This window comes from Methylobacterium sp. CB376, from assembly GCF_029714205.1.
In the GTDB taxonomy this organism is placed as follows: Bacteria; Pseudomonadota; Alphaproteobacteria; order Rhizobiales; family Beijerinckiaceae; genus Methylobacterium.
Genome location: NZ_CP121648.1, coordinates 7020989 through 7136331 on the forward strand (window position 1 = coordinate 7020989; position 115343 = coordinate 7136331).

At 71.1% G+C, this 115343-nt stretch carries 93 protein-coding genes and 1 pseudogene (2 of these 94 running past the window's edge); 55 read left to right on the forward strand and 39 right to left on the reverse strand.

All coding sequences use genetic code 11. The features are described 5' to 3' along the window. From QA634_RS32380 to QA634_RS36020, 4 genes are all read right to left on the reverse strand, one after another. A protein-coding gene (locus QA634_RS32380) for an IS3-like element ISMtsp5 family transposase (protein ID WP_076612169.1) occupies positions 1-635 on the reverse strand; the annotation gives its coding sequence in 2 pieces (ribosomal slippage) (positions 1-311 and positions 311-635; 1245 coding nt in all) (it extends 609 nt beyond the left edge of the window). Positions 636-1280: 645 nt separating this feature from the next. After that, entirely contained in the window at positions 1281-2282 is a 1002-nt protein-coding gene (locus tag QA634_RS32385; RefSeq protein WP_012336050.1) for a hypothetical protein, read from the reverse strand. A 196-nt stretch (positions 2283-2478) separates the two neighbouring features. Next, a complete protein-coding gene (locus QA634_RS32390; RefSeq protein WP_012336051.1) occupies positions 2479-2610 on the reverse strand; it encodes a hypothetical protein in 132 nt (43 codons plus the stop codon). Between the two features lie 180 nt (positions 2611-2790). Continuing rightward, positions 2791-3114: a PilZ domain-containing protein gene (locus QA634_RS36020; RefSeq protein ID WP_150108767.1), complete on the reverse strand. Its 324-nt coding sequence runs from the start codon at positions 3112-3114 to the stop codon at positions 2791-2793. A gap of 153 nt (positions 3115-3267) precedes the next feature. Here QA634_RS36020 and QA634_RS32395 point away from each other — a divergent pair. Beyond that, positions 3268-4505 (forward strand): IS3-like element ISMtsp18 family transposase gene (locus tag QA634_RS32395; RefSeq protein WP_085984473.1). Its coding sequence is split into 2 segments (ribosomal slippage): positions 3268-3628 and positions 3628-4505, totalling 1239 coding nucleotides; the frame shifts between segments, so codons are not numbered across the junction. A gap of 284 nt (positions 4506-4789) precedes the next feature. On the opposite strand, the gene QA634_RS32400 is transcribed toward QA634_RS32395, so the two are convergent. The 3 genes from QA634_RS32400 to QA634_RS32410 form a co-directional block, all read right to left on the reverse strand. Next, positions 4790-5497 carry a hypothetical protein gene (locus tag QA634_RS32400; RefSeq protein WP_150108768.1) on the reverse strand — a complete coding sequence of 236 codons (708 nt, stop codon included), beginning with the start codon at positions 5495-5497 and terminating at the stop codon, positions 4790-4792. Positions 5498-6376: 879 nt separating this feature from the next. Further along, a complete protein-coding gene (locus tag QA634_RS32405; RefSeq protein WP_012336054.1) occupies positions 6377-6697 on the reverse strand; it encodes a DMT family transporter in 321 nt (106 codons plus the stop codon). A 168-nt stretch (positions 6698-6865) separates the two neighbouring features. After that, positions 6866-7246, reverse strand: a complete 381-nt coding sequence (locus tag QA634_RS32410; RefSeq protein WP_012336055.1) for a response regulator — start codon at positions 7244-7246, stop codon at positions 6866-6868. A gap of 156 nt (positions 7247-7402) precedes the next feature. Here QA634_RS32410 and QA634_RS32415 point away from each other — a divergent pair, with 156 nt between their 5' ends. Next, entirely contained in the window at positions 7403-7609 is a 207-nt protein-coding gene (locus QA634_RS32415; protein WP_150108769.1) for a hypothetical protein, read from the forward strand. 18 nt (positions 7610-7627) lie between these two features. Then, the gene (locus tag QA634_RS32420) at positions 7628-8143 is read left to right on the forward strand and encodes a hypothetical protein (protein WP_043701824.1); all 516 of its coding nucleotides are present in this window, start codon (positions 7628-7630) and stop codon (positions 8141-8143) included. A 254-nt stretch (positions 8144-8397) separates the two neighbouring features. On the opposite strand, the gene QA634_RS32425 is transcribed toward QA634_RS32420, so the two are convergent. The 3 genes from QA634_RS32425 to QA634_RS32435 all read right to left on the reverse strand — a co-directional run bounded on the left by QA634_RS32425 (position 8398) and on the right by QA634_RS32435 (position 11549). Next, the gene (locus QA634_RS32425) at positions 8398-8607 is read right to left on the reverse strand and encodes a hypothetical protein (RefSeq protein WP_043701827.1); all 210 of its coding nucleotides are present in this window, start codon (positions 8605-8607) and stop codon (positions 8398-8400) included. A gap of 616 nt (positions 8608-9223) precedes the next feature. Next, positions 9224-10765 carry a serine protease gene (locus tag QA634_RS32430; protein WP_012336057.1) on the reverse strand — a complete coding sequence of 514 codons (1542 nt, stop codon included), beginning with the start codon at positions 10763-10765 and terminating at the stop codon, positions 9224-9226. Positions 10766-11426: 661 nt separating this feature from the next. After that, complete coding sequence (locus tag QA634_RS32435; RefSeq protein WP_265576471.1) at positions 11427-11549, reverse strand: DUF1127 domain-containing protein; 123 nt, start codon at positions 11547-11549, stop codon at positions 11427-11429. Positions 11550-11723: 174 nt separating this feature from the next. Here QA634_RS32435 and mddA point away from each other — a divergent pair, with 174 nt between their 5' ends. Then, positions 11724-12458 (forward strand): methanethiol S-methyltransferase, encoded by a 735-nt coding sequence (gene mddA, locus QA634_RS32440; RefSeq protein ID WP_012336059.1) that lies wholly within the window; start codon positions 11724-11726, stop codon positions 12456-12458. Between the two features lie 37 nt (positions 12459-12495). Here mddA and QA634_RS32445 read toward each other — a convergent pair whose 3' ends face one another. The 5 genes from QA634_RS32445 to QA634_RS32465 all read right to left on the reverse strand — a co-directional run bounded on the left by QA634_RS32445 (position 12496) and on the right by QA634_RS32465 (position 19685). Continuing rightward, positions 12496-13485 (reverse strand): ABC transporter substrate-binding protein, encoded by a 990-nt coding sequence (locus QA634_RS32445; RefSeq protein WP_012336060.1) that lies wholly within the window; start codon positions 13483-13485, stop codon positions 12496-12498. 28 nt (positions 13486-13513) lie between these two features. Continuing rightward, positions 13514-15280 carry a HAMP domain-containing protein gene (locus tag QA634_RS32450; protein ID WP_012336061.1) on the reverse strand — a complete coding sequence of 589 codons (1767 nt, stop codon included), beginning with the start codon at positions 15278-15280 and terminating at the stop codon, positions 13514-13516. A gap of 727 nt (positions 15281-16007) precedes the next feature. Then, complete coding sequence (locus QA634_RS32455) at positions 16008-17147, reverse strand: HPP family protein (protein ID WP_050777530.1); 1140 nt, start codon at positions 17145-17147, stop codon at positions 16008-16010. 333 nt (positions 17148-17480) lie between these two features. After that, positions 17481-18194, reverse strand: a complete 714-nt coding sequence (locus tag QA634_RS32460) for a class I SAM-dependent methyltransferase (RefSeq protein ID WP_012336064.1) — start codon at positions 18192-18194, stop codon at positions 17481-17483. A 279-nt stretch (positions 18195-18473) separates the two neighbouring features. Continuing rightward, complete coding sequence (locus tag QA634_RS32465; RefSeq protein ID WP_012336065.1) at positions 18474-19685, reverse strand: MFS transporter; 1212 nt, start codon at positions 19683-19685, stop codon at positions 18474-18476. A gap of 663 nt (positions 19686-20348) precedes the next feature. On the opposite strand from QA634_RS32465, the gene QA634_RS32470 reads away from it, so the two are divergent. From QA634_RS32470 to QA634_RS32505, 8 genes are all read left to right on the forward strand, one after another. Then, positions 20349-21248 carry a LysR family transcriptional regulator gene (locus tag QA634_RS32470; RefSeq protein ID WP_012336066.1) on the forward strand — a complete coding sequence of 300 codons (900 nt, stop codon included), beginning with the start codon at positions 20349-20351 and terminating at the stop codon, positions 21246-21248. Between the two features lie 219 nt (positions 21249-21467). Continuing rightward, positions 21468-22883, forward strand: a complete 1416-nt coding sequence (gene aspA, locus QA634_RS32475) for an aspartate ammonia-lyase (protein ID WP_012336067.1) — start codon at positions 21468-21470, stop codon at positions 22881-22883. Between the two features lie 137 nt (positions 22884-23020). Beyond that, on the forward strand, positions 23021-24346 hold the full coding sequence (locus tag QA634_RS32480) for a dicarboxylate/amino acid:cation symporter (RefSeq protein ID WP_012336068.1): 1326 nt from the start codon (positions 23021-23023) through the stop codon (positions 24344-24346). A 1288-nt stretch (positions 24347-25634) separates the two neighbouring features. Then, complete coding sequence (locus tag QA634_RS32485; RefSeq protein WP_012336069.1) at positions 25635-26129, forward strand: hypothetical protein; 495 nt, start codon at positions 25635-25637, stop codon at positions 26127-26129. Between the two features lie 423 nt (positions 26130-26552). Beyond that, complete coding sequence (locus tag QA634_RS32490) at positions 26553-27230, forward strand: RNA polymerase sigma factor (protein ID WP_012336070.1); 678 nt, start codon at positions 26553-26555, stop codon at positions 27228-27230. An 80-nt stretch (positions 27231-27310) separates the two neighbouring features. Further along, the gene (locus QA634_RS32495) at positions 27311-27832 is read left to right on the forward strand and encodes a DUF4142 domain-containing protein (RefSeq protein WP_012336071.1); all 522 of its coding nucleotides are present in this window, start codon (positions 27311-27313) and stop codon (positions 27830-27832) included. Then, positions 27829-28167, forward strand: a complete 339-nt coding sequence (locus QA634_RS32500; RefSeq protein WP_018263332.1) for a cupredoxin domain-containing protein — start codon at positions 27829-27831, stop codon at positions 28165-28167. The genes QA634_RS32495 and QA634_RS32500 overlap by 4 nt, the downstream gene beginning before the upstream one ends. Positions 28168-28585: 418 nt before the next feature. Continuing rightward, complete coding sequence (locus tag QA634_RS32505; protein ID WP_012336073.1) at positions 28586-31480, forward strand: molybdopterin oxidoreductase family protein; 2895 nt, start codon at positions 28586-28588, stop codon at positions 31478-31480. A 31-nt stretch (positions 31481-31511) separates the two neighbouring features. Here QA634_RS32505 and QA634_RS32510 read toward each other — a convergent pair whose 3' ends face one another. Next, on the reverse strand, positions 31512-33461 hold the full coding sequence (locus QA634_RS32510; protein ID WP_043701831.1) for an adenylate/guanylate cyclase domain-containing protein: 1950 nt from the start codon (positions 33459-33461) through the stop codon (positions 31512-31514). A 644-nt stretch (positions 33462-34105) separates the two neighbouring features. Here QA634_RS32510 and QA634_RS32515 point away from each other — a divergent pair. From QA634_RS32515 to QA634_RS32530, 4 genes are all read left to right on the forward strand, one after another. Beyond that, a complete protein-coding gene (locus tag QA634_RS32515; protein WP_012336075.1) occupies positions 34106-36031 on the forward strand; it encodes a hypothetical protein in 1926 nt (641 codons plus the stop codon). A 516-nt stretch (positions 36032-36547) separates the two neighbouring features. Beyond that, on the forward strand, positions 36548-42361 hold the full coding sequence (locus QA634_RS32520; RefSeq protein ID WP_012336076.1) for a HAMP domain-containing protein: 5814 nt from the start codon (positions 36548-36550) through the stop codon (positions 42359-42361). 11 nt (positions 42362-42372) lie between these two features. Further along, the gene (locus QA634_RS32525; protein WP_012336077.1) at positions 42373-44439 is read left to right on the forward strand and encodes a response regulator; all 2067 of its coding nucleotides are present in this window, start codon (positions 42373-42375) and stop codon (positions 44437-44439) included. A gap of 129 nt (positions 44440-44568) precedes the next feature. Continuing rightward, entirely contained in the window at positions 44569-44730 is a 162-nt protein-coding gene (locus QA634_RS32530; RefSeq protein ID WP_012336078.1) for a DUF3309 family protein, read from the forward strand. A 175-nt stretch (positions 44731-44905) separates the two neighbouring features. On the opposite strand, the gene QA634_RS32535 is transcribed toward QA634_RS32530, so the two are convergent. The 3 genes from QA634_RS32535 to QA634_RS32545 form a co-directional block, all read right to left on the reverse strand. Further along, a complete protein-coding gene (locus QA634_RS32535; RefSeq protein ID WP_012336079.1) occupies positions 44906-47116 on the reverse strand; it encodes an ATP-binding protein in 2211 nt (736 codons plus the stop codon). A 273-nt stretch (positions 47117-47389) separates the two neighbouring features. Beyond that, complete coding sequence (locus tag QA634_RS32540) at positions 47390-49882, reverse strand: PAS domain-containing protein (protein WP_012336080.1); 2493 nt, start codon at positions 49880-49882, stop codon at positions 47390-47392. Between the two features lie 329 nt (positions 49883-50211). After that, entirely contained in the window at positions 50212-50457 is a 246-nt protein-coding gene (locus QA634_RS32545) for a hypothetical protein (RefSeq protein WP_236728836.1), read from the reverse strand. A gap of 746 nt (positions 50458-51203) precedes the next feature. On the opposite strand from QA634_RS32545, the gene QA634_RS32550 reads away from it, so the two are divergent. Further along, on the forward strand, positions 51204-51563 hold the full coding sequence (locus QA634_RS32550) for a hypothetical protein (protein WP_012336082.1): 360 nt from the start codon (positions 51204-51206) through the stop codon (positions 51561-51563). A gap of 61 nt (positions 51564-51624) precedes the next feature. On the opposite strand, the gene QA634_RS32555 is transcribed toward QA634_RS32550, so the two are convergent. The 3 genes from QA634_RS32555 to QA634_RS32565 form a co-directional block, all read right to left on the reverse strand. Beyond that, complete coding sequence (locus QA634_RS32555) at positions 51625-51852, reverse strand: hypothetical protein (protein ID WP_012336083.1); 228 nt, start codon at positions 51850-51852, stop codon at positions 51625-51627. A gap of 198 nt (positions 51853-52050) precedes the next feature. After that, complete coding sequence (locus QA634_RS32560) at positions 52051-52770, reverse strand: NepR family anti-sigma factor (RefSeq protein ID WP_012336084.1); 720 nt, start codon at positions 52768-52770, stop codon at positions 52051-52053. A 744-nt stretch (positions 52771-53514) separates the two neighbouring features. Next, on the reverse strand, positions 53515-54582 hold the full coding sequence (locus tag QA634_RS32565) for a YeiH family protein (protein ID WP_415926894.1): 1068 nt from the start codon (positions 54580-54582) through the stop codon (positions 53515-53517). A gap of 134 nt (positions 54583-54716) precedes the next feature. On the opposite strand from QA634_RS32565, the gene QA634_RS32570 reads away from it, so the two are divergent. Continuing rightward, positions 54717-54959, forward strand: coding sequence for a hypothetical protein (locus QA634_RS32570; protein WP_012336086.1), 243 nt, complete (start codon positions 54717-54719; stop codon positions 54957-54959). 53 nt (positions 54960-55012) lie between these two features. Here the strand turns inward: QA634_RS32570 and sorB are convergent, their stop codons facing one another. The 3 genes from sorB to QA634_RS32585 all read right to left on the reverse strand — a co-directional run bounded on the left by sorB (position 55013) and on the right by QA634_RS32585 (position 57663). Beyond that, entirely contained in the window at positions 55013-55330 is a 318-nt protein-coding gene (sorB, locus tag QA634_RS32575; protein ID WP_012336087.1) for a SorB family sulfite dehydrogenase c-type cytochrome subunit, read from the reverse strand. Between the two features lie 15 nt (positions 55331-55345). Then, positions 55346-56551: a SorA family sulfite dehydrogenase catalytic subunit gene (gene sorA / locus QA634_RS32580; protein WP_012336088.1), complete on the reverse strand. Its 1206-nt coding sequence runs from the start codon at positions 56549-56551 to the stop codon at positions 55346-55348. Positions 56552-56724: 173 nt separating this feature from the next. Then, the gene (locus QA634_RS32585) at positions 56725-57663 is read right to left on the reverse strand and encodes an NAD(P)-dependent oxidoreductase (RefSeq protein ID WP_012336089.1); all 939 of its coding nucleotides are present in this window, start codon (positions 57661-57663) and stop codon (positions 56725-56727) included. Positions 57664-57951: 288 nt separating this feature from the next. Between QA634_RS32585 and QA634_RS32590 the strand changes: the two genes are divergently transcribed. Genes QA634_RS32590 through QA634_RS32605 form a run of 4 tightly spaced genes read left to right on the forward strand, consistent with a single transcriptional unit; the run spans position 57952 to position 62434 of the window. After that, on the forward strand, positions 57952-59781 hold the full coding sequence (locus QA634_RS32590; protein WP_012336090.1) for an alkaline phosphatase: 1830 nt from the start codon (positions 57952-57954) through the stop codon (positions 59779-59781). Positions 59782-59808: 27 nt separating this feature from the next. Then, the gene (locus QA634_RS32595; protein WP_012336091.1) at positions 59809-60282 is read left to right on the forward strand and encodes a hypothetical protein; all 474 of its coding nucleotides are present in this window, start codon (positions 59809-59811) and stop codon (positions 60280-60282) included. Between the two features lie 44 nt (positions 60283-60326). Beyond that, the gene (locus tag QA634_RS32600; RefSeq protein WP_012336092.1) at positions 60327-61106 is read left to right on the forward strand and encodes an ABC transporter ATP-binding protein; all 780 of its coding nucleotides are present in this window, start codon (positions 60327-60329) and stop codon (positions 61104-61106) included. Beyond that, a complete protein-coding gene (locus QA634_RS32605; protein ID WP_012336093.1) occupies positions 61103-62434 on the forward strand; it encodes an ABC transporter permease in 1332 nt (443 codons plus the stop codon). The genes QA634_RS32600 and QA634_RS32605 overlap by 4 nt, the downstream gene beginning before the upstream one ends. A gap of 34 nt (positions 62435-62468) precedes the next feature. On the opposite strand, the gene QA634_RS32610 is transcribed toward QA634_RS32605, so the two are convergent. After that, positions 62469-62801, reverse strand: coding sequence for a Rap1a/Tai family immunity protein (locus QA634_RS32610; protein ID WP_018263313.1), 333 nt, complete (start codon positions 62799-62801; stop codon positions 62469-62471). A 1090-nt stretch (positions 62802-63891) separates the two neighbouring features. Between QA634_RS32610 and QA634_RS32615 the strand changes: the two genes are divergently transcribed. Continuing rightward, entirely contained in the window at positions 63892-64041 is a 150-nt protein-coding gene (locus QA634_RS32615) for a hypothetical protein (RefSeq protein WP_012336097.1), read from the forward strand. On the opposite strand, the gene QA634_RS32620 is transcribed toward QA634_RS32615, so the two are convergent. Then, entirely contained in the window at positions 64020-64211 is a 192-nt protein-coding gene (locus QA634_RS32620; protein WP_012336098.1) for a hypothetical protein, read from the reverse strand. The two genes, QA634_RS32615 and QA634_RS32620, sit on opposite strands and share 22 nt — an antisense overlap. Before the next feature lie 193 nt (positions 64212-64404). Continuing rightward, the gene (locus QA634_RS32625) at positions 64405-64908 is read right to left on the reverse strand and encodes a YciE/YciF ferroxidase family protein (RefSeq protein WP_012336099.1); all 504 of its coding nucleotides are present in this window, start codon (positions 64906-64908) and stop codon (positions 64405-64407) included. Positions 64909-65311: 403 nt separating this feature from the next. Between QA634_RS32625 and QA634_RS32630 the strand changes: the two genes are divergently transcribed. Next, complete coding sequence (locus QA634_RS32630; RefSeq protein ID WP_012336100.1) at positions 65312-65671, forward strand: cupin domain-containing protein; 360 nt, start codon at positions 65312-65314, stop codon at positions 65669-65671. Here QA634_RS32630 and QA634_RS32635 read toward each other — a convergent pair. Genes QA634_RS32635 through metG form a run of 3 tightly spaced genes read right to left on the reverse strand, consistent with a single transcriptional unit; the run spans position 65638 to position 68824 of the window. Next, on the reverse strand, positions 65638-66447 hold the full coding sequence (locus QA634_RS32635; protein ID WP_012336101.1) for an MBL fold metallo-hydrolase: 810 nt from the start codon (positions 66445-66447) through the stop codon (positions 65638-65640). The genes QA634_RS32630 and QA634_RS32635 overlap by 34 nt on opposite strands. A 10-nt stretch (positions 66448-66457) precedes the next feature. After that, positions 66458-67270 (reverse strand): TatD family hydrolase, encoded by an 813-nt coding sequence (locus QA634_RS32640; protein ID WP_012336102.1) that lies wholly within the window; start codon positions 67268-67270, stop codon positions 66458-66460. 6 nt (positions 67271-67276) lie between these two features. Next, entirely contained in the window at positions 67277-68824 is a 1548-nt protein-coding gene (metG, locus tag QA634_RS32645) for a methionine--tRNA ligase (protein WP_012336103.1), read from the reverse strand. 243 nt (positions 68825-69067) lie between these two features. Here metG and QA634_RS32650 point away from each other — a divergent pair, with 243 nt between their 5' ends. The 10 genes and pseudogenes from QA634_RS32650 to QA634_RS32695 all read left to right on the forward strand — a co-directional run bounded on the left by QA634_RS32650 (position 69068) and on the right by QA634_RS32695 (position 81977). Beyond that, positions 69068-69391: a c-type cytochrome gene (locus tag QA634_RS32650; protein WP_018263309.1), complete on the forward strand. Its 324-nt coding sequence runs from the start codon at positions 69068-69070 to the stop codon at positions 69389-69391. Positions 69392-69562: 171 nt separating this feature from the next. Beyond that, entirely contained in the window at positions 69563-70747 is a 1185-nt protein-coding gene (locus QA634_RS32655) for a glycosyltransferase family protein (RefSeq protein ID WP_012336105.1), read from the forward strand. A gap of 11 nt (positions 70748-70758) precedes the next feature. After that, positions 70759-71958 (forward strand): annotated as a pseudogene (locus QA634_RS32660) (glycosyltransferase); the annotation flags it as partial. 12 nt (positions 71959-71970) lie between these two features. Beyond that, on the forward strand, positions 71971-73095 hold the full coding sequence (locus QA634_RS36025) for a glycosyltransferase family 4 protein (protein WP_012336107.1): 1125 nt from the start codon (positions 71971-71973) through the stop codon (positions 73093-73095). Further along, positions 73092-75107, forward strand: a complete 2016-nt coding sequence (locus QA634_RS32670) for a glycosyltransferase (RefSeq protein ID WP_012336108.1) — start codon at positions 73092-73094, stop codon at positions 75105-75107. Before QA634_RS36025 ends, QA634_RS32670 begins: the two co-directional genes overlap by 4 nt. Further along, the gene (locus QA634_RS32675) at positions 75104-76978 is read left to right on the forward strand and encodes an ABC transporter ATP-binding protein (protein WP_012336109.1); all 1875 of its coding nucleotides are present in this window, start codon (positions 75104-75106) and stop codon (positions 76976-76978) included. Before QA634_RS32670 ends, QA634_RS32675 begins: the two co-directional genes overlap by 4 nt. Further along, positions 76978-77871 carry a hypothetical protein gene (locus tag QA634_RS32680; protein ID WP_012336110.1) on the forward strand — a complete coding sequence of 298 codons (894 nt, stop codon included), beginning with the start codon at positions 76978-76980 and terminating at the stop codon, positions 77869-77871. Before QA634_RS32675 ends, QA634_RS32680 begins: the two co-directional genes overlap by 1 nt. Positions 77872-77971: 100 nt before the next feature. Beyond that, on the forward strand, positions 77972-79798 hold the full coding sequence (locus QA634_RS32685) for an ABC transporter substrate-binding protein (protein ID WP_445928395.1): 1827 nt from the start codon (positions 77972-77974) through the stop codon (positions 79796-79798). Continuing rightward, positions 79795-80820: an ABC transporter permease gene (locus QA634_RS32690; RefSeq protein WP_012336112.1), complete on the forward strand. Its 1026-nt coding sequence runs from the start codon at positions 79795-79797 to the stop codon at positions 80818-80820. Before QA634_RS32685 ends, QA634_RS32690 begins: the two co-directional genes overlap by 4 nt. Next, the gene (locus QA634_RS32695) at positions 80817-81977 is read left to right on the forward strand and encodes an ABC transporter permease (RefSeq protein WP_012336113.1); all 1161 of its coding nucleotides are present in this window, start codon (positions 80817-80819) and stop codon (positions 81975-81977) included. Before QA634_RS32690 ends, QA634_RS32695 begins: the two co-directional genes overlap by 4 nt. A 47-nt stretch (positions 81978-82024) precedes the next feature. On the opposite strand, the gene QA634_RS32700 is transcribed toward QA634_RS32695, so the two are convergent. Continuing rightward, positions 82025-82297, reverse strand: a complete 273-nt coding sequence (locus tag QA634_RS32700; protein ID WP_012336114.1) for a hypothetical protein — start codon at positions 82295-82297, stop codon at positions 82025-82027. A 720-nt stretch (positions 82298-83017) separates the two neighbouring features. Next, the gene (locus tag QA634_RS32705) at positions 83018-83203 is read right to left on the reverse strand and encodes a YegP family protein (protein WP_012336116.1); all 186 of its coding nucleotides are present in this window, start codon (positions 83201-83203) and stop codon (positions 83018-83020) included. Positions 83204-83488: 285 nt separating this feature from the next. Between QA634_RS32705 and QA634_RS32710 the strand changes: the two genes are divergently transcribed. Further along, positions 83489-86821 (forward strand): S41 family peptidase, encoded by a 3333-nt coding sequence (locus QA634_RS32710; protein ID WP_265576475.1) that lies wholly within the window; start codon positions 83489-83491, stop codon positions 86819-86821. 183 nt (positions 86822-87004) lie between these two features. Here QA634_RS32710 and QA634_RS32715 read toward each other — a convergent pair whose 3' ends face one another. After that, positions 87005-88504, reverse strand: a complete 1500-nt coding sequence (locus QA634_RS32715; protein WP_012336118.1) for a DEAD/DEAH box helicase — start codon at positions 88502-88504, stop codon at positions 87005-87007. Between the two features lie 331 nt (positions 88505-88835). Here QA634_RS32715 and QA634_RS32720 point away from each other — a divergent pair, with 331 nt between their 5' ends. Then, positions 88836-89915, forward strand: a complete 1080-nt coding sequence (locus QA634_RS32720; protein ID WP_012336119.1) for an NAD(P)H-dependent flavin oxidoreductase — start codon at positions 88836-88838, stop codon at positions 89913-89915. 6 nt (positions 89916-89921) lie between these two features. Here the strand turns inward: QA634_RS32720 and QA634_RS32725 are convergent, their stop codons facing one another. From QA634_RS32725 to QA634_RS32735, 3 genes are all read right to left on the reverse strand, one after another. Then, positions 89922-91388, reverse strand: a complete 1467-nt coding sequence (locus QA634_RS32725; RefSeq protein WP_012336120.1) for an MFS transporter — start codon at positions 91386-91388, stop codon at positions 89922-89924. A gap of 56 nt (positions 91389-91444) precedes the next feature. Next, positions 91445-92290, reverse strand: a complete 846-nt coding sequence (locus QA634_RS32730) for a trypsin-like serine peptidase (protein WP_043701839.1) — start codon at positions 92288-92290, stop codon at positions 91445-91447. A 187-nt stretch (positions 92291-92477) separates the two neighbouring features. Then, positions 92478-93554 carry a malate/lactate/ureidoglycolate dehydrogenase gene (locus QA634_RS32735; protein WP_012336122.1) on the reverse strand — a complete coding sequence of 359 codons (1077 nt, stop codon included), beginning with the start codon at positions 93552-93554 and terminating at the stop codon, positions 92478-92480. 244 nt (positions 93555-93798) lie between these two features. Between QA634_RS32735 and QA634_RS32740 the strand changes: the two genes are divergently transcribed. The 5 genes from QA634_RS32740 to QA634_RS32760 all read left to right on the forward strand — a co-directional run bounded on the left by QA634_RS32740 (position 93799) and on the right by QA634_RS32760 (position 99865). Beyond that, the gene (locus tag QA634_RS32740; protein WP_012336123.1) at positions 93799-94962 is read left to right on the forward strand and encodes an ABC transporter substrate-binding protein; all 1164 of its coding nucleotides are present in this window, start codon (positions 93799-93801) and stop codon (positions 94960-94962) included. Between the two features lie 59 nt (positions 94963-95021). Then, a complete protein-coding gene (locus QA634_RS32745; protein WP_012336124.1) occupies positions 95022-95897 on the forward strand; it encodes a branched-chain amino acid ABC transporter permease in 876 nt (291 codons plus the stop codon). Next, positions 95894-97720 (forward strand): branched-chain amino acid ABC transporter ATP-binding protein/permease, encoded by a 1827-nt coding sequence (locus tag QA634_RS32750; protein WP_012336125.1) that lies wholly within the window; start codon positions 95894-95896, stop codon positions 97718-97720. Before QA634_RS32745 ends, QA634_RS32750 begins: the two co-directional genes overlap by 4 nt. A gap of 10 nt (positions 97721-97730) precedes the next feature. Continuing rightward, a complete protein-coding gene (locus tag QA634_RS32755; RefSeq protein ID WP_012336126.1) occupies positions 97731-98465 on the forward strand; it encodes an ABC transporter ATP-binding protein in 735 nt (244 codons plus the stop codon). A gap of 146 nt (positions 98466-98611) precedes the next feature. Then, on the forward strand, positions 98612-99865 hold the full coding sequence (locus tag QA634_RS32760; protein ID WP_012336127.1) for an MFS transporter: 1254 nt from the start codon (positions 98612-98614) through the stop codon (positions 99863-99865). Here the strand turns inward: QA634_RS32760 and QA634_RS32765 are convergent. Continuing rightward, complete coding sequence (locus QA634_RS32765; RefSeq protein ID WP_012336128.1) at positions 99789-100079, reverse strand: BolA family protein; 291 nt, start codon at positions 100077-100079, stop codon at positions 99789-99791. The two genes, QA634_RS32760 and QA634_RS32765, sit on opposite strands and share 77 nt — an antisense overlap. A gap of 133 nt (positions 100080-100212) precedes the next feature. On the opposite strand from QA634_RS32765, the gene QA634_RS32770 reads away from it, so the two are divergent. The 5 genes from QA634_RS32770 to QA634_RS32790 all read left to right on the forward strand — a co-directional run bounded on the left by QA634_RS32770 (position 100213) and on the right by QA634_RS32790 (position 106028). Then, complete coding sequence (locus QA634_RS32770) at positions 100213-100833, forward strand: J domain-containing protein (protein ID WP_012336129.1); 621 nt, start codon at positions 100213-100215, stop codon at positions 100831-100833. Between the two features lie 215 nt (positions 100834-101048). Next, the gene (cobS, locus tag QA634_RS32775) at positions 101049-102032 is read left to right on the forward strand and encodes a cobaltochelatase subunit CobS (RefSeq protein ID WP_012336130.1); all 984 of its coding nucleotides are present in this window, start codon (positions 101049-101051) and stop codon (positions 102030-102032) included. Between the two features lie 305 nt (positions 102033-102337). After that, complete coding sequence (gene cobT, locus QA634_RS32780; protein WP_012336131.1) at positions 102338-104230, forward strand: cobaltochelatase subunit CobT; 1893 nt, start codon at positions 102338-102340, stop codon at positions 104228-104230. Between the two features lie 229 nt (positions 104231-104459). Further along, entirely contained in the window at positions 104460-104822 is a 363-nt protein-coding gene (locus QA634_RS32785; RefSeq protein ID WP_012336132.1) for a hypothetical protein, read from the forward strand. 525 nt (positions 104823-105347) lie between these two features. Continuing rightward, complete coding sequence (locus QA634_RS32790) at positions 105348-106028, forward strand: response regulator transcription factor (protein WP_012336133.1); 681 nt, start codon at positions 105348-105350, stop codon at positions 106026-106028. On the opposite strand, the gene QA634_RS32795 is transcribed toward QA634_RS32790, so the two are convergent. After that, a complete protein-coding gene (locus tag QA634_RS32795; RefSeq protein WP_012336134.1) occupies positions 106010-106465 on the reverse strand; it encodes a PilZ domain-containing protein in 456 nt (151 codons plus the stop codon). The genes QA634_RS32790 and QA634_RS32795 overlap by 19 nt on opposite strands. Positions 106466-106636: 171 nt before the next feature. Between QA634_RS32795 and QA634_RS32800 the strand changes: the two genes are divergently transcribed. The 9 genes from QA634_RS32800 to QA634_RS32840 all read left to right on the forward strand — a co-directional run. Then, a complete protein-coding gene (locus QA634_RS32800) occupies positions 106637-107263 on the forward strand; it encodes a hypothetical protein (protein ID WP_012336135.1) in 627 nt (208 codons plus the stop codon). A gap of 126 nt (positions 107264-107389) precedes the next feature. Next, complete coding sequence (locus QA634_RS32805; protein ID WP_012336136.1) at positions 107390-108679, forward strand: DUF1217 domain-containing protein; 1290 nt, start codon at positions 107390-107392, stop codon at positions 108677-108679. 195 nt (positions 108680-108874) lie between these two features. Beyond that, complete coding sequence (locus QA634_RS32810; RefSeq protein WP_283027082.1) at positions 108875-109339, forward strand: DUF1217 domain-containing protein; 465 nt, start codon at positions 108875-108877, stop codon at positions 109337-109339. Between the two features lie 164 nt (positions 109340-109503). After that, a complete protein-coding gene (locus QA634_RS32815; protein WP_283027083.1) occupies positions 109504-110118 on the forward strand; it encodes a DUF1217 domain-containing protein in 615 nt (204 codons plus the stop codon). Between the two features lie 6 nt (positions 110119-110124). Beyond that, a complete protein-coding gene (gene flgF, locus QA634_RS32820) occupies positions 110125-110853 on the forward strand; it encodes a flagellar basal-body rod protein FlgF (RefSeq protein WP_012336138.1) in 729 nt (242 codons plus the stop codon). Positions 110854-110856: 3 nt separating this feature from the next. Next, on the forward strand, positions 110857-112182 hold the full coding sequence (gene fliI, locus QA634_RS32825; RefSeq protein ID WP_012336139.1) for a flagellar protein export ATPase FliI: 1326 nt from the start codon (positions 110857-110859) through the stop codon (positions 112180-112182). A 70-nt stretch (positions 112183-112252) separates the two neighbouring features. Further along, positions 112253-113476 (forward strand): flagellar hook protein FlgE, encoded by a 1224-nt coding sequence (locus QA634_RS32830; RefSeq protein ID WP_012336140.1) that lies wholly within the window; start codon positions 112253-112255, stop codon positions 113474-113476. Between the two features lie 167 nt (positions 113477-113643). After that, positions 113644-115095 (forward strand): flagellar hook-associated protein FlgK, encoded by a 1452-nt coding sequence (flgK, locus tag QA634_RS32835; protein ID WP_012336141.1) that lies wholly within the window; start codon positions 113644-113646, stop codon positions 115093-115095. 5 nt (positions 115096-115100) lie between these two features. Beyond that, positions 115101-115343: the beginning of a flagellar hook-associated family protein gene (locus QA634_RS32840; RefSeq protein WP_012336142.1), read on the forward strand. The gene runs 792 nt beyond the window's last position; the window shows 243 of its 1035 coding nt (coding positions 1-243); its start codon is at positions 115101-115103; its stop codon lies beyond the right edge, outside the window.

Consider the following 115343-nt stretch of genomic DNA (forward strand, 5'->3'; position numbering starts at 1 on the left):
GCGCAGCACGCGGCGCTTGGAGGTGCGCACGCCCTTGTGGCGCAGGCGCGCCCAGACCTTGCGGTGACCCTCGCCGTGAAAGGGGCTGCCGGTGAGGGTGGCGCGGATCTCGTCGAGCAGCGCCGCATCCGGCATCGGCCCAACCGGGCCGGGACGCCGCGCCGGCTCCGGCCGCGCGGGTGAGAGATGCCGGTGGACGGTGGCGCGCGACAGGCCCCAGATCCGGCAGACGCGGGCCAGCCCGTAAGCTTTGCCACTGACGGGGGAGAGGACCTGGCTCATGGCCGCGACCTCCTGCGGGCCAAAGGGCCGGGGCCGCGCGCCTCCAGAGCCGTGATCTTGGCCTCCAGCAACTCGCGCTCCAGCAACATCTCGCCGAGCCTGGCCTTCAGCCGCCCGCTCTCCAGCGCTTCCGCATCGGTGGGCCGGGTGGACAGGCTCGCCTCACCCGCTGCCAGGAAGGCGTCGCGCCAGCCCGACAGGGTCGCGGCGGTCACGCCCAGGCTGCGCGAGATAGTCTCCAGGTCCTCACCGCGCAGCAGTCGCAGTACGGCATCCCGCTTGCGCTGCCGGGACATCCTCCCGCCCCGGCCGGGACCGACCGCATCGGCACCCGCCCTCGTGTATGTGGTCATCGTCCTCACCCCTGTCGCGGAGACCGTCCGCTAACGGGGTGTCTCAAGCAACCGTGGGGCGGAGGAGGACCATCTCTTCCCAGGGGCCAACTTCACGAGGAGCGAGGCTGTTAGGAAAGCCGAGTTGGCAAAGGGCGGTGCGAAGGCTGTAGCGGCGCTCCTGGCCACCACTGACCAGAACTGCATCACCAGTCTGGACGTGCAGGAGGAGACGGGGGTTAGTCTCCAGAGGCACACCGACCGCATCATAGGTCACAAACTGGTCCAGGCGGTCATGGCACAGGGAGGGTGGACCTTCGTTCGCGGTCGTGGACGAGGAAACCCGAGCAAGTTCCTCCGTGTAACTATGAACCAGCAGGCGGACCTCAGTCTGGCTGCATAGGGGGCACCCAGAGCCGCACGCTCAACTTGAGACGCCGCGCCCTATTAAGGAGGATAAGGACCCTTTGGGCGCGGTAGTAGACTACACCTGGTCGCCTCCAGGCACGCTGAGGTGCGCTGGACGTGGACGAATGGACATGCGGCGGATAAACTGAACGAGTGCGTGGACGAAGTCGCTAGCGGGAGGCGCTCCGGTGGCAATCACGTAACAATACTGTCTCTTAATGGCTCTCTTCGCCAGCAGGCGAGGGCGTCAAAGGGCATCTAGAACTCCAGCCCGAGCTTAACCCGCATATTGTGACGCTCGAACTGACTGAGGCCGAACGCACGGTTGGCCAGAGAAGGGTCGGTGTCCCGCCCCCAAACCTGCCCTGCGTAGGCCACCGTGACCCAGGCGTGCTCCGTGAAGCGGTGGTGGAGAGCGGGACCGATGAACAGCGCCTCGCTCTCAAGTCGGTTCAGGAATGTACCTTCGTAGCCCCGGAGATAGCGAACTTCAGGGCCAAGGAACGTCTTCTCCGCAATGCGCGCAACGACAGCATTTGACCACAGGAAGGTGGACGAACGATAACCAGCTTTAGACCCTCTCTCTCGTCCGGCTGTGGGCTCGAAACTGATATTGGTAGCGTACCAGACCTTGTCTTTGACGACCTGCATATCCACCTGGAGCAGGGTCTCGACGTCAACGATGTCTGCGCCTCGGCCCTCGATTGGTAGAACTCGCGTAAAGCGTGGACGCACCTCAAAGGCGGCGTTGAGGGGCTGCTTGTCGTCTGCTTTTAGGAACTGGTACTTAACATCAACTGCTAAGCCGTCGAAGTTGCCAAAAGATTTATTGTCTACATCAATAATGTTCCGGGCGTGATGGAATGTGCCGAAAGTAGAAAACTCGATGCTTAACTGATCGATAGGGTTGAACTGGTATCCGATCCGGGTATCGAACACGCGATAGGTGGAAAACCCCGGTCCATCGCGGCGCTTGCTGAACCGGCCGATGGTATCAACAATAACCTCTTGGTGACCCTTCTCACTCGCATCTGCCCCTTCCGTAAACCCGAAGAGATGCTCGGTATCAACGTCGTCCTTCTTGTCCTTCCTCGACTGCTGATCATCGCCACTTGCACCCTCTTTGGGGCGGCTCTGGTTCGGCTCGTGTTTGGCTTCCGGTGCAGCTTGGATGTTCTGGGCAGAGAGTCCGAGTGAGGCTAAGAGCACGCTCGCACGCCAAGACGACAGAATGCGTGCGCGTCTCTCGTGAATGGTCATGATGCGGTGGGGTCCGACGAGCTGAAGCCTAGCTTTCCTGGTTTGACATGCTGAGGTGGAATGTGCCTGTGACCGCGAGGCCACATCCAGGGACAGCGTCGCGAGCTGCCATGTGGTCGGTCAGCCGGCCCCCTTAGGCGATTAAGGTCGGAGTGCCGTCAGCCTATACAGACGAGGCCCAAAGCCTTCGGACCGGCTACGCTTGAGCCCTCTTCCGCGCCACGGCGGCGAGCGCCCGGAAGGGGAATGCTACAGCGGCGATCATGGCGCTGACGATCAGGACGATGAGGAACGGCAGGAACGCCAGCCCGAAACCAACAAGACGCATGCCTGTCCTCCTACACGCCGCGCTCGCTGCCCATCGCGGCCACGCGAACGCTCATCCGGCTCACCCTAACGAGGTGTGGCGCGAGGGGATAGTAGGGGCGCGTCGGCCAGCGAAGTAGGCACAGCTCACGCCACGGTTACGCTGCCGGCGAAACTTGACGTGCGGCCCGTGAGATTTCCGTCACAAAGTGTTGCAGTGGTCTGGCGCAAATCTGAGGTGAGAGGTCAGAAACTCTCTCATCTCTCTAGAAAGGGGCTCTGAGAACCTGACGCCTATCGTCGTCTCTTCTTGCCATCGCACCTCGACCCGGTGAGTCTCGCCTCCTGGCCCTAGAACCAAGCTGAAGCACGCTGGAACAACCACACTGTCAGCGAATGATAAGCAGGCGCCCTCGTCCGACAGGTTGAGCAAGAAGCATATCACCTGCCCCTCCGCATCGTCATTAAGGCCAGCTTGGCCAGTGAGGCACACACGAATGCGTGGTGGTCTTGGTATTGAGCGCATGAGGTGATGTCCGGCGGCACTCTCAATCCATCACGGCTAGCTTAGAGCACCTATCTTAACCAACTCAACGCAAGAGATTTCAAGCACTTAGTGAACTGCACCCCGTTTTGACCGGACAGGCGGCATAGCCCAGGAAGGCATAGGCGCAGGCCTATGGATAAGGCTATGGCATCTGATCCGATCGCCCCGCCTCCGCACGGCGAGATCCTGACCGGTGTGCAGCGCCGCCGGCGGTGGTCCACGGCCGAGAAGATCCGCCTCGTCGAGGAGAGCCAGCAGCCCGGCTCGTCCGTGTCCTTCGTGGCGCGGCGCTACGGGCTGTCGCCCAGCCTGCTGTTCCGGTGGAAGCGGCGCTTGCTGGAAGGCGGGCATGCGGCTGTTCAGGCCGATGAGGAGGTCGTCGGCACCAGCCGGGTGCGCGAGCTGGAGCGGCGCGTGCGGGACTTGGAACGCCTGCTCGGGCGCAAGACCATGGAGGTCGAGATCCTCAAGGAGGCGCTCGACCTCGCACGCACAAAAAAACCGACCTTGCCGCTCGTCTCCTGGGGCGGGCCGGTGGGCGGTTCCCGATGAAGGCGGTCGCCGACACGCTGGGCGTGGCTCGCTCCCATCTCGCCGAGCGCCTCACCCGCCCCGTCCGGCCGCGTGGTCCCTCCCGCAGGCCCCAGGACGCCGTGTTGCTGCCCACCATCCGCGAGATCGTCGCGGCCCGTCCCAGCTACGGCTACCGGCGTATCACCGCGCTGCTGAACAGGGTGCTGCGCTCGCAAGGCGCGTCGGTCGTCAACGCCAAGCGGGTGCTGCGCATCCTCCAGGTGAACGGGCTGACGCTGGCGCCCTATACCGCTCGCCGCACCGGCCGGACCCATGACGGTGTCGTGGTCGCGCTGCGCTCGAACGTGCGCTGGTGCTCGGACCATCTCGACCTGCGCTGCCGGGACGGAGCGGTGGTCCGGGTGCTGTTTGCCATCGACGCCTGCGACCGTGAGATCATGGCTTGGTCGGCGACCACGGCCGGCGTCTCCGGCGAGATGGTCAGCAACCTGATGATCGCCTGCGTCGAGCACCGCTTCGGCGCGACGAAGGCCCCGCACCCGATCGAGTGGCTGTCCGACAACGGCTCGGCTTACATCGCCCGCCAGACGAGCGAGACGGCCACCGCGCTCGGGCTGCGGCTGCTGTTCACACCGGTGCGCTCCCCGCAGAGCAACGGCATTGCCGAAGCCTTCGTGAAAACGCTCAAGCGTGACTACGCACGCCTTGCGATGCTGCCCGACGCCGAGACCGTGATGCGGCTTCTGCCGAGTTGGTTCGAGGACTACAACACCGTCCACCCGCACTCCGGTTTGCGTATGCTCTCGCCTCGCGAGTTCATCAGCCAGAGTGCCTAAACCTACCCCGCTACCTGTCCGGTCAAACTGGGTGCACTCCACTTAGCGGGCTCGAATGGAGGTTGTGCTAGGGACTCTTAATGGGCACCCTTGCTGGGTGGTCTCTCGGCCTCAAGAGCCCCGGAGGGCCACGGCGACTCCCGCGTTCACCCAAACGCTGATGCGGCCTAATCTACCAGGGTGCGGGAGCGAGGTCATAGGAGAACTTACTAAGCGGCGAGGTGGGCGTCACCGGTCAGACTCTCAAGTCCAGAGAAAAATTTGCCTCGCCCATACCTTACGGGCTAGTCATCTGCAAATTTTTGCTCAAACTCCTCAGCTGTTATCTGAAACTCCCGAAACAGTCGCGAGCCTTTGGAGCGCAACGCCGTTGAAGGGTTAGAGGTAAGATGGATCGATTTCATACGCCCGCCATCGGTCGTTATTGTGAGACTTTCAACTTCTTCATATGGAACGCAAAAAATAATATAAGGACTCTCTTTGTCTTTGTACTGATTAGACCACCTGTCATCAGCATCGCCTATGAGTATTATATAGTCGTAAAACTTCTTGCCGGCTGTGCCAAAGGGCCTCGGCCATGCCCAACGCTTCGACGGATTTTTTTTCGACCTATCGGCTATTCCCAAGCTGGAGTACTTGCACTCGAACACATAGCCGGAAGCAGAGACGACATCAAAGCCTGATGTATGCGATGTTAACTGTCCTTCAACAAGCTCACTAACTAAACGCTCACCTTTGAGGCCAAGAAGCAAGTTTTTCTTGCCTGCTAGAAAACCTAATTTTGCTTCTAAAGCTGAAACTCGCTCTAATAAAGCCTTATTTTCTTTTCTTAAAGCAATATTTTGATCTCTGAGAAGTTTTACGACGTCGTGAGAAGTGCGTAAAAGTTGCTTATTTTCTATGATACTCATACTAGAACCGCCTATAGCTCTTCTCGAACATTCTTGAAAACTGTCCTGAAGTTTGCCTAGTCCCACAGTGGCAGGGACCACCTTGAAATCATAAACCTCCTCTGTGCGCTTACGGAATGTATAACAGGCAGAGCCACAGCGTCCACAAAAAGACTTTCCTATTGCATTATGAATAGGATGGCATCGGGTAGTCCAGTGTGAAAAATACTTAAGCAATTATTGGATTTTTTCCAATTTCTCAGCAAGCGCCTCGAACCTAAGGTGCGTGTACCGCATCAGCACCCGGGTATCGCGGTGCCCGCTTATCCGGCTCACCGCCTCGTACCTGAGGTCGTGATATCGAAAGCCGGGGTGGGGAGTCCGAGCCATAATCCGCCGCCGAGCCATCTTTGCGGCCTGCTCGGCGGTTGGGAAGACATGCTCCTCACCAGAGACCCCGCCCGGCATCCGCTCGCAGAGTAAACTCATAGCCCGGCTAGTAAGGGGATGGGTGGAGCGATGGCTGCCGCGTTGAAGGGTCAAGCTAACCCGCTAAGGACCAAATATTATCAATCGAAAAAGCGGTATCTAAACCGAAAAAGCAGGAATTCAAATTAATTATCTACCCTGATGGTACGCAGGTCATCGGGGTCTACGTCAACAACGCTCAGAAACACACTTGGCTACATAAGGATGACTACGAGCGTATCATTGCTCAAGTCGGTATGCGTGCCTGGACGATGCTGCACAACGGTCAAAGCAGAGAGTACGTATGTGTTCAGATTTCAGCGTCTAAGAAGCATTGCCTTTACATCACTCGCCTAATCGTTGGTGATATTCAGGGAATGTCTGTCCGTTTCAAGGACGGCAACATTCTCAATCTTCGCAGCTCGAGCCTCTACCACGATGCTGGACGGGGTGGAGAGCCACTGAGAAAGCGGCTTAAGCTCAACGTTACCGGCTTTCCAACGGGCTCGGCTTCTACGAAGTGCTCGCGAGCTTCATCGTCACGAGGCCCGAGACAATCAGCCCCGCCGCGACCAGCCGTGTGACGCTCGCCTGCTCTCCGAGCACGAGGATGCCGATGACGAACGCACCCACCGCGCCGACCCCGGTCCAGATTGTGTAGGCCGTACCGAGAGGCAGTGAGCGCATGGCAAGTGCCAGCAGGCCAAAGCTGCCGAGCATCGTCGCGATCATGATCGCGGTTGGCCACAGTCGCGTGAAGCCGTGTGACTGCTTCATCGCGTAGGCCCACACGACCTCAAGGATGCCAGCGGTGATGAGGTAGACCCAAGCCATGACGGCCCTCTCTCGAAGGGCCGGGCCGTCCCGGACTTGAACTCCCGTGAGCGGGAGGGAGGACGTGGCCTCGCGCGGCACAGCTATGCGCTCGCCTTCTGACGTTCAAGTCCGTTTCTGACCTAGAGCGGACCAAGCCTGCGCCGCATCAGGTTACAGACACGTTCGTTAGGCTGTGCCGGCTCTCTCAAATGCCCGGAGCACCTGATTCGCGTGGTACGGCTTGGGCAGGAACTCACCGTGGTCAGGCACATCGCGGCGGGCAGGGCGATAGCGCCCGGACGTGATCACGAGGCGAATACGCGGCCAACGCTCGGCCACTCGGGAAGCCAGACCAAAGCCATTCATCGAGCCCGGCATCTCGATGTCGGTGAACAGCACATCGATGTCGTTCCGGTTCTCCAGAAGAGCCCACGCCTCGTCGGCGCTGGCCGCTTCGAGGACGAGGAACCCGGCATCTTCCAGCATGTCCACAGCCATCATACGCACCAGGGCCTCGTCCTCGACGACCAGAACACGCGACAGGGAGGGGGGGCACGGACCAGGCATGTGCGGAAAACGGCGGCAACTCCGGATGGTTTCACCAATGTTAGCAATCCCGCCTATCTGACCGATACCCTCGGCCGCCCTTCACATCATCAGGCTGATTAGGTCTTGGCCGTAGGGAGTGCCATCCACCCCACGGACCTCATCACGGTGGAGGGGATGGAGCTGACGGTGGCCACGACTGAACAGCTTGCTATCCTCTCCCGCGACCTTCTGGGCGCCTACAGGGAGGTCCAGGGTGGCGTTGAGGCCGCTCAGAAGGAGCCTGAGCCTGAGCCCGTGGTGGATGATGCCGTGGCCCTGGAGGACCCCCGTAGAGAGGCCGAGTTCGCCTCCATCTGCCAGGAGGTGTCTCCCTACCTTTAGGTCTCGGCCCTGCACCAAGTGGTCACCGAAGACGCCATCAGTGAGCAGACCATCGGCCATGCGGCATCCGAGGCCAGGATTGAGCCTCACCAGATGCGAGCTCGCGTCGATGCCGTGGTGGAGGGCTTCCGGGCTCAGGCTGTCTCGACCGTGCAGGGCTACGGCTCCGACGACCCCGAGGACTTCTTCCAGTGGGCTCACGAGAACAAGCCCCGGGAGATGAAGGCCGCGATGCACCGCCACGGGATGGAGCGTGACCCCCGGGGGTGCGAACCTCTCTATCGCGAGTATGTCTCCACCATCGAGGACCGCGACCCTGAGGCCATCCTGAACGCTCAGTTCGGGTCAGGCATCACCGCCAAGCAGGTGGATGGCAAGGTCATCATCGTCTTCCCGGGTGGGAAGGAGATGTCCTTCAAGGGCGCTCTGAAGGCTGGCTTGATCAGCGTCAGGGGCGCCTCAGGAAGACACCTTACTTCCACCTACAAGACCCGCAACCCAAAGACAGCAGAACACCCAGCGGACCGTCCCTGATGCCGCTGGGTGTCTGAACCATTGGAGATGTCGATGATGATGATAACAAGCCTTCAGCATGAACCGGCCTAGATGCTGGCATGCGGCAAACGCCTCTCCAGGGCTGTCGTTCCAGCTTGTCAGTAGCATTTCCGGTATAGTGCCAGTTCAACTGCAATCGCCTCGTGCGCTATCCGATTGATTGTGGCACGTTTCTGGAGCAACTGCACGGCTTGTACTGTTACAACATCCGCCTTGCTCTCCAAGGCTGTCCCTCAGACCCTCTGGCGCTTCGCGGTCTTGAACCGCTCCCGGCCCTCCATCCCGTTCCACTCCTCCGTGAGGGCGCGGGCGTGCTGCTCCACCACGAAGGAGGCAGCCAAGGCCCATCCATCGTCGCGGTCCAGCGCGTCCCACACGCTGCCAGCCTCGAACAGGAGAGCGTTGAACTCGGCCACAGGGTCGAAGGGCTCAGGGCTGGTCATCATCCCACCAGGCGGCGCCACCACCAGGGGCGCTGTACCACGGGCTAACTCTCCGGGGCAGGCAAGGCCCTGGTCAGGCGCTCTGCCTGCTCTCGCCAGTGGTGGGTCAATTGTCGGGCAGCATCCCAGAAGCCAACCGGCATGAGACGCGGGTCATGTGAACCGCGACAGATAGGGGCTGAGTTCGAGTTCCAATTCGTCCGCCAAACCGGCAGAGTTGGCCAGCCTGAGTGCTACAGTTTCGCGCTACAGGAGAAGGGCTGGAAATGAGCTAAGTAACTGATTTATAACGCAATAGGAGGTTGGCTCGGAATGTCCCACCCCTTCCGCCAATAGTCATTCACAGTCCTGCCCGTAGGGCATAGACCACACCAAATCCCTTGCGGATCAGCGGCATGGCGGCGCATGCCGTGCACCCACATGCACCGCGCAGCACCACGATGGTAGGGTCCGGTGGGGCGAGAGATCAACCGGCTCTCGGCGCGGCGAGTCCAGACGCTGACCGAGCCAGGCCGCCACGCCGATGGCGGCGGCCTCTCCCTCGTCGTGGACGAGGGCGGCGGCAAGCGCTGGGTCTACCTCGACCGCACCGCGTCGTCAGAGAGTACATCTCCGATTACTGGCAGGCTACGAACCCGCTCATCGCCTTGGCGGAATCCGCAAGGTCTGCGGGATCAAGCTTGGCTCCTGTCGTCGTGCCCGGTTGGATTGCGATCTGGTTCGACTCTAGGAACGTCGCGAGCATCGTGCTCTTGATCGCAAAGTTGATATTCTGTGGGAAATCGCCAGAGGCAAGCGCCACCTTGAGCACGTTCAGCTTCGCCGCAACGACCCCCACAGCGTTGCCATAACTGTCTAGGAGTGGGCCACCAGAGTTACCCTGCTGAACAGGAGTAGAGATTTGGTAGTATCGGCTATCATCACCTAAGCCAGATAGGGCGGTTATGTTTCCCAGTGTGAAATTGCCAGAGCTCGCCAGGATGTCCGCATGAGGATACCCAAAAGCAGCGACAGACTCTCCTAGCCTAGTGCCCGTTCTAATCGGCGCAAATCTGCCTCCCTTGGCATCTTCGATTGCGAGGAGAGCAAGATCATTGCTGCTGTCTGTCGCAGCAACTCGCGCATTGTGCGGAGATTTGCTATCGTTCAGTTTCACCACGACGAACTTGCAATCCTTGATCACATGGGCATTCGTGATGAAGTTGCCATTGGTGTCTACGAAAAAGCCTGAACCCGTTGAGATGCCGTTCTCCTCAGCCTTCGGTGCCGCAGGAGGTGCAGGTGCGGGAGGCGCGGTGGCGACGGGAGGCAACGCCGAGGGAACGGGCGCATTCTCGCGTGCTACGGGCTGTGCGGGAACCGGAACCTGCAAGGGAGGTGTCGCGGCGACTCGAGCGGCCGCCTGCGACGCCCCTGGCGGCTCGACCATAGGACGCCCGTTCATCACGGAGCCAAGCGAAGCTGACATCAAGATTGCGATGCGTTCACCGCCGACATTACCCTTTGCGTTGTCCCAGAACAGTGAAAAGCCGAGGACCCCATCTCCGTCTTGGTGGTAGCGAAGATATTCGTCTTTACCGCTTGAGGAAGTGGCTGATATAACAAACCATTCGTCTTTAATGACGCTGTAATTGATTGTGTACCGATTGCGCCGTTTGCGTTCTAACGTGTCTGAATAAACGAGAGCGACGTTGATCGATGGGAAGTAGTTGTATTTGACGATTAGGCGGGCAAGTGAGTCTTCAAACGCAAGGCCACTCTTATTTGTGAGCGGGCGCAAAGACAAGCCCTGAGGCACCCAGATGGGGCGGCCTCGCGACGGATGCTCAAGCAACTTGAAGTCCCACATTGTCATCATCGGTGCCGCGGTTGCGAACAGCCGGTCGTGAGTGGACTTGTTGAGGACTCCGTCCGGCCAGATACCGTTCTGTTCTTGAAACCGCTTGATCGCCTCAAAAGTGCGCAGACCGAGGTTTTCCGTTGGAACGGACGTTTGATGGCCGGTGGCTATTAACAGAACCTGGGCAATAACACGGGATCGAAGGTTGTGCTCTTCGTTGAATACGAATTCTGCCCTGGTGAACTCTGGAGTTCGTACCTGGGCGGTTGCAGCTTGAGCGGCCAACCCGGCAACAAGAGCAAACGCGATGCGACGCATGAAGGGCTGCCCCGAGACACTTGAACGAATGGTTACGGTCAATTCGCAAGCTGTCAAATGAGAAAGCGCCTATCCGGAGGCTTCGTCAATGGCTGTTCACAGTCCAAGGTCATTAGCCGTACTCTCTCGCTGGCATCATGAGGCACGCTGTGCGACCAGGCCCATCAGCATCTTTGTCTCTCTCCGACAGGCAGGAAGCGGTGTTCATCGCGAATGTTACGACAGTGCATCCCTTCGCATGCTCAAGTTTAGCCCCGGCATCAAGGGACTCGCGAAACCCTGCAGCCTCTGGGCGGTGGCAACAGAGGGATGCCTCTGGTTCGTCGAGCGGAACGTCCGCGATGCTGCCGGCTGGCACCAGGGCACCATCAGGTACCACCGCACGAAGGCTCTCACACGCCGCGTGTCGGGTTCGAGGCGCCCGAAGACGGGGCTGGCGGAGAGCAGGCGCCCGAACTGGACCGGATCGGCGATCGCGGTTGCTCCGCTTGGAGCCGCGGACCGCGAACGGACCATGAGGCCGGACGGCGGTCGAAGAACACCCGCGTCGCCGCGACCCCGCCATCCGCCCGAACCGGGCGGCGCGCTGCCGGAGCGGGAGCCGGCTGCCCCGGGGACAGCCGCGGCGGCTGGCGTCCGACCCTGAAGGCCGCGGCACGCATCAGATCAGATCGGATCGGACGAGGCCGAGATCCGCGAGGTCGCGGTCGTTGAACAGGGCGAGTTCGCGCCGCGTGCGACTGCAATCGAGCCATCGCCTGAAGACTGAGAACGCTCCAGCCACGTGATCCTCCTCGGCTGAGGGGATCGACATGCCTCGGGTGCCCGCCCGCGTCTGTGACGGCGATCACGGACGCGGGCGGGCGATCGGCCGGATGAAGGGGCGGGCCGCGAGGTACCGGGCCGGGACCGGGCCTCGGAGCACGGCCGATCACGCTCCCGTCGCCGGAGATCTCCCATGTCGCACGCTGCCCGCATGATCTACGCCCTGGTCTGCTACGCCATCTTCCTCGTGTCCTTCCTCTACGCGGTCGGGTTCCTCGGAGGGGGCTTCGTTCCGAAGACCGTCGACGATGGGCCGGTCGTCGCGCCGTGGCTCGCGGTGGTCGTGGACGTCGCCCTGCTCACCGTCTTCGCGCTCCAGCACAGCGTGATGGCACGCCCGCGCTTCAAGGTGTGGTGGACGCGCATCGTCCCGAAGCCCGTCGAGCGCAGCACCTTCGTCCTCCTGGCGAGCCTCGCCCTGCTCTTGCTGTTCTGGCAGTGGCGTCCGCTCCCGGCGACCGCATGGTCGGTCTCCGATCCGGTCGCGGCGTCCGTCCTCAAGGGACTCTTCTGGCTCGGCTGGTTCGTCGTCCTCGCCAGCACCTTCATGATCAGCCACCTCGACCTCTTCGGGCTCAAGCAGGCCATCCAGGGCTGGCGCCCGACCGCGCCGGGTGAGGCCGCGTTCGCGACGCCCTTCCTCTACAGGCACGTCCGGCACCCGATCTACCTCGGCTTCGTCGTCGCGTTCTGGGCGACGCCGACGATGACGGTCGGCCACCTGCTGTTCGCGGCGGTCGCGACCGCCTACATCCTCGTCGGCATCCAGCTGGAGGAGCGCGACCTCGTCGCCTTCTTCGGCGATCGCTACATTCGCTACCGGCGCGAGGCGGGCATGCTCCTGCCGCGCTTTCGCGGCGCGCGCTGATCGGACGGGCGCCGACGACCCCGCGGAGGTCGGATCCCTACTCGATCACCACGTCGGCGCTGCTCAGGATCGAGGGCGGCAAGGTCACGCCGAGGCGCGCGGCCGCCCTCACGTTGGCGAACAGCTCAAGCTTCGTGACGAGCTGCACCGGCAGGTCACGGGGCTTCTCGCCTCGGAGCAGGCGCCCCGCATAGGCGCCGGCCTGGCGGTGCGTTTGCGTGAAGTCGCCCCCGTAGCTCATCAGCCCGCCGGCCATGGGGAAGTCGCGGGACTGGGTGATCGCGGGAAGGCCGTGGCGGTTGGCGAGCATCGCCAGGCGCGCGCTGCGATAGGCGAAGAAGGGGTCGGAGGTGAAGACGAGACCGGCCGCCCCGAGCCGGCGCGGCGCCGTAAACAGGTCCTCGAACCCGTCCTCGCGGCTGGCCTCCAGCATATGGAGCTGCAGGCCGAGGCTGCCGGCCGCAGCCCGCAGGCCGGCCAGCTGCGAGCCGGCCGTGGGACTGGTCGGGTTGAATGCGATGGCGAGGGCGGCGGCCGTCGGAAACAGCTCCTTCATGAGCTCGAGCCGCTTGTTCGAGACCTCGACACTCAGGCTCGACACGCCCGTGAGATTGCCGCGGGGCCGCGCGAGATCGTCCACCACGCCGAGGACGACCGGATCGCCGCCCATCTCGAAGACGATCGGGATCGTCCCCGTCGCCGCGCGCGCCGCGAGCACCACGGGCGCACCCCCGGGGGCGACCAGGACCGCGATCCCGCTGCCCGCCAGCTCCTTGGCGAGCGCGGGCAGCTGCTCGTAGCGCCCGTCCGCCCAGCGGTAGGCGATCGCGACGTCGCGGCCCTCGACGAACCCGGCGTCGGCGAGCCCCGTGCGAAAGGCCTCGAGCCGGCTGGCAACGCGCTCGGGCGTCTCGGCGCCGAGATACCCGAGCACCGGCAGCGCCGGCGCCTGCGCCCGCACCGCGCGGGCCGTCGCGCCGCCGAGCAGGGCGCCGACCGGCCCGATGAGAAGGTCGCGTCGTCTCATCCGCTCGCTCCTCGCCGAGCGCCGGGCATCACGCCGCGTCCGGCGCTGGCTCGGCCTTGGCGTCCCGTCCGGCCGCCACGGCGAAGATGGCGACCGGCTCGTCGAAGCCCTTCAGGCGCCGCGTCCCGAGCGACACGAGGGGGACGCCGCTCCCGATCGCCTCGGCCGCCGCGCGGTCGACCAGGATCTGGCCATCCTGCGCCGAGGCGCACAGGCGCGAGGCGAGGTTCGTCACCGTGCCGATGGCCGTGTAGTCCAGCCGGCTGTCGGAGCCGATCCGCCCGACCGTGGCGGGTCCCATCGCCAGGCCGATCCCGAAGCCGAGCGCGTGGCCGCCCGCCCGCCAGGCCGCGGTCAGGGCCTGCACCGTCGCCTGCATCTCGATCACCATGCGGGCGGCCCGCAGCGCCGGCTCGGGGCAGGCCACGGGCGCGTTCACCAGGATCATGACGCCGTCGCCGGCGAGGCTCACGAGCGTCGCGCCGTGCCGGTTCACGGTCGCACCAACCGCCGCGTGGTACTCGCCCAGTACGCCCATGATCACGCCGGGCTCGGATCGCGCGGAGAACGGGGTGAAGCCGCGCAGGTCCCCGAAGACCACGACGACCTCGACGCGCTGTCCGTCGAGGACGCCGTCGTCGCCGGCCCGGTCCACGAGCTCGGCGACCTGCGGCGCGAGGAAGCGCTTGAGGCGGCTGATGCGCTCCGAGCGCTCCTGCGAGAGCGCGACCTCGCGCGCCATCTGGTTGAAGCGGGCCGCGAGCCGCCCCAGCTCGTCCCCCCTCGCGATCTCGATGCGGTGGCCGAACTGGCCCGCCCCGATCCGGGCGGCGCCTTCCTCCAGGAGGCGGATCGGCCCGGTCATGCGGCCGGCGAGCCAGTAGGCGAGCGCGGCGGCGAAGCCGGTGCCGGCCAGGAGCAGGCCGAGAAGGCGCCAGAAGGCGGCGTGGATCGGCCCGAACGCCTCGGCGACCGGCTGCTGGACGATCACGCTCCAGTCCGGTCCCTGAACCGGCGCCATGGCGGCCACCACCACGCGCCCCGCCGGGTCCGGCCCGGCGACCGCGCGCCCGTCCTGCGCGAGGATGGCCGCCCGCAGCGCCCGGAGGCTCTCGGCCGTCCGATCCTCGGCGCCGCGCAGGACGAGGCTGATGTCGGGATGCGCGATGAGCCGGCCCGGCCGGTCGAGCACGATGGCTTGTCCCGTCTCGCCGATCCGGATTCCCGCGACGACGTCCAGGATCAGCTTCAGATTGATCTCCGCGACCGCGACGCCCGCCGCGAGGCGATTCCCCGCCACGGCCACGGTCATGTACGGTTCGGAATTGCGGTGATAGGTGACGGGGCCGAACCAAGCCCGCCCGGTCCGGGCCCCCAGGACCGCTGGATCCGCCGACGCGTCGGCGCCGCTCTCGACGCGGTTGAGGCCGATCCGCGACACGGAGAGCCGCTCCTTCGCGGCGCCGTCGATCAGTCTGAAGCTCGTCACGGCGGGGGCGTGGCGCAGGAGACGCATGGCGTCGACGCGCCGCCGCTCGTCGGCGGCCTCCGTCCAGGGCAATTGCACCATCCAGGCGAGCTGGTTTTCGATCCCATCGATGAAGTGCGCGATCCGCGCGGCCGCGGTCCGGGCCTCGGCGCCGAGCAGGTCGTTCAGGCGCGCCCGCTGGTCCCTATAGCCGAACCACGCCTGGCTGCCGCCGGCGGCGAGCAGCGGCACGGCCACGGCCGCGAACAGGACGAGGAAATACTGCCGGAACAGCGAGCCCCGCGGCGGGATCGGGAAGCGGGCCATCGCCGCATCCTTTCCAAGGCATATCGATCCGCTGCACGACTTTAAGTGCAGACACGGCATCTTCTCAAGTCTGCATCGGCCGTGAAGGCGGGCACTCAGAGGGGAGTATCCGGTGCAACTCCGGCGAATTCCGAGCTCATGACCGTCAGCACGCCGTGGTCACGCAGCGAGCCGTCCAGGATCCCGACGGCCCGGATCTCCTCTCCGCGACCTTCGCTCCGCGGAGGACGGGCACTCCGCGGAGAACGGGGATCGCGGCATCACGAGCACCTCGCGAGACGGCCTGACGGGCTCGACGAGAGCGGCTCGACAGCGGAGACCGGCCTACTTCGATTTCGGCGTGCGAAGGAGAGATACCTGCCACGTCAGCATCATGCTCGATACCATCAAGGCGGCGTGAAGCAGGGAGAGGAGAAGCGGTCCATCTTGCATCGACGCGATCCTGCGACGTGGCGGTGCCGGGAAGGTCCGAGTCCTGGCAACAACCGGGCCAACGCCCACGCTCGCGCCGCGTGACCCTCCGTCCTCCGCCGAGCGGTCCTCCGCCGAGCGGTCCTCCGCCGAGCGGTCGCGCCGCACGTCCGAGCCGCCGGGTGGGCCGATGAGATCGGGCCGCGGCGACCGCCTAGAGCATTTTCCGACGAAGTGGATGCCGGTTCGTCGCGGACAATGCGGCAGGATCAAAGATCGAGAGCGGCACCCGATTGCAACGTGACCGGGTGCCGCCCTAGGCCGGGACCGCTTCGGGAAGCCTGAACGCCTTGGCCGAGAGCAGGCGCGTCAAGGTCGCGAGCAGGTCGGTCTGGGTGATGATCCCCACGACGCGCTGTCCCTCGTCCACGACGACCACCGCATGGGTGCGCCCATCGGACAGCGAGGAGGCCAGCGCGACGATCGGCTCGTCCGGCCGGGCCGTCCTGGCCTCGGACATCACCTGCGCGATACCCGCGTCGCGGTGGAGCGTCAGCTCGCGCAGCCCCACCGTGCCCGTCAGCCGTCCATCCTCGTCGACCACCGGCAGCGTCCGGATGTTGTGCGTGAGGAGAAGCTCCCGTGCTCGCTCGGCGCTGCTGCCCGCGTGCAGGGTCACCACGTCGCGCGACATGACCTCGGCGCAGGTGAGGTCGCCCTCCGTGCGCACGAGCGCGTGAAGCTCGACCTGCCGGAGGAGGCGGTCGAGGTCGGCGCGGTCGATGTCCAGCGTCTCGTTGAGCGCGACCAGGGCCGCGTCCACATCCTCCGGCTTGAAGCCGACGCGCAGGGGCGCGGGCAGATCCGCCGTCCCGTGCGTGTTGGCCGGCGCCACGACCGGCACGTGCGGGTAGTTGCGGCCTGAGATCTTGTGGAACGCGATCCCGAGCGCGACCAGGATCACCGAGTTCACGCAGACCGGGAACAGCGGGAACAGGAAGCCCGCCGAGGTGACGGCCGGGCCGCCGATCAGCGCCGTCAGGGCGGCCGCACCCCCGGGTGGGTGAAGGGACCGGGTCACCGACATCGCGGCGATCGCCAGCGAGACGCCGACGCCGATCGCCACCACGGGATCCGGAATGAGGTGGGCGGCCAGCACGCCGACGAAGGCCGAGATCGTGTTGCCCCCGATGACCGGCCAGGGCTGGGCGAGCGGGCTCGCCGGCACGGCGAACAGCAGCACCGCCGAGGCGCCCATGGGCGCGACAATGAGCGGGATGTGCGGCCCTTCCCCGAAGAACCAGCCGCAGATCAGGCCGGTGAGCGTGATGCCCGCGAGCGCCCCCAGGCAGGCGACCAGGCGCTCCCGCAGGGTCGCACCCGCCAGAATCGGCCTGAACAACCGAAATCCGGATGACTTGCCACCCTGTCGTTCCGGACTGACGGTGTCGAACATCCTCGTGCGTCCCTCGCTGGCCCGAACCGCCGCCGAAGGCGCCCGCTCAGCAGGCAGGTGCTCCGATTGGCGGCGCAGGGCTCTGGTATACCAGACCCCCGTTTACGGATCGCCGCCGAAATTGCAACGTGCGTGGGCACGATGCCTGCGAACAAGGCATCCAGGGTTGGGGCGCTGGGCCGGAGGACCATGAAGGACGTCGCCGCCACCGCGCTTCTCACGGTCGCCGCGGTGCCGCCGCTCGGCCCGGCAGCCTCTCGGTCGCGGTTGCGACAGGCCTCGATCGCTCAACGGACTCGACCCCGGCACCGTGACGTTACCCAACAGCCAGGGCTAGGCCTCCAATTCGTAGCTCAGAAAGCCGCCGATCCAGCTGCGATTAACAACTCTGAACTGACCATGAAGCCAGTGAACAAGCTCACGCTCTACGATTCTCTGATGATCGGACTGGAGGGGCCATGGCTGACCCGAGAGTTTGCGCCAGATCACGTCCTTGGCTGATCCCCAGTTGAGCGGGTTGCGGACGGGGCGACCGAGCTTTCTCATTAATGCTTGGCGTACTAACTGCAGGATATCGATCCAAGCGGGTTCCATGTCCTCCAGCACCAGGAGAGCCCTGCCGCAGGGCTTCAGGATGCGGTGTATTTCTGCGATGCATTGCCCTGGGTTGGATGCATGATTGAGGCTCCAAAACGCCAAGGCCGCATCGAAACTCTGAGACGGAAAGGGTAAGTTTTCGCCGGTACCGAGCACGAAATTGAATTCTGTCCTGTGAGGGGAGAGCCGCCTGCGGATCGCTGCCCAGCGCTCTGTCGTCCAACTCAGACTTGGGTCGATGACAATGTACTCAGTATCCGGATCCATATATGCTCCGGCGAGACCAGCTCCTCCCCCTATATCAAGAACTAGTCCTTTTATATTGGTGAGTATGTGGGCGTAGGGCTGATAATCGCGATTCAGCGCCTCGACAGCTGTATCCTGATCTATGGCGAGAGTGGCGTACCATCCCTCCATCTCGACCTGACGCGTTTGCCATGACCCTGGCATGAGCGGTTCCTCTCCAGTAGGCTTGCGCGACGTACATCCCTGACTGTGAGTGGGAGCGCCCCGTTTTCGTGACGGTCAGGAGACTTGGCTGACCAGGGCGTCGGTTGGGGTCTCTGGGCCGTGCTCCTGTTCGTAGACGATGGGAGAGCGGTCGCCCAGGGCGCAGGAGCAGGCACCGACCGCGTCGAGCCGCGCTGAGCACGTGGTCGATCCGCGGGCTGCGGAGGACTTGCTGTCCGCCCCACGGGATCGATCGCGTGCGCACGATCGTCCCGTCCATCACCGCTGGGGTTCCCGCAAGCGCGGAAGGAACCAGGCGAGCAGGCCGATGGCCGGCAGGAAGGAGCAGATCTGGTAGACGGTCGCGATGCCGTACCGGTCCGCGAGCGCACCCAGGATGGCGGCGGCGAGCCCGGCCAGCCCGAAGGTCAAGCCGTAGAAGAAGCCGCCGACCAGCCCGATCCGGCCCGGCATGAGTTCCATGGCATAGATCAAGATGGCCGCGAACGCGCTCGACATGATCAGGTTGATGACGATCGTCAGGGCGCCCGTCCAGAAGAGACTTGCGTAGGGAAGCACCAGCGTGAACGGCAGTGCACCGAGGATCGAGAACCAGAGGATGCGATTGCGGCCGATCCGGTCACCCAGGATGCCGCCCGCGAGCGCACCGACGGCCGACGATGCGAGGAACAGGAACAGCATCACCTGCGATTGCTGGATCGAGATGCCGAACTTGCCCATCAGGTAGAACGTGTAGAACGACGAGAAGCTCTGGGCGTAGGCGTTCTTCGAGAACAGGAGAATGATGAGGATCATGAATGGCACGACGACCGCGGCGAGGGGGCGGTCCGCGACCTGATCGGCTGTCCCGTGTGCGGCCTGCGCCGCCCGCGGGCGCGAGGGGGCAATCCGGGCGGAGCGTCCGGCGATCCAGAGCATCAGTCCCATGGCCAACAGGGCGGCGATCGCGAACCAACCGAGGCTGTGCTGGCCGAGCGGCACGATGATGAACGCCGCGAGCAGGGGGCCGAGGGCGCCGCCGGTCTGACCGCCGACCTGGAAGATGCCCTGCGCCAAGCCTTGTCGTCCGCCCGACGCGTTGCGCGCCATGCGCGTCGCCTCGGGATGGAAGATCGAGGAGCCGAGACCCACGCACGCGGAAGCGAGCAGCAGGAGGCCGTAGCTGCCCGCGAAGGCCAAGCCGAGCAGGCCCACCAGGCTGAACCCCATGCCGACGATCATCGAGTGCGGCATCGGGTGCTTGTCGGTGTAGAAGCCAACGGCCGGCTGGAGAAGCGAGGCTGCGGTCTGGAACGTGAGGGTGATGAGCCCGATCTGGATGTAATCGAGCTGATATGAATCCTTGATGATGGGATAGATCGCTGGAATCAGCGACTGGATCATATCGTTGAGCAGGTGGGTCACGCTGAGAGCAATCAGGACGGAGAGAGTGGCCTGTCGGGGCAGGTTGACTGTCGCGACCGCGCTCATCGGGCGTTTGCTCCACGCGCTGCGCCTCTGCGCGGGTCCCGCTCCGCGGGGAGCGCGGGGTGAACGACGACGACCTGCCGCATGCCGAAATTCTTCCCTGGTTCCGCTCGATCGGCGATTCCGGCCCCGGACTTACGTCCGCGCGCGCCTGTTGCGAACGTCGAGAGGCGCCGCACCCGCGACCTTTGCCGTCTTTCCAAGGACATGATCCTGCCGCGGCGGGCAAGAGGGGGCAATCGCTGGCTGCGGAAGTGCGCTGTCGAGCGGCGAGCCGGCGTTCCGGCGGCCTTGGTCGAAGGTCGGCGCCGAGCGGACGCCGGACACCCCACCGGCCCGTTGAATGCGCCGTCTCATCCCCATCCGCTCGATCCCTTCGGGACGGCGGATGGGGGCTTCGCTCAAGCGCCGCGCGGGCTCATGATCCGCCCGATCCCTTCGGGACGGCGGATGGGGGCTTCGCTCAAGCGCCGCGCGGGCTCATGATCCGCTCGATCCCTTCGGGATGGCGGATGGGGGCTTCGCTCAAGCGCCGCGCGGGCGCGTGATCCGGAATCCGCTTTGATCAACCGCATTCCGGATCACACATGAGAGGATGCCGTTGGAATCGAACGCCGCGGCGGCAGCGATCCGTGGCCGTGGATCCTTCGCGAGCGAAAGCAGGCCATGGAAGTGAAGTGGATCGAGGATTTCCTGAGCCTCGCCGAAACGCGGAGCTTCTCGCGCTCCGCGGAGGAGCGGCACGTGACCCAATCGGCCTTCAGCCGACGCATCCGCTCCCTCGAAGTCTGGCTCGGCACGGTGCTCCTCGACCGCTCGACCTACCCGATCACGCTCACCGCCGACGGGCGCCAGTTCCTGGAGACGGCCGAGGAGGTGGTGCGCCTCCTGACTCTGAGCCGGGCCGAGTTCCGCACCCGCAGCGAGCGCTCCAGCCTCCCGGTGGTCACGATCACCGCGCTGCACTCGCTCTGCCTGTCCTTCCTGCCGGGCTGGCTCGGCGCGATCCGGGCCGCGGTCGGGCCGGTGGGCAGCCGGGTCCTGCCGGAGAACTTCAACATCTGCGTCCAGGCGCTGGTCGAGGGCGGCTACGACCTCCTGCTGACCTACCACCATCCGGGCATCCCGATCCCGCTCGACCCCACGCGCTATCCCTACCGGACGGTGGGACACGACAGCCTCGCGGCCGTCGCCGCGCCGGACGCTCTGATTCCCGACGGGGAAGGGCGGCTGCCCCTGCTGCAATATTCCCGCGGCTCCTTCCTCGGGCGCCTCGCCACGATCGCGCAGGCGCGGGAAGGCGCACCCCCGACCTATCCGGTCCACACCAACGAGAACTCCATGGCCGAGGCCCTGCGCTCGATGGCGCTCGCGGGCCACGGCGTCGCATGGCTGCCCCGCAGCCTCGTCGCCGCGGAGATCGCGTCCGGGGCGCTCGGGCTGGTCAGCCCCGAGATGCCGATGGAGATCCGGCTCTACCGCAGCGGCGAGCGCGCCCGGCCCTTCCTCAATGCCGTCTGGGAGGCGGCGGGGATGCTCGCGACAAACTATTCCGAACCGGAATAACCCTGGTCCTCCTTAGCATTGGCGCCGGCGCGCGTCCGGGATTATCCCGCCGCTCACGGTGAATGCAGTCGTCGCGGCGATCTTCCGCCCACGCGACGCGGGCTTCCACCGCCATCCCCCGAAGACCCGCGCGCTGCTCCGCCCAGGGGCCGCCGCGGCGTCCTGCCCGTCCGCTTGCAACGGCGCGCTGGAAACGCTTCCGCGCGCGAGGAGAGAGCTGTGTCCAGAGCCACGACCCGCACCGAGCACGACCTTCTCGGCGACCGCGAGGTGCCGGAGGCGGCCTATTACGGCATCCACACGCTCCGCGCCGTCGAGAACTTCGCGATCACCGGCACGACGCTGGCGAGCTGCCCGGACCTGATCCGCGCGCTGGCCGCGATCAAGCAGGCAGCGGCGCTCGCCAACCAGGAGCTCGGCCTTCTCGACCGCGCGCGCTGCGAGGCGATCGTCACGGCCTGCGAGGAGATCCGCGGCGGGGCGCTCCACGACCAGTTCGTGGTCGACCTGATCCAAGGCGGCGCCGGCACCTCGACCAACATGAACGCCAACGAGGTGATCGCCAACCGGGCGCTGGAACTCCTCGGCCACGCGCGCGGCGCCTATGGGCAGTTGCACCCGAACGAGCACGTCAACATGGGCCAGAGCACCAACGACGTGTACCCGACCGCCCTGAAGATCGCCGCGGCCGGGTCGATCCGGCGCCTCGTGGCCGCCATGGCGTCCCTGCGCGGCAGCTTCGAGGCGAAGGCGACGGAGTTCGCCGACATCCTCAAGATGGGCCGCACGCAGCTCCAGGACGCGGTGCCGATGACGCTCGGCCAGGAATTCGGCACCTACGCGCGGATGCTCGGCGAGGACGAGGCGCGGCTCGGCGAGGCCGAACTCCTGATCCACGAGATCAACATGGGCGCGACCGCCATCGGCACCGGCATTACCGCGCATCCGGCCTACGCGGCTTTGGTGCGCGACCGCCTCGCGGAGATCACCGGCATCCCGCTCGTCACGGCCGAGGATCTCGTCGAGGCGACCCAGGATTGCGGCGCCTTCGTGCAGCTCTCGGGCGTGCTGAAGCGGGTCGCCGTCAAGCTCTCGAAGACCTGCAACGACCTGCGCCTGCTCTCCTCGGGGCCGCGGGCGGGCTTCAACGAGATCAACCTGCCGGCGCGCCAAGCCGGCTCCTCGATCATGCCGGGCAAGGTCAACCCGGTGATCCCGGAGGTGGTCAACCAAGTCGCCTTCGAGGTGATCGGCAACGACGTCACGATCTCCTTCGCGGCCGAGGCCGGCCAGCTCCAGCTCAACGCCTTCGAGCCGGTGATCGCCTACAGCCTGTTCCGCAGCCTCGCGCATCTCGAAGCGGCCTGCCGGGCCCTCGACGCGAACTGCGTGCGCGGCATCACGGCCAACCGCGAGCGCTTGCGGCTGAGCGTCGAGCACTCGATCGGCATCGTCACCGCGCTCAACCCCTATATCGGCTACCGCAACGCCACCGCGGTGGCCATGGAGGCGCACGCCACCGGCCGCGGCGTCTACGAACTGGTCCTGGAGAAGGGCCTGATGGCGAAGGACCAGCTCGACGCGGTGCTCCAGCCCGGGCGGCTGACCCGCCCGCAGGCCGCGATCGCTTCCTGATCCAGGGTTCGCCCCATCCGAGGTCCGGGATCCCGCGCCACCGCGCCAGTGGAGGGATCCCGCACGCCGATGCGCGGGCCGATGCCCGCGCGTCCTCCACGCACCATCCAAGGCAATACCCAAGGGAGGATACCCCGATGACTCAGGTCGATGCGGCTCCGAGATCCGGCCGCCTCACGCTCTATACCGGCATCGGGCTCGTGCTCGGCATCGCGGTCGGCGCGGTGCTGCACGGGCACGCGACGTCGCCGGACGAGGCCAAGGCGCTCGCCGCGCACTTCACCCTCGTGACCGACATCTTCCTGCGCCTGATCAAGATGATCATCGCGCCGCTCGTCTTCGCCACGATCGTCGCCGGCATCGCGAGCTTCGGCGACACCCGCTCAGTCGGCCGCGTCGCCGGCCTCGCCATGGGCTGGTTCCTGACCGCCTCGCTGGTCTCGCTCACGCTCGGTCTGATCGCCGCCAACCTGTTCCAGCCGGGCGCGGGCCTCGCCCTTCCGCTGCCGGATGCGGGGGCACAGACCGGCCTGAAGGCCGCCTCGCTCAACCTGCGCGACTTTCTCACCCACGTTTTCCCGACGAGCATCGTCTCGGCGATGGCGGGCAACGAGGTGCTGCAGATCCTGGTCTTCTCGATCTTCTTCGGCTTCGGCCTCAGCGCCATCGACCGGCGCTACGCGGACCCGATGGTGCATCTCCTCGAAGGGCTCGCGCGGGTGATGTTCAAGGTCACCGACGCGGTGATGCGGCTCGCGCCGCTGGCGGTGTTCGCGGCGATGGCGGCGGTGGTCACCGTCCAGGGTCTCGGCGTGCTCCTGGATTACGGCAAGTTCATCGTGAGCTTCTACGTCGGGCTCGCGGTCCTCTGGGCGCTCCTGATCGGGGCCGGCTGGCTGGTGCTCGGCCGCGCCACGCTGCACCTGCTGCGCCTGCTGCGCGCGCCGATGATCGTCGCGTTCTCGACGGCGAGCAGCGAGGCCGCCTTTCCGCGCACCATCGAGGTCCTGGCCCGGTTCGGCGTGCGTCCCCGCGTCACCGGCTTCGTGCTGCCGCTCGGCTACTCGTTCAACCTCGACGGCTCGATGATGTATCAGGCGCTCGCCGCTCTGTTCATCGCCCAGGCCTTCGGCATCCCGCTGGGCTTCACCGAGCAGGTCATGATGCTCCTCGTCATGATGGTGACGAGCAAGGGCATCGCCGGGGTGCCGCGCGCCTCGCTGGTGGTGGTGGCCGCCACCGTGCCGATGTTCGGCCTGCCGTCCGCCGGCATCCTGCTGATCATGGGCATCGACCAGATCCTCGACATGGGGCGCACTGTCACGAACGTCCTCGGCAACGGGCTTGCCACCGCCGCGGTCGCCAAGTGGCAAGGCGAGCTCGAGGAGACCGCGTCCCCGGAGGGACGGGGTCGGACGTCGGATCGCGCCGTGGCCGAAGCGCTCGTGACCGAGGCAGCCTGACCCTGAGCTCGAACCGGCAAGGCCGGACAGGCTGACCCGGCTCGGTCGTCGGCCCGCCATGCGGGAGGATGACCGAGCCCGACCCCGGGCGGGCCCGACCCCGAGCGGGCCTTCCCGGATCGAGCCGCCGGCGTCCGCTCTCCGATGTGAAGCGGTCGCCGGCGAGCAGCTTCGCGACGGCGACGCGCGTGGCGCGTGGGACGGCGCTCAGGGCGCGGAGCCAGGCGCCTTGCGCAGCCCGGACGGAACTCACTCTCAGGGCAGGCCGTTTGCACTGATCACCCTCATGCCTTCGGTCGAGTGCAGATGGCTCGCTCTGCAAGAACGCTTTATGGGGCTGGGGCTGCGTTTGCTGCCGGAGTGATCGCAACCCTCGCCGTGGTCAACCTCTCAGGGGGCGGGCAACCGAGCGCGTCGCAGCGTGTGCAGCCCGCTGCTCGGCCGGGCCCGCGGGGCGTGGAAGGCCGTGCCTGGTCCGATCCCGTTCGGTCTCACGGCCCCGCTGCCTCAGCACCTCGCGAAACCCGTCCGCCCCTGACTTTCACGCTCGAGGATTCCGGTCACCAGAGCGGACCCGGGCCGTCGCGGGCGGCCGGTGCCGACGCGCAGGACGAGACGCCGCCAGCCGTTGCGCAGGCCGGCGGGCCAGAGGGTAGGGCGGCCCCTCACAGCAACACCGCGCGGCTGAGAGCGCCTGAGCCGCGCTCCGAGGTTGCGAGCAGCAACGCGCCGCGGGTCCAGCAAGCCCATGCCGAGAAATCCCGGGGCAAGCCCGTCATCGCACCTCAGGCGGCGAGGGAACGGCCCGCGACAGCGAGCGGAGCTGCGCCTGCGGATCCGAGACCGCGGATCCCGGCCGAGCAGGCCGAGACCGGGGCGAGGCGGCTCGTTGCGACGGACCGGGAACCGCGCCACCGAGAGGCTCGGCTGCCTCTGAACACGACGGGGGACAGGCACAGCCTTGCCGCAGTCAGAGAGGCGCGCCGCATCGTCCCGGTTCGCGTCACCAAGCATGCCGATGCGCAGCTGGATGACGATCCAACCCCGTCGCAGCGACCTCGGCGTCGAGCTCAGAACGAGGCTCCCGAACCGAAGCGGCACTACTCGGCGGCGGAGACGGGTGGCGTGATGGGGTGGCTCATGGGACCGGCCGAGCGCTTCTGACGCGTGAGCGCAGCGCGCGAGCTGATCTCCGTGGTCAAGGAAGCCTCGGCGGCGAGCTCGGTGCCGGTGAGACGCCCCGGAACCCGCCGGATCAGGGCTCGAAGCTCCCAGCCGGAGGACATCGATGCTGAAGGGGATCAAGCGCGTGTGGCCCGCCGCGGCCATCATCAGCGTGCTCTCGATCGAGGCGCATGCATTGAGTCCCTCCGAGATGAGGGAGCGCACCGCCTTCATCGCTGAGCGGTACCTTCAAATCTGGTCGTCGAACCAAGCCGGCCCGGTCGCAGGGGTGCCCTACATGTACGGTCCGACCGTCATGTTTTACGGGCAGCGTTACACGCAGTCTCAGCTCATGGCAGAGAAGCGGCGCGCGATCCAGCAGTGGCCTGTTCGCCAGTACGTGCATCGTCCCGGGACGATGCGGGTGATCTGCAATGCGCCGGCACGCAAGTGCGCAGCGCGCTCGACGATCGATTTCGAGATCAGCAATCCGAGCCGCGGCACGCGCAAGGCAGGTTCGGCCAGGTTCGACCTCGGCGTCAGTTTCGCCGAGCCCCATCCTCGCATCCTGTACGAGGGCGGCAGCCTGAACAAACGGCGGCCCGGCGGAAGCTCATGATCCGATCTCGGTCGGAGCGTCCGAGTGCGCACGATGGATCACGCATCCTTGCGCTCCGTCCGCGCCACCGAGGCAGGTTGGATGCCATGGCCGCCTCCGAACCGGCAGTCGGATCCGTGCACGCGAACCCGTGACCCGAAGCGGCCCCCGGCAGCGGGTGGAGGGAACGTCCGGTTTCAAGGGCCGTCCGGACGTTCGGTGTCGACGCGGTCCCCCGACATCCGCCGCCGCGCTGTGCTCGCACGTCAGCGGACGCAGCTGCCCTGGCCGCGAGGAATCGGTCGTGTCCTGGACGTGCGGGGCGAGCGGCGAACCCGACCCCGGCGTATGAATCGCTGGCACGGGAACGTTTCGGCTTGGGCGCCATCGAATGTCGGCTTGGGCGCCATCGAATGCCCACCCGCGGAAGCTGGCAGTCACGCCATGATCGAGCCTCCCCTTCAGCTCTCGGCCGACGAGGCAACGCTCCTCGAACGCGCGCGCCGACACGACCCCGCCGCCATCCGGCTGATCATCCAGCAGCAGAACCGGCGCCTGTACCGGATGGCGCGCAGCATCGTCCGCGACGACAGCGAGGCCGAGGACGTCCTGCAGGAGGCGTATGCGCGCGCCTTCACCCACCTGAGCAGCTTCCGCGGCGACGCGCGCCTCGGCACTTGGTTGGCCCGCATCGTCATCAACGAGGCGCTCGGCCGGTTGCGGCACCGCCGCCCGACGCTGGATCTGAGTGCCGTCGCGGCGCCCACGACGGGCGCCCAGATCATTCCGTTCCCGGACGTCGGCGGTCAACTCGACCCGGAAGCTCTCATGGCGCAGCGGCAGATCCGCACCCTGCTTGAGCTCGCCATCGACCGGCTTCCCGACGCGTTCCGCACGGTGCTGATCGCACGCTTGGTGGAAGGCCTGAGCACCGAGGATACCGCGGAGTTGCTCGGCCTCAGGCCGGAGACGGTCAGGACCCGCCTGCACCGCGCACGGCTGCTGCTGAAACGCGATCTGGAGGAGCAGATAGGGCCCGTCCTGGCGGACGCGTTTCCGTTCGCGGGCGTCCGCTGCGCGCGTTTGACCGACGCGGTGCTGGAGCGGCTCGGCCTCACGTGAAGTGCGGGAACCTTTCCACGCGCTCCGCATCCAAGTGCGCTCAGGAGGGCAATTCCTGAGCCCAGCCATGGAGGGACGCGATGCTCATCAGAGGAAGTGCAGCTCTGGCCGCCCTGGCCCTCGGCACGGTCGTGGTTGCTGCGCAAGGCACGCCGCCGAACGACGCCCAGATCGCCCACATCGCCTACACGGCAGGACAGATCGACATCAAGGCTGCCGAACTCGCCCTGCAGAAGTCCAAGAACAAGGAGGTGCGCGCCTTTGCGGAGGACATGGTGCGTGACCACAAAGCCGTGAACGAGAAGGCGCTCGGGCTGGTCAAAAAGCTCAACGTTACACCGCAGGACAATGACACCAGCCGGGCCCTGATGAAGCAGGCCGATGAAAAAGAGGCCTCGCTGAAGAAGCTCGCCGGCACCGAGTTTGACAAGGCGTATGCAGAAAACGAGGTGGCTTACCACAAAACTGTCAATGGCGCGCTTGAGGGCACACTCATACCTGCCGCGAGCAATCCCGACTTGAAAGATCTGCTGCGTACAGGGCTGAAGATCTTTCAAGGGCACGAGCAGCATGCCGAGCATGTCGTTCAGGCGCTGAAATGAACTGGTGGGCCATGAGGCTTAAGATTCGGCTCGCGTGGCTTGTGGGTTTGGCGACCTGCCCGTTGTCCTCGGCCGTAGCGGAGACGATCAGGATCCGCGTTGAGGACCTTGCTTTCGTGCCGGCGCAGGTTTCTGCCCGCGTGGGCGACACCGTCGAGTGGGTCAGCCGCGACTTCGTTGCGCACACGGCAACGGCACGCGACGAGACATGGGATGTGGCCATTCCGCCCGAGGGAACTGGCCACATCGTTCTCATCCGAGCTGGAGAGATCGAGTACTATTGTCGCTACCATCCGGCCATGCGCGGGCGGATGTCCATCCACTCGGCACCCTGAGCAAAATTCGACGCTGCGGCATCGGAATCAGCGAGTCATGTCTTCACGCGAGATGTCCTCGCTCCGGCAAGATGGTCGAACCGTCATGAACGATTCCACGAGCGCTCGGACCCGGATCCGTCCGGGTCCGTATGTCGGATGCGTTCCAATCAAACCGCCGGCGGCGATCACCGGCATCGGCTGCTGAGCGCGCTCGCCGGCGAATGTACGCCTGCGTGCCATCCGCGCCCGGCACAGGTGCGGAAATTCGGAACCCGCTCAGGAGCAGCAGGTTTTGTGCCATCGGGCTGGCTAAGCGGTTGTGCGCGCCACTTCTGCCGCGCTCGTCGGGAGCTCCCGGCCAGAATCGGGGTGATGAGCGCGTGATCAGCCGCCGTCGCGTGGGGGGGGGACGATGCCAGCAGAGCGTGGGCGAGACTTGGAGGACCTGAACGATCAGGCCCCGACCGGACGGCGCACCCGCGACAGTGCTGCTGACATCTGGGGGGAGCGCACCCCCTTCCACGGGCAGCACGCGTGGCCCGTGCGCGTCGACGAACACCTCGTCGCTGAACCCGGCAAGTGGGTGCAATCTGCCTGTGTTCTCTGCTCCAACGGGTGCGGCCTCGACATCGCCGTCAAGGATGGACGCATCGTCGGTGTGCGCGGGCGTGCCGCCGACGAGGTCAACCGCGGTCGGCTCGGTCCCAAGGGCCTGAACGCCTGGCGCGCCAATGCAAGTGCGGACCGGCTGACGACGCCGCTGATCCGCCGAGGCAGCCGCCTCGTCGAGGCGAGCTGGGACGAGGCGATGGGCCTCGTGGTCGAGCGCTCCAAGGAGATCATCGCGCGCTACACCGGCAGCGCGATCGGATTCTACACCTCGGGCCAGCTCATGCTCGAGGAGTACTACACGCTGGGGGTGATCGGCAAAGCCGGACTCGGCACGCCGCACATGGACGGCAACACCCGCCTGTGCACCGCCACCGCGGCCGCCTCACTGAAGGAGACTTTCGGCTCGGACGGACAGCCCGGCTCCTACTTCGACATCGACGAGACCGCCTGCATCCTGCACGTCGGCCACAACATGGCCGAGACCGACACTGTGCTCTGGATGCGGATCCTGGACCGCCGACGCGGACCCGAGCCGCCCCGGCTCGTCGCGATCGACCCGCGGGACACCCCCACGACGCGCGAGGCCGACCTCCATCTCAAGCCGAAGCCGGGCAGCAACGTGCCCGTGCTCAACGGCCTGCTTCACCTCATCATCGCCAACGGCCACATCGACGGCGCGTACATCGCACGGCACACGGTCGGCTTCGAACAGCTTCGGCACACCGTCGAGGCCTACACACCCGAGCGGGTCCAACAGCTCTCGGGCGTACCGGCAGGCGACCTCGTCGCGGCTGCGCGCATCCTCGGCGAAGCCGAGACGCTGGTCTCGACCGTGCTGCAGGGCGTCTACCAATCCATGCAGGCCACCGCCGCGGCCTGTCAGGTCAACAACCTCAACCTGATCCGCGGCCTGGTCGGCAAACCCGGCTGCGGCATCCTGCAGATGAACGGTCAGCCCACCGCTCAGAACACGCGCGAGACCGGTGCTGACGGCGACCTGCCGGGCTTCCGCAACTGGGACAATCCCGAGCATATCGCGGAGCTCGCCCGCCTCTGGAACGTCGATCCCGGAATCATCCCGCACTGGGCACCGCCCACGCACGCGCTGCAGATCTTCCGCTACGCCGAGCAGCTCTCGATCCGGATGCTCTGGATCCAGGCCACGAATCCGGCGGTGACGCTGCCGGACCTGGCGCGCATCCGGTCCATCCTGTCCAACCCGGACCTGTTCGTGGTCGTCAACGAGATCTTCCCCACGGAGACCACCGAACTCGCCGACGTGGTTCTGCCCGCGGCCGCCTGGGGCGAGAAGACCGGGACCTTCACCAACGTGGACCGCACGGTGCACATCGCCCACAAGGCCATCGACCCGCCGGGCGAGGCGCGGTCCGACCTCGACATCTTCCTCGATTACGCCCGGCGCATGCGGCTGCGCGACAAGGATGGTGCGCCGCTGATCAAGTGGAGCGACCCTGAGGGCGCGTTCGAGGCGTGGAAGGCCTGCTCCCGAGGTCGTCCGTGCGACTACACGGGCCTCTCCTACGCCAAGCTGACCGGTGGTTCCGGAATACCCTGGCCGTGCAACGAGCGGTTCCCGGACGGGAAACACCGGATCTACGAGGACGGGGTGTTCCCCACCTCGCCCGAGGTCTGCGAGAGCTTCGGGCACGACCTCATCACCGGAGCGGTCGTCACGCCGGAGGAGTACAAGGCGCGCAACCCGGGCGGGCGCGCCCTCCTCAAACCGGCCGAGTACCAGCCGCCGCACGAGGAGCCGGACGAGGCCTATCCGTACTGGCTGAGCACGGGTCGTCTCGTCCACCACTTCCATACCCGCACCAAGACGGGTCGCGCACCGGAACTCGCGACCGCGGCCCCGGACGCCTTCGTGCAGGTGAGCTCACGCGACGCGGCCGCTCTCGGGATCGGCGAGGGCGACTGGGTTCGGATCACGTCGCGTCGCGGCCAGATCGAGGTGACCGCCCGGGTCGGCGGGATAGAGCCGGGACGCGTCTTCGTGCCGTTCCACTACGGCTACTGGGACGAGCCGGGCCGAGCGCGGGCCGCCAACGAGCTCACGATCTTCGAGTGGGACACGGTCTCCAAGCAGCCGCACTACAAGTATGCGGCCGTGGCACTCACGCGGGTGGCACAGCCCAGCAGCGAGCAGCCGGACACGGAGGTCTCGAAGGCTCCCGGACTGCTCGCGCGCGCCAAGCACGCCGTCCAGGCTGTGGGCGCCGTCGTGGCGCCTGAGCGGCAGCACGTGCAGGAATACCTGGGCCTGCTGGAGGGCAGCGAGCGGGCGCTGGCGCGGGCCCTGGCGCAGGTTGCCGAAGCCCATCGGGCAGAACCCGACATCTTCAACGAGTGCCACATGCTGGCGGACTGGTCACGGCGGGAGCTCGAGGCCCTGCGCGGGCTGATCGCCCGCTACGGCGAGGCGCGCGAGACGGAGCCGGACCGGCTGGGCGACGCTGTCCAGCCGCCGCTCAAGCGAACCGGTCTCGGGCTGGTTCGCGACCTGCACGATTGCTGGCTGTTGGCGAATGAGACGCACGCATCCCTGGTGGTGCTCGATCAGGCGGCGAAGGGGCTGCGGGATGAGGAGATGCGGCGCCTCGTGGAGCGGGTGGATGGACAGAACAATCGGCAGCGCTCGTGGCTGCTGACCCGCATCAAGCAGGCGGCGCCTCAGGCCCTGGTTGTGCCCTCGTGAGCGACGCGCGGTTGCACGGGGCAGGAACTCCCTAGTCCGGCAGACCAGCCTTGCGGAGCCCGTCCGCGAGGTAATCGCCTTGGTGCACGGCCTCCGGACGCGCCGACCGGCTCTCCTCGCGCCAGCGACCGATCGTATAGCCCGGTCGGAGGGCCAGGAGCTGCGCAATCGACCTTCGCGCCTCGTCGGTCCGGCCAGTCTCCGCGTAGGCGGAGGCGAGATGGAGGTAGATGAGGACCGGCTGGGGCGAGGGCGCCACCAACGACCGCGAACACCAGGTGATCGCCGCCGCATGCATCGTCCGACGCTCGGCCGCCTCGCACAGCGTCGCCGCCCAGAGGCTCAGCAGAGGGTCGTGCGGGCTCAGCCGGACCGCGCGTTCCGCGAGCGCGTAGGCCTTGTCCGCTTGGCCGAGCTGGAGCACGGCATTCGCCATCGATCCGTAGGCCGGGGCCAGGTTGGCGTTGCGGGCGATCGCCGCCTGATGGGCCGCGATGGCCTCCTCGTACTGCCGGCGTCCCCTCAGGATCTCGCCCTTCACGCAATAGGCCATCGCCTCGTTCGGCCGCGCGGCGAGCGCCCCGTCGATCAGGCGCTCGGCCCGCGCAAGGTCGTCGGACGCCGCGGAGGACCAGCCGAAATTCGCCGCGAGCGCGAGGGTGCGGGCCAGTCCGACGCGCGCCCGCACGCTCTCGCCGTCGCGCGCGAGCGCCTGCTCGAAGGCCTCCCGGGCCCGCAGCAGGCTCTCCCGCGACAGCGGCCGGTTGAGAACCGACCAGCCTTGGGCCGCCAGGTCGGCGGCGTCGGGAGCGCTCGGCCGCTCCCGCTCGAACTGGCGCAGCTCGGCCTCGGTCAGCTCGATGCTCAGGGCCCGCGCGAGCTGAGCGACGATCTCCTCCTCGGTCTCGGCGATCGAGGACGCCTCGCTCACGAACCGGTCCGCCCAGACCTCCGCGCCCGTCTCGGTGTCGGTCAGGCGCGCGTTGATCCGGACGCGGGCGCCGACGTGGTGGAGGCTGCCGTGCAGCACGTAGCGCACGCGCAGATTCCGTCCGAGGTCGCGCCGGTCGGCGTGCCTGTCCCGCCACGCCAGGGCGGTGCTGGGCGCGATGACGAAGCTGCCATCGATGCGGGACAGGTCCGAGGTGAGGTCCGACGCGATGCTCTCCGCGAGCAGGTCGAACGCCTCTCCCCCGTCGCGGTTCGTGAAGGGGAGGACCACGATCGAGAGCCGAGGGGCCGGGCCGCGGCGCCGCGCGGGGGCGGGCTCCTCGAGCGCCGCGAGGGTCGCGTCCGCTCCGATCGGCGCAACGGTCTCGGGGACCGGCGCGACCGGGCGCGCAGGCGCGAGGAGGCGGGCGACCGCGACGCATCCCACCGCGGCCAGCAGCGCGCCGGCCAGCCAGAGGGCCCTGCCGCGCGGGAGGACCGCGCGCGGTTCGGCCGGCTCGGCCTGGCTCGGGAGCTGCGTGATCGCTTCGGGCCGGATCACGAACACGAAGACGGGCCGGTCGATGTTCTTCAGCGACTGGTCGCCCCATTCCTCGACGGGGTAGGACAGCCGCCCGCGCACCTGCTCGTACGCGGCCCGCGACAGGGCGATCCCGCCCGCCGGTGCGATCGCCTCCAGCCGGGCAGCGATGTTCACGCTGTCGCCGTAGATGTCGCCGTCGCGCTCGACGACGAGCTCCCCCACGTTGATGCCGATGCGCAGGGCGATCCGGCGCGTCTCCGGCACGTCCCCGTTCCAGGTCCCGATGCCGTGCTGGATCTCGACGGCGCAACGGACGGCCTCCACCACGCTGGTGAACTCGGTCAGAATGCCGTCGCCGGTGGATTTCACCACCCGGCCGCCGTGGCGCTTGATCTCCGGATCGATGAGGTCGCGGCGGAGGGACCGCAGGCGGGCGAGCGTCCACTCCTCGTTGGCGCCCATGAACCGGCTGTAATCGACCATGTCCGCGGACAGGACGGCTGCCAAGCGTCGCTCCGCATGGGAGGCCCCATACCGCTGAGCCTTGAGCATGCCCGCCTCCGTTGCTGCGCAACGTCGTCCGAGAAAGCCATATAGTCCTCAACCAAGCAATTCGCTTCTCATTTCTCGCATCGTGAGCGGAGTCTATTCGAAAGACTGCCTTGCGCACTCTGATTGCGTTCGGTTCGATTGCCCTCTGAGGGGTGACGCGGGGGTGGGCGCCGCAATAGGCCGTGTTCTCCGGCGCTCGTGAGAGGACCGGCTCCGGACCGGGGCACGCCGCCGCGGCCGGAAGGGGCTGTCGCGGGACGAGGCCGCCGCGGGCGGGCTCGGTGAGCATCGGCGTCCCGGCCGCGGCCGGCGCAACGACGGCGATGCCTCGCGGCACGCCCCGGAACCGCCGCGGGCGTCGTCACGCCCCGCGGTGAAGCGTCATCCGCCGCGAGGCCACCGCGACGGGCCTGCCGACCGCCTCCTGTCCGCGAGGAGCGGCGGGGTCCCGGCCACCTCGGTCGTCGGGCGAGGCGAGGGGCGCCGCCGCGACGTGCCCCGTGCGTCCCGAGCCCGATTCTGCGACACGCCTCTCCCGACCAGGGCGGGCTTCGCGGAACATCGGAAGCTCCCCCCCATCGGTCAGTTTGAGGATCCCGATGCGACATCTCCTCGCCGCGCTCCTTGCGCTCGCGCCTGCCCTCGTCCAGGCGGCGGACCAACCCACTTCGCACTTCAAGGCGCTGACCGTCGAGGACGCGGTTGCCTGCGTGTCCGGGAAAGCCTGCGACGTGTCGGGCCTCAAGGTCACGCCGAACCCGAACGCGACCGTCGGCTCGCTCGCGCGCTCGCTCGCGCCCCACGTGGCGAGCAACGCCGAACTCGCGACGCTGTTCGCCGGCACCGCCCCGGTCATCCGCCAGGGCTACGCCGCGGCCGGGGATGGCGGGCGGGGCGTCTACACCTATTCCTCGTCCCCGTGCTCCATCTCCGGCGGCGACGGCGGCTCGCAGGTCCAGTCGGCCGTGCTGCCGGGCTGCTGGACGCTCGACAAGGGCCAGCCCTTGACGTTCTCCCTGTTCGGGGCGGATTGCACGAACGCGGCCGACAGCACGGGCGCGGTGCAGAGAGCGATCACGGCGGCCATCGCCCTCCGGCGCACGCTGACGCAGCCCGGCGACTGCGTGCTGAGGCTGACGAGCACGATCACGGGCAGCGGCGTCCTGAACCTGCGCGGCCCCGGCGTCGAGATGACCGACGGCGCCAATACCGGCGCGGCGGATCCTCAGGCGCCCGGCAAGGGGCTCTGGTTCCACCTCGCGCACGCCGGGAAGGGCTTCATCCTGCAGCCGGCCGGCGGGATCTCGCCGCAGCATTTCTCGAACGGCAACCACATCGAGGGCGTCGGTACCTTTCGCGACCAGCCGCGGCCGGGCGCGGGCGCCTATGCCCCGTGCGCGTGCGACTACGACTTCGCGATCTACAACGCGGAAGTCGAGTTCGATGTCGCGATCCTCAACTCGACCAGGGGCATCTACTTCTCGAAGGGGGACCGATCGCGCATCAAGAGCCTGAAAGGCCAGCCGCTTCAGATCGGCGTCAACATTGAGAGCGCCTACGACACGCCGGTCATCGACGACATGCATCTTTGGCCCTACTGGTCAAACAACACCAATGTTCTCCTATATACGAATAACAACATGGTCGCGCTGCAGGTTGGTCGCGCCGACAATCTCGTCATCAAGAAAGTTTTCGTTTATGGCGGCGCAAAGTGCCTGGATGTTCAACATTTCTCCGGCGGCCCTGACGGATCCTATCCGCCTGGAACTCTCTATAATGCGCAGATCAGTGCACTGGATTGCGACAACTCGTTCGCGTCGATCGTCGTTGAGCCCGCTGCGACCGGTGCCAACTTGTCGGTCGCTTCCCTGGTCGGGTTCTCCAGCGGACTCAACTACGCGGGATCGAAGTCGAATACGATCTCCGTTCTCAGCAACAACGCAGTCGTGTCGATCGGCGACGCCAGCTTGTCCTATTCAGGTCAGAGTCACGTCTACGTCGGCGGCCAGAACGCGCGGGTCCAGATCGGAACGCTGTTGGCCGGCCAGTGGAACACGGGCACGACCATCGCTGCCCCGACGCATTTCGAGGGCCTCCGGGCGCCGGGGACCGGCTCGCAGATCCTCGTCGGCGCCTGGAACTACGACGCCAAGCAGGCGGCGACGACCCTGCCCCTGTTCGGTACGAACGCGTTCCTGAACACGATCTCCCTGCGTCCGATCAGTGCCGCGCCGAACATCGACACCAGCGCGTCCGCCCAGACCGTCGCGAACGGCGGCACGCTCGCCCTGCCGACCGGGTCGGGCGAGTTGGTCGTGCGGGACAGCGCCTACGGAAACGTCTGCAAGTGGCTCTACTCCACGACGAGGACGTTCTTGATCGGCGGGTCGGCGAACTGCGCCGCGTCGGTGGCGGCCGGCAAGCTCTCGCTGACCTGGAGCGGATCGGCTTACGTTCTGACGAACAATCTCGGCGGGTCGACGGCCATCTACGCGAACAACAGCCGCGTGGCGCCGTTCAACTGATGGGCCGCCGCTCCGCCGGCGGGAGGCGAGGGCGCGCCGGGCGACGCGCCCGTGGCGCGCGCCTCGTGAGCGCTGGACGTGGGGGCGAGGCGAAGGGTGGGCCGGAGCGCGCACCGCGCCGTTCGCGACCGCGCGCCGCGGCGTCCGGCCCGATCACTCTGCGCCGATCGAATGGCTCCGTTGAGGGATCGAAAACCTCATGCGTCCGGCGCATGGATCGCCCGCGCGAGCAATAATCCAACGCAGAACCCGCGCCGCGTGGCCAAGCTGGTCTTCTGAACCCTCCGGGTTTTGGCTGGGCCAGCCACATTTCCGACGCAACCGGCATTCTAGGAGGTGGCCTCACCGAGGCCCGCACTTGTCGCTCTGGCTGCGGGCTGCCCGATCAAGTAGGCAACGGTTCACACCCGGTCCTGTATCAGCTCGCGATGCAGGCCGCCGGCCCGCCTGTTCCCCGCCTCCAGGCCGAAGCCGCCCCGCGCGGTCGGCGCCATCGCAGTGCAAAGGTGCGTTCGAATGACGGCAGCGACCGCCCAGCTCGAGCCGAAGCTTCTCCTGAAGACCCTGCGCGCCTTTCGAAAGGGCGACTTCTCGGTGCGGCTGCCCCTCGATCTCACGGGGATCGACGGCGAGATCGCCGAGGCGCTCAACGACGTCGTGGAGCTGAACCAGAGCCTCGCCCGCGAGCTGGACCGCGTGGCGCGCAAGGTCGGCAAGGACGGACGCATCGCGGAGCGCGGCAAGCTGCCGACGGCCACCGGCGGATGGGTCGAGTGCATCGACTCGGTCAACGCGATGATCGGCGACCTCGTCCAGCCCACCACCGAGGTGGCGCGGGTCATCGGCGCCGTCGCGAAGGGCGACCTCGGCCAGACGATGCAGCTCGAGATCGAGGGGAGGCCGCTCCAGGGCGAGTTCCTGCGGATCGGCAAGGTCGTCAACACGATGGTGGACCAGCTGAACTCCTTCGCCAGCGAGGTGACCCGGGTCGCCCGCGAGGTCGGCTCGGAGGGCAAGCTCGGCGGCCAGGCCCAGGTGAAGGGCGTCGGCGGGACCTGGAAGGACCTCACCGAGAACGTGAACCTGATGGCCGCCAACCTGACCGGTCAGGTGCGCAACATCGCCGAGGTCACGACCGCGGTCGCCAACGGCGACCTCTCGAAGAAGATCACCGTCGACGTCAAGGGCGAGATCCTCGACCTCAAGTCGACGTTCAACACGATGGTGGACCAGCTGAACTCCTTCGCCTCGGAGGTGACCCGCGTCGCCAAGGAGGTGGGCTCGGAGGGCAAGCTCGGCGGTCAGGCCCAGGTGAGGGGCGTCGGCGGCGTCTGGAAGGACCTCACCGACAACGTCAACATGATGGCGGCGAACCTGACCGGTCAGGTGCGCAACATCGCCGAGGTCACCACGGCCGTGGCCCGCGGCGACCTCTCGAAGAAGATCACGGTCGACGTCAAGGGCGAGATCCTGGAGCTGAAATCGACCATCAATACGATGGTGGACCAGCTGAACTCCTTCGCCTCGGAAGTGACCCGGGTCGCCCGCGAGGTCGGCACCGAGGGCAAGCTCGGCGGCCAGGCGCAGGTCGAGGGTGTCGGCGGGACCTGGAAGGACCTCACCGACAACGTCAACATGATGGCCGCCAACCTGACCGGTCAGGTGCGCAACATCGCCGACGTGACCACGGCGGTGGCGAACGGCGACCTGTCGAAGAAGATCACCGTCGACGTCAAGGGCGAGATCCTGGAGCTGAAGAACACCATCAACACGATGGTGGACCAGCTGAACTCCTTCGCCAGCGAGGTGACCCGCGTCGCCCGCGAGGTCGGCTCGGAGGGCAAGCTCGGCGGCCAGGCGCGCGTGGAGGGGGTCGCCGGCACCTGGGCCGACCTGACCGACAACGTGAACCTGATGGCCGCGAACCTCACCGGTCAGGTGCGCAACATCGCCGACGTGACCACGGCGGTGGCCAACGGCGACCTCTCGAAGAAGATCACCGTCGACGTCAAGGGCGAGATCCTGGAGCTGAAGAACACCATCAACACGATGGTGGACCAGCTGAACTCCTTCGCCAGCGAGGTGACCCGGGTCGCCCGCGAGGTCGGCTCGGAGGGCAAGCTCGGCGGCCAGGCGCAGGTGCGCGGCGTGGCGGGCACCTGGGCCGACCTGACCGACAACGTGAACCTGATGGCGGCCAACCTGACCGGTCAGGTGCGCAACATCGCCGAGGTCACGACCGCGGTCGCCAACGGCGACCTCTCGAAGAAGATCACCGTCGACGTCAAGGGCGAGATCCTGGAGCTGAAATCGACCATCAACACGATGGTGGACCAGCTGAACTCCTTCGCCTCGGAGGTGACCCGGGTCGCCCGCGAGGTCGGCACCGAGGGCAAGCTCGGGGGGCAGGCTCAGGTGAAGGGCGTCGGCGGCGTCTGGAAGGGGCTGACCGACAACGTCAACATGATGGCGGCGAACCTGACCGGTCAGGTGCGCAACATCGCCGAGGTCACGACCGCGGTCGCCAACGGCGACCTCTCGAAGAAGATCACCGTCGCCGTCGAGGGCGAGATCCTGGAGCTGAAATCGACCATCAACACGATGGTGGACCAGCTGAACTCCTTCGCCTCGGAGGTGACCCGGGTCGCCCGCGAGGTCGGCATCGAGGGCAAGCTCGGCGGCCAGGCTCAGGTGCGCGGCGTCGGCGGGACCTGGAAGGACCTCACCGACAACGTCAACATGATGGCGGCGAACCTGACCGGTCAGGTGCGCAACATCGCCGACGTGACCACGGCGGTGGCGAACGGCGACCTCTCCAAGAAGATCACCGTCGACGTGCGCGGCGAGATCCTGGAGCTGAAATCGACCATCAACACGATGGTGGACCAGCTGAACTCCTTCGCCTCGGAGGTGACGCGGGTCGCCCGCGAGGTCGGCTCGGAGGGCAAGCTCGGCGGCCAGGCCCAGGTGAAGGGCGTCGGCGGGACCTGGAAGGATCTCACCGACAACGTCAACATGATGGCCGCCAACCTGACCGGGCAGGTGCGGGGCATCGCCAGCGTGGTGACCGCGGTCGCGCAGGGCGATCTCAAGCGCAAGCTCACGGTCGACGCCAAGGGCGAGATCGCGGCCCTGGCCGACACCGTCAACGAGATGATCGAGACGCTCGCCACCTTCGCCGATCAGGTGACGAACGTCGCGCGCGAGGTGGGCGTCGAGGGCAAGCTCGGCGGCCAGGCGCGGGTGCCGGGGGCGGCCGGCCTGTGGCGCGACCTCACCGACAACGTGAACCAGCTCGCCGCCAACCTGACCACCCAGGTGCGCGCCATCGCCGACGTGGCCACGGCGGTGACCAAGGGCGACCTCGCCCGCTCGATCTCGGTCGAGGCCTCCGGCGAGGTCGCCTCGCTGAAGGACACGATCAACGAGATGATCCGCAACCTGCGCGACACGACGCTCAAGAATGCGGAGCAGGATTGGCTGAAGACCAACCTCGCCAAGTTCACCCGCATGCTGCAGGGCGAGCGCGACCTCGCCACGGTCTCGAACCTGATCCTGTCCGAGATCGCGCCGCTGGTGAACGCTCAGCGCGGGGTGTTCTACATGATGGAGAGCGACGGCGCGGAGCCCGTGCTGGACCTCGTGGCGAGCTACGCCTTCACCGAGCGCAAGAACCTGTCGAACCGCTACCGCCTGCGCCAGGGGCTGGTCGGGCAATGCGCCTACGAGAAGAAGCGCATCCTGCTCACCAACGTGCCGGGCGACTACATCACGATCGGCTCCGCCCTCGGCGAGGCGGCCCCGATCAACATCATCGTGCTGCCGGTCCTGTTCGAGCAGGAGGTCCGGGCCGTGATCGAGCTCGCCTCCTTCAGCCGCTTCAGCGAGACGCATCAATCCTTCCTGGACCAGCTCACCGAGTCGATCGGCATCGTGCTGAACACGATCGCGGCGAACATGCGGACCGAGGGCCTGCTGGCGCAGTCGCAATTGCTGACCAGCGAGCTGCAGAGCCAGCAGGAGGAGCTGAAGAAGACCAACGACCGCCTCGAGACCCAGGCCGCTTCGCTGCAGCAATCCGAGGACCTGCTCAAGAGCCAGCGCGAGCGCCTGCAGCAGACCAACGAGGAGCTCGAGGAGAAGGCGCGTCTCCTGGAGATCCAGAAGAAGGAGGTCGAGGGCAAGAACCGCGAGGTCTCGATCGCCAAGATCTCCCTCGAGGAGAAGGCCGAGCAGCTCTCGCTGACCTCCCGCTACAAGTCCCAGTTCCTGGCGAACATGAGCCATGAGCTGCGCACGCCGCTGAACAGCCTGCTCATTCTCTCGAAGCTGCTGAGCGAGAACAGGGAAGGGAACCTGAGCGACAAGCAGCGGGAATTCGCCAGGACCATCAACGCGGCCGGTTCCGACCTGCTGTCCCTGATCAACGACATCCTCGACCTGTCCAAGATCGAGTCCGGGACGGTCTCCCTCGAACTCGGCGACGTCGACCTCCAGGATCTCGCCGGCCACCTCGACCGCAGCTTCCGCCCGCTCGCCGAGGAGCGCCAGCTCGCCTTCACGATCGACGTCGCCCCCGCCCTGCCGCGGCTCGTGCGGACGGACTCGAAGCGGCTGCAGCAGGTGCTGCGCAACCTCCTGTCCAACGCCTTCAAGTTCACCGAGAAGGGCAGCGTCGCGCTCAAGCTCGGCTCGGCCGAGGGCTCGCCGCTGCGCGCGGGCAGCCAGTGGATGGCCTTCACGGTGACCGATACCGGCATCGGCATCCCCGAGGACAAGCAGCGCATCATCTTCGAGGCGTTCCAGCAGGCGGACGGCACCACCAGCCGCAAGTACGGCGGCACCGGCCTCGGCCTCGCCATCAGCCGCGAGATCGCCCGGCTGCTCGGGGGCGAGATCGTCCTGTCGAGCCGGCTCGGGCAGGGCAGCACCTTCACGCTCTTCCTGCCGCTCGAGCCGCCGCTGGCCGCGGCCGCGGGCCGCCCGGCCGAGGCCAAGGAGGGCAACGGGGCGTCGCAGCCGGCGATCCGGCCGGCCTCCGCCGCCATGGCGCTGTCCTCCTCCGCGGACGACCGCCACGCGATCGCGGCGGGCGACCACATCGTGCTCATCGTCGAGGACGACGCGATGTTCGCGTCGGTCCTGCTCGAACTGGCCCGCGAGCGGGGCTTCAAGGGGCTGATCGCCCAGGACGGGGCGGCGGCGCTCGCGCTCGCCCATCGCTACAAGCCGCACGCGATCACCCTGGACATCGGCCTGCCGGACATGGACGGCTGGGCGCTCCTCGACCACCTGAAGAACGACGTCCGCACCCGTCACATCCCGATCCACGTCATCTCGGTCAACGACGAGAAGAAGCGCGGGCTGCGGGCCGGGGCCTTCGGCTTCCTGGAGAAGCCCGTCGACCGCGAGGGCCTGCTCAGGGCGCTGGAACGGTCGAAGGAGTTCATCACCCGGCCGGTGCGCAGCCTGCTCCTGGTCGAGGACGACGACAATCAGCGCGCGAGCATCACCGCCCTGCTGAGCGAGGAGGACGTCAAGGTGTTCAGCGTCAGCACGGCCGCCGCCGCGCTGGAGGCGGTGGCGGGCGGGCGCTTCGACTGCGCGATCGTCGATCTCGGGCTGCCCGATCTCGGCGGCTCCGAGCTGATCGAGCAGATCCGCGCCACCCCGGACGGCGAGGAGCTCCCGATCATCGTCTATACCGGCCGTGAGTTGACCGAGGCCGAGGAGCAGCAGCTCAAGCAGACCGCCTCGACCATCATCCTGAAGGACAGCCACTCCTCCGAGAGGCTGCTCGACGAGACCGCCCTGTTCCTGCACCGGGCGATCGACGGCGGTTCCGGCGAGCGCCAGGTCGGGAGCGAGCGACGGGATCCGGTGTCGCTGCAGGGCTGCCGCATCCTCCTGGTCGACGACGATGTGCGCAACATCTTCTCCCTCACGAGCGCGCTGGAGCTGCACGGCCTCGACGTCCTCTTCGCGGAGAACGGGCGCGACGGGATCGCGCTGCTCAAGGCCAATCCGAGCATCGACGCCATGCTGGTCGACATCATGATGCCGGAGATGGACGGGTACGAGACCATGCGGGAGATCCGCCGGGACGAGCGCTTCCGCGCCCTGCCGCTGATCGCCGTGACCGCCAAGGCCATGAAGGGCGACCGCGAGAAGTGCATGGAGGCCGGCGCCTCCGACTACGTCTCGAAGCCCGTCGACCTGGATCAGCTGCTCGCGGTCCTGCGCGTGCAGCTCGAGCAGCGCCGCCACGCCGCGGGCGGCGCTCCGCACCGGGGCAACGGCCGCGCGGACACCTCCGGGATCGCCCCATGAGCGGAGACCCCATGAGCGAGGACCGCGCGCCGGCCCTCCCGGGCCCGGATCCCGCCGGCGGCCCGGCCGCGGACCTCCCGCCGATCAGGGTGAAGATCCTGATCGTGGACGACGACCGGCGGAACCTGCTCGCCGTGTCGGAGATCCTCGACGAGCCAGGCCTCGACCTCGTCCTGGCCGAATCCGGGGAGGACGCCCTGCGGCACACGTTGCGGGACGATTTCGCCCTGATCCTCCTCGACGTCCAGATGCCGCGCATGGACGGCTACGAGGTGGCGTCCCTCATCCGCAGCCGCTCGCGCTCGTCGCGCGTGCCGATCCTGTTCCTGACGGCTTACAACCGGGAGGAGATGCACGTCTTCCGCGGCTACTCGGCCGGCGCCGTGGACTACGTCTTCAAGCCGATCCAGCCGCTCGTCCTCAAGTCGAAGGTCAGCGTCTTCGTCGACCTTCACCGCAAGACCGAGGAGATCAAGCTGAAGGCCTCGGCCGAGAAGAAGCTCCTGCTGGAGAACCTGCGGGTTCGGGGCGAGAAGCTGGAGGCCGAGCGGGCCCTGCGGCGGCGCGACGCGCATCAGGCCGCCGTGCTGCGCGGGCTCCCGATCGCCCTCTACACGGCCTCGCACCAGGGGGATCACCGCCGCCTGCGCTTCACCAACGAGAGCGTCGAGCGGGTCAGCGGCTTCGGCGCGGAGGCGTTCGCGGATCCGGGCCTCTGGCTGTCGCGGCTCAACCCCGAGGACCGCGACCGGGTGCTCGACGCGCTGCGGGCGGTCGGGCGCACGGGCGCGGCGACGCTGGAATACCGCTGGCGCCACGCGGACGGGAGCGAGCGGCACATCCTCGATCAGGTCGTGGCCAATCGGGGCGAGGAGGCCGCGCCCGGCGAGGTCTTCGGGATGTGGTTCGACATCACCGAGCGCAAGGAGATGGAGCTGAGCCTGGTGCACGCCTCCAAGCTCGAGGCGGTCGGCCGGCTCACCGGCGGCGTCGCCCACGACTTCAACAACATGCTGAGCATCGTGATCGGCAACCTCGACCTGCTGCAGAAGTCGCTCGTCGCCGACGAGAAGGCGCATCAGCGCGTTCAGAACGCCATCGACGGGGCGCAGCGCTGCGCGGAGCTGACGAGCCGGCTCCTCGCCGTCTCGCGGCGCTCACCCCTCCAGCCGGCGCCGCTCGACCTCGGCAGCTTCATGCCCGGCCTGGTGCAGCTGCTGAGGCGGACCCTCGGCGAGCGCATCGGCGTGACCCTGGATCTCGGCGACGCTCCGCCCGCCGTATCCGTCGACCGCTCGCAACTCGAGGCGGCGCTGATCAATCTGGCGGTGAACGCGCGCGACGCGATGCCGGAGGGCGGCCATCTCAGCATCGCGGTGCGACGCGCCGGGGAGGCGGATCGCGCGGGCCGCGCCGCCGACGCGGTCCTGATCTCCGTCGCCGACACGGGCACCGGCATGCCGGCCTCGGTGCTCGCGCGCGTGTTCGAGCCCTTCTTCACCACCAAGGCGGAGGGCAAGGGGACGGGCCTCGGCTTGAGCATGGTCCACGGCTTCCTCCAGCAGAGCGGCGGACACATCGACGTCGAGAGCGTGCCGGGGCAGGGCACCACCTTCACGATGTCCCTGCCGATCCTCGCCGAGGCGGGCCCCGGGACCCCGGCGGCGCCGGGCGCCGCGCCCCCCGACGAGGTGAGCGGGGAGGGGAGGACGGTGCTCGTGGTCGAGGACGATTCCGAGGTGCGACAGGTCGCCAAAGCTGCCCTGAAGACCCTCGGGTTCCACGTCGAGGAGGCCGGAAACGGCGACGAGGCCGTGGCCATGCTGGAGGAGAATTCCGACGTGGCGCTCGTGCTCAGCGACGTGAACATGCCCGGCACCATCTCGGGGATCGAGCTCGGCCGCATCGTGCGGCAGCGCTGGCCCAATATCGGGATCGTGCTGGCCTCGGGGTACCTCAAGGAAGGTCAGGACACGGAGTGCTTCGTGACCTTGCAGAAGCCCTACCGGACGTCGGAGCTGATCGAGAAGCTGGCGGGGCTGGTGGCACCCAAGGCGGAGGCCGCGATCCCGGCCTAGCGCGGGCGGGGCGGTGCAGGAGCGCGCAGCGGTGCAGGCGCGCGCAACCGCCGGGCCGACCGCGAGCCCGGAACCGAATCGACCCCGCAAGGTTGCTGGTCCGCCTCATCATCGGGCGGGAGAACTCTCATGAGTCTTGGCACCATCCTCCTCATCATCCTGATCTTGGCTCTGGTTGGTGCTCTTCCGCTCGGACTGCCCTACAATCGGGGCTGGGGCTACGCTCCCGGCGGGGTGGTCGGCCTGATCCTGGTGATCGTCCTGATCCTGGTGCTGCTGGGCCGGATCTGAGCGTCATGCGCCGAAGGGGTCGCCGGTTCGGCGGCCAGACCTGCGGCCCACCGGGACCCTGAACCGCCGAGGCGGCGGCCCGCCGCCGCACCTCCGCCCGGGGCTTCGGGCCGGCCGGGCGCGGGGAGCGCCGCGGGCGGGTGACCCGGTCTCCGAACGGGTCGCGCCGACCGGATCACGGGGGCGGCGCCGGCGCGGCGCGCCCGCCGGCACCGGGCGCGGGCAGGGGCGGCGCGTCCGCGGGGGCCGGACGGACCTTCGGCTTGCGCGCCGTGGCCGCGCGCAGGATCTCCCCGACCTGCTCGGCCGAATAGGGTTTGCGCAGGAACGCGAAGCCGTGCGCCGCGTCCGTCGCGAGCACGTGGCTGTAGCCCGAGGTCAGCACCACCGGCATCTCCGGATGGATCTCCCGCAGGCGCTCGGCGAAGGCGATGCCGCCCATTCCGGGCATCACCACGTCGGAGAACACCGCGTCGAAGCGGAAGGGCACCGCCTCGATCTCCGCCAGGGCGGCCTCGGCCGTCTGGGTCAGCACCGTGCCGTAGCCGAGGTCGTGCAGGATCTGCGTGCAGAAGCGGCCGATCTCGACATTGTCCTCGACCACCAGGATGCACTGGTCGCCGTGCTCCCAGGCCGGCCCCTCGGGCTTGGGTTGGGGCTCCTCCTCGGCCGATCCGGCCTCGGCCATCGGCAGGTACAGGGTGAAGGTGCTGCCGCGTCCCAGGACGCTGGCCACGTCCACGTCGCCCCCGGACTGCTTGGCGAATCCGATCACCTGGGACAGGCCCAGCCCGGTGCCGCGGCCGACCTCCTTCGTGGTGAAGAAGGGCTCGAAGATCCGCCCGAGCTGCTCCCTCGCGATCCCCGAGCCGGAATCCGAGACCGCCACCGCCACGAAGGGCGTCGGCGAGCCCGCATGGGCGCGGATGGCCGGCAGCGGCCGTCCGCAGACGAGGTCGATGGTCAGGGTGCCCTCGCCCCCCATCGCGTCGCGCGCGTTGACGACGAGGTTCACCAGGGCCGTCTCGAACTGGCTGGCATCGGCGCGCACCCGGCAGGGGCTCTCGGGAACCCGCGTCACGATCCTGATGCGCGCGCCCGTCAGCGCGTCGAGCATCTGCGCGATGCCCCGGATCCGCGCGCCGGCATCGAACACCTCGGGCTTGAGGGCTTGGCGCCGGGCGAAGGCGAGGAGCTGCGCCGTCAGCCTGGCGGCCCGGTCGACCGTGTCGGAGACCGCGTCCAGGTAGCGCCGCCGCCGCTCCTCCGGCAGGTCCGGCCGGCGCAGGAAGTCCGTCGAGGACCGGATGATGGTGAGCAGGTTGTTGAAATCGTGCGCCACGCCGCCCGTGAGCTGGCCGATCGCCTCCATCTTCTGCGATTGCACCAGCGCGTCCTGGGCCTGGGCGAGGTCCCGGCTGCGCTCCTCCACCCGCCGCTCCAGGGCGTCGTTCATGCCCTGCAGCGCCGCGCGAAGCTGCCGCTCCGCGGCGGCGCGCCGGTCGACGTTGCGCGCCACCCGGACGGCGAGCGCCGCCAGCCAGAGGGTCAGAACGATCACCAGCAGGGCTGTTCCGGTCTCCGCCTCGATCAGGCCCGCGCGGAGCGCGTGGAGCTGCAGCCATCCGAGCACCAGGGGCGCGAGCACCACGGCCGGGAGCAGGTGCCGGGTCAGGGCGCCCGCCTCGCCCGCGCCCAGGATCGTGGCGACCCAGGGCCTGTCGGGCCGGCTGAAGAGCGCGCCGAGGGAGAGGATGGACAGAGCGGCGGCGGTCACCAGCGCCATCCGCGAGAACGGGCCGTCCTGGTGGAACGCGCCGAGGCCGTAGGCGTAGCCGAGCCCGCCCACGGCCGCCACGACGAGCCCGCACAGGGTCGCGAGCGTCCCCAGGGACCGCAGCCGCCGGTGGCGGGCCTCCTGGAGGAGGAGCCCCGTCGCGGTCCCCAGCAGGCTCACGGCCGTCGCCAGGGCCATGCCGCTCCCGGGCCCGAGCGGGCCGAAGAGCAGGCGCTGCGCCCAATCGTCGAGGCGGACCTGCCCCGACGAGACGTAGCGCAGCAGGCCCCCGGCGCCGACCGCCACCGCGGCCGCCGCCAGGGCGCGGCCCGCGCGGCGGGCGGTCCCTGAGGCGCCGGCATCGGTCGCGAGCAGCAGCGACGCGCCGAGCAGCAGGATCCCGAGGGCGGTGAGCACGACCATCGGCGGCTGCCCGGGCAGGATGCGCCGCAGGGCCGGGACGTCGAACCACCAGCCTGCGCAGGCCGTCAGTGCGGCGGCGATCGCGACGAGGCCGCTCGTCCGCGCGATCCAGCGCGCCCGCCGGAGCACCCGCGCCGGCCCGGACGGCGGGATCGGCGGGAGGGCCGGCCTCTCGCGCTCAGCCATTCGGCACCCGGCGGTCCGACCCCGGTCCCGTCCTCGGCCAGCTGTCTGCGTCGTCGTGGACCCGCATCGTCTCCCGCATGCCGCGCGTGCCGGCGAGCCCTGGCCCGCCGCGCCGGTCACGGCCGCCGGTCCGCCCTCGCCCGGTCGGGACTGAACGCACCAGCCGGGGCGCCGTTCAGTATCCCCGCGGCGTCGCCCCCCGGACCGGCGCCGCCCGCCTTCCCGACCCCGCGCCGGAAGGCCGGGTCGGGGGCCCGCTCGGGCGCTGGAGGCTCAGGCAGGGCCCTCGATCATGGTGCGGATCCGGATGGCGAGCGCGTCGAGCGCGAAGGGTTTCGTGAGCACCGCCATGCCGGGAGCGAGGTGGCCGTGGTTGAGGGCGGCGTTCTCGGCGTAGCCGGTGACGAACAGCACCTTGAGGTCGGGGCGCGTCACCCGGGCGGCCTCGGCCATCTGCCGGCCGTTCATGCCGCCCGGCAGGCCCACATCCGTCACCACGAGGTCGATCCGCGCGCTCGACCGCAGGAGCCTCAGCCCCGAGGCGCCGTCCGCCGCCTCGATGGCGGCGTAGCCGAGATCCTCCAGCACCTCCGTCACCAGCATGCGCACCGAGGGCTCGTCGTCGACCACCAGCACGGTCTCGCCGGACTTCGCGCGCGCGGCCTCGGTGAGGTCGGGAACGCGCTCCGGGGCCTCGGCCTCGCCGAGGTGGCGCGGCAGGTAGAGGCAGACCGTGGTGCCCTGGCCGAGTTCGGAGTCGATCCGCACCTGCCCGTCCGATTGCTTGGCGAAGCCGTAGACCATCGACAGGCCGAGGCCGGTTCCCTCGCCGGTCGGCTTGGTGGTGAAGAAGGGGTCGAAGGCGCGGGCGGCCACCTCCGGCGTCATGCCGGTGCCGTTGTCGGAGACGCAGAGCGACACGTACTGCCCCGGCTCCATGTCGCGCTCGCGCGCGGCCCGGTGATCGAGCCAGCGATTGGCGGTCTCGACCACGATGCGCCCGCCCTCCGGCATCGCGTCGCGGGCGTTGATGCACAGGTTGAGCAGCGCGTTCTCGAGCTGGCCCGGGTCGACCAGCGTCGGCCACAGGCCGGCGGCCCCGACGACATCGACCGAGACCGCGGGTCCGACCGTGCGGCGCACGAGCTCGACCATGCCCTCGACGAGCCGGTTCACGTCGGTCGGCTTCGGGTCGAGGGTCTGGCGGCGCGAGAAGGCCAGGAGCCGGTGGGTGAGCGCCGCGGCGCGCTTGGCCGCCCCCTGCGCCGCGCCGATGTAGCGCTCCAGGTCCCCGACCCGGCCCTGGAGCAGGCGGGTCTGCATCAGGTCCAGGGAGCCGACCACGCCCGCCAGCATGTTGTTGAAGTCGTGGGCCAGCCCTCCGGTGAGCTGCCCGACGGCCTCCATCTTCTGCGATTGCCGCAGCGCCTCCTCGGCCCGCATCAGCTCGGCGGTCCGCTCGGCGACGCGCTGCTCCAGCGTCTCGTTGAGGCTGCGCAGCATCGCGGTGACGCGGTCGCGCTCCGCCTCGACGGCGCGCCGCCCCTCGACGTCGATCAGCACCCCGGGGAAGCTCAGCGGCGTGCCGTCGGGCCCGAGCTCGACGCGCCCGTTCGCCTCCAGCCAGGAATAGGTCCCGTCGGCGCGGCGCGTGCGGTACTGGTGCGCGTGGGCTCCGCCCCGCGCGATCGCCTCCCGGATGGCCTCGGCGAGGCCGGGCCGGTCGTCCGGGTGCACGGTCTCCACCACCTGCGCGAGGCGCAGTCCCTCGCGGCCGAGGGCGGGGTCGAGCCCGAAGGCGCGGGCGAAGCCCTCGTCCACGCTGAAGCGGTCGCTCGGCAGGTCCCAGAACCACGTGCCGATGATCGCGCCGGCCGCGAGCGCGAGCTGCACGCGCGCGATGTTCTCCCGCGCCAGGGCCTCGCTGGCGCGCAGGGCGTCCTCGACCCGCTTGCGCGCCGTGACGTCCCGGAACAGCACCGAGACCTGGCGCCGGCTCGCCGGCTCGACGCGGCTGGCGGAGACCTCGATGTGGCGGTCCGCCGCCACGAAGCGGCGCTCGAAGCGCACCGGCTCGCCGGTGCGCAGCACGCGTCCGTAGATGGCGAGCCACCCCTCCGCCTCGTCCGGCGCGATGTCGCGCAGGGTCTTGCCGACCACGTCCGTGATGCCCGTGTGGCGCGCGTAGCCGGCATTGGCCTCCACGTGGACGTAGTCGCTCAGGGGGCCGTGCGGCCCGTCGCGGAACTCGATGATGCAGAAGCCGTCGTCGATCGCCTGGAACAGCGCGCGGTAGCGCTCCTCGCTGCGCGCGAGCGCGTCGCGGGCCATGCGCTGCTCGGTGACGTCCCGCGCCGCCCCGTGGAAGCGGACCGGGCGGCCGGTCCCGTCGCGCTCGAGCTCGCCCTTGCGGGCGATCCAGCGGAGCTCGCCGGTGTCGGGCCGGCGGATCCGGTACTCGACGTCGCGGGGAGGCTCGCCCCGGCGCCGGGTCTCGGCCGTCGAGATGAGGGCGGAATCCTCGGGCACCACCAGGGCCTCGAAGGCCCTGGCCGGGAAGGATTCCCTCACCGGCATCCCGTAGAGGCGGCAGAATTCCGGGGTGGCGTGGAGGGTGTCGGCGTCGATGTCGACCGAGAAGACGCCCACCCCGCCGGCTTCCTGGGCCCGCCGCAGCCGGGCCTCGGCCTCGCGCAGCAGGGCGGCGGAGGCGCCGCTCCCGCCCGCCGCGCGGGGGCCGCCCCCACCGCCGTCGGCGCCGCTCATCGTCGGCCCGGGGCCGGTCGACCCGGCAGGCCGGCGCGCCATCCGCCCCGCGGCGGGAGCGCCGGCGACCCGGCCGGTTCAAGTCTCGTGGGAACGGGGGGCGCCGCGCGTCTGGCCATCGGCCCCTTGTGCCGGAAGCGGGGCGCTGCCGCCAGTGCGCGCCTCCGGCTCTCCGCGCGACCCGCGCCGAATCCCCGTCCGGGGGGCGGTCGGCGTCGCCCCGGAGCCGGTCCGGGGCGGGCGGGATCAGGCAGGGCCGTGACCGCGCCGGGCGGGGCGCCCGGAGGCGCCCGCCCGGCGGCGCCCTCGCGACGGTGTCGCGGATCCGCTCAGTCGTCGTAGTCCCAGTGGTGGTGCGACCGGAAGCCGTGGGACCGGCGCTCGATGACCCGCACGTCGGGGCGGTCGTCGAAGCGACGGTGGTAGAAGCGGGTGGGGCGGTAGCCTTCGCGGATCACCACGCGGCGATGGCCGTAGCCCGGGCCGTAGCCGTCGCCCCACTCGTAGGCCTGGGCGGACGAGACGGCGCCGGTGAGCGCGGCCGCCGCGGTGAGGGTCAGAGCAAGCGTCTTCATGATCATGCCTCCATTTTCGATGCGACAGTCCACGCACCAAGAGGGCAGGCCGATTTCGCGGCCGGACAAGTCGCACATCGATGACTGCACGTCTGCCGGGTGGCTTGGTCGCCGCCCGACAGGGCCTAGCCCTCAGAACGGGTGCCCTGGAGAACAGTTCCATCCAGAAAATAGGCTGACGAGGTGGGCCGCCACGCCGTTCATCATGCGTTTATGTGTGACGCAGAGCGTGGTGAGGCCGTGAATGTCTGGCCCCGGACGACGCGCCTCGGCGGCCTTGAGAGGGCCCGCGGCATCCCGCGCGTCGGGGCCGGCGCCCCGCGCTGCGCGGACCGCCCGGCCCCGGCGAGGCGGCGGGAGCCGCGCCCCGGGCCGCGCATGGAGCCGCGCATGGAGCCGCACATGGAACGGTTTCGCCCTCTCGGAGATTCCTAAGCCCCAGCCGGACCCGACGACCCTGTCCGGAGATGGGCGATCACCCAGGTGCGAGGCGCACCTTCCCCAGTACGGGAGTGCGGGATGACTGGTGCGGCAGATGCGCTCTCGGCGACGCAGCAAACAGAATACGCGGTCCGGGGGCGGGCGGATCTGGACCGCCGGTTGGAACGACTGACCGGTTCCGAGAGGGACGCGTTCTGGAAGGCGGTCCGGAGCGCCTACGTGGTCGGCCCGAGATCCACCCCGGCCCCGCGGGCGGGCGGGGCCCGGCGCCGTGCCGCTTCGCGGCCCATCCAGGAGGTCTGCCGATGACGCGACCGCACGAGACTCACGCCGACGCGGTGCGCGCCGCGCGCCGGATCGTTAACGAATGCGGCGCGCGGCTCGCGCAGGCGATCCGCCGCGACGAGGCGGAGGCCATCGCGGATGCCTGCCACGACCTCGTGGCCCGGATCGCGGAGGCGATCGTGGAGGCCGAGGCCGCGGCCGCGGAGCCGGTCCGGCATCGCGCCGCGCCGGAACCGGACCGCGCGCACGAGGGGAACTCGCGGTTCCGGAACTGGCCCGTCCCGGTCTTCGGCCTGTCCACCTGGGCCTCCTTCCCCTGGACCTCCGCGCCGGCCGGGACGACGGACGGAACCGACCCGCGCGCCGGAGGGCGGGGTTGAGGGACCGGACGCCCGCGCGCCAGGGCCGCCGGCCGGCGCGGGATCGGCCGCCGGCGCGACCTCACGAGCCGCCCAGATCGAGCCGGTTCTCCAGAACCGCGCGGCCGGTCGCGGAGATGCGCACGGCGGCCCCGTCGCGGTCGTGATCGGCCCAGCCCTGCGCCACGAGGCTCGGAACGAACAGGTCGTCGTCCCGCGCCAGCGCCCGGGTTCCGGACAGTTCGAACAGCGTCACCCAGCCGCCGACGAGGTCGAGGAAGGTCATCAGGCGGATCTGCTCGGCCGTCATGCGGGATTCCCGGACCGGGGTTGGCCGATGCAGCCGCGCGCGGGGTGGGGCAGGGTCCCGAGCGGGTCCGGCCTCCCGGAAGCGTCGGCACGCTGCTCGGCCGGATGAGCGTGCCCCGTAACGACGGCGACGCGCGAGCGTTCCCCATGCCGGGGGCATTCCGCTCCGGCGCGCATCCCGCCGGGGCGGGGGTGCCGATCACGACGTGAGCATCCGGCCCGACCGGCCGCCCTCGTAGCCGAGGGCCTGCGCCAGCGCCGCCCGGGCGCGGTTGACGCGGCTCTTCGCCGTGCCGACCCGGCAGCCCATCAGCTCCGCCACCGCCTCGTAGGTCAGGCCCTGCGCGGCCACCAGCAGCAGGGCCTCCCGCTGCGGCGCCGGCAGCTGGCTCAGCCGCATCCACACGTCCTGCAGCGCGATGCCGTCCTCCTGGTCGGGCAGCGCGACCATGCGGGCGGCCTGCTCGCCGTCCGCGTCCTCCACGTCGCGCCGGCGCTTGCGCGCCGCAGTGTAGAACTGGTTGCGCAGGATCGTGAACAGCCACGCCTTCAGGTTGGTGCCGGGCGCGAAGCGGTCCTGGTTCTGCCAGGCCCGCAGCAGCGTCTCCTGCACGAGGTCATCGGCCTCGGCGCGCAGGATGGTCAGCGACAGGGCGTAGGCGCGCAGCGCCGGAACGGCCCCGAGCAGATCCTCGCGGAACGTCGATGCGGGTCGCGCGGCCTGGGCGGCGTCCAGGCGCGCGATCAGGTCGAGCAGAGCCTGAGGCTGCGGCCCGCCCATGACCGCCGCGTAGGCGGCCCGCAGCTGCGTGCCCAGCGCCGCGTGCACGAACCGGGGCAGCCGCGGGCGCGTGTCGGCCGGAACGTCCCCGGCCAATCCGGGATCCGCGGCTGCCGGGATCGTCTCGTCAGGTGCCATGATGCCTCTTGCTCGCCGGCCGATCCAGGTCTCCGGGTTGCGGATCCGGCCGCGCCCCTCGCAGGGTCCCGCAAGGCGCACTGTATCGTGACGCGCGGAGGCGAAGGGCGCAACGTTGAGAATGTGTTTCTGCATCCTCTAAGCAGTCATTCGCCATCGCTGGTTTGCGGTGCATCTGCCGACGCCGCGGAAATATGCTGGACAGTGCTGATAGTTTACTTAAAGGGCAGCGGCGCCCGCGGGGCGCCCGGCATCCGGTCAGGCAGCATCAGCTGTGAAGCGTGGCGCGGGAGGGCGTGCCGGCCGGGCCTCCGCGAAGTCGTTCGGGCGTCCTGCATGCAATATCGGGAAAATACCCCGCCGGCGGCGAGCCGGCCTGTGTTCGCCGCGGCCGCGGAGATCCTCCCTTCCGGGCGCCCCGCCGCGGCCCACGCCCCCCTCATCTGGCGCCTTCTCGTGACCGGAGTCGTTACGGGTTCTCGGGAGGCGGCGTGGCGCGGGCGCCGGGCGGGTCGCGCGGCCCCGGTGCCACTCATACACGGGGTCGGGCACACCAAAGACGAACCGATCTCTCCGCCGACGACCGCTCCAGCATGCCACAGGTTTCATCCGTGAGGGACGGCGAAGCCGGTGTGCAACTCATACCAAATCCGCTTGATCCCTTCGCGATGGCGGATTTGGGCTTCGCTCAGGCGCCGCGCAGGCTTGTGATCCGGGATCCGCTTCGATCAAGCGGATCCCGGATCACGCGACCCGCAGCGTCCGGATCAGGATGAGGCTGATCGCCAGCAGGATCGCGAGCGAGGCGGTGACCGCGAGCGTCACGCGGCCGCCCACGCGGGCCAGCACCCGCAGGTCGACGCCGAGCCCGAGCGCGGCCATCGCCACCACCGTGAGATAGCCCGCGAGGCGGGTCACCGGGCGCGAGGCCGCTTCGGGGATCAGGCCGAGCGAGCGCAGGCCCGCCAGCGCCAGGAAGCCCAGGATGAACCAGGGCACGAGCTTGGTGAGGCCGGGGCCGCCGGCGCGCCGCGGCGCCGTCGCGCCCTCGGCGGGCAGGCGGGCGGCGACGAGCGAGAACAGGACCACGACCGGCCCGAGCATCAGCACCCGCACCAGCTTCACCAGCGTGCCGACCTGGGTGCTGAGCAGCCCCACCGGCACGGTCGCGGCGAGCACCTGCGGCACCGCGTAGACGGTCAGCCCCGCGAGCACGCCGTACTGGTGCTCGGACAGGCCCGCGAGCGGGATGAGGAGCGGCAGCCCCAGCACCACCAGCACGCCCAGCACCGCCGTGAAGGCGATCGAGGCGGCCACGTCCTCGGCCTTGGCGCCGATCACCGGCGCCACCGCGGCGATGGCCGAGTTGCCGCAGATCGCGTTGCCGCAGGCGACCAGGATCGCCATGCGGGCGGGGAGGCCGAGCAGCCGGCAGATCCCGTAGCCCGCCGACAGGGCCAGCACCACGGTCCCGACGATGCCGGCGAGCAGGGCCGGTCCCGAGGCGACGACCGCCTGCAGGCTGATCGAGGCGCCGAGCAGGGTGACGGCGACCTCCAGGAGCTGCTTGGCGCTGAAGGCGATGCCGGGGCGGAAGCGCGGGCCCGGCGTCCAGGCGGTGCGCAGCGCGATCCCGATCAGGATCGCGACGACGAGGGCCTCGATGTAGGGGTGGCCGAGGCTGGCCTCCTCCCATCCCTGCGCCGCCACCGCCGCCGCCGCGACCGCGAGGCAGAGCGCGATCCCGGGAAGCGCGGAGGCGGGCCGATCGCTCCGCGCCGCGCGCACCATGGAGGAGAGTTTCGTCGTCATCGGCGGCTGCGCAGGGCCTGGAGGATCGATATTCTGCAAAACCGGGGAGAAGGGGACGATCCTCCTCCGCGGCGCCGCGACTTTGGAAGACGCGTCCATTGCCCGGAGGGCGCCCGGGCGCGACAGTGCCGCCCATGACGAGCAGGAACCCGGCCGCGCGCGCCGTCACCTTCGATGCCTACGGCGAGCCGCTGGAGAGCGGGCGGGAGCCCGCTCCCCCGGCGGGGGACCGGCGGGCCCGCACGGCCGCGGCCGCCCTGTTCTGGACGCTCGCCCTGGCGCTGGTGGCGGCCCGCATCTGCGTCGCTCCGGCGCCCGAGGCGCGGACCGCCGCGTCGGCGCGGGCGCATCTCGCGGATCTGGTCTCGGCTCCCTGAGCGGACCGGGCCGCGGGCCCGGCCGGCTGAGCGGTCGCATCGCATCACGACGATCAGTACACCGCGGCGAGGTAGGCGGCGATCGCCTTGGCGTCGGCCTCGTCGATCGGGGCGCGGTAGACCTTGATCATCTTGGTCACCTCCGCGTCCCAGAAGGCGCGACCCTTCCCGGGCGGCTGCATGGCGAGGTAATCGGGCGAGTGGCAGGTGAGGCAGTTCGCCTGCGCGGCCGAGAAGCCGGGCTCGGGCCCGGGGCGCAGCGCGGCGGCGCCCTCGGGCAGCGCGTAGGTTCGGGGCGCCGCCCGGGCCGCCCCGAGGGCGATCGTGAGGGCGGCGAGGGCGAGGAGCGCGGAGCGCGGTATCGTGGGCATCGTTGGGCCTCTCCCTCAGGCGGCGCGCACGCGGACCGTCTCGACGACGTTGCGCAGGTAGCCGGCCGGATTCCACAGCGGGTCGAGGGGTTGCGACTGCCCGGCCCGGTTGGTGGCGCGCACCCGCACGGCGTGCGCCCCCGGGGTGAGGTCGACCCGCAAGGTCCAGGGGCGGAAGGAGTAGCGGCCGAGATCCTCGCCGAGTTCGGCGCGGGTCCAGGTCCGCCCGTCATCGGTGGAGACCGCCACCTCGGCGATGCCCTCGCCGCCGTCGAAGGCGATGCCGCGCAGCGGCGTCTCGCCCGCCGGCAGGGTCGCCCCGTCGGCGAGGTTGGTGACGAACGAGCGGACGGTGAAGCGGCCGATCGGCACCGTCGCCTTCGGGGCCTCGCCCGGCTCCGTGCAGGCGCAGGAATTGGCCGGGATCCGGTAGGCGGAGGTCATCCAGAACCCCTCGAAGGGCTTGTCCAGGACCGTGATCGCGCTCAGGTGCTTGACCCAGTAGGTGCCGTAATAGCCCGGCACGACGAGGCGCAGCGGGTAGCCGTTGAGCCAGGGCAGGTCCTCGCCGTTCATGGCGTAGGCCAGCATCACCTCGCCGTCCCGGGCGTGGTCGAGGGTGAGCGCCTTCACGAAGTCGGGCGTCTCCGGGATCACCGGCCCGTCGAGCCCGTCGAAGGCGACCTGCACGGCCCCGCGCCGCAGGCCCGCCTTGTCGAGGACGGTCCGCAGCGGAACGCCGGTCCAGCGGGCATTGCCCATGGCGCCGTTGGCGAGCTGCCCGCCCGCGACCCGCGGCGCGAAGAAGCCCCGCGAATTCCCCGAGCACTGGTTGACCGCGACGATCTCGCTGGCCGGCAGCGCCCGGATCTCGGCGAGCGACAGGGCGAGCGGCGTCTCGACATGGCCCTTCACCTCCAGGCGGTAGCGCTCGGGGTCGATGGCGACCGGTATGTCGGCGAGGTGGTAGCGCACGAAGAACGCGTCGTTCGGGGTGATCACGCCCTCGTCGAAGACCCGGAACGGGGTCTCCAGCTGCGGCGGGCGGCTCGTCATCTGCAGGAGCGGGCGCTTGCCCGGATAGGCGACGAGGGGGCGCTCGCCGTTGCCGAAGGGCAGCGTCGCGATCTCCTCGGCCGCGGCGCGCCAGGGGGCGCTCGCGAGCGCCGCGCCGGCGAGGACGCCGCGCTGCAGAAAGGCCCGTCGGTCGCGGTCAACCATGGCGTCTCCTCCGTTGTCGGTGCCTCGCCCTCTGCGGAGCGTGGGAGAAATACACTGCCGTCGCGGCGTTCAGGAGAGCACGGTTCTGCGATTCGGAGGTTTCTTGGAAGATGCGCCCCCCGATCGGGCGCTCGGGCGCGACCGGCCGGCCCGCGCCGAGGCGCGCCGGCGGCTCACCCGCCCGTCAGGTGCCGGCGGACGGCGCGCGCCGTGACGGCGGAGACCCGGATATTCGACTCGACCGTCACGCCCGCGATGTGGGGGGTCAGGATCAGGTTCGGCACGTCGCGGAACAGGGCGCCGGCCGCGGCATCGACGGGCTCCGCCGCGAAGACGTCGAGGGCCGCGCCGCCGAGCCGCCCCGCGCGCAGGGCCGCCGCCAGCGCCGCCCCGTCCACGACGCCGCCGCGGGCCGCGTTGATGAGGACCGACCCCGGCCGCATGCGGGCGATCTCGGCCGCGCCGATCATGCCGCGCGTCTCGGGCGTCAGCGGCACGTGCAGCGACAGCACGTCGCTCTGCGCCAGGAGGTCGTCCAGGGAGAGGCGCGCGACGGGTCCGGAGGCGGGGTTCCAGGCCGGGTCCTGCGCCGCGAGGTGCGGGTCGAAGGCGGCGAGCGCCATGCCGAGGGCGGCGGCGCGGCGGGCGGTCTCGCGGGCGATGGCGCCGAATCCGACGAGGCCGAGCCGCTTGCCCGCGATCTCGCGCCCCATGAGCGCGGCGCGGGGCCATGCCCCGGCGGCGACGGCCGCGCTCGCCCCGTAGGCGCCGCGCAGCAGCAGCAGCGCGGCCGCGATCACGTACTCGGCCACCGCCCCGTCATTGGCCCCCGTCGCCGGATAGACCGCGATCCCGCGCGCCCGGCAGGCGTCGAGGTCGATATTGTCGAGCCCGACCCCGAGCCGCCCGACCGCCCTCAGCTTCGGGGCCGCCGCCAGCAGGTCGCCGCGCAGCTCGGTCCGGTTGCGCACGATCACCGCATCCGCGTCGGCGAGCGCCGCCCTCAGCGCCTCCGGCCGGTCCACGAGGCCCGGATCGTACAGGGTGTCGAGGCCGGACAGTTCCGCGGCGATCGCCGCCTCGTCCATGAATTCGCTGATGACGACCTTCATTGTCCTGCGGCTTCGAGGCGCGCCCGTCCGGGGCGCGCATGCGGGAGGGGCGGGGCCGCCCTGCCTATCGCGATCCGGGCCGGGCATAAAGGCGTCGCGTCCCTCGCGCGCCCTCGAAGCCGCCCGCCGTCGCCCGCCCGGTCGCGCGGCCGGGGAGGGGGTCGTGCCCGAACGCCGTCGCCCGATCGGGTCGACCCCGCGCGGCCGGCACGTGTTAGGGAAACGTCACCGAGGCGAGCTAGAGCGGCGCCGGACGGCGTGGTGCGCGCCGCACCAGGGGAAGCTTCGATGCGTTCACGTCTTCTCGCCCTCGCAGCCAGCGTCGCCCTCTCCGGTGCCGCCGACGCCGCCACCGTCATGCCGCTCGACCGCGCCACCATCCTGGTCGGCTCGCCCTTCGACTTCAAGGTCGAGTTCGAGGCCAAGGTGAAGGCGGACGAGGTCAGGATCACCGTCAACGGCGAGGATTACCGGACGGCCCTCGGCGCGGGCACCGGCTTCGTCGAGGTCGAGACGGACAAGGACGGCAAGGAGCTCGGCTCGGCCGTGCTCCTGCGCGGGGTCAGGATCGCCAAGCCCGGCCGCTACACGGTGGAGGCGACGGCCGGCAACGACCGCTGGAGCGTGACCTGGGAAGTCTTCGGCACCGCCGACGCGCCCAAGGCCAGGAACATCATCTTCCTGCTCGGCGACGGGCTGTCGGTCGCCCATCGCACCGCCGCGCGCCTGATGGCCAAGGGCATGACCGGGGGCAAGGCCAACGGCCGCCTCGCCATGGACGATCTCGACCGCATGGCCTTCATCGGCACCTCGGCCACCGACGCGGTCGCCACCGACAGCGCCAACACGATGTCGGCCTACATGACCGGCCACAAGACGGCGGTGAACGCCCTCGGCGTCTACGCCGACCGCACGCCCGCCTCCCTCGACGACCCCCGGGTGGAGACCTTCGCGGAGGCGGTCCGGCGCCAGACGCGGAAATCCGTCGGCCTCGTGGTCACCTCGGAGATCGAGGACGCGACCCCGGCCGCCGTCGTGGCGCATACCCGCCGCCGCGCCGACAAGGCCGAGATCGTCGAGATGCTCTTTTCCGTGAAGCCGGAGGTGATCCTCGGCGGCGGCTCGGCCTATTTCCTGCCGAGGGCCGTGCCGGGCTCGAAGCGCCGGGACGACAAGGACTTCATCGCGCTGTTCCGGGAGGCCGGCTACGCGCTCGCCACCGACCGGGACGAGCTCCAGGCGATCGCCGGCCGCGACCGGCTGCTCGGCCTGTTCCACCCGGGCAACCTCGACTACGCGCTCGACCGGATGCAGCTCAAGAAGGGCACGGTCGGCAAGTTCCCCAGGCAGCCCGGCCTCGTCGAGATGACCAGGGCCGCGCTGGACAGCCTGTCCAGGAATCCGGACGGCTTCTTCCTGATGGTGGAGGGGTCCTGCATCGACAAGGCGAGCCACCCGCTCGACTGGGAGCGGGCGGTCTTCGACACGATCGAGTTCGACCAGGCCGTCGCGGTGGCGCGCCAGTTCCAGGCCGCCCATCCCGACACGCTCGTCGTCGTGACCGGCGACCACACCCACGGCATGTCGGTGATCGGCACCATCAACGACGACCTGCCGGGCGACGAGATGCGCGAGAAGGTCGGCACCTACGCGGCCGCCGGCTTCCCGAACTACGAGGACAGGGACGGCGACGGCTATCCCGACCGCGTCGACGTCTCGCGCCGCCTCGCCCTGTTCGGCACCAACGGCCCCGACCATTACGAGACCTTCCGGCCCAAGCTCGACGGCCCGTTCGAGCCGGCGCTGAAGACCCAGGGCGGCACCTACGTCGCCAACGACAAGTACAAGGACGTGCCCGGCGCGGTCCTGGTCAAGGGCAACATCCCCAAGGACGAGGAATCGGGCGTCCACGCGGTCGACGACGTGGTGCTGCAGGCGGCCGGCCCCGGCGCCGAAGGCTTCAAGGGCTACATGGAGGAGAGCGACGTCTACCGGGTGCTGGCGGACGCCTTCGCCCTCGGCGCCACGAGGACGGTGGCCAATTCGCCGGCAGGCCAGGCTTCGGCAGGCGAGGCTTCGGCAGGCAAGGCGTCGGCAGGCAAGACGCCAAGCAAGTAGCCGCCACGATCGCCGCATCGGGCAGCCATGGCCGCGACCTCCCTCGTCATCGACCGCCGCCGGCTTCTGACCGGGGCGGTTCCGGCCGCCGCGCTGCTCGCGGCGCGTCCGGCCCGCGCCGCCGCGGCCAGCCTCACCTTCGAGGAGCTCTACGGGACGATCGGCGTGCTCGGCCTCGCCTTCTCCGACAAGGTCAAGGCCCTGGCCGGGCAGGAGGTCGCCATGCGGGGCTTCATGGCGCCGCCGCTCAAGGCCGAGGCGGCCTTCTTCGTGCTGACCGCGATCCCGATGGCGCTGTGCCCGTTCTGCTCCTCGGACGCCGACTGGCCGAACGACATCGTCGTCGTCTACCTCGACCGCAAGCAGACTTTCGCGCCGCCCGCCACGCTGATCGAGGTGACCGGGCGGCTGGAGGTCGGCTCCTGGACCGACCCCGAGAGCGGCTTCGTCAGCCTGATCCGGCTGACCCACGGCCGCTTCGCGGTCGTCGGGAGGCTGTGATGGCCGGCACACCACCTGTCCGCGGTCCATCACAGCCTTTGGCCATGCTCGCCCTGCGGATCAGCGACCTGTCGGTCTCCTTCCCGGGTCTCGCCGCGCCGGCCCTGGCGATCGAGCGCCTCGGCCTCGCGGCCGGCGCGCGCGTCGCCGTCACGGGGGCTTCGGGCTCGGGCAAGAGCACCTTCGTCAACCTGATCACGGGCCTCGCCCGGCCGGATCGCGGCCAGATCCAGTGGGGCGAGACCGACATCGCCGCCCTGCCGGAGGCGCGCCGCGACCGCTGGCGGGCCGAGACGGTCGGGCTCGTCATGCAGGATTTCCACCTGTTCCCGGGGCTCTCGGCCCTCGACAACGTGCTCCTGCCGGCCCGGCTCTCCGGTGCGGGGAATGCGGCGACGAGGGCGCGCGCCGCCGATCTCCTCGACCGGGTCGGCCTCGCCCGCCCCGGGCAGGACGTCGCCACCCTGTCGCGCGGGGAGATGCAGCGCGTGGCAGTGGCGCGGGCCCTGCTGCGCCGGCCGGGCCTCCTCGTCGCCGACGAGCCGACCGCGAGCCTCGACCCGGAGGCGGGTGCGGCGGTGGGCGCCCTGCTCCTCGACCTCGCGCGGAGCGAGGGGGCGACCCTGATCGTGGTGAGCCACGACGAGCGGCTGACGGAGCGGCTCGACCGCCGCATCCGCCTCGCGGCCGGCCGGATCGCCGCCGACACGGGGGCCGAGCCGGGCGCCGCGGGAGCAGCCGAACCCGGTGCGGCCGAAGCGGGCGGGCCCGGCACGGCCGCCGCGGGCGGGCCCGGCACGGCCGCCGCGGGAGCGATGCCGTGATCCGCTTCGTGCTCGCCGATCTGCGACGGCTCTGGGCCGCCTCCCTGGTCATCGTGCTCCTGGTGGCCCTGTCCACCGCGCTCGGCGTGGCGGTCACGCTGCAGGAGCGCGCGCTGCGGCTCGGCAGCGCGCGCGCCGCCGACCGGTTCGACCTCGTGGTCGGGGCGCCCGGGAGCGAGGTGCAGCTCGTCCTGTCGGCCGTCTTCCTCCAGCCCGCGCCGCTGCCGCTCGTCCCCGGCGACGTGCTCGCCCGGCTCTCGGGCGATCCCCGCGTCGCCTGGGCGGCGCCGGTCGGCTTCGGCGACAGCTATCGCGGCCACCCGATCGTCGGCACGACGACGCGCCTCGTCGAGGGCGTCGCGGGCGGGATCCGGGACGGGCGCCCGTTCCGGGCCGAGGGCGAGGCGGTGGCCGGATCCGCGGTCGACCTGCCGCTCGGCACCGCCCTGCATCCGATGCACGGCAGCGGCGGCGAGCCGGGCCCCACCCATGCGGGCGCCACCTACCGCCTCGTCGGCCGGCTGTCCCCGACCGGCACGGCGTGGGATCGCGCCATCCTGGTCCCGATCCAGGCGGTCTGGCACGTCCACGGGCTCGGCCAAGACCACGGCCAAGACCACGGCCAAAATCACGGCCAAGACCACGGCCAGGAACACGGCCAAGCCTACGGCCAGGAACACGGCCAGGAACACGGTCTTGGTCAGGAGCGCGGGCGCGCCGGGCCGGACGGGGAGGCGGCCCACGGCCGCATCAACGCGCAGGCGCCGCTGGACGAGACCTTCGACCACGATCTGCCGGGCCTGCCGGCCATCCTGGTCAAGCCCACCTCCTTCGCGGCGGCCTACAAGCTGCGGCAGGAGTACCGCGGCGGCGGCACGCTGGCGGTGTTCCCGGCCGAGGTGCTGACCCGCCTCTACGCGACCCTCGGCGATGCCCGGCAGGTGCTGATGGCCATCTCCGCCGGCGCCGAGGCCCTGGTGGCGGCCGCGCTCCTCCTGATCACGGTGATCCACGTGGCGCAGCGGCGGCGCCAGATCGGTGCGCTGCGGGCCTTCGGCGCGCCGCGCCGCGCGGTCTTCCTGATCGTCTGGGGCGAGGCGATGCTGCTCGTGTCGGCGGGGATCGCCGGCGGCGTCGCCCTCGGCTACGGGGCCGCCCGGCTCCTCGCGCGCCTCGCGCAGGGGCAGGGCGGCTTCACCCTGCCGGTGGAACTGGCCGCCGAGGACGCCGCCTTCGCGGGGGCGCTCCTCGCGGTCGCCTCCGTGCTGGCCCTGCTCCCGGCCTGGCTCGCCTACCGGCAATCGCCCGCCGCGTCCCTGCGCGCCTGACCGGCGCCGGACCGCCGCCTGGCGGCGGACCGCCTCACGGCTTGCACGGCCAGGCCTCGGAGAGCGAGAGCCCGAGCAGCAGGCCCCCGGGCCGGTTCAGGTTCTTCGGGTGCTCCTTCATGTAGCGGCAGAACACGTCCACGAGCTGCTGCGTGGAGACCGGATCCTTCGGGCAGAGATGCTTGCCGACGGAGGCGTCCGCCGCGCCCAGGACGAAGCCGGCAAGGTAGGTTTTCTGCAGCTCCGTCGCGCCGGGCTGGCAGGACGCGTTGAATTCGCTCGCCTTCTTCAAGTCCGAAAGCTTACTCTGCGCCATAGCCGGGCCGGCGCACAGCACCAGCACGAGAGCGATCACCGCCTTCACCATCCTGCTCATCCCCTTTGTCCCGGCAGAGCTCGCGATTCCGGCAGGATAGACGGGACCTCCCGGCTGCGGGATGGGCAAGTCGCGCGCGGTTGCGTCGCGTCCACCGCAATCGCGCGGGCCGCCCGCCCGGCGGGCGAGGCACCGGAGGCGGACCGCACCAGGGCGGCGGCCGGCGGGCGCAGGGGCGCCAGGAGCGGATCGAGCGCCAGCACCCCGGCGATCCCGCCGGCAACTCCGATCGGGCGGTCGACAGCCGGCAGCAGGTCCGTCGTCGGCGCGGGTCCCCGCACCGTGGCGACGCAGTGGCCGCCTGCTGGCCCGCATAGGCGCCGTCGCCGCGTCCGTGCTGCACGACGCCCGCGACGAAGGGCCGCCCGCGAGGCAGGCGAGCCAGGGCAGGACGCCGTCCGCCGCGAGGGCCATGGCGCGGAGCCCGTAGAGCCCTCCGGCGGCGCAGCCGAGGAGCCGGCCGGGCGTCTTCATCTCCGGCCTGTGCCGGCTCGCCGTGAGGATCACGAAGGCCGTGATCGGCGTCTGCGCGAAGCCGGCCAGCTGCAGCGTCTCCCAGATGTCGGGGATCCGCGCGACCGCGATGCCGCCGGTCACCGCGACGGCGAGGAAGTCGCCGTCCACGCCCGCCCGGGCCGGCCCGGGCGGGCGCGGGGCCCGCCGCGCCGGGCGCGGGAGCCGGCCGCGCCGTTCCGCCGATCGGATCAGGTGAGGAACTGTTGAGAAACGTCTCTCCCACGCGGGAGAGTCAGCATATGCTTATGCCGTTCGGTATATGCCGTCACATTTTCCGAAAATCTTGCAACAATCCGCGGTCCATCATACGAAATTCGGCGCGGGGAGCGAATCATCAATTTCCCCGGAAGGCCACACAAGCCTGAAGCAACGCAGAGCGATTAACGTGGCAGGGTCATGAGTGTCATGGTGGTTGGGATGCTGGTCGTGCTTTTGTTCCCGCTCGTCCTCGCGGTGATCGCGGGTTTGGCGACTCATCTGCGCCGGAACGAGAGCGACCGGGGCGGTGCGTCCTGGTCCCTGCCCCAGGCGGAGTGACGGGTCGGATCCGGCTCGGAGCGGGGGCATGGCGGAGGTCGAGATCCAGTTCGTGGCGTGCGACGGCGCGGCGGACCCGGCCGGGATTGCGCGCGGCCGGACCTTCCTCGTCGCGAGGTCCGGCAAGGTGCCCCGGGGCAGGGCGGCCCCGGCCGGTCAGAGCCGGTTCAGCCGGTGATCGAGGCCGATCCGCCGCTGGTGCACCTCGTACCCGGCCTTGAACCGGACCTGCTCGCCGCCGACCCGCGTCGAGACGGTGCGGTCGAGATCGGCGCAGAGGGCGCAGGACGGCGTCCCGGGCCGGAAGATCGGCGGCCTCTGCGCCCATCGCGGGCAGGCCGGCGACAATCAGGAGATCAGGGACTTTCCTCGCGGCGGCCGCGTATGGGAATTTATTCCCCACGTGAGAGGCCGCGATCGGTGACTTGCGAGGTGAGCGTGGAGGTTTTTCGTCCCGCGCCGACCGATGCGGCGCGGCCGCCCTCGTCGCGGCGCCCGCGCCGCGGACCTCCTCGCGCGGGGCGCGAGGAGGTCCGGCGCGTCACGCCGCCTTCTGGTTGACCTTGCTCTCCGCCATGGCGGTCAATTTCTGGTCGGTGGCCTTCTCCTCCTCGAGGGTCTGTTGCAGCACGCTGGCGCAATCGCTGCGGCCGAGGCGCTTGGCCCAGGCGATCAGGGTGCCGTAGCGGGTGATCTCGTAATGCTCGACGGCCTGGGCGGCGGCGAGCAGGGCGGCGTCCAGCACCTCCGCGTCGGCGATCTCGCCCGCCGTCTCGTTCGCCTCCTTGATGATCCCGTCGATCGCCGGGCAATCCACGGCCTTGGGCTGGTGCCCGTGCATCTGGAAGACCTGCTCCAGGCGCCGGATCTGGCCCTCGGTCTCGCGCAGGTGCGTCTCGAAGCCCTGCTTGAGCTGCGGGTCCGTCGCCTTGGCGATCATCTTCGGGAGCGCCTTCGTGATCTGGTTCTCGGCGTAGTAGATGTCCTGGAGCGTGTGAACGAACAGGTCGTCGAGCGTCTTGATGTCCTTCGTGAACAGGCCCATCGCGTCCTCCATCGGGGTGGGTGCGGGCCGCCGGGGCCGGCTGCGGACCGGGCTGCCGCTCTCGTCACCAGAATGAGGCGGCTCGCCGGCTGGTTCCGCGGGCCCGTCCGGACAGGGGAGTGTGCCATTCCACCATTGCACAGGTGGGACATTCTCACTTTGCGCCGACACACCCGATTCGCATAAGGAAGATTATGGAACTGGAACGAGGCGGGCGGGACGGGGCGGACGGCCGTTCGGCCCCGAGGCTCCCCGGACGCGGCGTCCCGCGCTCAGCATCATTCGCCGAAGCGGCCGCCGGTTCGGCGGCGAAGAATGATGCGAAACCAAGAGACCAAGCAGAAGTGCGCCATGCAATTCTGCTTCGGTCGGAGCCCCCGAGCCCCCGACCCGGACCCCCGCCATGCCGGCCCCGACCGCAAACCTGTTCGACGCCCTGCCGCCGCCCGGCACGCCCGACGAAACCGTGACCGCGCTGCTGGCGCGGCCCGGCCTGCGCGTCGAGCGCATCGTCTCGACCGGCCAGGCGAGCCCGCCGGGCTTCTGGTACGATCAGGCCGAGGACGAGTGGGTGCTGCTCCTCGCGGGCGCCGCCCGGCTCAGGCTCGCGGACGAGCCCGAGGCGCGGGTGCTGGCGCCCGGCGACCACCTGCTGATCGAGGCCCGCCGCCGCCACCGGGTCGAGTGGACGAGCCCCGACACCCCGACCCTGTGGCTCTGCGTGTTCTGTCAGCCCTCGACCGTGACCGTGAGCCCGTCATAGGCCGGCACCACCCCCTTCGGCAGGCGCCGCCGCAGGCTCTCGTAGTCGAGATCCGTGTGCAGGTTGGTCAGGATGGCCCGGCGGGGCCGCACCTCCTCGATCAGGGCCAGCGCGTCCGAGACCGAGAAATGCGTCGGGTGCGGCGTGTCGCGCAGCGCGTCGAGGATCAAAAGGTCGAGGTCCCGCAGATGGGCCTTGGCCGCCTCCGGCATCAGGCTGACGTCGGGGGCGTAGGCGGCGTCCGCGAAGCGGAAGCCGAGCGCCTCCTCGTTGCCGTGCTCCATTCGGAACGAGGTCGCCGTCACCGGGCCGCCCGGCCCGTCGAGCCCGAGGGGCGCGCCGTCCGGGAGGTCGTGGAGGTCGAGGATCGGCGGGTACTGGCTGCCCGGCGGGGTCGCGAAGCAGTAGGCGAAGCGCGTCTCCAGCAGCGCCCGCGTGGTCGCGTCCGCGTAGACCGGGATGCGGCGGCGCATGTGGATCACCATCGCGCGCACGTCGTCGATGCCGTGGGTGTGGTCGGCATGGGCGTGGGTGAACAGCACCGCGTCGAGCCGCTCGGCGGCGGCGTCGAGCAACTGCTCGCGCAGGTCCGGCGAGGTGTCGACGAGGATCGTGGTGGCGGGCCCGGGCCCCGCCCGGCGCCCCTCCACCAGGAGCGAGCAGCGGCGGCGGCGGTTCTTCGGCTCGGCCGGGTCGCAGGCGCCCCAGCCGGAGCCGACGCGCGGGACGCCCCCGGAGGAGCCGCAGCCGAGGATGCGCAGCGTCAGCGTGGCCATCGGCGGTTCCTCATCGGTCCGTGCCGCCGGCGGGCCCGGCCGCGTCCGCCCGGGCGGCCTTCTCGAACAGCCGGTAGAAGTTGGCGGTGGTGAGCCGCGCCAGATCCTCCGGCGCCATCCCGAGGCTGCCGGCGAGGCTCCGCGCCGTCTCGGCCACGTAGGCCGGCTCGTTGGGCCGCCCCCGATGCGGCTCGGGCGCCAGGAAGGGCGCGTCCGTCTCGACGAGCAGGCGCTCGCGCGGCACCGCGGCCGCGATTGCCCGCAGCTCCTGCGAGCGCCGGAAGGTCACGATGCCCGAGAAGGAGACGAAGAGCCCGAGCTCCACCCCGGCCTCCGCGAGGCGCCGGCCCGAGGAGAAGCAGTGCAGCACCGCCCGGAAGGCCCCGCGCCCCATCTCCTCGCGCAGGATCGCCTCCATGTCGGCATCCGCGTCGCGGGCATGGATCACGAGGGGCAGGCCGGTCTCGCGGGCGGCCGCGATGTGGGTGCGGAAGACCCGGGCCTGCACGTCCCGCGGCGCGGTGTCGTAGTGGTAGTCGAGCCCGGCCTCGCCGATCCCGACGCAGCGCGGGTGCCGCGAGAGCGCGACGATCTCCTCCAGGGGGATGTCGGGCTCCTCGGCGGCCTGATGCGGGTGGGTGCCGACCGTGAAGAAGATCTCCGGATGCGCCTCCGCCAGCGCCCGGTAGACGGAGGCCCGGCGCAGGCGGGTCGAGATCGTCACCATGCGGGAGACGCCCGCCCGCCGGGCGCGGGCGAGCACCTCTGGCAGCGTCTCGGCGAGGCCCTCGAAGTCGAGGTGGCAGTGGCTGTCGACCAGCATGCCGCCTCAGGCCTCCGGCTCGACGAAGCGCGGGAAGATCGGGCTCGGGGCAGGCAGGGCCGTGCCCGGGACGAGCCGGCCCCCCTCCCCGACCTGCGCCAATCCCCTCGCCTCCCCGGGCACCGCCAGGAGGTCGAGGAGCCGGCAGGCGGCCGCCGGCACGAAGGGCTGCACCAGGATGCCGACCGCGCGCAGGGTCTCGGCCGTGCAGTAGAGCACGGTCGCCATCCGGGCCGGGTCGGTCTTGCGCAGGGTCCAGGGCTCCTGGGCCGCGAAGTAGCGGTTGGCCTCCGCCACCACGGCCCAGATCTCGGCGAGCGCGTGGTGCAGGGCGTAATCCTCCATGGCGGCGCGGGCGACCGCCGGCAGCGCGTCGGCGGCGGCGAGGATCGCCCGGTCCGCCTCGGCGAGGTCGCCGGGCCGCGGCACCGCCCCGTCGCAATTGCGCGCGATCATGGTCAGCGAGCGCTGGGCGAGGTTGCCGAGGTCGTTGGCGAGGTCGGCGTTGGTGCGGTTGACGATCGCCTCGTGCGAGTAGTTGCCGTCCTGGCCGAAGGGCACCTCGCGCAGCACGAAGTAGCGCAGCGGGTCGACCCCGTAGAGCCCGGCGAGCGCGATCGGGTCGACCACGTTGCCGAGGGACTTCGACATCTTCTCGCCGCGGCTGAGCAGGAAGCCGTGGCCGAAGACGCGCCGGGGCAGCGGCACCCCGGCCGACATCAGGAAGGCCGGCCAGTAGACCGCGTGGAAGCGGATGATGTCCTTGCCGATCACGTGCAGGTCGGCCGGCCAGCGGCGCCAGCGCGGATCCGCCTCGTCCGGGAAGCCGCAGGACGTGATGTAGTTCGTGAGCGCGTCGACCCAGACGTACATCACGTGGCCGGGCGCGCCGGGCACCGGGACGCCCCAGTCGAAGGTGGTGCGGCTCACCGACAGGTCCTGCAGGCCCGAGCGCACGAAGCTCACCACCTCGTTGCGGCGGGTCTCCGGCCCGATGAAGTCCGGGTGCTCGGCGTAGTGGGCGAGCAGCCGGTCCGCGTAGGCGGAGAGGCGGAAGAAGTAGCTCTCCTCCTCGACCCACTCGACCGGCGTGCCGGTCCGCTCGGCGCGGCGCACCCCGTCCTGGCCGAGCACCAGCTCCGCCTCGTCGTAATAGGCCTCGTCGCGCACCGAGTACCAGCCGGCATACTTCGCGAGGTAGATGTCGCCGGCCGCCTCCATCCGCCGCCACAGCGCCTGCGAGGACGCGATGTGGTCGGGATCGGTGGTGCGGATGAAGCGGTCGAAGCCGCAGTTCAGCGTCTCCGCCATGGTGCGGAAGCGCGGCGCCATCGCGTCCACGAAGGCGCGCGGGGAGATTCCCGCCTTGGCGGCGGTCTGCTGGATCTTCAGCCCGTGCTCGTCGGTGCCGGTGGTGAAGAACACGTCGTAGCCGTCGATGCGCTTGAAGCGCGCGATGGCGTCGGCGGCGATCACCTCGTAGGCGTGCCCGATATGCGGGGCGCCGTTCGGATACGAGATCGCCGTGGTGATGGTGAAGCGTTCGCCCGCCACGAGGGAATTCCCGAGAAGCTGCAAGGATCGTGCGGGCGCGGTCGCACCCGTCTCCCGAGAAGCCTTAGCGCAAATTCCCGGTGGCGTGGACACCCCTGCGCCCACGGGGCGGCTGCGCCCACGGGGCGGCTGCGCGGGCCCGGCCTTGCGGTCCCGGCCTTGCCGGCGCGGGGCATCCGGCCGAGATGAGCAGGGTCGCCCCGGAGCCCCCCCGCCATGCCGCGTGCCGCCTCGCCGAGATCGATGCCGCTGATCTGCGCCCTCCTGTCCGGCCTCGCCCTGGTGCCCGGCCCGGCCGCCCTGGCGGGCGACGCCGCCGCGGGGCGCCGCAAGGCGGTGGCCTGCCAGGGCTGCCACGGGCTCGACGGCGTCGCCAAGCTGCCCGACGCGCCCAACCTCGCCGGCCAGGTCGAGCCCTACCTCGTCAAGGCGCTCGGGGAGTTCCGCAGCGGCGTCCGTCGCAACGAGGTGATGTCGGTGGCGGCCAAGACCCTCACGGATGCCGACATCGCCGATCTCGCGGCCTATTACAGTGCCATCCAGGTCGAGGTGGTGCCGCCGTCCTGAGGAGGGCGGCGCGGTCCTGATGACGCGTGTAACCGTCCGGGGCGGGTAGCCCAGCGGGGGGCGGATGCGCTACGACAGGGGCGCTCCGTTCCGGGAGGTCCGTCGCAGGATGCCGCTGTCTCCGAGCCGCCCCCGTCCGACGCGGCCCCCTCCTGGTCTCCGGACACCCTGATGGCGCGGCCCGGCTCCGCCCCGCACCGGGTGCTGATCTACTCGCACGACACGTTCGGCCTCGGACATCTGCGCCGCGCGCGGGCGATCGCGCACGCGCTCGTGGCCGAGATGCCGGAGCGCCGCGTGCTGATCCTGTCCGGCTCGCCCGTCAGCCACGCCTTCCGCTTCGCCCCGGGCGTGACCTGCCGGCGCCTGCCCGGCGTGGTGAAGCTCGACAGCGGCGCCTATCGCAGCCTCGGCGCGGCCCACGACCTCGACGCCGTGGTGGAGACCCGGGCGGCCCTGATCCGGCACGTCGCCCGCCGCTTCGACCCGGACCTGTTCCTGGTCGACAAGGAGCCGACCGGCTTCCACGGCGAGGTGCTGCCGGTGCTGGCGCCGCTGCGGGACCGGGGCTGCCGGCTGGTGCTCGGCCTGCGCGACGTCCTCGACGATCCGGGCCTCCTCGCCCCCGAATGGGAGCGCAAGGGCGCGCTCGCGGCGCTGCCGCTCTACGACGCGATCTGGGTCTACGGCCTCGAGGAGATCTACGCGCCGCTCTCCGGCCTCGCCCTGCCGCCGGGCGTGGCGGAGCGGCTGACCTACACGGGCTACCTGCGCCGCGAGGCGCCGGACGCCGCCTCGCCGGCCGGCGAGGACGAGCCCTTCCTCCTGGTGACGCCGGGCGGGGGCGGCGACGGGATCGATCTCGTCGAGGCGGTGGTGCGGGCCTACGAGGCCGAGGCCCCGCCCCACCGGGCCCTGGTGGTGTTCGGCCCGTTCTTCCCGAAGGCGGCGCGCGACGCGCTCCAGGCCCGCATCGACGCGCATCCGCGGCTCTCCTCCCTCGACTTCGACGCGCGGCTGGAGCGGCTGATGCGCCGCGCCGCCGGGGTGGTCGCCATGGGCGGCTACAACACCTTCTGCGAGATCCTGTCCTTCGACCGGCCGGCCCTGATCCTGCCGCGGGTGCGCCCGCGCCGCGAGCAGCTCATCCGCGCCGAGGCCGCCGCCCGGCTCGGCCTCGTCGAGACCCTGGCGCCCGACGCGGCCGGGCCGGAGCGGATGGCGGCGGCGCTGGCCGCCCTGCCCGGGCGCCCGCGCCCCTCGGCCCGGCCGATCCCGCACCTGCTCGACGGGCTGCCGGCGATCTGCCGGCTCGTCGCGGTGCCGGGCCTGGCGCCCCGCGTGGCGGCGGAGTAGCGCGCCGCCCGATGCCCGCTCCCATCGCCGTCCTGGTCAAGGGCTATCCGCGCCTGTCCGAGACCTTCATCGCCCAGGAACTCCTCGGCCTCGAGGCCCGCGGGCTGCCGCTCGCGATCTGGTCGCTGCGCCGGCCGCACGACGGGGCCGTGCACCCGATGCACCGGCAGATCCGCGCCCCCGTCGCCTACCTGCCGGAATACCTGCACGAGGCGCCCCTGCGGGTGGCGCGCGGGCTGCTGTCGGCCCTCTTCCGGCCGCGCCTGCGGGCGCTGCTTGGGCTGGTCTGGCGCGACCTCAGGCGCGACCCGACCCGCAACCGCCTCCGCCGCCTCGGCCAGGCGCTGGTGCTGGCCCGCGAATTGCCGGACGGCGTCCGCCACATCCACGTCCACTACCTCCACACCCCGGCCTCGGTCGCCCGCTACGCCGCGCTGCTCACCGAGCGCAGCTGGAGCGCCTCGGCCCACGCCAAGGACATCTGGACGACGCCGGATTGGGAACTCGCCGAGAAGCTCGACGACGCGCGCCTGACCTTCGCGGTCACCTGCACGGCGGCGGGCGCGGAGCGCCTGCGCGGCCTCGCGGCCGAGCCCGACCGGATCGGCCTCGTCTATCACGGCCTCGACCTGCGGCGCTTCCCCGAAGCCCCCGCGGCGCGCCCGCCCCGCGACGGCGGCGACCCGGCCGATCCGCTGCGCCTCGTCACGGTCGGGCGGGCGGTGGCCAAGAAGGGCTTCGACGACCTCCTCGACGCGCTCGCCGCCCTGCCGCCCGGCCTGCACTGGCGCCTCGCCCAGGTCGGCAGCGGCGAGGCGCTCCCCGCGCTCAAGGCCAAGGCCGCCGCCCTCGGGCTCCAGGGGCAGGTGGCCTTCCTGGGGGCGAAGCCCCAGCCCGAGGTGGTGGCGCTGCTGCGGGAGGCGGACCTGTTCGTGCTGCCCGCCAAGCGCGCGCCCTCGGGCGACCGCGACGGGCTGCCGAACGTGATCATGGAGGCGGCCTCCCAGGGCCTCGCCATCGTGGCGACCGACTTCGCCGGGATCCCGGAATTCCTGCGCGACGGGATCGAGGGCCGGCTGGTGCCGCCGGGCGACTGGGCCGCCCTCTCGAACGCCCTCAACCTCCTGGCCCGCGACCCGGCCGCGCGGGCGCGGCTGCGGGCGGAGTTCGGGGCGGAGGAGGGCCTCGACCGGATCGCCGGGCTGCTGCGCGGGGGCGGGACCGTGAGCCCGCCGCGCGGCGGGGGACCGGACGCGCCCCGCATCGCCTTCTACGCTCCGCTGAAGCCCCCCGACCACCCGGTGCCCTCGGGCGAGCGCACCATGGCGCGGCTGCTGCTGCGGGCGCTCGCCGAGGCGGGCTTCGCTCCGTTCCTGGCGAGCGGCCTGCGCAGCCGCGATCCCGAGGGCTCGCGCCACGCGGCCCTGCGCGAGGCCGCGCGCGCCGAGGCGGCGCGGCTCGTCGCGGCGTGGCGGGACGCCCCGCCCCGGCTCTGGTTCACCTACCACGTCTACTACAAGGCCCCGGACTGGATCGGCCCGGAGGTGGCCCGCGCGCTCGGCATCCCCTACGTGGTCGCGGAGGGCTCCCGGGCGCCCAAGCGCGCCGCGGGGCCGCACGCGGTCGGCCATGCCGGCGCCGAGGCCGCCCTCGACGCCGCCGACCTCGTCCTGGTGATGAACCGGCGCGACCGGCCGGCCCTGGAGGCGGCGCGCCCGCCGCACCAGCGCCTCGCCGCCCTGCCCCCCTTCCTCGACCCGTCCGACTGGCCGCTCCCCGCCCGCCCGGCCGGCGGCGCCGGCCTGCGGCTCCTCACCGTCGCGATGATGCGCGAGGGCGACAAGCTCGCCTCCTACCGCCTCCTCGCGGAGGCGCTCGCCCGCTGCGGCGACCTCGCCTGGAGCCTCGACGTGGCCGGGGAAGGGCCGGCGGCGGCGGAGGTGGGCCGGCTCCTCGCGCCCTTCGGGGCGCGGGTGCGCCGCCACGGCGCCCTCGCGCCCGCCGCCCTGGCGCGCCTCTACGGGGCGGCCGACCTCCTGGTCTGGCCTGCCGTGCGGGAGGCCTACGGGATGGTCCTGCTGGAGGCGCAGGCCCATGGCTGCCCGGTCGTGGCCGGCGGCGACGGCGGCGTGCCGGACGTGGTCCGGGACGGGATCACCGGCATCGTCACGGCGCCCGGCGAGGCCGCCGCCCTGGCCGATGCCGTCCGGGCCCTCGCGGCCGACCCGGCGCGCCGCGCCGCCATGGGCGCGGCCGCCCTCGCCTTCGCGCGCGGGGAGCGCGGGCTCGCCGCCGCCGCGGCGCGCCTGCGGGCCGCCCTGGCGGCCCTGCCGGGATGCCCGGCATGAGCCGCCTCCTCGTCGCGGTGACGCATCTCCTCGGGGCGGGCCACCTCACCCGCGCGGCGGCCCTCGCCCGCGCCTTCGCGGCGGCCGGGCACCGGGTCACCCTCGTCTCCGGGGGCATGCCGGCCGCCCTGCCCCGCCTCGACGGGATCCGCCTCGTGCAGCTGCCGCCGCTGCGCATCGCCGGCACCGCCTTCACGCGCCTCCTCGAACCGGACGGGACCCCCGTCGCGCCCGGAACCCTCGCGGCCCGCCGCGCCGCCCTGCTGGCCGCCCTCGACGAGGCCGCGCCCGACGCGGTGATCACCGAACTCTACCCGTTCGGCCGCCGGGTGCTCGCCGCGGAGTTCGACGCGCTGGTCGAGGCCGCGCGGGCGCGGCGGCCGCGGCCGCTCCTCCTCGCCTCCGTGCGCGACATCCTCGCCCCGCCGAGCCGGCCGGAGCGGGCCGCCGCGACCCGCGCGCGGCTCGCCGCCTACGACGCCGTGCTGGTCCACGGCGACCCGAACCTCCTGCCCCTCGACGCCTCCTGGCCGGTGGAGGACGCGCTCCGCCCCTTGCTGCGCTACACCGGCTACGTCGACGAGGCGCCGGGCGAGGGTCTCCCGGCCGGGACGGCGCGGTCCGGCATCGTGGTCTCGGGCGGGTCGAGCGCGGCCGGCCTGCCCCTGCAGCGGGCGGCGCTCGGCGCGGCGCGGCGCCTGCCCGACCTCCCGTGGCGGGTGCTGGTCGGGCGCGCCGTGCCCGAGGCAGCCTTCGCGGCCCTGCGCGACGCGGCGCCCCCGAACGCGATCGTCGAGCGCGCGCGCACCGATTTCCGCGCCCTGCTGGCCTCGGCCGCGCTCTCGGTCAGCCAGGCGGGCTACAACACGGTGCTCGACCTCCTGCGCGGCGGCTGCCCGGCCCTGCTCGTCCCCTTCGAGGCCGGGGGCGAGACCGAGCAGCGGCTGCGCGCCGAGACGCTGGCGGCGCGCGGGCTCGCCCGGGTGCTGCCGGAGGCGGAGCTCGGGCCGGAGGCGCTCGCCGCCTCCGTCGCGGCGATGCTCGCCCCCTCGCCCGACCCGGCGCCCCCGCGCGCGGCCTTCGCCCTCGACGGGGCGGCCCGGACGGTGGCCCTGGTGGAGGCCATGCTGGCCGTCCCCGCCCCCGCCCCCACCCCCGCCCCCGCCCTCGCGGCGGGACCGGACTGGTCGCCCCTCGACGCCGCCCTGGCCCGGCTCGCGGCGGAGGGCCTGACCGCGACGCTGTGGTGGCGCGACGACGACGCGGCGGCGCACACCCCCGCCCTCGACCGGCTGGTCGCCCTGCACCGCGCCGCCGGCTGGCCGCTGGCGCTGGCCGCGATCCCGGGCCTCGCCGCGCCCTCCCTGGCCGCCCGGCTCGCGGGAGAGCCCGGGATCGACCTCCTGGTCCACGGCCTCGCCCACGCCGACCGGGCCCCCTCCGGCAAGAGGGCGGAATTCGCTCCCGGCCGCCCGCCCGCCGCCCTGGCGGCGGAGGCGCGGGAGGGGCTCGCCCTGGCGCGGGAGCGGTTCGGCCGCCCGCCCCTGCCGGTCCTGGTGCCGCCCTGGAACCGGATCGCGCCGGACCTCGTGCCGCGCCTCCCGGCGCTCGGCTACGCGGGGCTCTCGACCTTCGGCCCGCGCGGGCCGGCGCCTCCGGGCCTCGCGATCGTCAACACCCACGTCGACCCGGTGGCGTGGCACGCGCCGGGGCGCCCCCTCGCCGACCCGGCCGGGCTGATCCCCCGGGCGGCCGCGACGCTGCTGGCCGGGGCGGGGCGGGGGGAGCCGGTGGGCCTCCTCACCCACCACGCCGCCCAGGACGCCGCAACCTGGACGTTCTGCGCGGCGTTGCTCGATCGCCTCGCCGCGCATCCGGCGATCCGCCTCGCGCGGGCCGCGGACCTGTTTGCGCCGGGGCCGTCGCGCGTGTCACAAACCGACATTAAGGTCATGGCAAGGGATCCATCCTCGGATGAGGACGGCCCCAACCAACGAAAAGGATCAGGATGACGGCACCGCTCCTGTCGATCCGCGATCTCACGGTCGATTTCTCGGCCGATACCGGGGCGTTCCGGGCGGTGGACGGGCTGTCGCTCGACGTGCCGGCCGGGCGCACGGTCGCGCTGGTGGGCGAATCCGGCTCGGGCAAGTCCGTCACCGCGCAGGCGATCCTGCGCATCCTGCCCAAGGCGGCGCGCATCACCGGGGGCGAGATCCGCTTCACCGACCCGGCGACCGGCCGGGTCGCCGAGATCGCGCGGCTCGGCGCCGATTCCGCCGAGATGCGGGCGCTCCGCGGCGGGCGCATCGCCATGATCTTCCAGGAGCCGATGACCTCGCTCTCGCCCCTCCACACGGTGGGCGACCAGGTGATCGAGGCGCTGCGGCTGCACGCGGAGGTTTCGGCCGCGCAGGCGCGGGCCCGGGCCGCCGACGTCTTCGCCCGCGTCGGCTTCCCCGACCCGAATCGCGCCCTCGTCACCTACCCGTTCGAATTGTCGGGGGGGCTGCGCCAGCGCGCCATGATCGCCATGGCGCTCGTCACCAAGCCCGCCCTCCTGATCGCCGACGAGCCCACCACCGCCCTCGACGTCACCACCCAGGCCCAGATTCTCGACCTGCTGCGCGACCTTCAGGCCGAGACCGGCATGGCGATGCTGCTGATCACCCACGATCTCGGGGTCGTCGCCAACATGGCCGACCAGGTGGTGGTGCTCTATCGCGGCCGGGTGACGGAGGCGGGCGCCCGCGAGGACATCTTCCGCCGCCCGGGCCACCCCTACCTCAAGGCGCTGATGAAGGCGGTGCCGCGCTTCCACATGCAGGAGGGCGAGCGGCTCACCCCGATCCGCGAGGTCCGCAGCGCCGTCCTCGCCCGCAAGGCCGGCGAGCCGCCCCGGCCCGACCCGGCCGGGCCCCTCCTGTCGATCAGCGACATCCGCAAGTCCTTCACCCTGCGGGCGGGCTGGTTCAGCGGCACGGTCCGGCGCATCGACGCCGTGCGGGGCGTGAGCCTCGACCTGTGGCCCCGGCGCACGGTCGGCCTCGTCGGCGAATCGGGCTGCGGCAAGACCACCCTGTCGAAGATCGTCATGCGGGCGCTCCGGCCCGACAGCGGCACCGTGTGCTTCGACGACGGCTCGGGGCGCGGGCCGCGCGACGTCTTCGCGCTCAAGGACCGGGACCTGAAGGATTTCCGGCGCGCGGTGCAGTTCGTCTTCCAGGACCCGTTCTCCTCGCTCAACCCGCGCATGACGGTCTACGAGATCCTGACCGAGCCCCTGCGCATCCACGGCGTCGGCACGCCGGACGAGCGCTACGCCCGGGCGCGGGAGCTCCTCGACATGGTCGGGCTCGACGCGCGCTCGCTGCGGCGCTACCCGCACGCCTTCTCGGGCGGCCAGCGCCAGCGCCTCGGCATCGCCCGCGCCCTCGCCCTCAAGCCGCGGGTGCTGCTCTGCGACGAGCCGGTCTCGGCCCTCGACGTCTCGGTCCAGGCGCAGGTGCTCAACCTGCTCAAGGACCTGCAGGCGAGCCTGGGCATCGCCTACCTGTTCGTCTCCCACAACCTCGCGGTGGTGGACTACATCGCCGACACGATCGCGGTGATGTGCCGGGGCTTCATCGTCGAGGAGGCGCCGAAGGCGGCCCTGTTCCGCAACCCCGTGCATCCCTACACGAGGGCGCTGCTGGCGGCGGTGCCCGAGCCCGACCTCGACCACCCGCTCGACCTCAAGCTGCTGATGAGCGACCGCTTCTCGGACCCCGCCGCCTGGCCGGAGCCCTTCCGCCTCGCCGGCCCGGAGACCGGGACCATGCAGGAGGTCTCGCCCGGCCACCGCGTGCGCGTGGCGGGGCCGGCGCTGCGGAAGGCGGCGTGATGCCCCCCGGCGCCGCGCTCCGGCCGCACCCGCTCCTGGAGCGCCTGCGGCGGCGGGTCCTCGGCCCGCTCTTCGACCGGCTCGGCTACGACCTCGTGCCGGCGGTGCCCGACTGGGCGCACCGGCCCCTCTCCCGCCGCGAGACCGAGGCGCTGTTCGCCGCCGCCGCGGCCCGGCTCGACGCCGACCTCGCGGCCTGCGGCCTTTCCCTGCCGGGCGGGGCGCGGCCGGCCATCGAGACCTTCTGGGACCTGATCGGCGCCGCGCCGGTGGCCCAGCGCCGGGGCGGCAACGGCTTCAACGGCGCCCTGTGCCTCTACGTGCTGATGCGCGCCCTGCGCCCGCCCGTCGTGATCGAATCGGGCGTGTTCCGCGGCCTCACCACCTGGATCACCCGGCAGGCCTGCCCGGAGGCCGAGATCCTGTGCTTCGATCCCGACCTGTCGGGGCTGCGCTACCGCGACCGCCGCGCCCGCTACCACGCGGGCGACTGGTCGGAGCGCGACCTCGGCGGGCTCGACCTCGCGGAGGGGGTCGGCTTCTTCGACGACCACATCAGCCAGGCGCGGCGGGTGCGCGAGGCGCGGGCGCGCGGCCTGACCCGGCTCATCTTCGACGACGACGCGGCGGCCCACCGGCTCCACGCCCATGGCGGGCCGGCCTTCCCGACCATCGCGATGCTGTGCGACGAGGCCGCCGGCCCCGAGCCGGTGCGCTGGCGGCGCAACGGGCGGGACTTCGTCTACCGGCCGGACGGCGAGGAGGCGCGGGCGGCGCGGGCGGCGATCCGGCTCGCCCACCCGTTCGACGACCTGCACGCCGCCACCGGCTACTCGCCGGCGCGGATCACCTACGTGGCGCTGGCAGCACCCGGTTCGGGAGAGGCGAGATGACGGTCTGGCGGCGGGAGCGGCCTCTCGGGGGCGGGGCGGGCGGGATGGCGGCGCGGGGCGCCCGCGGGCGGCCGCGGCGCTCGCCGCCCTGGCGCTCCTCCTGCCGGGCCTCGCCCGCGCCGCCGACGAGACCGCCGCGGCCCGCCTGCCCGCCGAGCCCCTGGTCGTCGACCTCGCGGCGGCCGGCCGAGAGCTCGGCCGGCCGGGCGGCGAGATCGTCACCCTCGTCGCCAAGCCCCGGGACATCCGCTACATCTCGGCCTACAGCTACGCCCGGCTCGTCGGCTACGACGAGAGCCTCGCCCTCAAGGCCGACCTCCTCGCGCAGTACGAGTCGCAGGACGACAAGGTCTTCACCTTCACGCTGCGGGCCGGCCACCGCTGGTCGGACGGGCAGCCCTTCACGGCGGAAGACTTCCGCTACTGGTGGGAGGACGTCGCCCTCAACAAGGAGCTGAGCCCCTCCGGCCCGCCGGAATTCATGATCGTGGACGGGCAATTGCCGCGCTTCGAGGTGCTCGACCCGCTGCGCGTCCGCTTCACCTGGGACAGGCCGAACCCGCGCTTCCTGCCGGAACTCGCCTCGCCGCGCGACCCCTTCATCTACCGGCCGGCCCATTACCTGAAGCAGTTCCACGCCCGCTACGCGCCGAAGAACGACCTCGACGCCGCCGTCAAGGCGCAGAAGGTCAAGGGCTGGGCCACCCTGCACAACCGGCTCGACGCGATGTTCGAGCAGACCAATCCGGACCTGCCGACGCTGCAGCCCTGGCGCGTGACCAACACGGCCCCCGCCGCGCGGTTCGTCTTCGTGCGCAACCCCTACTACCATCGGGTGGACCGCAACGGCCAGCAGCTCCCCTACGTCGACCGGGTGCTGATGGACATCGCGGCGGCCGGGCTCTTCGCCGCCAAGGCCAATGCCGGCGAGGCGGACCTGCTCTTCCGCGGCCTCACGATGGAGGACATCCCGATCCTGCGCGAGGGCGAGCGGGCCAAGGGCTACCGCACGCATCTCTGGCCGAGCGCCCGCGGCTCCGAGATCGCCCTCTACCCGAACCTGACCGCGGCCGATCCGGTCTGGCGCAGGCTCAACCGCGACGTGCGCTTCCGGCGCGCCCTGTCGCTCGCCATCGACCGGCGCACCCTCAACAACGCGCTCCTGTTCGGGCTCGGCACCGAGGGGAACGACACGGTCGTGGAGGGCAGCCCGCTCTACAAGCCGGAATACCGCACGCTCCACGCCCAGTACGATCCCGAGGAGGCCTCCCGGCTCCTCGACACGGTCGGGCTCGGCGCGCGCAACGGCGCCGGGATCCGGCTCCTGCCGGACGGGCGGGAGCTCGAGATCGTGGTCGAGACCGACGGCGAGAGCATGATGCTCACCGACGGGCTCACCCTGATCGCGGAATTCTGGCGCGAGGTCGGGGTCAAGCTCTTCGTGAAGCCCCAGGACCGCACGGTGCTGCGCAACCGGGCCTATGCGGGGCTCACCACCATGGTGGCGGCGCAGGGGCTCGACCTCGCCATGCCGACCGCCGAGATGCCGCCGGACGAGCTCGCCCCCGTCCACCAGGACACCTACGCGTGGCCGAAATGGGGGCAGTTCGTCGAGACCAAGGGCAAGGAGGGCGAGCCGGTCGACATCCCGGAAGCCAAGACCCTCCTCGACCTCAACGCGCAGTGGATGGCGACCGGCGACGCCGCCATGCAGGCGCGGATCTGGGGCGAGATGCTGCGCAACCGGGCCGAGAACCAGTGGGTGATCGGCACGGTCGCGGGAGCGCTGCAGCCGGTCGTCGCCAAGACCCGCCTCGTCAACCTTCCTGACCGGGCGACCTACAGCTGGAAGCCCACCGCCATGATCGGGGTCTACCGCATGGATGAGTTCTTCTGGGGCCCCGAGCGCAAAGAGGCCGCCCGGTGATCCGCTACCTCCTGCGCCGCACCCTCACCATGGCGATGACGCTCCTCGTCATCTCGGCGCTCGTCTTCTTCATCATCAAGCTGCCGCCGGGCGACTTCCTGACCAACCAGATCGCCGAGCTGCGCTCGCAGGGCGAGGCGGCCTCGGTCGCCAAGGCCCAGTTCCTGATGCAGCAATACGGCCTCGACCGCCCGGTCTGGGAGCAGTACCTGCGCTGGATCGGCGTCTGGCCGAACCCGGAGGGCCTCTTCAACGGCCTCCTCCAGGGCAATTGGGGCTGGTCCTTCGAGTACGACCGGCCGGTGCGCGAGGTGGTCGGCGACGCGCTCTGGCTCACCCTGGTGGTCAACCTCGCGGTGGTGATCTTCGTGCACGTGGTCTCGATCCCGATCGCGATCTACTCGGCGACGCGGCAATACTCGGTCGGCGACTACGTCGCGACCCTGATCGGCTACCTGGGGCTGGCGACCCCGTCCTTCCTGCTCGCCCTGATCATGCTGTTCTACGCCAATCGCTGGCTCGGCATCTCGATCGGCGGGCTCTACGACAGCGCCTATGCGGGCCAGCCCTGGACCTGGGACAAGGTGCAGTCGCTCCTCGCCCACCTGGCGGTGCCGACCCTGGTGATCGGCCTCGGGGGCACCGCCGCCATGATCCGCCGCATGCGCGCCAATCTCCTCGACGAACTCGGCAAACAATACGTGGTCACCGCCAAGGCCAAGGGCCTGCCGCCGACCCGGGCGCTGCTCAAGTACCCGTTCCGGATGTCGCTCAACCCGTTCATCGCCGATATCGGCAACCTGCTGCCCCACCTCGTCTCGGGCTCGGTGCTGGTCTCGCTGGTGCTGAGCCTGCCGACCGTCGGGCCGATCCTGCTCGCGGCGCTCAAGAGCCAGGACCAGTTCCTGGCCGGCTTCATCCTGATGTTCGTGGCGCTGCTCACGGTGATCGGGATGCTGATCTCCGATCTGCTCCTCGCGTGGCTCGACCCCCGCATCCGCCTCGGAGGCTCCGGCCGATGAACCTGGAGGTTCGCCCGCGCCACTTCGTCGACCCGGCCCCCTTCGATCCCGGCCGCACCGAGCCCCTCGGCGCGGAGAGCGAGGTCTTCGACCGCGCCTCCTCGTGGCGCCTCACCTGGTGGAAGTTCAAGCGCCACAAGGTGGCCGTGGCGGCCGGGCTCATCCTGGTCCTGTTCTACGCGCTCATCCCCTTCGTGGAGGTGCTCGCGCCCTACGACCCGGCCAAGCGCCACGGCGACTTCCTGTACGCGCCGCCCCAATCCGTGCACCTGTTCCACGAGGGCCGCTTCGTCGGGCCCTACACGCATCCCTACGCGTTCTCGTTCGACCTGGAGCGCTTCCAGCGCGACTACACGGTCGACCGCGGCACGGTGCAGAAGCTGCGCTTCTTCTGCCGCGACGAGGCCTACGAATTCTGGGGGCTGGTGCGCACCGACTGGCACCTGGTCTGCCCGCCGGAGGGCGGCACCCTGTTCCTCGCGGGCACCGACCGGCTCGGGCGCGACCTGTTCTCGCGCATCGTCGCGGGGGCCCGGATCTCGCTGACGGTCGGCCTCGTGGGCATCGCGGTGTCCTTCGCGCTCGGGCTCTTCTTCGGCGGGCTCGCGGGCTACCTCGGCGGCTGGGTCGACAACCTCGTGCAGCGGATGATCGAGATCCTGCGCTCGCTGCCGGAACTGCCGCTCTGGCTCGCCCTCTCGGCCGCCCTGCCCCCGAACTGGAGCCCGGTTCTGGTCTTCTTCGGCATCACGCTGATCCTCGGCCTGCTCGACTGGCCGGGCCTCGCCCGCGCGGTGCGCTCGAAGCTGCTCGCCCTGCGCGAGGAGGATTACGTGCGCGCCGCCGAGCTGATGGGCGCCTCGAAGGCGCGGATCATCGGCCGGCACCTGATCCCGAACTTCATGAGCCACCTGATCGCCTCGGCGACCCTGTCGATTCCCTCGATGATCCTCGGCGAGACCGCGCTGTCGTTCCTGGGGCTCGGGCTGCGGCCGCCGGTGACGAGCTGGGGCGTCCTGCTCAACGAGGCCCAGAACCTCGCGGCGGTGCAGCTGCATCCCTGGCTGCTGCTGCCGATCCTGCCCGTGGTGGTGGTGGTGCTCGCCTTCAACTTCCTGGGCGATGGGCTGCGCGACGCGGCCGACCCGTATCACTGAGCCCGGACCATCGGCCGAAGGGGGCCGGCCGCGCCGGCCCCGCCCGCTCAGTAGCGGTAGAAGCCGCGGCGATGGGGATGGCCGTAGAAGCCGTGATGGCGGCGGTAGCCGTAGGCGCGGCCGTAGGGCGGTCCGTAGCGGCGGTAGCCGTAGGGGCGGCCCCAATGGTGGTGATGGCGGCGGTAATAGCCGTACTGCACCCAGGTCGTGGGAGCCGCCGCGGCCGTCTCGGCGGGGGCCGGCGCGGCGGTTGCCGCCTGCGGTGCGAGGGCGGCCCCGCCGAGCACGAGGCCGGCGGCCAGGATCACGGTCTTCAGCACTGGGAAGCTCCTGCGTCTTCGGTGAGGCGTTCGGTGACGCGAGGCCCCTCAACGCCCCGCGGACCATATCGTTGCCGCGGTGCAGCGACGCCGCGCTGCGGCGGGCCGACGCGGCCCAGGGATTCGCCTTCCGCCAGCGATCGACGATGGGGGACGGCACCGCCCCGCGCCGTCCGTCCGCGGATCGGCCCGAATGGGCGGGCCGACGGGAACCTTCACGGCCGGTTGGTGGGAAGGCCCGGACGGGTGTCCCGTGGGAGGGGGGTCCGATGATGGCGTTCGTTTCCCTGGCTCACGCCCGCGTCGCCATGGCGGAGCGCCAGCTCGACGCGGCCTCGGTGGAGCGCGCGGTCGTGAGCCCCCTAACGACCGAGCCCGATCCGGTCGATCCGAGTTTGGTGCGCGCTGTCCGGTCTGTCCCGGAGCGCGGCGGACGCGTTTTTCGCGGGGTATATCGACCGGAACCCGCAGGCTGCGCGATCCTCACAGCCTTCCTCGACCGAGGCAGGCGGCGGACGTGACGATGCACGATCACCGCGAGGCCGATGCCCTCCTCCTCCGTCTCTCCGAGACGCCCATCGCCGCGCGCGAGGAGGTCCCCCGGCCTCGTGATCGATCTCGGTGCGGAGGGCCGCATCGTGGCCGTCGAGCGTCTGGGGGCCTCCTCGCAGCCGTCGGGCGGCGCCGATATCCGGAGCGTCGCCGCCTGAGCCGTCCACCTCACGCCATCTTGAGGGTCATGTCGACGACCGAGGCCTGGCCCGCGCCCTTCACCAGGGCGATGCCGTGCTCGCAATCCTCCCGGCGGACGTAGCCCTCGGCGCAATCGGCCACGACCTCGCCGTTCGCGGCCCGCAGCCGCCAGCGCCAGTGCCCGCCCGCATCCCGGTAGAGTTCGAAGCGCATCGCGTCCCTCCTCGCGTGGATCCGCCCGGGGAGATGGGGAGCCGCGGCGGCGAGGCAACGCATCCGGCAGGTGCCCGTTCGCACGGGCCGGCGAGACGAGCCGACGTATGGCTCGGCTGCATGGCGCCGCCGCGACACAATGTTGACCTCGGGTCATGGCCGGCCCGGGGTCATGTTCGGCCTGGGGTCATGTTCGGCCTGGGGTCATGTTCGGCCTGGGGTTATGGCCGACCTGGGCTCATGGTCCAGGTCCGGCCGGTCGGCCCCGGTGGGGAGTCCCTGTCGATGCGCGCGAGGCTCGTCCTTCTCCTGCTCTGGGCCTGCCTCGCGGCGGCCGCGTCCCGCGCGGACGCGCCGCCCGAGAGCGGCCGGCTCTGGCTGCGGGAGCCGGCACTCTCCCCCGACGGGACGCGCATCGCCTTCCGGCACCGCGGGCAGATCTGGATCGTCCCCGCCTCCGGCGGCGCCGCGACGGCGCTGACGCCCGCCGGAACCCACGCGGCGGCGCCGGCCTGGTCGCCCGACGGCCGCACCCTGGCCTTCGCGTCGGACCGCTTCGGGGCGCTGAACGTCTTCGCGGTGCCGGCCGCCGGGGGCGAGATCCGGCGCCTGACCTGGTACGGCCTCGACGAGCGCCCGATGAGCGTCGCGCCGGACGGCCGCGTCCTGTTCGCCGCCCGCCGCCTCGGCGACGCGGCCCGGACCTTCGCCCCGCCCAATCGGACCGAGATGGCGAGCCAGGTCTACGCCGTGCCGCTGGCCGGGGGCCGCGAGACGCTCGTCCTGCCCAATGCCGCCCTCGACGCCCGCTCCGACCCGGGCGGGAAGCGCCTCCTCTACACGAGCCCGAACGTCGAGCAGCGCTTCCGGCAGCACCAGGTCTCCCGGGCCGTGCGCCAGGTCTGGCTCTACGACGCGGCGACGGGCCGGCACGAGCGGTTGACCGAGGGGACGCGGGAGAGCCGGAACGCCGTCTGGCTGCCGGGGGACGAGATCGCCTATCTCAGCGAGGCCTCCGGCTCGCTCAACGTCTGGCGCCTCTCGCTCGCCGAGCGGGTGCCGCGCCAACTCACCTTCTTCGCCGAGGGCGCCGTGCGCTGGCTCTCGGCCTCGGCGGAGGGCGACCTCGTCTTCGCGCGCGAGGGGGCGCTCTACCGGCTGGCGCGCGGCGCGGCCGAGCCCGAGGTGATCCCGGTCACGGTGACCGAATCCGCCTTCGCCGGCGAGGTCCCGGCCCGCAGCTCGGAGTTCAGCGACCTCGCGGTCTCGCCGACCGGCCAGGAGGTCGCGCTGGTGGCGCAGGGCGACATCTCCGTCGCCGCCCGCGACGGGAAATCGGTCAAGCGGATCACCCGCGGCCCGGGCGAGGCGCGCAACCCGACCTTCTCGCCGGACGGGCGGCGCCTCGCCTACGCGGCCGAGCGGGACGGGCGCTGGGGCCTCTACGAGACGAGCCTCGCGGTGCCGGAGGAGACCGGCTTCGCGCAGGCGACCCGCCTCGTCGAGCGCCGGCTCCCGAGCGCCGAGGGCGACGCGCTGGTGCCGCGCTACGCGCCCGACGGGCGCCGCCTCGCCTACGTCCTCGACCGCGCCGCCGTGCACATCCTCGATCTCGCGAGCGGCGCCGACCGGGAGGTCGTGCCGCCGGGCCGGTTCTACGCCTACGACGATGGCCGCTGGTGGCTGGCCTGGTCGCCGGATTCGCGCTGGCTCGCCCTGCCGATCCAGGGCGAGCAATCCTTCGCGACCAACGTCGCGGTGGTGCCCGCCGACGGGTCGCGCCCGCCCCTGCGGGTCGCTCCGGCCGGCGAGGCCCAGGGCGACGCGCAGTGGAGCGCGGATGGCAGCTTCCTGCTCTGGCGCAGCGACGCCAGCGCGCTCCACCGCGCCCTCGGCGACGCCGCCCGCAGCGACGTCGACGCGGTCTTCACCTCCCGCCGGGCCCGGGAGGCGTTCGAGGCGCGGCTGCGCCTGCCGGTCGTGGCGGAGCCGGACGGTCCGGCGCGCCCCTCCGGGACGGGCCCGGCGCCGTCCGAGCGGGTTCAGGCCGAGCGGGCCGCGCGCCCGGCGCTCCCCACCTTCGATCCGGACGGGCTGGAGGACCGGCAGTACCGGCTCTCGCAGGCGCCCGGCGACGTGGTCCATGCCGGCCTGATGGCGGACGGCGTCGGCGTGCTCACGGTCGAGCAGGCCGAGACTCCGGCGGGCGACGGCTGGATGCTGACCGGGACGCTGCGCGACCTGCGGCTCGGCCGGCGCCGCATCCTGTTCTCCGGCGTGGCCTCCAAGCGCGCGAGTCCCGTCCGGCTGAGCCGCGACCAGCGCAGCCTCTACGCCCTGTCCCGGAACGGCTTCGAGGAGATCGACCTCGCCCGCGGCACGGTGCGCAGCGTGCGGGTCCAGGTGGAGGCGGCCCGGGACCCGGCCCGGACCCTGCGCGAGGCCTTCGCGCAATACGGGCGCCTCACCCGGGCGAAGTTCCTCGATCCCGGCATGCACGGGGTGGATTGGGAGGCCGCGCAGGCGCGCTACGCCCGCTTCCTGCCCGCCCTCGCGGATCCGCGCGACCTCGCCGAACTGCTCTCGGAGATGGCGGGCGAGCTCAACGCCTCGCATACGGGGGCCTTTCTCGTCCCCGCCATCCCCGCCGACGAGCGGACCGCCTCGCTCGGCCTCTACTACGACGAGGCCCATGCGGGGCCGGGCATGCGGGTCGCCGCGATCCTGCCCGGGGGACCGTTCGACGCGGCCGGTACGCGCCTCGCGCCGGGGGACGTGCTGACCGAGATCGACGGGGCGCCGATCCCGGAGGCGGGCGGCGTGCACCGCCTGCTGCGCGGCCGCGCGAACAGGCTCGTCGAGATCGCCTTCCGCAAGCCGGACGGCAGCGAGGTGCGGGAGCGTCGCGCCCCGGTGAGCCTCGACCGGGAGCGGGACCTCGCCTTCGAGCGCTGGCAGCGGGCGCGGCGGGACGCCGTGGTCGCCCGCTCCTGCGGGCGGCTCGGCTACGTGCACGTCCGCGCCATGGACGCGCGCTCCTACCGCCGCACCTTCGCGGAGCTGTTCGGCCGCTTCGCCCAGGCGGAGGGGCTGATCGTGGACGTGCGCTTCAACGGCGGCGGCAACCTGCACAACCAGCTGCTCACGCTCCTGTCCGGGCGCCCCTACCTGACCTTCAGCCCGCGCTCCGGGCCGCCTCAGGCCGAGCCGGCCAACCGCTGGACCAAGCCCTCCGCCGTGCTGATGAACGCGGCGAGCTACTCCGACGCCTCGATCTTCCCGCAGGGCTACCGCGACCTCGGGATCGGGCCGCTCATCGGCGACCCCGTCGCGGGGACCGGCACCTTCGTGTGGTGGGTGCCCTCCCCGATCGTGCCGCGGCTGGCCTACGGCCTGCCGCAGCTGGCGATCCGCCGGGCGGACGGGCGCCTCCTCGAGAACACCGACATCCTCCCGGACGTCGCGGTGCCCTCCGACCCCACCGCCTGGGCGGAGGGCCGCGACCCGCAGCTCGAGGCCGCGGTGGCGGCCCTGCTCGGTGCCGGGGGCGCCGCCTGCGGGCCGGCCCCGGCGGCGAACGCCGCCATCGCCGCGCCGGAACCGCGCACCACGCCCTGACTGGGCGCGGCGAGCGCCGGATCGTCGGCCCCCTCATGCGCGAACGGCCCGCGCTCAGCCGGTGAGCGCGGGCCGCCAAGAGCGCAGGCCGCCAAGAGCGCGGGCCGCCAAGAGCGCGGGCCGCCAAGAGCGCGGGCTGCGACGCGCGCGGCGGGCCGGGACGGCCCGGCGGTTCCGGAGATTTCAGCGCGGCGCGCGGTCGAGCCAGCCGATCGAGCGGCCGTCCTGGCCGCCCTGGGCCGGGCGGGCGTGGTCGCGGCGCTGCGGCTGCCCCTGCCGGTGGTTCGGGCCCTCGGCGCGGTGATGCGCGGGGCGCGCATCCTGACCCTGCCGGGCGGGACGCCCGTCCTGGTTGGTGCGGGCCTGGCGCCCGTCCTGGCCCTGGCGCGCGGGGCGCGGCCGCGCCTCCGCCGGGCGTCCGCCCTGCGTCTGCGGCGGGCGGCCGCCCTGGGGCCGGCCGGGACGCTGGCCCCGCGGCCCGGGCTGGCGCCGGTCGCGCTCGGCCTCGGCCTCGGCCACCGCGGCCTCCTGGCGGCTCGGGGGCACGAAGCCCTCCGGGATCGCCATCTCGGGCACCTTCTGGCGGGTCAGGCGCTCGATGTCGCGCAGATAGGCGCGCTCCTCGTCGTTGCAGAACGAGATGGCGAGCCCGTCCGCCCCGGCGCGGGCCGTGCGGCCGATCCGGTGGACATAGGCCTCCGGCACGTTCGGCAGGTCGAAATTCACCACGTGGCTGACGCCCTCGACGTCGATGCCGCGGGCCGCGATGTCGGTGGCGACGAGCACCCGGCAGATTCCAGCCCGGAAGGCCGCCAGCGCCCGCTCGCGCTGGGGCTGGGACTTGTTGCCGTGGATCGCCGCCGAGCCGATGCCGGCCTTCTCCAGGCCGCGCACGACGCGGTCGGCGCCGTGCTTGGTGCGGGTGAAGACCAGCACGCGGTCGATCGACGCGTCGCGCAGGATTGTGGCCAGCAGCGCCTGCTTGGCGCCGGTGGGGACGTGGACGACCCGCTGCTCCACGCGCTCGGCCGTGGTGGCGACCGGGGTCACCGCCACCTGCACCGGGTCGCGCAGGTACTGGGCCGCCAGCGTGGCGATGTTCCTCGGCATGGTGGCCGAGAAGAACAGGCTCTGGCGCGCCTTCGGCAGCAGGGTGACGATGCGCTTCAGCGCGTGGATGAAGCCCAGATCGAGCATCTGGTCGGCCTCGTCGAGGACGAGGTACTCGACGGCGTCGAGGCTGAGCGAGCGGCGGTCGATCAGGTCGAGGAGCCGGCCCGGGGTCGCGACCAGGATGTCGACGCCGTTCGCCAGCGCCCGCTCCTGGCGGCCGATGGTGACGCCGCCGAACACGACCGTGGTCGAGAAGGGCAGGAACTTGCCGTAATCGCCGAAGCTCTCGGCGATCTGGCTGGCGAGCTCCCGGGTCGGCGAGAGCACGAGGACGCGGCAGCCGCGGCGGGGCGCGCGGCGCTGCGGCGTCTCGCTGGCGAGCCGGTGCAGGATCGGGAGCGCGAAGGCGGCGGTCTTGCCGGTGCCGGTCTGGGCGATGCCGCAGAGGTCGCGGCCCGCCATCGCCTGCGGCACGGCCTGGGCCTGGATCGGGGTCGGCGTGACGTAGCCGGTCTCGGCGAGCGCCTTCAGGATGGGCGCCGCCAGGCCGAAATCAACGAATTGAGTCAAGGTGAAACACGCTTTCGGGAAGCAGCGGGATCGCCCAGGCGGGTGCGCGCGGCACCGCGATCGCGATCCTTCGGTCTGGGGTGGGAAGCCCGCGTGATGGAGCCGCCCGGAGGGTCAAGCGATCGACGAGAGGGCCGGGCCTGCCGCGCGAATGCGGGCCAATCCGTCACGCAGCCCTCTCAGGCGGGCCGGAACGGCCGCTGACGCTGCAGCCCCGATATGGCGTTGTGCGGGTGCGAAGTCAATCCGCCGGACCGGGCTTCTCGTCCCGCACCCACTTGTCGTCCCGCACCCACTTGCGGCCCGGCCGCGGCGGCGCTTCACTGCCGGCATGTCCGCGCCCCACCCCGCCCTCGCCCGCGCGCAGGATTTCTGCGCCCGCTACGGCCTGCGCCTGCCGATCCTGCTGGCGCCGATGGCCGGCGCCTGCCCGCCCTCCCTGTCGATCGCCGTGGCGGAGGCGGGCGGGCTCGGCGCCTGCGGCGCCCTGCTGATGCCGCCCGCCGCCATCCTGGCCTGGGCGGCGGAGGTGCGGGCGGGCACCCGCGGGCCGTTCCAGCTCAACCTCTGGATCCCCGACCCGCCGCCCCGCCGCGACCCGGAGCACGAGGCGCGCCTGCGCGGCTTCCTCGGCGGTTTCGGCCCCGCCGTGCCGCCGGAGGCGGGCGACGCGGCGCCCCCCGACTTCGCCGCCCAGTGCGAGGCGTTCCTGGAGGCCGCGCCGCCCATCGTCTCCTCGGTGATGGGCCTCTACCCGCCCGCCTTCGTGGCGCGCCTGAAGCACCGGGGCATCGCCTGGTGGGCGAACGTCTCGACCGTGGCCGAGGCCCTCGCGGCCGAGGCGGCCGGCGCCGACGCGGTGGTGGTCCAGGGCGCCGAGGCCGGCGGGCATCGCGGCTGCTTCGAGGCGGGGAGCGCCGAGGCCGGGATGGTCGGCACGATGGCGCTCGTGCCGGCGGTGGCCGACGCGGTGCGGATCCCGGTCGTCGCCACCGGCGGCATCGCGGAGGCGCGGGGCGCCGCGGCGGCGCTCCTCCTCGGGGCGAGCGCCGTCCAGATCGGCACCGGCTTCCTGCGCTGCCCGGAGGCGAGGCTCAGCCCCGCCTGGGCCGAGGGGCTCGCGCGGGCGCGGCCGGAGGACACGCGCGTGGCCCGGGTCTTCAGCGGCCGGGCCGGGCGCAGCCTCGCCACCGCCTACGTGGCGGCCGCGACCGCCCCCGACGCGCCGGCGCCCGCGCCGTACCCGGTGCAGCGCGCCCTCACCCGGGCCATGCGCGAGGCCGCGACCCGGGAGGGCGACCTCGCGCGGATGCAGGCCTGGGCCGGGCAGGCGGCCGGCTTCGCGCGGGCCGAGCCCGCCGGCCGGGTCGTGGCGGAGATCTGGGAGGGGATGCGGGCGCTCCTGCGCTGAGCGGCCCTACTCCGCCGCGGCGAGCGGGGTCGCGACCTCCTCCAGCGAGCGCCGCTCCGCCGCGACGCCCCAGATCCCCGCGACGATCCCGGCCGCGATCATCAGGGCGGAGGCCGCGAGGTAGCCGCCGAGGATCGCCGACCGGGACTGCCCCTCGATCAGCACCCCGAACAGGGCCGGCCCCGCCGCCCCGATCCCGGTGCCGACGGCGTAGAACACCGCGATGGCGAGCGCCCGGATCTCCAGGGGAAACACCTCGCTGACGGTCAGGTAGGCCGAACTCGCCGCCGCCGAGGCGAAGAAGAACACGGTCATCCAGCTCAGCGTGAGCGTGGTCGCGGTCAGCGCCTCCTGCTGGAACAGCACCCCGCTCAGGGCGAGCAGCACCCCCGAGATCCCGTAGGTCGCCGCGATCATCGGCTTGCGGCCGAGCGTGTCGAACAGCCGCCCGAGCACCACCGGCCCGAAGAAGTTGCCGGCCGCGAAGGGCAGGATGTACCAGCCGACCGCCCCGGCCGGCACCTTGTAGAAGTCGATCAGGATCAACCCGTAGGTGAAGAAGATCGCGTTGTAGAAGAAGGCCTGGGCGGACATCAGGGCGAGCCCGACCCCCGCGCGCCGGCGATAGCGGGCGAGCGTCCGGAAGACCTCGGAGAGCGGCGTGTGCCGGCGCTGGCGCAGGCGCGCCGTCCGGAACGGCCCCTCGCTCAGAACGTGCCCCTCGGCGCGGAACCGCGCCTCGATCCCGGCCACCACGGCCTCGGCCTCGGCGGCGCGGCCATGGGTCATCAGCCAGCGCGGGCTCTCGGGGATCCAGGTGCGCAGGAGCAGGATGACGAGGCCGAGCGCCGCGCCGAGCAGGAAGGCCGCCCGCCAGCCGTGATCGGGGCCGAACAGGGAGGGATCGAGCACGATCAGGGAGGCCCCCGCCCCCAGCACGGCGCCGAGCCAGAACGAGCCGTTGATGACGAGGTCGGTCCAGCCGCGGGCGCGGGCCGGGATCAGTTCCTGGATGGTCGAGTTGATCGCCGTGTACTCGCCGCCGATCCCGGCCCCCGTGAGGAACCGGAACAGGCAGAAGCTCCAGAGGTCCCAGGAGAAGCCGGTGGCGGCGGTGGCCGCGAGGTAGACCGCGAGCGTGACGAAGAACAGCTTCTTGCGCCCGAGCCGGTCGGTGAGCCAGCCGAACCCCACCGCCCCCAGCACGGCGCCGGCGAGGTAGCTCGACGTGGCGAGCCCGATCTCCGCATTGCTGAAGCGCAGGGTCGGGCTGTCGCGCAGGGCCCCGGCGAGCGCGCCCGCGAGCGTCACCTCCAGCCCGTCGAGGATCCAGGTGATGCCGAGGGCCAGCACCACCAGGGTGTGGAACCGGCCCCAGGGCAGCCGGTCGAGCCGGGAGGAGACGTCGGTCTCGATGATCTCGCCGTCGCGGGACGGCGCGGATCGTGTCGCTGCGTGCGTGGTCATCGGCATCCGGGGGCAGGCGCTGTCCCGACCAGATAGGGCCGCCGCGCCGCGCTGCGACCGCGTCAGCGCCGGGCCATCTCGTCGAGCACCGGCGCGAAGGCGGCCGCGGCGACGCCGAAGCCGAGATGGGCCCGGACGGCGTTGCCGACCCGCTCGCCCCCGCCCACGGCGGTGTGGATGCCGACCAGGGCGGCCGTCCCGTCCGGCTCCAGGAGGAGGACGGGGGCGCCGGATTCGCCCGAGCCGGAATCGCACAGGTCCGTCAGTTGCCCGGGGGCCGGCACGTCGATCCGCGCCGAGCAGCCGCGGTGGATCACCGGCAGGTAGGGGCGGTCGAAGGCGTAGCCCGCCACCGCGACCACGGCCCCCTGCCGGCTCCCGGGCAGGTCGGCCCCCGGCAGGAGGCGCCAGGGCACCGGCTTCACGCCGTCGAGCGCCTCCCTGAGGGTGATGACGGCCCAATCGTGCCGGATCATCTCCTGGGTGATCGGGCGGGGACCGGGCCGGGTCGCCCGCTCCAGGGCGAGGCCGGGGGCGATCCGCAGATCCTGGGCCACCGCGTGCCCGCCGAAGCGGTCGCGGGCCTGGCCCGCCACGAAGTGGACCTGGTGCGGCTTCACGTAGCCGCCGATCCGGTCGTCGAACAGGCAATGGGCGGCGGTGAGGACGAGCCGGGGCGCCACCAGGGTGCCGGTGCAATGGCCGTGATGGGCCGGCCCGGTGACGACGTTGACGCGCCCGATGGCGGTGAAGGGCCAGGCGGTCGGTTCGAGCGGCACGCGCCGGTCGGTCCGCGCCGGCTCCTGCTGCGCGAGGACCGGCAGGGCCGGCAGAAGGGCGACCAGAAGGGCGCCCAGAAGGGCCCCCGGAAGGGCTCCGGGGCGGGCGCGGAGGCATCGACGCAGCAAGGGCCATCTCCTGCAGAGCCGGCCCCGGAGGGGCGCCAGCCCGTTCGGGTCCGTCATCGGGCCCATCCTGGCCGATTCCCGCGACGGTCCGCCTGCGGCCCCCGCCGCGGCGGCGGGAGCGCCGCGGCGGGGGAGCGCCGCGGCGGGGGAGCGCCGCGGCGGGGGGAGCGCCGCGGGAGGCGGCCGCTCAGCCGCGATACGTCTCTCCGTCGAGCCCGTGCGGCCGGCCGGCCTCGAGGAGCGTCGCCCAGACCGGGTCGGGCAGCGGCACGCCCTCGGCGAGGCGCTGCGCCCGCGTGCGGCGCTCGGGCTCGCCGGGGAGCAGCACCTCGCCCCCCTGCGCGGCCGGGCGGGCGCTCTTGAAGAAGTCGAGATAGGTGCGGGTCTCGGTCGCGACCGCGTCCGCCGAGCCGAAGGCCTCCGGCGTCATGTAGATCGACAGCATGCCGTTGCAGAAGCGCTTCGGGCCGGGGCCGGCCGTGCCCGAGCCGGTGAGCGCCCCGGCCAGCAATTCGCACATCAGCGCGAGGCCGGAGCCCTTGTGCTCGCCGAAGGCCCGGATCGCCCCCGTCCCGCGCCGGTTGTCGCGCTCCGCCGTGCCGTCGTAGGGGCCGAAGAGCGTGCGCGGGTCCTGGCTCGGGCGCCCGTCCGGCTCGATCAGCACGCCCTCGGGCAGGGGCTTGCCCCCCTGCGAGGCCACCAGCACCTTGCCCTCGGCCACCGCCGAGGTCGCGAAGTCGAGGATGATCGGCTCGCCCCCGGCGACCGGGAACCCCGCCGCGAAGGGGGCGGTCGAGTAGCGCCGGTCGACCGAGCCGAACGGGGCGACGAGCAGGCTGCCCGCCACGTTGACGAAATGCACCGAGACGAGGCCCGCCGCCGCCGCCTGCTCGGCCCACTCGCCGATCCGCCCGAGATGCCCGGCATGGCGCAGGGCCACGATGGCGACCCCGTTCGCCCGGGCCCGGGCGATGCCGAGGTCCGTCGCGAAGGGACCGGCGGTCTGGCCGAAGCCGTAATGCGCGTCGATCAGCGCGAAGGCCGGAGTGTCGCTCACCACCTCCGGGGTCCGGCCGGCCACGACCTCGCCCTCGCGCAACCACGCGACGTAGCGGGGCACGCGAATCACCCCGTGGCTGTCATGGCCCGTGAGGTTCGCGGCGACGAGGTAGCGCCCGATCCGCTCCGCCTCCTCCGGCGCGCAGCCCTCCCCGATGAAGATGTCGCGGACGAAGGCGGTCAGGCCGGCGGCGGCGATGCGCATGGGATCCTCCCGGAAACTCTTCTTGGCGGATGGCGAATAGCGAATGGCGAGGGGGGATCCAAGCCGCGGCGGGATTTTTGCGGAATCCGGCGATGCCGGGCGCCCCGACCTGCCGCCCGCTTCCCCCTCACCGCACAGCATTCGCCACGCGTCCCGGCTCCGGGGCTGGACATGGCAGCGCTGCCGGTGTCCACTCCGCACCCACAACCGGGCCTCGAGACCGGAGCATTGGGAGGAAGACCTCATGAGGACGACGCGTCGCGTTTTCCTGGGCGGCGCCGCATCCGCGGCGGTCGGAGCAGCGTTCCCCGGCGTGATCCGCTCGGCCTGCGCGCAGGGTGCCGGCGCGACGACGCGCATCGGCATGGTGCTGCCGGTGACGGGGCCGGGCGCGGATGCCGGGCGCTTCGCGCTCAACGGCGCCAAGATCGCGCTGGAGGCGGTGAACAAGGCCGGCGGCGTGCTCGGCAAGCCGCTGGAGATCGTCACCGAGGACGACCAGACCACCAATCCGGGCGCGGTCCTGGCCTTCTCCAAGCTCGCCTCGCAGAGCGACCTCGTCGGGTTCCTGGGCTCGATCCGCTCGACCCAGAACCACGCCATGGCGCCCGACATCCTCAAGACCGGCAAGCCGGTCTGCTTCGGCGGCACCGACCCGGTGCTGACCCAGATGGGCAATCCCTGGCTGTTCCGCTTCCGGCCGAACGACAGCTACTCGGCCCGGGTGATCGCCGATTTCGGCGTCAACACTCTCTCCAAGAAGAAGTGGGCGGTGATCCACTCCACGGACGCGTTCGGCACCAGCGGCGCCAAGGCGCTCACCGAGGCGTTGGCCAAGGCGGGCGCGACGGTGGCCCTCGACCAGGGCTACTCGAACCAGAGCCAGGACTTCACGCCGGTCGTGCTGGCGATCCGCCAGTCGGGGGCCGAGGTGATCGGCTCCTACTTCACCTTCGAGAACGACCTCGGCATCTTCGCCCGGCAGTTGCGCCAGCTCGGGGTCACCGTGCCCTGGGTCGGCTCGCCCTCGATCGTCAACGTGACGGCGCTGAAGCTCGCCGGCCCCTCGCTGTTCGGCACCTACGGGGTGGCGGACTACGCCGAGGAATCGAGCGAGGCGGCGCGGGCCTTCGGCAAGGCCTACCGGGCGGTCACCAAGATCGCGCCCGACAACCAATCCTCCTGGACCTACGACGCCGTGACGGTGCTGGCCATGGCCATCAACAAGGCCGGGAAGACCGACCCGCAGGCGATCCGCGAGGCGCTCCTCTCCATCCGCGGCCACGAGGGGGCCGAGGGCACCTACAATTTCGACAAGAACGGCGACGGCCTGCACGGCTACAACGTCGTGAAGAACGACAAGGGGTCGATCGTCTTCGACAAGCGGATCGACTTCAACCAGGGCTGACCACCTCCGCCGGCCCGTCCCCGGACGGGCCTCCCCCCTCGCCGGCCCGGGCGGATCGCATGGACCTCGTCCTCCAGCTCCTCTTCACCGGGATCGGCATCGGCGCCGTCTACGCCCTCGTGGCGCTCGGCTTCGTGCTGATCTTCCGCGCCACGAACGTGGTGAACTTCGCCCAGGGCGAGTTCTCGATGGTGGCCGCCTTCCTGATGGTCGTCTTCGCGGTCGACCTGGAATGGCCCTACTGGCTGTCCTTCCTGCTGGCGATCGGCGGGATGGCGCTGCTCGGGGCCCTGTTCAACCTCGGCGTCTACTACCCGCTGCGCCACCGCTCCTACCTGCCGGTGATCATCTCGACCATCGGCGCCTCGATCTTCCTCGCCAACACCACGCTCGCCCTCTACGGGCCGCAGCCGCAGGTGCTGCCCCCGGTCTTCGAGACGCAGGGAATCCTGCTCGGGCCGGTCTTCCTGGACAGCCAGTACCTGCTGATCATCGCGGTCACGGCGGTGCTGGTCGCCTTCCAGTACTGGTTCTTCGAGCACACGCTGATCGGCAAGAAGCTGCAGGCCACCTCCCAGGACAAGGAGATGGCGGCGCTGCTGGGCATCCCGGTGGCCGGGATGATCATGCTGACCTTCGTGTACAGCGCGGTGCTGGGCGGCATCGCCGGCATCCTGGTGGCGCCGGTGCTGTTCGTGTCGATCCAGATGGGGGCGACGATCGCCCTGAAGGCCTTCGCGGCCACCATCATCGGCGGCTTCGGCGACGTCACGGGGGCGATCATCGGCGGGCTGGCGCTCGGCATCATCGAGACCTTCGGGGCGGCCTACATCTCGGTGCCCTACAAGGACGCCTTCGCCTTCATCGTCCTCGTGGCCTTCCTGATCCTGCGGCCCCAGGGGCTGTTCGGCGAACGCATCGCGGAGAAGGCATGACCGGCTCTCCCCTTCCCCGGGCGGACGTCGCCCCCGCCGCTCCCGCCCGTCGGCTGCCCCTCGGCTCGCTGCTCTACGCCGCCCTGGCGGCCGGGATCGTCGCCCTCGCGGTGACGAACCCGGTCAACGGCTACCTGCTCAACATCCTGATGCAGGCCGCCACCTACGCGATCGCGGTGATCGGCCTCACCGTGGTGCTGGGCCTGTGCGGGCAGATCAATCTCGCGCAGGCGGCCTTCTTCGGGCTCGGCGCCTACGCGGTCGGCCTCGGCACCGTCGATCTCGGGGTGAGCTTCTGGCTCTGCCTCGCGGCCGGCATGCTCGCCGCCCTGGTGGCGGGCGCCTTCCTGGGCGCCTCGACCCTGCGGCTGGGCGGCCACTACCTCGCCATGGTGACGATCAGCTTCCAGCAGATCCTCACCCTGGTGCTGGTGAACTGGATCCCGGTCACGCACGGGCCCGACGGGGTGCCGCGCATCCAGCGCCCGGCCCTGTTCTCGGACGGGCAGGCCTATCTGGGCCTCTGCCTCGCGGTGCTGGCGGTGGTGGCCTGGCTCGTCTGGCACATGCCGCGCACCCGGCTCGGCCGCGCCATGCGGGCGGTGCGCGACAACGAGCTCGCGGCGGGCGTCACCGGCATCGACGTCTACCGCACCAAGGTGATGGCCTTCGCGATCGGGGCGCTGCTCGCCGGACTCGGCGGCGGGCTCTTCGCGGGCAGCTTCACCTATGTCAGCCCGGACCAGTTCTCCTTCGCCGAGTCGATCGTGTTCCTGACCATGGCGCTGCTCGGCGGCGTCGGCTCGCCGGCGGGCGCGGTGATCGGCACCGGGCTCCTGATCCTCATCCCCGAATGGCTGCGCTTCCTGAAGGAGATTCCGGGCCTCTACCTCGCCATCTACGGGCTCGCGGTGATCCTGATTGTGGTGTTCATGCCGGAGGGGATCTGGGGCTTCCTCGGCGACCAGGTGAAGCGCCTGCGCCCCGGCCGGGCCGCGGCGCCGCGGGCCGGCGACCTCGCGCTGACGCAGGGCGCGGCGGGGCCCGCGCCGGTGCTGGAGGTCGAGGGGCTCGCCAAGCATTTCGGCGGCCTCAAGGCCGTGGACGAGGTCTCCTTCACGGTGACCCGCGGGGGCATCCACGCGCTGATCGGCCCGAACGGCTCGGGCAAGACCACGACCCTCAACGTGCTCTCGGGCCTCTACCGGCCGACCGCGGGCCGGGTGCGCCTCGACGGGCAGGACATCACCCACGCGCCGCCGCATGCCCGCGCGGCGGCCGGGCTCGGCCGGACCTTCCAGAACATCCGCCTGTTCCGCTCGATGAGCGCGCTCGAGAACGTCGTCATCGGGGCCGAGCGGCCGGGCAACCCGATCGAGGGCCGCGACCGGGCGACCCTGGAGGCGCGGGCGCGGGCGGCGCTCGCCTTCGTGGGGCTGGAGGCGCGGGCGGACGAGCCGGTCTCGGCCTTCTCGTACGGCCACCAGCGCCTGATCGAGATCGCCCGGGCGCTCGCCGGCAACCCGGTGCTGCTGCTGCTCGACGAGCCGGCGGCGGGCCTCAACAGCACCGAGAAGGGGGCGCTCACCGGCCTGCTGCGCCGGGTCGCCGCCAAGGGCGTCACCATCCTGATCATCGACCACGACATGACGCTGGTGAGCGACGTGGCGAGCCACATCACGGTGCTGAATTTCGGCCGGCGCATCGCCGACGGCGTCACCGCCGCGGTCCTGCGCGAGCCCGCCGTGATCGAGGCCTATCTGGGTCAGGAGGCGGCGGATCTGCGCGATCCGGGCCTGCGGACCGACCTCGCGCCGACCTGAGGAGGACGGAATGGCACTCCTCGAGATCCGCGACCTCACCGTGCGCTACGGCGAGATCGAGGCCGTGCGCGGCGTCTCCTTCGCGGTGGAGCCGGGCGAGGTCGTGACCCTGCTGGGCTCGAACGGCGCCGGCAAGTCGACGACGCTCAAGACCATCTCCGGGCTGGTCAAGCCGGCCGGCGGCGAGGTGCTGTTCGAGGGCCAGCCCCTCGTCGGCCTGAAGCCCGAGGAGATCGTCCGCCGCGGCGTCGCGCACGTGCCTGAGGGGCGGCGGGTCTTCCCGGGCCTCACCGTGCGCGAGAACATCATGCTCGGCGCCTCGAACCGGACCGGGCTCTCCGCCCGCCGGATCCGCGACGAGGCGGAGGGCATGTTCGAGCTCTTCCCCGACATCCGCCGCTTCGGCGACGCGCTCGGCTGGACCCTGTCGGGCGGCCAGCTGCAGATGGTCGCGCTCGCCCGCGGGCTGATGGCCAAGCCCCGGATCCTGCTCCTCGACGAGCCCTCGCTCGGCCTCGCCCCGGTGATCGTCCAGGCGGTCTTCTCCATCATCGCCGAGGTGCGCCGCCGCGGCACGACGGTGCTCCTCGTCGAGCAGAACGCCCGGATGGGCCTGTCGGTGGCGGATCGCGGCTACGTGCTGGAGACCGGCCAGCTGGTGCTGAGCGGCTCGCCGGACTCGCTCTGGGCGAACGACGACATCCGGGCGGCCTATCTGGGCGGGCGCGCCAAGGCGGCCGGGTAGCGGGGTCGGAGGCTCGCCTTTGCGGGGCGGGGCCACCCGTGCCGGCGCCCGGCCCTGGCCAGCACGACACCTGTCCGCGGTCCATGAGAGCCCCTAGGATCGGCGAGGCCGGGCCTCCCCTCGCCCAACCTCGCCCCGGAGCCGCCGTGACGGCCTTCCTCGTCCTCCTCCTCGCCTACACGATCAGCCAGTTCGACCGCGGCTTCCTCGCCATGGTGGCCCCGGATCTCGGGCGCGACCTCGGCCTCTCCGGCTCCGACCTCGCCCTGCTCTCCTCGGCGTGGTTCGCCGCCTTCGCGCTCGCCCAGATCCCGACCGGGTTCTGCCTCGACCGGTTCGGGCCCCGCCGCACCGTGGCGGCCTTCCTGGCCCTGGCATCCCTCGGGACCGGGGCCCTCGCGGCGGCGGGGGGCTTCGCCGGGGCGCTCGCCGGCATGGCGCTGATCGGCTTCGGCTGCGCCCCGGCGCTGATGGGGAGCCTCTACGTCTTCGGCCGGCTCTACCCGCCCGAGCGCTTCGCCATGCTGTCATCGCTGATGATCGGCTTCGGCACGGCCGGGGATCTCCTGGGCGCGACCCCGCTCGCCCTCGCCTCCCGGGCGCTCGGCTGGCGGCCGATCCTGCTCGGCCTCGCCGCCGTCACGGCCGCGTGCGCGCTCCTCGTCCTCGCCCTGATCCGCGATCCGGCCCGCATCCGGGATCCCACCCGGACCGGGCTGCTGCGGGGCTTCGCGGCGATCGCGGGCATGCGCGCCCTGTGGCCGATCTTCCCGGTCGTCCTCGTCAGCTACGCGGTGGTGATCGCCATCCGCTCGCTCTGGATCGGCGCCTATCTGGGCAGCGTGCACGGCTTCGACGCCCTGGCGCGGGGCAACGGGGCGCTCGCCATGAGCGCCGCCATGGCCCTCGGCGCCATCGGCTACGGGCCGCTGGAGCGGCTGGTCCGCGATCCCAAGCGCACCGCCCTCGGCGGCTGCCTCGTCACCGGCCTCGCCCTCGTGCTCCTCGGCCTCGCGGGCGCAGGCTCCGCCGCCCTGGCCGTGGCGCTCCTCGCCGTCATCGGCGCCGCCGGCCTCAGCTACGCCATCCTGATGGCCCATGCCCGGCGCTTCTTCCCGGCCCACCTGCTCGGCCGGGGCGTCTCCTTCATGAACATCCTGTTCATGGGCGGGGCGGGCGCCGCGCAGGGTCTCTCGGCCGCCTTCGTGCTGCGGGCCGAGGGGCTCGACCCGGCCGGGCTCTACGCGCGCCTGTTCGCCGGCTTCGGGGCGGCCCTGCTCGCCGCCACGGCCGTCTACGCCTTCGCGCCGCGGGCCCCCGCGCTCAGCGCGACGCTGCCGCCTCCGCCGCCTCCGCGGGCGTGCGCGCCCGCAGGGCGAGCGCGTGGAGGCCGCGCCTGAAGGCCTCGTCGAGCAGCGCGTTCACCATGCGGTGACGCTCGACGCGGCTCTTCCCCTCGAAGGCCTGCGACACCACATCGAGGCGGAAATGGGTTTCCCCGCCCGGGGCGGCGCCGGCATGGCCCTCGTGCTGGTGCGATTCATCGATCACCGCCAGGGATTCCGGCCTTAACCGCTCCTCCAGCGTTTCCCTGATCCACTCCGCCAAGCTCATCGGGATTCTCCTCGCGCGCCGGGGTGATTCCCGGGGGCGGATCCACCCGCCCGTGTCAATCCGTTCCGGGAGCCTGCGGCATCAGGCCCCCAGCCCTTGTGCCCCGCCCGGGGCCCCTCATAATCGCCCCGCCATGGATCTCAACTCGCCCCTGTTCGACCGCATCCGCATCAAGCCGACGTGCGAGGACACCACGACGGAGGGTCCGGTCTGCGAGCGCCCGGGCTGCACCCAGCCGGGGCTCCACCGCGCCCCCAAGGGCCGCAAGCAGGAGGGCCAGTACTGGCGCTTCTGCATGGCGCATGTCCGCGAATACAACGCCTCCTACAATTACTTCGCCGGCATGAACGACGCCGCCGTGCAGGCCTTCCAGAAGGACGCGGTGATCGGCCACCGGCCGACCTGGGCGATGGGCGTCAACGGCACCGCCCGCGGGGCGAGCCGGCCGGCCTCCGCGCCGCGCGACTGGGACTACGTCGATCCGCTCGGCGTCCTGCGGGCGGCGGGCGTCGCGCCCGAGGACGGGCGCGCCCGGGCCGAGCCGCCGCGGCCGCGCTACTCCGCCCCCGTGCGCAAGGCCTACGACGTGATGGGCCTGGAGGAGGGCGCCGACGCCGCCGCCATCAAGGCCCAGTACAAGGCCCTGGTGAAGCGCTTCCACCCCGACGCCAATGGCGGCGACCGCGCCTTCGAGGACCGCCTGCGCGACATCATCCGGGCCCACGACACCCTGCGGGCCGCCGGCCTCTGCTGAGGTCCGGCCCTCGCCGGGGCCGGGCACGGATCTCGCATCCGGGGGCCCGGCAGGGCTCGCATCCCGCGCGACCTCGCCTATATCAGGGGTGTTGGCACGTTTGCGCCGGCTCCCCCAGAACGATAAGGAAAGGCGGCGCCAGCCGGCACCCCCGCGCCGTCGCGACATCCGCAGGGCCGCCCTTCCCGAGGCACCCCTGCCCCGACGAGGCCCTTATGCTTGCTGAAGACACACCACCCGCTCTCCCGGACATGAAGGTGTCCGTGCGCCAGGTGTTCGGGATCGACTCGAACCTCGAGGTGCCGGCCTTCTCCAAGACGGACGAGCACGTCCCCGACCTCGACGCCGACTACATCTTCGACCGCGAGACCACGCTGGCGATCCTGGCCGGCTTCGCCCGGAACCGCCGGGTGATGATCACCGGCTATCACGGCACCGGCAAGTCGACCCACGTCGAGCAGGTCGCCGCGCGGCTGAACTGGCCCTGCGTGCGCATCAACCTCGACAGCCACGTCTCGCGCATCGACCTCGTCGGCAAGGACGCGATCGTCCTCAAGGAGGGCAAGCAGGTCACCGCCTTCCAGGACGGGATCCTGCCCTGGGCGCTGCAGAACAACGTCGCGCTCGTCTTCGACGAGTACGATGCCGGCCGCCCGGACGTGATGTTCGTGATCCAGCGCGTGCTCGAAGTGTCGGGCCGCCTGACGCTCCTCGACCAGAAGCGGGTGATCCGCCCGCACCCCGCCTTCCGGCTCTTCGCCACCGCGAACACCGTCGGCCTCGGCGACACGTCCGGCCTCTATCACGGCACGCAGCAGATCAACCAGGGTCAGATGGACCGCTGGTCCATCGTCACCACCCTCAACTACCTGCCGCACGACCGCGAGGTCGACATCGTGCTGTCGAAGGCGACGCACTACCGCGGCGAGGGCGGGCGCGACATCGTCAACAAGATGGTCCGGGTCGCCGACCTCACCCGCAACGCCTTCATCAACGGCGACCTCTCGACCGTGATGAGCCCGCGCACCGTGATCACCTGGGCGGAGAACGCCGAGATCTTCAACGACATCGGCTTCGCCTTCCGGGTCACCTTCCTCAACAAGTGCGACGAGCTGGAGCGGGCGCTCGTCGCCGAGTTCTACCAGCGCTCCTTCGGCAAGGAGCTGCCCGAGAGCGCGGTGAACGTCGCGCTGAGCTGACGGAGGCGCGCATGGCGGACCCGGCTCTCACGGAACGGCGCGGCGCGGCCGGTCCCGCCGGGGACCGGGCCGCGCGCGACCTCGACGCCCGGGCGATGCGGACGGCCCGAGCCGCGGGGACCAGCGCGACGCCGCGCGCGCCGAGGCCTGCGAGGAGGCCGGGCTCCGGGCAGCCGACGAGACCCACCGGCAGCCCGAGGCCTTCCCGGACGCCTGCGCCGACTGCTGCCCCGACACCTGCCCCGACGCTTGGGACGATCTCCCGGAGCGCTCCTTCGATCTCGACGCGGTGAAGAAGTAGCCGGATGTCCATTTCCAACCGCAAGCCAGGCGAGAAGCGCGAGCCGGCCGCCGAGCCGCTGAAGCGCTCGCTCGCCGGAACGCTGCGGGCCATCGCCCGCAGGCCCGAGGTCGAGGTCACCTTCGCCTCCGACCGGCCGGCGCTGACCGCCGACAAGGCCCGCCTGCCCGAGCCGCCCCGCAAGCTCTCCGCCGCCGACGTGGCGATCCTGCGCGGCCACGCGGATTCGATGGCCCTGCGCCTCGCCTGCCACGACGCGGCGATCCACCGGCGGCTCGCCCCCGAGGGGGCGCCGGCCCGCGCGGTCTTCGACGCCGTCGAGCAGGCCCGGGTCGAGGCGATCGGCTCGCGGCGCATGGCCGGCGTGGCCGGGAACCTGACCGCCATGCTGGAGGACCGCTACCATCGCGGCGGCAAGTACGAGGAGATCACCGACCGGGCCGACGCGCCGCTGGAGGATGCCGTCGCCCTGATGGTGCGCGAGCGCCTGACCGGCCAGAAGCCGCCGGAGGCCGCCGGCCGCATCGTCGAGCTCTGGCGCGACTTCGTCGAGGCGCGCGCGGGCCGGAACCTCGACGGGCTCCTCGGCAGCCTCGAGAACCAGCGCGCCTTCGCGCGCGCGGTGCGCGACCTCCTCTCCTCCCTCGACATGGCGGACGACGCCCCCCTCGACCCCGAGGACGAGGAGAGCGAGGACGAGAACGAGGCGCAGGAGAACGAGCAGCAGGCCGGCGAGGGCGAGGCGGAGCAGCAATCCCAGGGCGACCGGGCCGAGGTCGACGTCTCGGACGAGGCCTCCGACGACCTCGACGAGGGCGCGACCGAGGCCGCCGACGCGCCCTCCGGCGAATTGCCGGACGATGCCGAGGACGCCGACTCGGAGGAGGCCTCCGAATCCTGGCGCCCGCCGACCCCGCGCCCCAACGAGGTGCGCGGTCCCGACTACAAGGTCTACACCGCCAGGTACGACGAGGTGATCCACGCCGAGGATCTCTGCGACGCGGACGAGCTCGGGCGGCTGCGCTCCTACCTCGACAAGCAGCTGGCCCACCTGCAGGGCGTGGTCGGGCGCCTCGCCAACCGCCTGCAGCGGCGGCTCCTCGCGCAGCAGAACCGGGCCTGGGAGTTCGACCTGGAGGAGGGCCAGCTCGACCCCGCCCGCCTGCCGCGGGTGGTCATGGACCCGTTCCAGCCCCTGTCCTTCAAGCAGGAGAAGGACACGAATTTCCGCGACACGGTGGTCACGCTCCTCCTCGACAATTCGGGCTCGATGCGCGGGCGCCCGATCACCGTGGCGGCGACCTGCGCCGACATCCTGGCGCGCACCCTGGAGCGCTGCGGCGTCAAGGTCGAGATCCTCGGCTTCACCACGCGGGCCTGGAAGGGCGGCCAGGCCCGCGAGGAGTGGCTGAAGGCGGGCAAGCCGCCCTCGCCCGGCCGCCTCAACGACCTGCGCCACATCGTCTACAAGGCCGCCGACGCGCCCTGGCGCCGGGCGCGCAAGAATCTCGGCCTGATGATGCGCGAGGGGCTGCTCAAGGAGAACATCGACGGGGAGGCCCTCGACTGGGCGCACAAGCGCCTGCTCGGGCGGCCCGAGCAGCGGCGCATCCTGATGGTGATCTCGGACGGCGCCCCGGTCGACGATTCGACCCTGTCGGTGAACCCGGGCAACTACCTGGAGCGCCACCTGCGCTACGTGATCGAGGAGATCGAGACCCGCTCGCCGGTGGAACTCCTCGCCATCGGCATCGGGCACGACGTGACCCGCTACTACCGGCGCGCCGTCACCATCATCGACGCGGAGGAACTCGGCGGCGTGATGACCGAGAAGCTGGCGGAGCTGTTCGACGAGGGCGGGGACGCCCCGCCGCGGCGGGCCGGGCAGCGGCGCTGACGCCCGCGGCGGCGATCCGGGCGATTGCGCCGGGCGCGGATCGGCGCGAGGATGACCTCGTCCGAACGGCGGGCGATCGGGTCCTGGCCCGCCGCCGGCCGCGGCGCTATGGTCGGCGCACGCGCCGGGCTCCCGGCGCGGCGGACGCATTCCTCAAGGTGAGGGTCACGCGGGGCCGAGCAGATCGCTCAGCCTTGCGTTGTAGGACGGAGATGGACCGGTGGTATCGATGACCAGTCGCCGCAGCCCCAAGTCCCGCGCCGCGTCCCGTGCTCCCTCCCGCGCCACCTGGTCGATGGGCGGCTTCGACCCGGTCTTCTACCTCGCCACCTATCCGGACGTGGCCGAGCACGGCTGCGATCCCCTGGAGCATTACCTGACCTTCGGGTGGAAGGAGGGCCGCGATCCCTCCGCGCAGTTCAGCACGTCGGGCTATCTCTCGGCGAATCCCGACGTGGCCGAGGCGGGCATCAACCCCCTGGTGCATTACCGCATGCACGGCCTCGCCGAGGGGCGCAGCGGCTGGCAGAAGACCCTGGATCCGGCCGGAATCGCGCTGCGGGCGCGCCGCGCGACCCGCAAGCCGGACTGACGGCCGCCCCGCCCGGGACGCCGCGCTGGCCGACCGCTGCCGGCCCTGCGGCGCGGCCCGCTGCGGTCCACTGCGGCACCGGGGCGGCCGCCGCCATTCCCCACGCCCTGAATTAAGCCGCGCGATCTATGCCGGTCGCCCGTGGCCCGGGCGCGACAATCCCAAGATCTTTGCCAGCACATCCGCCGGTGCCCCGCAGGTCATCGACCGGGCATTGACAGGGGTGCCGTCGCGTCACGGCGGCCGCAACACCTCGCCGCGCGCGCGCTTGGTGATTGGCGGGCCGTGTCCGCGTTTCGAGGTTAAAAATTGCTAAACCCTGTTAACCATTAATTAACCGCGCCCTCTCAAACATCGGCCCATCGCAAGCGCCTTGCCGCAATCGCTTTCCAGCCTCGATATCCGAGGCTGATCAGCAACGCGTGCAGCGAATGCGTGTGAACCGGCCGGGATCGAGAAGCGCCGAGCAACAGGCTTCGGTCCTGACCTTGCAAAACTGGCCAATGTCTTTTGGGGGCAAGGGCAGTGTATATCGTGATCGATGAGCGGCAGGGCGTCGCGGCCGAGTACGTGGCGGGCTTCAACGAGCATGGAGTGCCCTCCCGGAGCCTCGACGCGGACACCCTGCGGACCTGGCTCGACGCTCGGTCGCGCGATGACCTCGACCGCGTCGAGGGTTTCCTGATCGGCGACTACCAGCACCGCGCCGCCGACACCGCCATTCTGCGCAGGCTGTCGCGGGCACCGATCATCGCGCTCAGCGAGACGCGGTCCCTGGCGCAGACCCTGGACCTCTTCACTGCCGGCATCGACGACGTGGTCCGCCGGCCCGTCCACGTCCGGGAGATCCTGGCCCGGGCCGACGCGATCCGCCGCCGGATGAACAGGGGCGAGCCGCGCAGCGCGGCGCCCCAGCAGGCCGAGCGGCTCGTCGTGCACTTCGACGGCCGGGATCCCGAGATCGACGGCGAGAGCCTGATGCTGCCGCGCCGCGAGCGCCACATCCTCGAATACCTCGCCCGCAACCGCGGTCGCTGGCTCACCAAGACCCAGATCTTCGACGCGGTCTACGGCGATCACGCCAGCGACGTCGAGGAGAGCGTCGTCGAGGGGCACATCAGCAAGCTGCGCAAGAAGCTGCGGCAGCGCATCGGGCGCGACCCGATCGAGGCCAAGCGGATGGTCGGCTACAGCTTCGTCGGCTGATCCGCCGGATCGCGCCGGGCTCCCGAAGGATCCGGCGCGGACCCGCCTCGGATCCGCGAGGATCCGCCAGGGTCCGCCCCGGATCCGCGAGGATCGGCCTCGGATCCTCGCGGATCCGACACGGATCCTCGCGGATCCGACACGGATCCTCGCGGATCCGACAGGAAGGCGAGGCCGGCGAAGTCGCCGCGCCGCCAGCGCAGGACCACCGTCACGCTGCGCAGGTTGTGTCCGGCGATATAGAGCGCGAAGCGCTCGGGCAGCGCGACCGCGCGGTCGATCCGGATCTTGGCGCCGCTGCGCGACAGGTCCCGCACCGTGCAGGGGACGAGCTGGTCGCTGCCCAGGACGATGCGGCCCTGCTGCAGCACCCGGTGCCGGCGGCCCGCGCCCGGATCCCGGTTCCGGCCCGCCGAGTGCTCCTTCGCGTCGTCCATTCCGACCTGTCCCCCCGGTCCCGCTGCGCGCCGGAACGCCGCTCCTCCCGAGCCTAGGGCGAGGCCGCGCCGGGGCAAAGCCCCTCCCGGGCGAGGCCCGGCGACCGAAGGTTAACGCGACCTTAACCAAATCCTTTCAAGTCTTGGCAACTGATCCTCGCCGAGCCGGTCATGCCCGTCGCTTCCCGCCCTCCCCGCCAGCCGCCGCGCGCCGCCAAGCTGCCGGCATCCGGGCCCCAGCCCTCCAGACCCCCGGCCCCGACCGGGACGAGCGGGCGCGCGTCCCTCATCTTCGAGTCCGGCCTGACCACCGCCGAGATCCGGCGCCGGGTGCGCGCGGCCGCCCTGGAGCGGGCGACCTTCGCGGCGGTGATCGGGCTCGGCATCGCGACGACCGGGTTCGCCGCCTACACCTTCGTCGGAGGACCGATGCCGGTCGAGCTCCGCCCGATCGTGCCGCCGACCGCCGGGCCGATGGCCTGGAAGCGCGGCATCACCGCCACGCCGCCGCAGGATCTCGACCCGCTGGTGACCGGCTCGCTGCCCGACCCGCGGACGCCGACGGCGCCCGGCCAGGGCGGCGCCAGGACCGAGCCGGCCGGGCGGGGCTACACGGTGCGGGGCGTGCAGGAGGGCGTCGCCCTGATCGAGGGGCCGAGCGGCCTGCGCCGGGTGGAGCCCGGCACCGAGCTGCCCGGCGCCGGGCGCGTCCTGTCGATCCTGCCCTCCGGCGGCGGCTGGATCGTCGTCACCTCCGAGACGATCATCCCCCCGGGCGGGTCGGTCGCGCGCCGGTAGCCCGGGTCGTCGAGCCTGACGCAAGGAAAGCGGTTTACCGGTTCCAGAGGATGCATGACGTAAGGTCGGGGCAGGCCGGGCAGGACCCGGCGGTGCCCTCCCGCATCCGCAGCCGGAGACGACGTCGTGACCTCGACCTTCACGAGCTATCAGCTCCTCACGCGCGACATCACCAAGACCCTCACGCGCAAGGCCAACGAGAAGACGGTCAGGCGCGACACCGACTATTTCACCGCCAATATCGGCAAGGTGAAGTCGGTCGATGACTTCATGAAGGATGACCGCCTGTACGCCTACGCCATGAGGGCGCACGGACTTGAGGAGATGATCTACGCCAAGGCGTTCATGCGGCGGGTGCTGACCGAAGGCGTGGCGTCGCCTTCGAGCTTCGCCAACCGCCTCGCCGACCAGCGCTACGTCGAGTTCGCGCGCCAGTTCCAATTCGCTACGGATGTCACGGCGCAGGGCGCCGACCCGGTGATGACCGGCAAGACCTACGCTGATTACAGGCTCGGACCGGCGATTCCGGCCCGGCTGAGCGGAGCTTTCCCGCTCGGCCAGGCGATGGACTTCTCGGACAAGGTCGAGGCCCGCTTCACGATCAGTTCGCGGGTCGATGCCACGACCACCAAGAGCGCCACCATCGTCCTCAACAAGTCCACGCTCAGGGACGCGGTGTCCGACCTCGCGCGCGTCACGCCCGCCGAGCTGGTCGCGGCGATCAACAGCCAGATCGCCGCCTCGGGCGAGGCGAACCTCGCCGGCAAGGTGTCGGCCAGCCTCGGCGCCAAGGGCGAGCTGTTCCTCGAGACGACCGCCTTCGCCTCGCTCGGGCCCGACGGCAAGCCCGGCGGCACGGGGGCCTACGCGGACGTCCTCTACGAGGGGGGCGGGCAGGTCCGCACCATCACGATCCAGAATCTGGCCCCGGCGGAGGGGCGGCAGTTGGCGGATGTCGGCTTCGGCTCCGCCCTGCCGATGAGCGCCCGGGCGCAGCGGGTCACGCTGGCCTACCTGAACCAAGCGATCGAGCGCGACGAGGGCGAGAAGGACACGGGCGTGCGCCTCGCGCTCTACTTCACGCGCATGGCCCCGACCCTCAGCAGCCCCTACGACATCCTGAGTGACCCGGCCCTGACCAAGGTCGCCAACGTGGTGCTCGGGCTCCCGGCGACGAGCGGCGCCGCGACGAGCGACGCGCTCGTGCGCCGCGCCGCGCTCATCAAGCAGAAGATCGACATCGCGAGCTTCCAGGACCCGGCCAAGGTCCAGGCCTTCGTCAAGCGCTTCGCGGCGATCTGGGACGCCACCAACGCGGACGCGGAATCCTCGCCGGTGCTGGGGCTGTTCCCGACGAGTCCGAACTCGCAGGCGGAGAACCTCGGCAGGCTGCAGCGCTCGCGCGCGAAGTTCTGACGCGGGGCGGGGCCGCGCGCCAGGGGGCCGCGCGCCAGGAAGCCGCGAGCCAGGAGGCCGCAAGCCAGGGGCAAGCGTGCACCGTTACCAGTCCTTCAACCGCCACATCATAGGGTCGAGCGGGCTCACACCATGACACGTCGAGGCCATCCAGGCGGACCGCGCCGCCCTGCGCCCGACGCAGGAGACCGCGCCGTGACCTCGACCTTCACGAACTACCAGCTCGTCGCCCGCGACCTGCCCAAGGCCCTCCAGCGCAAGGCCGCCGATCCCGTCGTCGCCCGCGACACGGCCTATTACGAGGCCAATATCGGCAAGGTGAAGTCGGTGGACGACCTCATGGCCGACCAGCGCCTCTACGCCTACGCGATGAAGGCGTACGGGCTGGAGGACATGACCTACGCCAAGGCGTTCATGCGCAAGGTGCTGGAAGGCGGCGTCGCGGATGCGTCGAGCTTCGCCAACCGCCTCGCCGACCCGCGCTACGTCGCCTTCGCCCGGGCCTTCGACTTCGCGGCGGGCGCGGCCTCGGCGAGCGGGGCCGACGGCTCCATCTCCGAGAGCGGCGTCGTGCCCCCCAGCCGGCGCAGCTCACCGCGCCGGCCGCCCTGCCCGATTCCACCGACTTCTCGGGCGCCAACGAGGCGCGCTTCACCCTGACGAGCCGGCTCGACGCGACGACGACCCGCTCGGTCACGATCACCCTCAACGCCGCGACGCTGGCGGGGTCGGCGGCGGATCTCACCCGGGTCACGGGCGCCGAGATCGTCGCGGCGATCAACGCGCAGATCGCCGCCTCGGGCGAGGACGGCCTCGAGGACAGGGTGCAGGTCGGCCTGGGCGCGCGGAACGAGCTCTACTTCGAGACCACCGCGAGCGCGCCCGACGGATTCGGCACCGCGGTGGAGGCCGGGGGAACCGGCCGCACCCTCTCGGTCGAGAACGCCGCCCCCTCCGCCGCGGACCGCAAGGCGGTCGGCATCGGCTTCGGCACCGCGCTGCCCCCCGACGCGCAGGTCAGGACCGTCACGGACGCCTACCTGGAGCAGACGCTGGAATCCGACGCGGGCGAGGAGGATACGGGCCTGCGCCTCGCCCTCTACTTCGCCCGCATGGCGCCCACCCTCACGAGCGCCTACGACATCCTCGGCGACGCGGCCCTGTCCAAGGTCGCCAACACGGTCGCGGGCCTGCCGGCGACGAGCGGGGCGGCGACGAGCGAGGCCCTGGACGCCCGCGCGGCGTTCCTCGCCGCGAAGATCGACATCGCGGGCTTCCAGGACCCGGCCAAGGTCCAGGCCTTCGTCAGGCGCTTCGCGGCGATCTGGGACGCGCAGAATTCGAGCGGCGACTCCCCCATCCTGGCCCTGTTCACGACGGCCGGCGGCGGCGGCGCCGACCCGCTCGGCAGCCTCTACCCAACGAACGCGAGCAGCTGACGCACCATGCAGAACGGCCTCTACGTCTCCCTCTCGGCCCAGGTCGCGCTGCAGAAGCGCCTCGACACGGTCGCCAACAACATCGCCAACCTCGCCACGGTCGGCTACCGGGCCGAGGAGACGAAGTTCGAGGCGGTGTTCGACAAGGCCAGGACGGGGCCGGTGGCCTTCGCCAGCACCGGCGACACCTACATCTCGCGGCTCGCCGGGCCGACGATCAAGACCGACGCGCCCCTCGACGTGGCGGTGCAGGGCGATGCCTGGCTCTCGGTGCAGGGCCCCGGGGGCGCCCCGGTCTACACCCGCGACGGGCGCATGACGATGGACGCGAGCGGGCAGCTGCGCAGCGTGTCCGGCCAGCCGATCCTCGATCCCGGCGGGGCGCCCATCCTCCTCGACCCGAATGCCGGGCCGCCGACGATCGGGCGCGACGGCAGCATCCAGCAGAACGGCAGCCTCGTCGGCTCCCTCGGGGTGTTCACCCTCGATGCCAAGTCCCGCATCACGCGGGCCGGGCCCGGCGCCGTGACGTCGAACCTGCCCGCCCGCCCGGTCCAGGACTTCACCAAGATCGGCGTCGTGCAGGGCCATCTCGAGGGCGCGAACGTCAACCCGATCCTGGAGATGACGAAGCTCATCGCGATCCAGCGCGCCTTCGACAACGCGGTCGCGACGGCGAGCGAGGCGGATTCCTCGCTGCAGAGCGCGATCCGCACGCTCGGGCCGACGGGCTGAGCGATGACGGACGCGCTCGCGCGGCTCGACGCGGCCCTCGCGGCGGGGCTCGAATCGCTGCCGGTGGTACGGGTCGGCGGGCCGGTCCGCGAGGTGACGGCGAGCGCCTGCCGGGTCGCGGGCGTCGCCCCCTTCGTCCGCCTCGGCGACCGGATGGGGATCGAGGCGGACGGGCGCGTGCAGATCGCCGAGGTGGTGCGGGTCGACGCCGCCGGCGCCACCCTCAAGCCCTTCGAGGCGCGGATCGAGGCCGGGATCGGCACCCGCGCCTTCCGGATCGGCCCGGCGCGGGTGCGGCCCGCCCCGTCCTGGAAGGGGCGCGTCCTCGACGCGCTCGGGCGCCCCCTCGACGGGCTCGGCCCGCTGCCGCCCGGCCCCGACCTCGTTCCCCTCGACGCCGACCCGCCGGCGGCCCTCGGCCGGGCGCGGCTGCGCGCGCCCCTGCGCACGGGGGTGCGGGCGATCGACCTGTTCACGCCCCTCTGCGCGGGCCAGCGCATCGGCATCTTCGCGGGATCGGGCGTCGGCAAGTCGACCCTGCTCGCCATGCTGGCCGGGGCGCGGGGCTTCGACAGCGTGGTGGTGGCGCTGGTCGGCGAGCGCGGCCGCGAGGTGCGGGAATTCCTTGAAGGCCCGCTCGCGGCGAGCCGCGGGCGCGCCGCGATCGTGGTCTCGACCGGCGACGAGAGCCCGATGATGCGCCGCCAGGCGCCCCGCCTCGCCATGGCGGTCGCCGAGAGCCTGCGCGACCGGGGCGAGGCGGTGCTGCTGATCGTCGATTCGGTGACGCGCTACGCCCACGCGGCCCGGGACGTGGCGCTGGCGGCGGGGGAGCCGGCCGTCGCCCGCGGCTTCCCGCCGAGCGTCTTCTCGGACCTGCCCCGCCTGCTCGAGAGGGCCGGGCCCGGGCAGGACGGGCGCGGCAGCATCACCGGGATCTTCTCGGTCCTGGTCGACGGCGACGACCACAACGACCCGGTCGCCGACAGCATCCGCGGCACCCTCGACGGGCACGTCGTGCTCGATCGGGGCATCGCCGACCAGGGCCGCTACCCGGCGATCGACCTCCTCGGCTCGATCTCGCGGCTTTCCGACCAGGTCTGGACGCCCGAGCAGCGCGACGTCGTGCGCCGGCTCAAGGGCATGATCGCCCGCTTCGAGGAGACCCGCGACCTGCGGCTGATGGGCGGCTACCGCGCGGGCTCCGACGCGGAGCTCGATCAGGCCGTCGGTCTGGTCCCGCGCATCTACGAGTCCCTCCGGCAGGAACCCGGCCAGCCTCCGAGCGAGGACGCCTTCCTGGAACTCGCCCAATCCTTGCGCGGGTGACCCACAGCCCAGCCCCGCGCAAGCGTGCCCGCGTCTAGTACCCCGCAACCGGAATCTTCGAGGTCACACGATGAGTCTCCTTGGCGCCCTGCGCACCGGCATGTCCGGCATGAATGCCCAGTCCAACCGGATCAGCACCGTTGCCGAGAACGTGCAGAATGCCGGCACGACCGGGTACAAGCGGGTCTCGACGGAGTTCTCATCGCTGCTGCTGTCCTCGAGCGCGACCGGCGACTACAATTCGGGCTCGGTCGAGACGGTGCAGCGGCGCGCGGTCAGCGACGAGGGCGCGCGCGTCAGCACCTCCTCGAAATCCGACCTCGCGATCGCCGGCAACGGCTTCTTCGTGGTCAAGGACGCGAGCGGCGCCTCCTACCTGACCCGGGCCGGCAACTTCGTGCCCGACGGCTCGACCGGCACCTTCAAGAACGCCGCCGGCTTCACCCTGATGGGCTACAGCCTCAAGAACGGCCAGGCCAGCCCGACGCTCAACAGCCTCGACGGCATGGTGCCGGTCAACATCTCGGCGCTCGGCATGAAGGCGAGCGCCTCGACCAAGGGCGCCCTGACCGGGAACCTCGATTCGACCGCCGCCGCGGTGACCTCCGGCGCGGTGCCGGCCGGGTCGAACTACTCCAAGAAGACCTCGCTCGTCACCTACGACAATCTCGGCAAGGCGGTCACCCTCGACATCTACCTGACCAAGACCGGCGACAACGCGTGGTCGGCCTCGGTCTACGACGCGAGCAACAGCGCGAGCTTCCCGGCCTCGCCGCTCACCACGATCCCGCTCGGCTTCGTGAACGGCAAGGTCACCTCGGGCGGGACGGGCAGCGTGACGGTCCCGAACGGGCAGCCCGTCTCCCTCGACCTCACCGGCATGACCCAGCTCGCCTCGGCCACCGACATCAAGGGCAGCGCGGACGGCAGCAAGGCCAGCGCCGTGACGGGGGCCGAATTCGCCGCGGACGGCACGGTCTACGCGGTCTACGAGGACAACTCGAAGGTCGCCGCCTTCAAGATCCCGATCGCCGACGTCGACAGCCCGGACAACCTCAAGCCGCGCGCCGGCAACGTCTACGAGACGACCCTCGAATCCGGCGCGCTGCAGGTCGGCTTCGCCAACCAGGGCGGGCGCGGCGGAATCGTGTCGGGCGCCCTCGAACAATCCAACGTCGACGTCAGCACCGAACTCACCTCGATGATCGCCTCGCAGACCGTCTACACGGCAAATTCGAAGGTGTTCATGACCAGCAACGAGATGCTCGACACGCTGATGCAGCTCAAGCGCTGAGCCGACAGGGGCGCGGCCGCTCCCGGCGGGGGGCGGCGGCGCCCGGTTCCCGATCCCGGCGCGGGCTCGACCACGCCCCGGCCCACCGGCCGGTCCTTGCGCCAGCGCCGCCATCGCCTCTCCCGGCGCGGGCGTCGCGTCCCGCGCGTCTCCTCCGGAGCCTCCCGATGGGCCTCTCCCTCGCGCTTGCCACGGCGCGCTCCTCGCTCCTCGCCTCCTCGACCCAGATCGCGGTGTCGTCCCGCAACGTCGCGGGCGCGTCGAGCGCGGGCTATTCCCGCAAGATCGCCACCCTCGTGCCGGGCACCGGCGGCGTCACGGTCTCGATCACGCGGGCGAGCGACGCGGCGCTCTACGCGCGCATGATCTCCGCCACCTCGGACCTCGCGGGGTCGCAGCAGCTGCTCAGGGGCCTGCAGTCCCTCCAGCAGACGGTCGGCGACCCGCAGAGCACGACCTCGGCCGCCGCCCGCCTCTCCGCCCTGGCCGCCGCGCTCCAATCGGCGGCGAACAGGCCCGACGACGCCACGCTCGCCCGCGCGGCGCTCGACAAGGCCCGGGACCTCGCCGCGAGCCTCAACCAGGCCGCCGGCGCCGTCGCGAGGACCCAGGCCGACGCGGACGCGGCCATGGGCGAGTCCGTGACGCGGATCAGCGATCTGCTGTCGCAGTTCGACCTCGCCAACAAGGCGGTGATGCGCGGCACCGCCCTCGGCGCCGACGTCACCGACGCGCTCGATTCCCGCGACCAGATCATCGCCAAGCTCTCGGAGGAACTCGGCGTCACCGTGGTGCCCCGCGAGGGCGGCGACGTCGCGCTCTACACCGACAGCGGCGTGCCCCTCTACGACCGCATCCCGCGCAAGGTCAGCTTCGCGGCGACGCCGACCTACCAATCCGGCACGACCGGCAATGCCGTGATCATCGACGGCGTGGCGGTCACCGGGCCGAACTCGCCGATGCCCCTGCGCTCGGGCACGCTCGCGGGCCTGAGCCAGCTGCGCGACGTGGCCGCCCCGGCCTACGCGGCGCAGCTCGACGAGATCGCCTCCGCGCTGATCGCGACCTTCCGGGAGACCTCGTCCTCGGGCGGGGCCGACCTCGCCGGCCTGTTCCGAAACGGCAGCACCTCCGCCCTGCCGAGTTCCAAGGCGGGGCTCGCCGCCGCGATCACCCTGAACGCCGCGGTCGATCCGCAGAGGGGCGGCGACCCGGCGCTCCTGCGCGACGGCGGCATGAACGGCGCCGCCTACCGCTCCAACCCGGCCGCCGCCGGCAGCGGCACCGCCTATGCGGGCCGGCTCACCGCCCTGGTCGCGGCCCTGTCCGCCAAGCAGAGCCTGGGCAGCGCCCCGGGCCCGACCGGGTCGATGGCGCTGGCCGAGTACGCGGGCGCCTCGGCGGGCTGGCTCGAATCCCAGCGCAAGGTCGCCTCCAGCACCGTCGACCAGCAGACGACGCTGCTCGGGCGCGCCTCCGACGCCCTCTCGAACGTCACCGGCGTCAATACCGACGACGAGACGGCGCTGACGCTGCAGTTGGAGAGGTCGTACCAGGCCTCCGCCAAGCTGGTCACGCTGATCGACGAGCTGTTCAAAACCCTCATGAACGCGGTCTAGACACCATGCAGACGAGCTACATCTCGACGCAAAGCCTCTGGAACGCGCCGCGCAGCGCCACCGCCCGGCTCCAGGCCGAGAGCGCCAAGGCGACCCAGGAGGTCGCGTCCGGCCGCTACGCGGATGTCGGCCTCGAACTCGGGTCGCGCGTGAGCGTCTCCCTCGCGCTGCGCGGGCAGCAGGACCAGCTCGCCGCGCTGAAGCAGGACAACGGCCTCACCGCCCTGCGCCTGGACCAGACCCAGGCG

Coding starts and splice junctions, on each gene's coding strand:
- QA634_RS32385 (WP_012336050.1), bottom strand. CDS start 2,282: ATGACCATTCACGAGAGACGCGCACGCATTCTGTCGTCTTGGCGTGCG.
- QA634_RS32390 (WP_012336051.1), bottom strand. CDS start 2,610: ATGCGTCTTGTTGGTTTCGGGCTGGCGTTCCTGCCGTTCCTCATCGTC.
- QA634_RS36020 (WP_150108767.1), bottom strand. CDS start 3,114: ATGCGCTCAATACCAAGACCACCACGCATTCGTGTGTGCCTCACTGGC.
- QA634_RS32405 (WP_012336054.1), bottom strand. CDS start 6,697: ATGGCTTGGGTCTACCTCATCACCGCTGGCATCCTTGAGGTCGTGTGG.
- QA634_RS32410 (WP_012336055.1), bottom strand. CDS start 7,246: ATGCCTGGTCCGTGCCCCCCCTCCCTGTCGCGTGTTCTGGTCGTCGAG.
- QA634_RS32415 (WP_150108769.1), top strand. CDS start 7,403: ATGGAGCTGACGGTGGCCACGACTGAACAGCTTGCTATCCTCTCCCGC.
- QA634_RS32425 (WP_043701827.1), bottom strand. CDS start 8,607: ATGACCAGCCCTGAGCCCTTCGACCCTGTGGCCGAGTTCAACGCTCTC.
- QA634_RS32430 (WP_012336057.1), bottom strand. CDS start 10,765: ATGCGTCGCATCGCGTTTGCTCTTGTTGCCGGGTTGGCCGCTCAAGCT.
- mddA (WP_012336059.1), top strand. CDS start 11,724: ATGTCGCACGCTGCCCGCATGATCTACGCCCTGGTCTGCTACGCCATC.
- QA634_RS32445 (WP_012336060.1), bottom strand. CDS start 13,485: ATGAGACGACGCGACCTTCTCATCGGGCCGGTCGGCGCCCTGCTCGGC.
- QA634_RS32450 (WP_012336061.1), bottom strand. CDS start 15,280: ATGGCCCGCTTCCCGATCCCGCCGCGGGGCTCGCTGTTCCGGCAGTAT.
- QA634_RS32455 (WP_050777530.1), bottom strand. CDS start 17,147: ATGTTCGACACCGTCAGTCCGGAACGACAGGGTGGCAAGTCATCCGGA.
- QA634_RS32460 (WP_012336064.1), bottom strand. CDS start 18,194: ATGCCAGGGTCATGGCAAACGCGTCAGGTCGAGATGGAGGGATGGTAC.
- QA634_RS32465 (WP_012336065.1), bottom strand. CDS start 19,685: ATGAGCGCGGTCGCGACAGTCAACCTGCCCCGACAGGCCACTCTCTCC.
- QA634_RS32470 (WP_012336066.1), top strand. CDS start 20,349: ATGGAAGTGAAGTGGATCGAGGATTTCCTGAGCCTCGCCGAAACGCGG.
- QA634_RS32480 (WP_012336068.1), top strand. CDS start 23,021: ATGACTCAGGTCGATGCGGCTCCGAGATCCGGCCGCCTCACGCTCTAT.
- QA634_RS32485 (WP_012336069.1), top strand. CDS start 25,635: ATGCTGAAGGGGATCAAGCGCGTGTGGCCCGCCGCGGCCATCATCAGC.
- QA634_RS32490 (WP_012336070.1), top strand. CDS start 26,553: ATGATCGAGCCTCCCCTTCAGCTCTCGGCCGACGAGGCAACGCTCCTC.
- QA634_RS32495 (WP_012336071.1), top strand. CDS start 27,311: ATGCTCATCAGAGGAAGTGCAGCTCTGGCCGCCCTGGCCCTCGGCACG.
- QA634_RS32500 (WP_018263332.1), top strand. CDS start 27,829: ATGAACTGGTGGGCCATGAGGCTTAAGATTCGGCTCGCGTGGCTTGTG.
- QA634_RS32515 (WP_012336075.1), top strand. CDS start 34,106: ATGCGACATCTCCTCGCCGCGCTCCTTGCGCTCGCGCCTGCCCTCGTC.
- QA634_RS32520 (WP_012336076.1), top strand. CDS start 36,548: ATGACGGCAGCGACCGCCCAGCTCGAGCCGAAGCTTCTCCTGAAGACC.
- QA634_RS32525 (WP_012336077.1), top strand. CDS start 42,373: ATGAGCGAGGACCGCGCGCCGGCCCTCCCGGGCCCGGATCCCGCCGGC.
- QA634_RS32530 (WP_012336078.1), top strand. CDS start 44,569: ATGAGTCTTGGCACCATCCTCCTCATCATCCTGATCTTGGCTCTGGTT.
- QA634_RS32535 (WP_012336079.1), bottom strand. CDS start 47,116: ATGGCTGAGCGCGAGAGGCCGGCCCTCCCGCCGATCCCGCCGTCCGGG.
- QA634_RS32540 (WP_012336080.1), bottom strand. CDS start 49,882: ATGAGCGGCGCCGACGGCGGTGGGGGCGGCCCCCGCGCGGCGGGCGGG.
- QA634_RS32545 (WP_236728836.1), bottom strand. CDS start 50,457: ATGAAGACGCTTGCTCTGACCCTCACCGCGGCGGCCGCGCTCACCGGC.
- QA634_RS32550 (WP_012336082.1), top strand. CDS start 51,204: ATGACGCGACCGCACGAGACTCACGCCGACGCGGTGCGCGCCGCGCGC.
- QA634_RS32555 (WP_012336083.1), bottom strand. CDS start 51,852: ATGACGGCCGAGCAGATCCGCCTGATGACCTTCCTCGACCTCGTCGGC.
- QA634_RS32560 (WP_012336084.1), bottom strand. CDS start 52,770: ATGGCACCTGACGAGACGATCCCGGCAGCCGCGGATCCCGGATTGGCC.
- QA634_RS32565 (WP_415926894.1), bottom strand. CDS start 54,582: ATGACGACGAAACTCTCCTCCATGGTGCGCGCGGCGCGGAGCGATCGG.
- QA634_RS32570 (WP_012336086.1), top strand. CDS start 54,717: ATGACGAGCAGGAACCCGGCCGCGCGCGCCGTCACCTTCGATGCCTAC.
- sorB (WP_012336087.1), bottom strand. CDS start 55,330: ATGCCCACGATACCGCGCTCCGCGCTCCTCGCCCTCGCCGCCCTCACG.
- sorA (WP_012336088.1), bottom strand. CDS start 56,551: ATGGTTGACCGCGACCGACGGGCCTTTCTGCAGCGCGGCGTCCTCGCC.
- QA634_RS32585 (WP_012336089.1), bottom strand. CDS start 57,663: ATGAAGGTCGTCATCAGCGAATTCATGGACGAGGCGGCGATCGCCGCG.
- QA634_RS32590 (WP_012336090.1), top strand. CDS start 57,952: ATGCGTTCACGTCTTCTCGCCCTCGCAGCCAGCGTCGCCCTCTCCGGT.
- QA634_RS32595 (WP_012336091.1), top strand. CDS start 59,809: ATGGCCGCGACCTCCCTCGTCATCGACCGCCGCCGGCTTCTGACCGGG.
- QA634_RS32600 (WP_012336092.1), top strand. CDS start 60,327: ATGCTCGCCCTGCGGATCAGCGACCTGTCGGTCTCCTTCCCGGGTCTC.
- QA634_RS32610 (WP_018263313.1), bottom strand. CDS start 62,801: ATGGTGAAGGCGGTGATCGCTCTCGTGCTGGTGCTGTGCGCCGGCCCG.
- QA634_RS32615 (WP_012336097.1), top strand. CDS start 63,892: ATGGCGGAGGTCGAGATCCAGTTCGTGGCGTGCGACGGCGCGGCGGAC.
- QA634_RS32625 (WP_012336099.1), bottom strand. CDS start 64,908: ATGGGCCTGTTCACGAAGGACATCAAGACGCTCGACGACCTGTTCGTT.
- QA634_RS32630 (WP_012336100.1), top strand. CDS start 65,312: ATGCCGGCCCCGACCGCAAACCTGTTCGACGCCCTGCCGCCGCCCGGC.
- QA634_RS32635 (WP_012336101.1), bottom strand. CDS start 66,447: ATGGCCACGCTGACGCTGCGCATCCTCGGCTGCGGCTCCTCCGGGGGC.
- QA634_RS32640 (WP_012336102.1), bottom strand. CDS start 67,270: ATGCTGGTCGACAGCCACTGCCACCTCGACTTCGAGGGCCTCGCCGAG.
- QA634_RS32650 (WP_018263309.1), top strand. CDS start 69,068: ATGCCGCTGATCTGCGCCCTCCTGTCCGGCCTCGCCCTGGTGCCCGGC.
- QA634_RS32655 (WP_012336105.1), top strand. CDS start 69,563: ATGGCGCGGCCCGGCTCCGCCCCGCACCGGGTGCTGATCTACTCGCAC.
- QA634_RS32670 (WP_012336108.1), top strand. CDS start 73,092: ATGAGCCGCCTCCTCGTCGCGGTGACGCATCTCCTCGGGGCGGGCCAC.
- QA634_RS32675 (WP_012336109.1), top strand. CDS start 75,104: ATGACGGCACCGCTCCTGTCGATCCGCGATCTCACGGTCGATTTCTCG.
- QA634_RS32680 (WP_012336110.1), top strand. CDS start 76,978: ATGCCCCCCGGCGCCGCGCTCCGGCCGCACCCGCTCCTGGAGCGCCTG.
- QA634_RS32695 (WP_012336113.1), top strand. CDS start 80,817: ATGAACCTGGAGGTTCGCCCGCGCCACTTCGTCGACCCGGCCCCCTTC.
- QA634_RS32705 (WP_012336116.1), bottom strand. CDS start 83,203: ATGCGCTTCGAACTCTACCGGGATGCGGGCGGGCACTGGCGCTGGCGG.
- QA634_RS32710 (WP_265576475.1), top strand. CDS start 83,489: ATGCGCGCGAGGCTCGTCCTTCTCCTGCTCTGGGCCTGCCTCGCGGCG.
- QA634_RS32720 (WP_012336119.1), top strand. CDS start 88,836: ATGTCCGCGCCCCACCCCGCCCTCGCCCGCGCGCAGGATTTCTGCGCC.
- QA634_RS32725 (WP_012336120.1), bottom strand. CDS start 91,388: ATGCCGATGACCACGCACGCAGCGACACGATCCGCGCCGTCCCGCGAC.
- QA634_RS32735 (WP_012336122.1), bottom strand. CDS start 93,554: ATGCGCATCGCCGCCGCCGGCCTGACCGCCTTCGTCCGCGACATCTTC.
- QA634_RS32740 (WP_012336123.1), top strand. CDS start 93,799: ATGAGGACGACGCGTCGCGTTTTCCTGGGCGGCGCCGCATCCGCGGCG.
- QA634_RS32745 (WP_012336124.1), top strand. CDS start 95,022: ATGGACCTCGTCCTCCAGCTCCTCTTCACCGGGATCGGCATCGGCGCC.
- QA634_RS32750 (WP_012336125.1), top strand. CDS start 95,894: ATGACCGGCTCTCCCCTTCCCCGGGCGGACGTCGCCCCCGCCGCTCCC.
- QA634_RS32755 (WP_012336126.1), top strand. CDS start 97,731: ATGGCACTCCTCGAGATCCGCGACCTCACCGTGCGCTACGGCGAGATC.
- QA634_RS32765 (WP_012336128.1), bottom strand. CDS start 100,079: ATGAGCTTGGCGGAGTGGATCAGGGAAACGCTGGAGGAGCGGTTAAGG.
- QA634_RS32770 (WP_012336129.1), top strand. CDS start 100,213: ATGGATCTCAACTCGCCCCTGTTCGACCGCATCCGCATCAAGCCGACG.
- cobS (WP_012336130.1), top strand. CDS start 101,049: ATGCTTGCTGAAGACACACCACCCGCTCTCCCGGACATGAAGGTGTCC.
- cobT (WP_012336131.1), top strand. CDS start 102,338: ATGTCCATTTCCAACCGCAAGCCAGGCGAGAAGCGCGAGCCGGCCGCC.
- QA634_RS32785 (WP_012336132.1), top strand. CDS start 104,460: ATGACCAGTCGCCGCAGCCCCAAGTCCCGCGCCGCGTCCCGTGCTCCC.
- QA634_RS32795 (WP_012336134.1), bottom strand. CDS start 106,465: ATGGACGACGCGAAGGAGCACTCGGCGGGCCGGAACCGGGATCCGGGC.
- QA634_RS32800 (WP_012336135.1), top strand. CDS start 106,637: ATGCCCGTCGCTTCCCGCCCTCCCCGCCAGCCGCCGCGCGCCGCCAAG.
- flgF (WP_012336138.1), top strand. CDS start 110,125: ATGCAGAACGGCCTCTACGTCTCCCTCTCGGCCCAGGTCGCGCTGCAG.
- fliI (WP_012336139.1), top strand. CDS start 110,857: ATGACGGACGCGCTCGCGCGGCTCGACGCGGCCCTCGCGGCGGGGCTC.
- QA634_RS32830 (WP_012336140.1), top strand. CDS start 112,253: ATGAGTCTCCTTGGCGCCCTGCGCACCGGCATGTCCGGCATGAATGCC.
- flgK (WP_012336141.1), top strand. CDS start 113,644: ATGGGCCTCTCCCTCGCGCTTGCCACGGCGCGCTCCTCGCTCCTCGCC.